Origin of the sequence: Corynebacterium kroppenstedtii DSM 44385, assembly GCF_000023145.1 — a bacterium.
GTDB classification, from domain to species: domain Bacteria; phylum Actinomycetota; class Actinomycetes; order Mycobacteriales; family Mycobacteriaceae; genus Corynebacterium; species Corynebacterium kroppenstedtii.
In genome coordinates, this window is record NC_012704.1 from 576715 (window position 1) to 692057 (window position 115343).

104 protein-coding genes, 3 tRNA genes, 1 pseudogene and 1 riboswitch (2 of these 109 only partly in view) are annotated in these 115343 nt (G+C 57.4%); of the genes and pseudogenes, 62 read left to right on the forward strand and 46 right to left on the reverse strand.

Features of this window, described 5'->3' with window-relative positions; all coding sequences use genetic code 11:
* From CKROP_RS02330 to CKROP_RS02345, 4 genes are all read left to right on the forward strand, one after another.
* On the forward strand, nt 1-1936 hold the 3' portion of the coding sequence (locus CKROP_RS02330) for a cell division protein PerM (RefSeq protein WP_148209623.1). The gene continues 335 nt to the left of window position 1, outside the view; the window shows 1936 of its 2271 coding nt (coding positions 336-2271); its start codon lies beyond the left edge, outside the window; it ends in the stop codon at nt 1934-1936.
* Nucleotides 1923-2627 carry a phosphoribosylglycinamide formyltransferase gene (gene purN, locus CKROP_RS02335; protein WP_012731138.1) on the forward strand — a complete coding sequence of 235 codons (705 nt, stop codon included), beginning with the start codon at nt 1923-1925 and terminating at the stop codon, nt 2625-2627. The genes CKROP_RS02330 and purN overlap by 14 nt, the downstream gene beginning before the upstream one ends.
* Entirely contained in the window at nt 2624-4282 is a 1659-nt protein-coding gene (gene purH / locus CKROP_RS02340; protein ID WP_012731139.1) for a bifunctional phosphoribosylaminoimidazolecarboxamide formyltransferase/IMP cyclohydrolase, read from the forward strand. Before purN ends, purH begins: the two co-directional genes overlap by 4 nt.
* A gap of 136 nt (nt 4283-4418) precedes the next feature.
* On the forward strand, nt 4419-5633 hold the full coding sequence (locus CKROP_RS02345) for an acetyl-CoA C-acetyltransferase (RefSeq protein ID WP_012731140.1): 1215 nt from the start codon (nt 4419-4421) through the stop codon (nt 5631-5633).
* Nucleotides 5634-5646: 13 nt separating this feature from the next.
* Here CKROP_RS02345 and CKROP_RS02350 read toward each other — a convergent pair whose 3' ends face one another.
* The gene (locus CKROP_RS02350; RefSeq protein WP_041628755.1) at nt 5647-6186 is read right to left on the reverse strand and encodes an RDD family protein; all 540 of its coding nucleotides are present in this window, start codon (nt 6184-6186) and stop codon (nt 5647-5649) included.
* Between the two features lie 161 nt (nt 6187-6347).
* On the opposite strand from CKROP_RS02350, the gene CKROP_RS02355 reads away from it, so the two are divergent.
* On the forward strand, nt 6348-7268 hold the full coding sequence (locus CKROP_RS02355; protein ID WP_012731141.1) for an HpcH/HpaI aldolase/citrate lyase family protein: 921 nt from the start codon (nt 6348-6350) through the stop codon (nt 7266-7268).
* A gap of 44 nt (nt 7269-7312) precedes the next feature.
* Here the strand turns inward: CKROP_RS02355 and CKROP_RS02360 are convergent, their stop codons facing one another.
* From CKROP_RS02360 to rpmB, 5 genes are all read right to left on the reverse strand, one after another.
* A complete protein-coding gene (locus CKROP_RS02360) occupies nt 7313-8275 on the reverse strand; it encodes an AEC family transporter (RefSeq protein ID WP_012731142.1) in 963 nt (320 codons plus the stop codon).
* A gap of 208 nt (nt 8276-8483) precedes the next feature.
* On the reverse strand, nt 8484-8732 hold the full coding sequence (gene rpsR / locus CKROP_RS02365) for a 30S ribosomal protein S18 (protein WP_012731143.1): 249 nt from the start codon (nt 8730-8732) through the stop codon (nt 8484-8486).
* An 11-nt stretch (nt 8733-8743) separates the two neighbouring features.
* The gene (gene rpsN / locus CKROP_RS02370) at nt 8744-9049 is read right to left on the reverse strand and encodes a 30S ribosomal protein S14 (RefSeq protein ID WP_012731144.1); all 306 of its coding nucleotides are present in this window, start codon (nt 9047-9049) and stop codon (nt 8744-8746) included.
* A gap of 2 nt (nt 9050-9051) precedes the next feature.
* On the reverse strand, nt 9052-9216 hold the full coding sequence (rpmG, locus tag CKROP_RS02375; protein WP_005279910.1) for a 50S ribosomal protein L33: 165 nt from the start codon (nt 9214-9216) through the stop codon (nt 9052-9054).
* Nucleotides 9216-9452, reverse strand: coding sequence for a 50S ribosomal protein L28 (gene rpmB / locus CKROP_RS02380; protein ID WP_012731145.1), 237 nt, complete (start codon nt 9450-9452; stop codon nt 9216-9218). The genes rpmG and rpmB overlap by 1 nt, the downstream gene beginning before the upstream one ends.
* Nucleotides 9453-10027: 575 nt before the next feature.
* Here rpmB and CKROP_RS02385 point away from each other — a divergent pair.
* The 5 genes from CKROP_RS02385 to CKROP_RS10550 all read left to right on the forward strand — a co-directional run bounded on the left by CKROP_RS02385 (nt 10028) and on the right by CKROP_RS10550 (nt 13389).
* Nucleotides 10028-10291, forward strand: coding sequence for a type B 50S ribosomal protein L31 (locus CKROP_RS02385; RefSeq protein WP_012731146.1), 264 nt, complete (start codon nt 10028-10030; stop codon nt 10289-10291).
* A gap of 89 nt (nt 10292-10380) precedes the next feature.
* Nucleotides 10381-10548 (forward strand): 50S ribosomal protein L32, encoded by a 168-nt coding sequence (gene rpmF, locus CKROP_RS02390; protein WP_012731147.1) that lies wholly within the window; start codon nt 10381-10383, stop codon nt 10546-10548.
* 135 nt (nt 10549-10683) lie between these two features.
* Nucleotides 10684-12096 (forward strand): S1C family serine protease, encoded by a 1413-nt coding sequence (locus CKROP_RS02395; RefSeq protein ID WP_012731148.1) that lies wholly within the window; start codon nt 10684-10686, stop codon nt 12094-12096.
* Between the two features lie 312 nt (nt 12097-12408).
* Nucleotides 12409-13035, forward strand: a complete 627-nt coding sequence (locus tag CKROP_RS02400) for a MogA/MoaB family molybdenum cofactor biosynthesis protein (protein WP_041629136.1) — start codon at nt 12409-12411, stop codon at nt 13033-13035.
* A gap of 9 nt (nt 13036-13044) precedes the next feature.
* Nucleotides 13045-13389: a hypothetical protein gene (locus CKROP_RS10550; protein WP_012731150.1), complete on the forward strand. Its 345-nt coding sequence runs from the start codon at nt 13045-13047 to the stop codon at nt 13387-13389.
* 50 nt (nt 13390-13439) lie between these two features.
* On the opposite strand, the gene mscL is transcribed toward CKROP_RS10550, so the two are convergent.
* Nucleotides 13440-14003, reverse strand: coding sequence for a large conductance mechanosensitive channel protein MscL (gene mscL, locus CKROP_RS02410; RefSeq protein WP_012731151.1), 564 nt, complete (start codon nt 14001-14003; stop codon nt 13440-13442).
* Nucleotides 14004-14349: 346 nt separating this feature from the next.
* Nucleotides 14350-15069: a 5-formyltetrahydrofolate cyclo-ligase gene (locus CKROP_RS10555; protein ID WP_052292335.1), complete on the reverse strand. Its 720-nt coding sequence runs from the start codon at nt 15067-15069 to the stop codon at nt 14350-14352.
* Between the two features lie 244 nt (nt 15070-15313).
* On the opposite strand from CKROP_RS10555, the gene CKROP_RS02420 reads away from it, so the two are divergent.
* The 7 genes from CKROP_RS02420 to CKROP_RS02450 all read left to right on the forward strand — a co-directional run bounded on the left by CKROP_RS02420 (nt 15314) and on the right by CKROP_RS02450 (nt 22638).
* Nucleotides 15314-16237: a UTP--glucose-1-phosphate uridylyltransferase gene (locus CKROP_RS02420; protein WP_012731153.1), complete on the forward strand. Its 924-nt coding sequence runs from the start codon at nt 15314-15316 to the stop codon at nt 16235-16237.
* A gap of 86 nt (nt 16238-16323) precedes the next feature.
* A complete protein-coding gene (gene glp, locus CKROP_RS02425) occupies nt 16324-17658 on the forward strand; it encodes a molybdotransferase-like divisome protein Glp (protein WP_012731154.1) in 1335 nt (444 codons plus the stop codon).
* Between the two features lie 15 nt (nt 17659-17673).
* On the forward strand, nt 17674-18399 hold the full coding sequence (locus CKROP_RS02430; protein ID WP_012731155.1) for a GNAT family N-acetyltransferase: 726 nt from the start codon (nt 17674-17676) through the stop codon (nt 18397-18399).
* Nucleotides 18400-18581: 182 nt separating this feature from the next.
* On the forward strand, nt 18582-20246 hold the full coding sequence (gene sepX / locus CKROP_RS10560) for a divisome protein SepX/GlpR (RefSeq protein ID WP_012731156.1): 1665 nt from the start codon (nt 18582-18584) through the stop codon (nt 20244-20246).
* Nucleotides 20247-20317: 71 nt separating this feature from the next.
* On the forward strand, nt 20318-21040 hold the full coding sequence (locus tag CKROP_RS02440) for an NAD-dependent epimerase/dehydratase family protein (RefSeq protein WP_272867024.1): 723 nt from the start codon (nt 20318-20320) through the stop codon (nt 21038-21040).
* A 93-nt stretch (nt 21041-21133) separates the two neighbouring features.
* Nucleotides 21134-21319 carry a hypothetical protein gene (locus CKROP_RS02445; protein WP_012731158.1) on the forward strand — a complete coding sequence of 62 codons (186 nt, stop codon included), beginning with the start codon at nt 21134-21136 and terminating at the stop codon, nt 21317-21319.
* A gap of 167 nt (nt 21320-21486) precedes the next feature.
* Nucleotides 21487-22638 (forward strand): MFS transporter, encoded by a 1152-nt coding sequence (locus CKROP_RS02450; protein WP_012731159.1) that lies wholly within the window; start codon nt 21487-21489, stop codon nt 22636-22638.
* A 261-nt stretch (nt 22639-22899) separates the two neighbouring features.
* Here the strand turns inward: CKROP_RS02450 and CKROP_RS02455 are convergent.
* Together CKROP_RS02455 and CKROP_RS02460 are read right to left on the reverse strand one after the other, a co-directional pair.
* Nucleotides 22900-22972: transfer RNA gene (locus tag CKROP_RS02455), tRNA-Ala, on the reverse strand.
* 95 nt (nt 22973-23067) lie between these two features.
* Complete coding sequence (locus CKROP_RS02460; RefSeq protein WP_012731160.1) at nt 23068-23607, reverse strand: type 1 glutamine amidotransferase domain-containing protein; 540 nt, start codon at nt 23605-23607, stop codon at nt 23068-23070.
* A 282-nt stretch (nt 23608-23889) separates the two neighbouring features.
* Between CKROP_RS02460 and CKROP_RS02465 the strand changes: the two genes are divergently transcribed.
* A complete protein-coding gene (locus CKROP_RS02465) occupies nt 23890-24417 on the forward strand; it encodes a DUF805 domain-containing protein (protein ID WP_169302948.1) in 528 nt (175 codons plus the stop codon).
* Between the two features lie 120 nt (nt 24418-24537).
* Here the strand turns inward: CKROP_RS02465 and CKROP_RS02470 are convergent, their stop codons facing one another.
* From CKROP_RS02470 to CKROP_RS02490, 5 genes are all read right to left on the reverse strand, one after another.
* Nucleotides 24538-25959 (reverse strand): MFS transporter, encoded by a 1422-nt coding sequence (locus CKROP_RS02470; RefSeq protein ID WP_012731162.1) that lies wholly within the window; start codon nt 25957-25959, stop codon nt 24538-24540.
* A 301-nt stretch (nt 25960-26260) separates the two neighbouring features.
* The gene (locus CKROP_RS02475; protein ID WP_012731163.1) at nt 26261-27373 is read right to left on the reverse strand and encodes an alpha/beta hydrolase-fold protein; all 1113 of its coding nucleotides are present in this window, start codon (nt 27371-27373) and stop codon (nt 26261-26263) included.
* Nucleotides 27374-27584: 211 nt separating this feature from the next.
* On the reverse strand, nt 27585-28649 hold the full coding sequence (gene fepB, locus CKROP_RS02480) for a Fe2+-enterobactin ABC transporter substrate-binding protein (protein ID WP_012731164.1): 1065 nt from the start codon (nt 28647-28649) through the stop codon (nt 27585-27587).
* Nucleotides 28650-28809: 160 nt separating this feature from the next.
* Nucleotides 28810-29484: a response regulator transcription factor gene (locus tag CKROP_RS02485; protein WP_012731165.1), complete on the reverse strand. Its 675-nt coding sequence runs from the start codon at nt 29482-29484 to the stop codon at nt 28810-28812.
* Entirely contained in the window at nt 29484-30341 is an 858-nt protein-coding gene (locus CKROP_RS02490; protein ID WP_081429469.1) for a sensor histidine kinase, read from the reverse strand. Before CKROP_RS02490 ends, CKROP_RS02485 begins: the two co-directional genes overlap by 1 nt.
* 140 nt (nt 30342-30481) lie before the next feature.
* On the opposite strand from CKROP_RS02490, the gene CKROP_RS02495 reads away from it, so the two are divergent.
* Nucleotides 30482-31210 (forward strand): ABC transporter ATP-binding protein, encoded by a 729-nt coding sequence (locus CKROP_RS02495; RefSeq protein ID WP_012731167.1) that lies wholly within the window; start codon nt 30482-30484, stop codon nt 31208-31210.
* The gene (locus tag CKROP_RS02500) at nt 31211-32602 is read left to right on the forward strand and encodes an FtsX-like permease family protein (RefSeq protein ID WP_012731168.1); all 1392 of its coding nucleotides are present in this window, start codon (nt 31211-31213) and stop codon (nt 32600-32602) included.
* Nucleotides 32603-32605: 3 nt separating this feature from the next.
* On the opposite strand, the gene lplB is transcribed toward CKROP_RS02500, so the two are convergent.
* Nucleotides 32606-33712 (reverse strand): lipoate-protein ligase small subunit, encoded by a 1107-nt coding sequence (gene lplB, locus CKROP_RS02505; RefSeq protein WP_012731169.1) that lies wholly within the window; start codon nt 33710-33712, stop codon nt 32606-32608.
* 113 nt (nt 33713-33825) lie between these two features.
* Between lplB and CKROP_RS02510 the strand changes: the two genes are divergently transcribed.
* From CKROP_RS02510 to CKROP_RS02520, 3 genes are all read left to right on the forward strand, one after another.
* Nucleotides 33826-34326, forward strand: coding sequence for a DoxX family protein (locus CKROP_RS02510; protein ID WP_012731170.1), 501 nt, complete (start codon nt 33826-33828; stop codon nt 34324-34326).
* Nucleotides 34327-34433: 107 nt separating this feature from the next.
* Nucleotides 34434-34844: a DoxX family protein gene (locus CKROP_RS02515; RefSeq protein WP_041629147.1), complete on the forward strand. Its 411-nt coding sequence runs from the start codon at nt 34434-34436 to the stop codon at nt 34842-34844.
* A gap of 85 nt (nt 34845-34929) precedes the next feature.
* On the forward strand, nt 34930-35742 hold the full coding sequence (locus tag CKROP_RS02520; protein ID WP_012731172.1) for a zf-HC2 domain-containing protein: 813 nt from the start codon (nt 34930-34932) through the stop codon (nt 35740-35742).
* Between the two features lie 78 nt (nt 35743-35820).
* On the opposite strand, the gene CKROP_RS02525 is transcribed toward CKROP_RS02520, so the two are convergent.
* On the reverse strand, nt 35821-37521 hold the full coding sequence (locus tag CKROP_RS02525; protein ID WP_148209624.1) for a dolichyl-phosphate-mannose--protein mannosyltransferase: 1701 nt from the start codon (nt 37519-37521) through the stop codon (nt 35821-35823).
* 37 nt (nt 37522-37558) lie between these two features.
* On the opposite strand from CKROP_RS02525, the gene rsmI reads away from it, so the two are divergent.
* Together rsmI and CKROP_RS02535 are read left to right on the forward strand one after the other, a co-directional pair.
* Nucleotides 37559-38428 (forward strand): 16S rRNA (cytidine(1402)-2'-O)-methyltransferase, encoded by an 870-nt coding sequence (gene rsmI / locus CKROP_RS02530; RefSeq protein WP_012731174.1) that lies wholly within the window; start codon nt 37559-37561, stop codon nt 38426-38428.
* Nucleotides 38429-38498: 70 nt separating this feature from the next.
* The gene (locus CKROP_RS02535; RefSeq protein WP_012731175.1) at nt 38499-40280 is read left to right on the forward strand and encodes a BCCT family transporter; all 1782 of its coding nucleotides are present in this window, start codon (nt 38499-38501) and stop codon (nt 40278-40280) included.
* 68 nt (nt 40281-40348) lie between these two features.
* Here CKROP_RS02535 and CKROP_RS02540 read toward each other — a convergent pair whose 3' ends face one another.
* Both CKROP_RS02540 and CKROP_RS02545 read right to left on the reverse strand, forming a co-directional pair.
* Complete coding sequence (locus CKROP_RS02540) at nt 40349-40768, reverse strand: RrF2 family transcriptional regulator (RefSeq protein WP_012731176.1); 420 nt, start codon at nt 40766-40768, stop codon at nt 40349-40351.
* A gap of 99 nt (nt 40769-40867) precedes the next feature.
* Nucleotides 40868-42133 carry an aminodeoxychorismate synthase component I gene (locus CKROP_RS02545; protein ID WP_012731177.1) on the reverse strand — a complete coding sequence of 422 codons (1266 nt, stop codon included), beginning with the start codon at nt 42131-42133 and terminating at the stop codon, nt 40868-40870.
* Nucleotides 42134-42271: 138 nt separating this feature from the next.
* Here CKROP_RS02545 and metG point away from each other — a divergent pair, with 138 nt between their 5' ends.
* Both metG and CKROP_RS02555 read left to right on the forward strand, forming a co-directional pair.
* A complete protein-coding gene (gene metG, locus CKROP_RS02550; protein WP_012731178.1) occupies nt 42272-44110 on the forward strand; it encodes a methionine--tRNA ligase in 1839 nt (612 codons plus the stop codon).
* A 72-nt stretch (nt 44111-44182) separates the two neighbouring features.
* Nucleotides 44183-45205: a quinone oxidoreductase family protein gene (locus CKROP_RS02555; protein ID WP_012731179.1), complete on the forward strand. Its 1023-nt coding sequence runs from the start codon at nt 44183-44185 to the stop codon at nt 45203-45205.
* On the opposite strand, the gene CKROP_RS02560 is transcribed toward CKROP_RS02555, so the two are convergent.
* From CKROP_RS02560 to CKROP_RS02570, 3 genes are read right to left on the reverse strand one after another with little or no spacing between them, the layout of a single operon-like run.
* Entirely contained in the window at nt 45202-45801 is a 600-nt protein-coding gene (locus CKROP_RS02560) for a class I SAM-dependent DNA methyltransferase (protein ID WP_012731180.1), read from the reverse strand. The two genes, CKROP_RS02555 and CKROP_RS02560, sit on opposite strands and share 4 nt — an antisense overlap.
* A 34-nt stretch (nt 45802-45835) precedes the next feature.
* A complete protein-coding gene (locus CKROP_RS02565) occupies nt 45836-47299 on the reverse strand; it encodes a C1 family peptidase (protein WP_012731181.1) in 1464 nt (487 codons plus the stop codon).
* Nucleotides 47300-47356: 57 nt separating this feature from the next.
* A complete protein-coding gene (locus CKROP_RS02570; protein ID WP_012731182.1) occupies nt 47357-48787 on the reverse strand; it encodes a C1 family peptidase in 1431 nt (476 codons plus the stop codon).
* 189 nt (nt 48788-48976) lie between these two features.
* Between CKROP_RS02570 and CKROP_RS02575 the strand changes: the two genes are divergently transcribed.
* The 10 genes from CKROP_RS02575 to CKROP_RS02625 all read left to right on the forward strand — a co-directional run bounded on the left by CKROP_RS02575 (nt 48977) and on the right by CKROP_RS02625 (nt 61789).
* Nucleotides 48977-49828, forward strand: a complete 852-nt coding sequence (locus CKROP_RS02575; RefSeq protein WP_041628760.1) for a TatD family hydrolase — start codon at nt 48977-48979, stop codon at nt 49826-49828.
* Between the two features lie 249 nt (nt 49829-50077).
* Nucleotides 50078-51244 carry a resuscitation-promoting factor gene (locus CKROP_RS02580; RefSeq protein WP_012731184.1) on the forward strand — a complete coding sequence of 389 codons (1167 nt, stop codon included), beginning with the start codon at nt 50078-50080 and terminating at the stop codon, nt 51242-51244.
* A gap of 9 nt (nt 51245-51253) precedes the next feature.
* Nucleotides 51254-52183 carry a 16S rRNA (adenine(1518)-N(6)/adenine(1519)-N(6))-dimethyltransferase RsmA gene (rsmA, locus tag CKROP_RS02585; RefSeq protein WP_012731185.1) on the forward strand — a complete coding sequence of 310 codons (930 nt, stop codon included), beginning with the start codon at nt 51254-51256 and terminating at the stop codon, nt 52181-52183.
* A 30-nt stretch (nt 52184-52213) separates the two neighbouring features.
* On the forward strand, nt 52214-53539 hold the full coding sequence (locus CKROP_RS10565) for a GHMP family kinase ATP-binding protein (protein WP_012731186.1): 1326 nt from the start codon (nt 52214-52216) through the stop codon (nt 53537-53539).
* A gap of 82 nt (nt 53540-53621) precedes the next feature.
* Nucleotides 53622-55442: an ABC-F family ATP-binding cassette domain-containing protein gene (locus CKROP_RS02595; protein ID WP_012731187.1), complete on the forward strand. Its 1821-nt coding sequence runs from the start codon at nt 53622-53624 to the stop codon at nt 55440-55442.
* A gap of 72 nt (nt 55443-55514) precedes the next feature.
* The gene (locus tag CKROP_RS02600; RefSeq protein ID WP_012731188.1) at nt 55515-57560 is read left to right on the forward strand and encodes an alpha/beta hydrolase; all 2046 of its coding nucleotides are present in this window, start codon (nt 55515-55517) and stop codon (nt 57558-57560) included.
* Nucleotides 57561-57647: 87 nt separating this feature from the next.
* Entirely contained in the window at nt 57648-57980 is a 333-nt protein-coding gene (locus CKROP_RS02605; RefSeq protein WP_012731189.1) for a putative quinol monooxygenase, read from the forward strand.
* Nucleotides 57981-58043: 63 nt separating this feature from the next.
* On the forward strand, nt 58044-59507 hold the full coding sequence (locus CKROP_RS02610; RefSeq protein WP_012731190.1) for an L-serine ammonia-lyase: 1464 nt from the start codon (nt 58044-58046) through the stop codon (nt 59505-59507).
* A gap of 63 nt (nt 59508-59570) precedes the next feature.
* Nucleotides 59571-60491 carry a polyphosphate kinase 2 gene (gene ppk2 / locus CKROP_RS02615; RefSeq protein WP_012731191.1) on the forward strand — a complete coding sequence of 307 codons (921 nt, stop codon included), beginning with the start codon at nt 59571-59573 and terminating at the stop codon, nt 60489-60491.
* A gap of 128 nt (nt 60492-60619) precedes the next feature.
* A complete protein-coding gene (locus CKROP_RS02625) occupies nt 60620-61789 on the forward strand; it encodes an enoyl-CoA hydratase/isomerase family protein (RefSeq protein ID WP_012731192.1) in 1170 nt (389 codons plus the stop codon).
* A gap of 81 nt (nt 61790-61870) precedes the next feature.
* On the opposite strand, the gene CKROP_RS02630 is transcribed toward CKROP_RS02625, so the two are convergent.
* The 3 genes from CKROP_RS02630 to CKROP_RS02640 all read right to left on the reverse strand — a co-directional run bounded on the left by CKROP_RS02630 (nt 61871) and on the right by CKROP_RS02640 (nt 66045).
* Nucleotides 61871-62605 carry a nicotinamide mononucleotide transporter family protein gene (locus tag CKROP_RS02630; protein WP_012731193.1) on the reverse strand — a complete coding sequence of 245 codons (735 nt, stop codon included), beginning with the start codon at nt 62603-62605 and terminating at the stop codon, nt 61871-61873.
* Between the two features lie 46 nt (nt 62606-62651).
* Nucleotides 62652-62823: riboswitch (FMN riboswitch) on the reverse strand.
* 124 nt (nt 62824-62947) lie between these two features.
* Entirely contained in the window at nt 62948-63592 is a 645-nt protein-coding gene (locus tag CKROP_RS10570; RefSeq protein WP_012731194.1) for a TetR/AcrR family transcriptional regulator, read from the reverse strand.
* The gene (locus tag CKROP_RS02640) at nt 63592-66045 is read right to left on the reverse strand and encodes an MMPL family transporter (protein ID WP_081429383.1); all 2454 of its coding nucleotides are present in this window, start codon (nt 66043-66045) and stop codon (nt 63592-63594) included. Before CKROP_RS02640 ends, CKROP_RS10570 begins: the two co-directional genes overlap by 1 nt.
* Before the next feature lie 276 nt (nt 66046-66321).
* Between CKROP_RS02640 and pip the strand changes: the two genes are divergently transcribed.
* Nucleotides 66322-67392, forward strand: coding sequence for a prolyl aminopeptidase (pip, locus tag CKROP_RS02645; RefSeq protein WP_012731196.1), 1071 nt, complete (start codon nt 66322-66324; stop codon nt 67390-67392).
* Between the two features lie 44 nt (nt 67393-67436).
* Here pip and CKROP_RS02650 read toward each other — a convergent pair whose 3' ends face one another.
* A complete protein-coding gene (locus CKROP_RS02650) occupies nt 67437-69086 on the reverse strand; it encodes a peptide chain release factor 3 (protein WP_012731197.1) in 1650 nt (549 codons plus the stop codon).
* A gap of 200 nt (nt 69087-69286) precedes the next feature.
* Between CKROP_RS02650 and CKROP_RS02655 the strand changes: the two genes are divergently transcribed.
* Nucleotides 69287-70456: an NAD(P)H-dependent flavin oxidoreductase gene (locus CKROP_RS02655; RefSeq protein WP_012731198.1), complete on the forward strand. Its 1170-nt coding sequence runs from the start codon at nt 69287-69289 to the stop codon at nt 70454-70456.
* Nucleotides 70457-70521: 65 nt separating this feature from the next.
* On the opposite strand, the gene CKROP_RS02660 is transcribed toward CKROP_RS02655, so the two are convergent.
* Nucleotides 70522-72195 carry an NAD-dependent malic enzyme gene (locus tag CKROP_RS02660; RefSeq protein WP_012731199.1) on the reverse strand — a complete coding sequence of 558 codons (1674 nt, stop codon included), beginning with the start codon at nt 72193-72195 and terminating at the stop codon, nt 70522-70524.
* A gap of 496 nt (nt 72196-72691) precedes the next feature.
* Here CKROP_RS02660 and CKROP_RS11645 point away from each other — a divergent pair, with 496 nt between their 5' ends.
* Entirely contained in the window at nt 72692-73039 is a 348-nt protein-coding gene (locus tag CKROP_RS11645) for a hypothetical protein (RefSeq protein ID WP_237698435.1), read from the forward strand.
* A gap of 19 nt (nt 73040-73058) precedes the next feature.
* Here CKROP_RS11645 and pth read toward each other — a convergent pair whose 3' ends face one another.
* From pth to CKROP_RS02690, 5 genes are all read right to left on the reverse strand, one after another.
* Nucleotides 73059-73727: an aminoacyl-tRNA hydrolase gene (gene pth / locus CKROP_RS02670; RefSeq protein ID WP_012731201.1), complete on the reverse strand. Its 669-nt coding sequence runs from the start codon at nt 73725-73727 to the stop codon at nt 73059-73061.
* A 21-nt stretch (nt 73728-73748) separates the two neighbouring features.
* Nucleotides 73749-74405: a 50S ribosomal protein L25/general stress protein Ctc gene (locus CKROP_RS02675; protein ID WP_012731202.1), complete on the reverse strand. Its 657-nt coding sequence runs from the start codon at nt 74403-74405 to the stop codon at nt 73749-73751.
* A gap of 380 nt (nt 74406-74785) precedes the next feature.
* Nucleotides 74786-75754: a ribose-phosphate diphosphokinase gene (locus CKROP_RS02680; protein ID WP_041629161.1), complete on the reverse strand. Its 969-nt coding sequence runs from the start codon at nt 75752-75754 to the stop codon at nt 74786-74788.
* Nucleotides 75755-75874: 120 nt separating this feature from the next.
* The gene (gene glmU / locus CKROP_RS02685; protein WP_041628763.1) at nt 75875-77401 is read right to left on the reverse strand and encodes a bifunctional UDP-N-acetylglucosamine diphosphorylase/glucosamine-1-phosphate N-acetyltransferase GlmU; all 1527 of its coding nucleotides are present in this window, start codon (nt 77399-77401) and stop codon (nt 75875-75877) included.
* 41 nt (nt 77402-77442) lie between these two features.
* Nucleotides 77443-77517, reverse strand: a tRNA-Gln gene (locus CKROP_RS02690).
* Between the two features lie 245 nt (nt 77518-77762).
* Between CKROP_RS02690 and CKROP_RS02695 the strand changes: the two genes are divergently transcribed.
* From CKROP_RS02695 to CKROP_RS02730, 9 genes and pseudogenes are all read left to right on the forward strand, one after another.
* The gene (locus CKROP_RS02695) at nt 77763-78692 is read left to right on the forward strand and encodes a TetR/AcrR family transcriptional regulator (RefSeq protein WP_052292337.1); all 930 of its coding nucleotides are present in this window, start codon (nt 77763-77765) and stop codon (nt 78690-78692) included.
* A 45-nt stretch (nt 78693-78737) separates the two neighbouring features.
* Nucleotides 78738-82583, forward strand: coding sequence for a transcription-repair coupling factor (mfd, locus tag CKROP_RS02700; protein WP_012731206.1), 3846 nt, complete (start codon nt 78738-78740; stop codon nt 82581-82583).
* A gap of 9 nt (nt 82584-82592) precedes the next feature.
* Complete coding sequence (locus CKROP_RS11650; protein WP_012731207.1) at nt 82593-83705, forward strand: MazG nucleotide pyrophosphohydrolase domain-containing protein; 1113 nt, start codon at nt 82593-82595, stop codon at nt 83703-83705.
* A 39-nt stretch (nt 83706-83744) separates the two neighbouring features.
* Nucleotides 83745-84515, forward strand: coding sequence for a lytic transglycosylase domain-containing protein (locus CKROP_RS02710; RefSeq protein WP_012731208.1), 771 nt, complete (start codon nt 83745-83747; stop codon nt 84513-84515).
* A gap of 365 nt (nt 84516-84880) precedes the next feature.
* Nucleotides 84881-86164 carry a phosphopyruvate hydratase gene (eno, locus tag CKROP_RS02715; protein ID WP_012731209.1) on the forward strand — a complete coding sequence of 428 codons (1284 nt, stop codon included), beginning with the start codon at nt 84881-84883 and terminating at the stop codon, nt 86162-86164.
* 11 nt (nt 86165-86175) lie between these two features.
* Nucleotides 86176-86979 (forward strand): FtsB family cell division protein, encoded by an 804-nt coding sequence (locus CKROP_RS02720; protein ID WP_012731210.1) that lies wholly within the window; start codon nt 86176-86178, stop codon nt 86977-86979.
* Between the two features lie 106 nt (nt 86980-87085).
* Nucleotides 87086-87448, forward strand: a pseudogene (locus CKROP_RS11655) (DUF501 domain-containing protein); the annotation flags it as partial.
* A gap of 219 nt (nt 87449-87667) precedes the next feature.
* Nucleotides 87668-88624 carry a Ppx/GppA phosphatase family protein gene (locus CKROP_RS11660; RefSeq protein WP_041629165.1) on the forward strand — a complete coding sequence of 319 codons (957 nt, stop codon included), beginning with the start codon at nt 87668-87670 and terminating at the stop codon, nt 88622-88624.
* Between the two features lie 90 nt (nt 88625-88714).
* Nucleotides 88715-88788: transfer RNA gene (locus CKROP_RS02730), tRNA-Leu, on the forward strand.
* Nucleotides 88789-89042: 254 nt separating this feature from the next.
* On the opposite strand, the gene CKROP_RS02735 is transcribed toward CKROP_RS02730, so the two are convergent.
* The gene (locus CKROP_RS02735; protein ID WP_012731212.1) at nt 89043-89681 is read right to left on the reverse strand and encodes a hypothetical protein; all 639 of its coding nucleotides are present in this window, start codon (nt 89679-89681) and stop codon (nt 89043-89045) included.
* Nucleotides 89682-90452: 771 nt separating this feature from the next.
* Between CKROP_RS02735 and CKROP_RS11665 the strand changes: the two genes are divergently transcribed.
* Nucleotides 90453-90611 carry a PLDc N-terminal domain-containing protein gene (locus CKROP_RS11665; protein ID WP_272867025.1) on the forward strand — a complete coding sequence of 53 codons (159 nt, stop codon included), beginning with the start codon at nt 90453-90455 and terminating at the stop codon, nt 90609-90611.
* Between the two features lie 190 nt (nt 90612-90801).
* Here CKROP_RS11665 and CKROP_RS02750 read toward each other — a convergent pair whose 3' ends face one another.
* From CKROP_RS02750 to CKROP_RS02770, 5 genes are all read right to left on the reverse strand, one after another.
* Entirely contained in the window at nt 90802-90981 is a 180-nt protein-coding gene (locus tag CKROP_RS02750) for a hypothetical protein (protein ID WP_041628764.1), read from the reverse strand.
* 905 nt (nt 90982-91886) lie between these two features.
* Nucleotides 91887-92630 (reverse strand): Ltp family lipoprotein, encoded by a 744-nt coding sequence (locus tag CKROP_RS11670; protein ID WP_052292338.1) that lies wholly within the window; start codon nt 92628-92630, stop codon nt 91887-91889.
* A gap of 25 nt (nt 92631-92655) precedes the next feature.
* Nucleotides 92656-93192 carry a hypothetical protein gene (locus tag CKROP_RS11290; RefSeq protein ID WP_148209626.1) on the reverse strand — a complete coding sequence of 179 codons (537 nt, stop codon included), beginning with the start codon at nt 93190-93192 and terminating at the stop codon, nt 92656-92658.
* A 719-nt stretch (nt 93193-93911) separates the two neighbouring features.
* The gene (locus tag CKROP_RS10585) at nt 93912-94286 is read right to left on the reverse strand and encodes a hypothetical protein (protein WP_012731217.1); all 375 of its coding nucleotides are present in this window, start codon (nt 94284-94286) and stop codon (nt 93912-93914) included.
* A gap of 188 nt (nt 94287-94474) precedes the next feature.
* On the reverse strand, nt 94475-95083 hold the full coding sequence (locus tag CKROP_RS02770) for a hypothetical protein (RefSeq protein ID WP_012731218.1): 609 nt from the start codon (nt 95081-95083) through the stop codon (nt 94475-94477).
* Nucleotides 95084-95499: 416 nt separating this feature from the next.
* On the opposite strand from CKROP_RS02770, the gene CKROP_RS02775 reads away from it, so the two are divergent.
* A complete protein-coding gene (locus CKROP_RS02775; RefSeq protein WP_012731219.1) occupies nt 95500-96381 on the forward strand; it encodes a Bax inhibitor-1/YccA family protein in 882 nt (293 codons plus the stop codon).
* 218 nt (nt 96382-96599) lie between these two features.
* On the opposite strand, the gene greA is transcribed toward CKROP_RS02775, so the two are convergent.
* Both greA and CKROP_RS02785 read right to left on the reverse strand, forming a co-directional pair.
* Nucleotides 96600-97106: a transcription elongation factor GreA gene (greA, locus tag CKROP_RS02780; RefSeq protein WP_012731220.1), complete on the reverse strand. Its 507-nt coding sequence runs from the start codon at nt 97104-97106 to the stop codon at nt 96600-96602.
* A gap of 121 nt (nt 97107-97227) precedes the next feature.
* Nucleotides 97228-97683, reverse strand: coding sequence for a DUF4307 domain-containing protein (locus CKROP_RS02785; RefSeq protein WP_012731221.1), 456 nt, complete (start codon nt 97681-97683; stop codon nt 97228-97230).
* 354 nt (nt 97684-98037) lie between these two features.
* Between CKROP_RS02785 and mca the strand changes: the two genes are divergently transcribed.
* From mca to uppS, 4 genes are all read left to right on the forward strand, one after another.
* A complete protein-coding gene (gene mca / locus CKROP_RS02790; RefSeq protein ID WP_012731222.1) occupies nt 98038-98976 on the forward strand; it encodes a mycothiol conjugate amidase Mca in 939 nt (312 codons plus the stop codon).
* Nucleotides 98977-99195: 219 nt separating this feature from the next.
* Nucleotides 99196-99630 (forward strand): hypothetical protein, encoded by a 435-nt coding sequence (locus CKROP_RS11565; protein ID WP_012731223.1) that lies wholly within the window; start codon nt 99196-99198, stop codon nt 99628-99630.
* Nucleotides 99631-99658: 28 nt separating this feature from the next.
* Nucleotides 99659-100789: a 3-deoxy-7-phosphoheptulonate synthase gene (locus tag CKROP_RS02800; RefSeq protein ID WP_012731224.1), complete on the forward strand. Its 1131-nt coding sequence runs from the start codon at nt 99659-99661 to the stop codon at nt 100787-100789.
* A gap of 132 nt (nt 100790-100921) precedes the next feature.
* Nucleotides 100922-101779 (forward strand): polyprenyl diphosphate synthase, encoded by an 858-nt coding sequence (uppS, locus tag CKROP_RS02805; protein ID WP_052292454.1) that lies wholly within the window; start codon nt 100922-100924, stop codon nt 101777-101779.
* A gap of 13 nt (nt 101780-101792) precedes the next feature.
* Here the strand turns inward: uppS and coaA are convergent, their stop codons facing one another.
* Complete coding sequence (gene coaA / locus CKROP_RS02810) at nt 101793-102719, reverse strand: type I pantothenate kinase (RefSeq protein WP_041629171.1); 927 nt, start codon at nt 102717-102719, stop codon at nt 101793-101795.
* Nucleotides 102720-102836: 117 nt separating this feature from the next.
* Here coaA and glyA point away from each other — a divergent pair, with 117 nt between their 5' ends.
* The 4 genes from glyA (at nt 102837) to CKROP_RS02830 (ending at nt 107485) form a co-directional block, all read left to right on the forward strand.
* Nucleotides 102837-104183 (forward strand): serine hydroxymethyltransferase, encoded by a 1347-nt coding sequence (glyA, locus tag CKROP_RS02815; protein WP_012731227.1) that lies wholly within the window; start codon nt 102837-102839, stop codon nt 104181-104183.
* 2 nt (nt 104184-104185) lie between these two features.
* Nucleotides 104186-104812, forward strand: a complete 627-nt coding sequence (locus tag CKROP_RS02820) for an isochorismatase family protein (protein WP_012731228.1) — start codon at nt 104186-104188, stop codon at nt 104810-104812.
* A 604-nt stretch (nt 104813-105416) separates the two neighbouring features.
* The gene (locus CKROP_RS02825; RefSeq protein ID WP_012731229.1) at nt 105417-106592 is read left to right on the forward strand and encodes an acyl-CoA dehydrogenase family protein; all 1176 of its coding nucleotides are present in this window, start codon (nt 105417-105419) and stop codon (nt 106590-106592) included.
* Nucleotides 106593-106657: 65 nt separating this feature from the next.
* Nucleotides 106658-107485, forward strand: a complete 828-nt coding sequence (locus CKROP_RS02830) for an enoyl-CoA hydratase/isomerase family protein (protein WP_012731230.1) — start codon at nt 106658-106660, stop codon at nt 107483-107485.
* A gap of 19 nt (nt 107486-107504) precedes the next feature.
* Here CKROP_RS02830 and CKROP_RS02835 read toward each other — a convergent pair whose 3' ends face one another.
* Complete coding sequence (locus tag CKROP_RS02835; protein ID WP_041629173.1) at nt 107505-107849, reverse strand: DUF5997 family protein; 345 nt, start codon at nt 107847-107849, stop codon at nt 107505-107507.
* Nucleotides 107850-108027: 178 nt separating this feature from the next.
* On the opposite strand from CKROP_RS02835, the gene CKROP_RS02840 reads away from it, so the two are divergent.
* Nucleotides 108028-108645, forward strand: coding sequence for a LysR family transcriptional regulator substrate-binding protein (locus CKROP_RS02840; RefSeq protein WP_012731232.1), 618 nt, complete (start codon nt 108028-108030; stop codon nt 108643-108645).
* A 27-nt stretch (nt 108646-108672) separates the two neighbouring features.
* A complete protein-coding gene (locus tag CKROP_RS02845; protein ID WP_041628767.1) occupies nt 108673-109179 on the forward strand; it encodes a GNAT family N-acetyltransferase in 507 nt (168 codons plus the stop codon).
* Between the two features lie 118 nt (nt 109180-109297).
* Here CKROP_RS02845 and CKROP_RS02850 read toward each other — a convergent pair whose 3' ends face one another.
* The 4 genes from CKROP_RS02850 to glpX form a co-directional block, all read right to left on the reverse strand.
* Complete coding sequence (locus CKROP_RS02850; protein ID WP_012731234.1) at nt 109298-110983, reverse strand: MDR family MFS transporter; 1686 nt, start codon at nt 110981-110983, stop codon at nt 109298-109300.
* Nucleotides 110984-110997: 14 nt separating this feature from the next.
* Nucleotides 110998-111867 carry a TetR/AcrR family transcriptional regulator gene (locus CKROP_RS10590; RefSeq protein ID WP_237698437.1) on the reverse strand — a complete coding sequence of 290 codons (870 nt, stop codon included), beginning with the start codon at nt 111865-111867 and terminating at the stop codon, nt 110998-111000.
* 216 nt (nt 111868-112083) lie between these two features.
* Nucleotides 112084-113487, reverse strand: coding sequence for a class II fumarate hydratase (locus tag CKROP_RS02860; protein WP_012731236.1), 1404 nt, complete (start codon nt 113485-113487; stop codon nt 112084-112086).
* A gap of 257 nt (nt 113488-113744) precedes the next feature.
* Nucleotides 113745-114749: a class II fructose-bisphosphatase gene (gene glpX, locus CKROP_RS02865; protein ID WP_012731237.1), complete on the reverse strand. Its 1005-nt coding sequence runs from the start codon at nt 114747-114749 to the stop codon at nt 113745-113747.
* Nucleotides 114750-115043: 294 nt separating this feature from the next.
* On the opposite strand from glpX, the gene CKROP_RS02870 reads away from it, so the two are divergent.
* A protein-coding gene (locus CKROP_RS02870; RefSeq protein WP_012731238.1) for a DUF4245 domain-containing protein crosses the window boundary here: on the forward strand, nt 115044-115343 show its 5' portion. 318 nt of this gene lie beyond the right edge of the window; 300 of the gene's 618 nt are visible here — the first part of the coding sequence; the start codon lies at nt 115044-115046; its stop codon lies off the right edge, out of view.

Genomic DNA, 115343 nt, shown 5'->3' on the forward strand with positions numbered 1-115343 from the left:
ACGTCGAACAGATGGGGGCCGGGCATCGCGGGTACGCTGCGCAGGGGACCTCGACAGCGCAGCCACCGTCGGAAAGAAAAATGCGGGTGCGCGAGGTACTCGGGGTGCTCGTGCCACGGGTACTGGCTCGGACGACGGCCGTCGGGGGGCAGGAAATAACCGCGGTGCGACGGATGCATCTCCCCGCGGGCGGCGATTCGGGCTCAACCGCTGGACTCAATGGTGGCAGAAGAGCGGCAGCGCGGCTCGCAGCGCCGCAGGTGGCTCTTTTACTACACGGTTGAGGAAATTCCTGCCGGGGATTGCGGCCACCCATGTCTCCGTGATCGGCGTCATCATCGCAGTTGCGCTCATTATTTTATTGGCGTTGGACCTTTCCTTCGTCGCAGCGCCGGCGACAATCGCCTCCCTGTGGTTGACGTTCAATCTTGCGCCACTCTCGATGTCCGGCGCCGATCTTGGCCTCCTGCCGTTGCTTCCCGCGCTGGGCTACGCATTGTGGATAGCCCTCCGAATCCGGTCGGTCGTGCGTGAGCGAATCAGCGTCAGCGACGTGCGTATGCTTGTCGGCTGTTCGTTGGCCGTTCCTATCTTGCTGACGTTAACCGCGTTGGCCATGCTGTGGGACGCGCAGCCGGTCCTTCCGGTGAACGTGCCGTCGGTCTGGATGTCGGTCTTGTCGACGTTCGCTCTCAACGCGCTGGCGATCATTTTTGGCATGGGCAAGCGTTTGTGGCGAGCCTTGCTGCGCTTTTATGGCATGCCTCAGTGGCCTGTCGACGCGGTTCGTCTGGGCATGGCTTTTCTCGCCGCAATGGGTGGCATCGGCGCCCTCGTCGTGATTGTTAGCCTTATTGCCCACTGGTCGGCCTTTACGGACGCGTATTCCATCGCCTCGGGCGTCGGCGGCAAAATTGGGCTGACCCTGCTGTGGATCGCTTACTTCCCGAACATGGCTCTAGCGTCGGCAAGTGTTCTTGCGGGTGCCGAGGCTAATTTCGGTGCTGCGCAGGTCAGCTTGTTTACAGCGACGCGCGCGGAGCTGCCTCCGGTGCCGGTGCTTGCCGCGATGCCTGGCGATGTTTTCCCCGCCGCATGGCTCGGGCTTTTCATTCCTGCTGCGGTCGCGATTCTTGTTTATCGACGATTCCTGAGCCAGCGACGCGTTGTCGTTTCCCCGTATGGGACTGTTGGGGTGGCTGCTGTGTCGGCCGGGATTGTTGGAATGGTCGCGGCGTGGCTGAACAGTGGCGTGGTTGGTGCGTACGGATGGTCGGGGCCAAACCCCTGGCTGACCGGCGCGGTCGCTGCTGGCTGGATGTTTGCCGTGGGGGTGATCACGATGGCGGTGATCGGCATACGTCGAGGCAGGAGTGCGTCGCCTCGTGAGGCGAGTGCTTCGGATCGTGGTGGCACGCGTGAAGCTGACACCACTAAGGGCGATCGCCATAGCGCTGAGCCGGATTCTGCTGCTGAATCTCGTGACGACGACAACCCCGCGGCGCAGCGCGTTGAATCCGCCGAGGATAAATCGGCTGGCGACGAGTCGGACGCGGACGGCGAGTCGAACGTCGGCAATAAGTCAGGTGCCGACGATGAGTCGGGCGACAGTGACTCTGTCGACGGTGAGCCCGAGGATGACAATGACGATGGTGATGATGACGGCAGCGAGGACTCCGACGAGGAAAATACCGCTGACGGAAAGGCCAAAGGCGAGTCCAGCCACAGCGGTGCCCGTGAGTCAGAAGCGGTTGACGCTAAAGAGACTGAGGTAGAATCCTCCGAAGCTGAACAGTCCGAGTCAGCTGACAACGTCACCACGGAAACAGATAATGATCCAGAGCCATCTGCCGGCACGTCTGCCGGCGACTCGTCTCAAGGCAGCACCGCGCACGATGCCTCATCTCAAGGTGGTACGACCGATGATCCGCGTTGATCCCATCTTTCCCGGTCGCCCTCTTCGGCTCGTCGTGTTGGCCTCAGGGGAGGGAACGTTGTTTCAGTCTCTTCTCGACGCGCGCCGGGAAACGCCCTCGTTGAGCGTGCAGGCCTTGGTCACGGACAAACCTTGCCCAGCAATCGATCGCGCTCGCCGTGCAGATATCCCGGTCGCCACCATTACACCCCCTCGCAAGAACGCCCCGGCAACACCTGAAGGCCACCCTGCCACCGACCACCCTGCCACCTGCCACCAGGACACCTACGCAGAACGTCGTCGGCAATGGAACAGTGAATTAGCGCAGGCAGTTCAGCACTACGACCCCGACATCGTCGTGAGCGCGGGCTTCATGCGCATCGTCGGCGATGAGTTTTTAGCCAGGTTCGGGGGCCGCATGATTAACACCCATCCCGCACTGCTCCCTGCCTTCCCCGGAGCGCATGCCGTAGCCGATGCCGTCGCCTATGGAGCGAAAATTACCGGCAGCACTATTCACCTGGTCGATTCCGGTGTGGACACAGGGCCTATCCTGGAGCAGGAGGCTGTTCCCATTCACGATGGTGACATGCCCGATACTGTCCACCGCCGCATCAAAATTGTTGAACGACGGTTGCTCGTCTCAACATTGGATGCGATCGCGCGGCGCGGTTACATTTCAGACGGACGAAAGGCATCTTTCCTTCCATGACCGACTCCCAATCCGCAACTCCTTCTCCCGCTACATCCTCCACATCCGATTCCCAGATTCCCGTAAAACGCGCACTGATCAGCGTATATAACAAAACTGGACTCGCAGATTTAGCCAGCGCTCTCCACGCTGATGGTGTTGAGATCGTGTCGACGGGGTCCACCGCTGCTCATATCGCCGATGCAGGAATCCCCGTGACGCTCGTCGAAAAGCTCACCGGTTTCCCCGAGTGCCTTGACGGTCGAGTCAAAACTCTGCATCCCAAAGTTCATGCGGGGATCCTGGCCGACACGCGAAATCCGGACCATGTTAAGCAGCTCGAAGACATGGGGATTGAGGGTTTTCAGCTTGTCGTGGTGAATTTGTATCCCTTCTCTGAAACGGTCGCGTCGGGTGCGGATCGTGACGAATGTGTGGAAAAGATCGATATCGGCGGGCCGTCGATGGTTCGTGCTGCTGCGAAGAATCACGAGTCTGTCGCGGTTGTTGTGAATCCCGACGATTATGCCGACACCGCCAAGGCAGTTCACGATGGCGGTTTTAGTTTTGCGCAGCGTGTGGACCTTGCGTCGCGCGCTTTCCAGCACACCGCGGCCTATGACGTTGCGGTGGCGACGTGGATGTCGAAGCAATCCGCGTTGACCCAGGCGTCGTCGAATGAAGATGCTGGTTCGGATAATGCTGGCTCGGACAAGACCACGTTCGGCGAGTTTGTGGGCAGCACCTACACGCTCTCGCACCCTCTTCGTTATGGCGAAAACCCGCATCAAGCTGCGGCATTGTATGTGGATCAGCATGGTCATCCGGGGTTGGCTCAGGCCGAGCAGCTCCACGGCAAAGAGATGTCCTACAACAACTACACCGATGGCGACGCTGCGTGGCGTGCTGTGTGGGATCATCCGGGCGAGACCTGTGTTGCCGTCATTAAGCATGCCAACCCGTGCGGCATCGCGATTTCCCGCGAGTCGGTTGCCGACGCTCACCGCAAAGCCCACGCCTGCGACCCCGTGTCTGCCTACGGCGGAATCATTGCGGCGAACAAGCCGGTGACGTTAGAGATGGCTCAAACGGTGAAGAAGATCTTTACCGAGGCCATCATTGCACCATCATTTGACGACGATGCCCTCGAGCTTTTGAAGACGAAGAAGAATCTTCGCATCTTGGTCGCGCCGAAGCCCGAGCGTCAAGGATTGCAGCTCAAAGAAGTAGCCGGTGGCGTGCTTGTTCAGGAACGCGATGTTCTGGATGCTCCCGGTGACGATCCGTCAACGTGGGAACTCGTTGCTGGTGACTCAGCCGATGACGAGACCTTCAACGACCTCGCCTTCGCGTGGCGTTCCGTGCGCGCCGTGAAGTCCAACGCCATTTTGCTAGCCAAGGATGGCGCGACGGTGGGCGTCGGTATGGGGCAGGTTAACCGTGTTGATTCTGCTCGGCTGTCAGTTCAGCGTGCCGGGGAGGATCGTGCTCGTGGTGCTGTTGCTGCGTCGGATGCCTTCTTCCCGTTTGCCGATGGTTTCGAGGTGCTTGCCGACGCTGGTGTGCGCGCGGTTGTTCAACCCGGTGGTTCTATCCGCGACGAGGAAGTTATTGAGGCTGCCCGCAAGGCGGGAGTCACGATGTACCTGACCAAGGAGCGTCACTTCTTCCACTAGTCAGTTGGTGTGGTTGGCTCTGGTCCACACCAACGAGGCGAGGGAAATCATGTTTTCTCGGTGTCTTTGCACGCGCGGGTCTCATTTATGGCTACTGTGAATGTGATCTGTATTGCATAGCCATCCTGGAGGAAAAATGTCTGATTCCCACGCCTCATGCCAACTCCGCCCAGACGATGTCGTCATTGTGGGGGCGAAGCGCACCCCGCAGGGGAAATTACTGGGAGCCTTGGCGTCGCAAACGTCGGTTGACCTCGGGGCTGCGGCGGTGTCGTCGGCACTGAAAGACTCCGGTGTTGCCAGCGGGGACGTGGATTATGTCGTGATGGGCCAGGTTCTGCTGGCAGGGGCGGGGCAGAATCCGGCTCGCCAGGTGGCGGTGAAGTCCGGTATTCCGCTGGACGTTCCGGCCGAGATCGTCAACAAGGTGTGCTTGTCCGGCCTGGACGCGATTATTCACGCAACGCGCATGATCCGTGTGGGGGACGCATCGATCGTCGTCGCCGGAGGTATGGAGTCCATGACGAACGCTCCGCATATTGCTGCGGGCGTGCGTCAGGGGAAGACTTATGGTGATTTACGGCTTGTCGACGCGATTAACCGCGACGGCCTTCACGATGCTGTGAGCGGGAAAACGATGGGGGAGGAGACTGACCGGGGGAATCAGGACCGTGGGATTACCCGCGAAGAGCAAGACCACATTGCGGCCCTGTCCCACCAGCGGGCTGAGAAAGCGCGAGATGAGGGTCTGTTTGATGATGAGATTGTTCCGATAGAGATCCCGCAGCGTAAGGGTGATCCCGTCGTGGTTCGTGCCGATGAGGGCATTAGGCCTGGTACGACGGAAGAGGGATTATCGCGGCTTCGTCCTGCTTTCCTGGAAGGCGGGACGATTACAGCGGCGAGTTCATCGCAAATTTCCGACGGTGCTGCAGCCGTCGTGCTCACCACTCGTGAGGAAGCTGAGAAGAGGGAACTCCGGGTTCTGGCTGTTATTGGGCAGTATGGCCAAACGGCGGGGCCGGATACGACGCAGTTACACTCTCAACCATCGCGCGCGTTGAAATCTGCGCTTGACCGGTCGGGATGGTCAATTGACGATCTCGACGTCATTGAGATCAATGAAGCTTTTGCCGCTGTTGTTGCCCAGTCCATTAAGGACCTAGGGGTGGACATGGACCGCGTCAATGTCAATGGGGGAGGTATCGCTTTGGGGCATCCAGTTGGTGCGTCGGGAGCGCGCCTGGTTGTTCACATGGCCCATGAGCTCGATCGACGAGGTGGCGGGCGCGCCGGTGTGAGCTTGTGTGGCGGCGGTGGTCAGGGTGATGCCTTGACGCTGTGGGTGTAAAGCGCACGGGCATTTAAAGGCGCTTGTTCTGGTAAAAATAAGCGCCTGCCCACCGGTCAAGGAATGATCGGCTGTTTTTATCCCGGTAAATAGAAATTGCTAGTGCAGTAATCCATATCCACAGAAGTGGTTCTAGCTCTACACTCCAGCTACCAATATGGAGATGGGGATAATTATCCGCGCCGACGATAGCCGGCCCGAATGCTAGCCAGTAGAAGTTTCGTTTTAATGCCGCGGCGTAGCTTAGTCGGTCGCCCGTTTCGGTGGTGACTTTGATACCGGCGACAGCCTTTCCGAAGGTTCCTTTGGCTTGAGCGTCCATGAGGAATCTGTATAGGAAGAACAGGATGCTCGCTATTGATGCTCCTATCCAGAATTGAGCAGTGTTATTTGCCACTACGTGGTTGATTCCCCACTGCACAAGGATCATCGCGCCTGAAAAGAAGAAGGCGTCGAAGAAATAGCCGAAGCCACGGTTAATTACACCTGCTAGGGCTGGACGGAGCCCAGCGGTCTCAGGTGGTTTGGAATCTGTCGACTCGTGGGAAGGCATCGTCGTACTCATCTCGTCGTGTATGGTGATTCTGAATCGGGAACATGGGCAATGTGGCCCGCGGAGGGGACTCTCAATCACAGGTACGGGCTATAAATCTCGGTGATAAGTCTAGCTAAATAGTAGGTACGGGACCAGGGTTGTCACTAGCATAATGAGCTATGACGCAGACTAATCAGAGCGCTCCCGCAGGAGGAACCACCAGCGTAGGCCATCCTTCACCCCATCGACGGTGGACTCCGGCAGGGCCAGCCATTCTTTTCGCCCCCGCCGACCGTCCTGAGCGGTTCGCCAAGGCAGCGGCGCGCTCTGACGTCGTCATCCTCGATCTCGAGGATGGTGCTGGTCGTGATTCGTTCGACGAGGCCCGCACCAACATCGTGAACAGCGATCTCGATCCAGCGACGACGATCGTCCGCGTCCACTCTGCCGATTCGGAACTTTTCGACGGTGACATCGACATGGTGACGAAGACGCCGTACACCACCGTGATGGTTCCTAAGGTTGACCAGCCGTTGCCGGATACGCTGGCAGATTACGACGTGATCGCGATGCTGGAGTCCCCGTCGGGAATTATGAATGCGCGTGACATTGCGCATCAAGAGTTCGTCGTCGGTTTGCTGTGGGGGGCGGAGGATTTCACGGCGTCGCTCGGCGGCGTCTATAGCCGGCTGCAGCGGGACGAACGAGGGTGGGACTCTGACCGCGGTTCAGCCGAGGGGCCGTACCGCACGACGGTGAATTACCTGCGCACCCAGACGTTGCTGCACGCCGCGGAGGCAGGAATTGTTGCTCTTGATGCGGTGTTTGCCGACATTCACGACGCCGACGGGTTACGCGATGAAGCGCTCGACGCTGCTCGGATCGGGTTCGCCGCGACGGCGTGTATCCACCCGGCCCAGGTTCCGGTTATCCGTGACGCGTATCGGCCGAGTGAGGAGCAGATAAAAATGGCTCGACGGATTGTCCGCGAGTCTGCGGATCACCCGGGCGCGTTAAACATCGACGGGAAAATGGTCGACGCGCCGCTGTTCCGGCAGGCAGAAGTGCTGGCGGCCCGGGCAGATGCGCTAGGTATGTGAGGTTTTGTTCCGCGCTGGGCTGTGACCGACCAGTGGCCGGCCTATTACGTAAAAACCAGCGCGAGCAGCATAATCATGACGAAGGACGCTGCTGTGGTGATCACCCCTGCGTCCCGCGCAAGGATTAAACCTCGCCCATATCGAGTGGCGTAGGTGTACACATTCTGTGCCGTCGGCAATGTTGCGACGACGCAGGCGGCGAACAACGCGTGTCCCGTCATCCCGAAAACAAAGTGCGCGATAAGGAAAGTCGCCAAAGGCTGGCCAATGATTTTTGTGACCGACGCGACCCCCACCTCGAGCCTGGGAGACGTCGAGGGATCAAGTACTTTCTGCCCTGCCAGCGACATACCGAACGCGATGAGCGCCACCGGAACCGCCGACTGCCCGATGAGATGAATCGGCTCGACAATGGGGTGGGGGACTGAGACCCCAGCATGGGCGTGAAGGATCGATATCACGAGCCCCGTCAGCGCACCGAGCAACATCGGGTTCTTAAACGGAGTGATGAACAAACTCCGCGTGTTAACACGCCCGGCTCGGCCATCCGCGTGAGCTTCCTTGGCGGTGACAACGTCGAGAATCGCGAGGACGACGGGTCCATAGAACGCTATTTGGAACAGGAGCGTCGGTACGACGACTGTGCTATCGCCGACGACGTGGGCGGCGACGGGTATCCCCAAGTTAGAGGCGTTGCAGTAGGAGCTAGCTAAGCCGCCGACGGCGGATTCGTGAATGGGGCGGTGGAGGGCGATTCGCGCCCATAGGAAGTAGATCAGCCCGATCACTAGTGCGGAGCCGCTGGCGACCGCTAGTTGCGGGCCGAGGACGTCGAGTGGGTCGGTAACGTAGAGCTTGTCCAGGAGCAGTGCCGGGGTCGCCAGGAAGTACACGTACATCTGGAGAGTGAATTGCGCGTGCTTGCCCAGGAGATTGGCTTTGCCGACGAAGAATCCTATCGCGATGACGATGGCGATGGTTGCGAAGCCGGATAGTACTTGGGGCACGTTCGGAGCCTCACTCACTGGTGGATAAGCGAAAACCGCTCCTCGGTAGTTTACCGGGAGCGGTGAATGTCGAAACCTGCTGTTATCGCTTCCAAATGTTCACGCCGTTGGCCTTCGACGGACCGATGGCCCCTCGAAGCACCACTAGGTTCTTACCTGCAGCGCTGATCCCGGGAAAATTACCCAAGACCAGGTGCTCAGGGGCGACTTAGCGGCTGGTGAACGGGAGGAGAGCCATTTCACGTGCGTTCTTGACGGCAGTTGCCACCTGACGCTGCTGCTGCGGGGTCAGGCCGGTAACGCGACGCGACCGGATCTTGCCACGCTCAGAAATGAACGTACGCAGGGTTTCGATGTCCTTGTAGTCGACGGCCTCGATGCCGCGAGCTTTCAAGGGGTTCTTCTTGGGACGGCGGGTTGGTTCAACCCGGACCTTTTTAGAGTTGTTGCGCTTCATACTGCTACTCCTCACCAGCTGGACTTGCGGACGCCTGGGAGCTCACCGCGGTGTGCCATTTCACGAACGCGAACACGGGACAGGCCGAACTTGCGCAGGTAGCCACGGGGGCGACCATCAGCAGAGTCACGGTTACGAACCCTCACCGGGGAAGCGTCGCGGGGCTGGCGGTTCAGCTCGTACTGAGCCTCCATGCGGTCTTCGTCAGGGGTGGCCGGGTTCTTGATGATGGCCTTGAGTTCCTGACGACGCTGAGCGTAGCGTGCAACGATTTCTTTGCGCTGCTCATTCTTTGCAATCTTAGATTTCTTAGCCATTCTTAGCGCTCCTCGCGGAATTCAACATGCTTGCGCGCGATCGGATCGAACTTCTTCAAAGTGATGCGATCCGGGTTATTGCGCTTGTTCTTGCGGGTGACGTACGTGTAGCCGGTGCCCGCAGTGGACTTCAGCTTGATGATTGGGCGAATGTCATTTCGTGCCATTAAATCTTCTCCCCACGTGCGCGGAGCTTCGCCACGACGGATTCAATTCCGTAGCGGTCGATGGTTTTCAGGCCCTTGGTGGACACGTTCAACGTGATCGTGCGTCCTTCAGAGGGCAAGTAGAACGAACGACGCTGGATATTCGGGTTCCAACGACGGTTCGTGCGGCGGTGCGAGTGCGAGACGGACTTACCGAAGCTCGGTTTCCGTCCCGTGACTTGGCAATATGCCGACATGGGCTTCTCCTTCCGCCCACCATGGGATCTGCAAAGCACCAACCGTTTTCCTTCGACGGGGGAAATACATTTTCTTCGACACTAAAAATGCAGGTTAAAGCGCTAAGATGCCTAGCTAGTGGGCGATGACGTTTGCTTTTCGACAACAGCGTCTTGACACCTTACCGTCCTCGGCAAGGATTCCCAAATCTTTGGGCCTTTACGCGCTGGTTAGCGCCAATTTTATAGTTAAGGCTTAAATCTGTATGATGGGCCGATGCATGTGCGCCGGAGGCGTGTCGCACTGTTACCCTCTTCCCCTCCACGGGTCGTTTACGCCTGTCAACGCTCGTCGTTGATGGCAGAACAACTCCGTGGGCCGGCTGATATCCAGGCGCGGTTATCCATCAATTTTATGGTTAGGTACGAGGACTCAGTGCGCGACCGGTGCAAGGTGCTGAGCCAGCTTCATTCGCGACGCTTGTTGCGATAGGCCGCCAGCCACCGTCGAGGTGGTCCGACGATGCCGTTATGAAGCAAGTCAGCACAAGCAGCACGCCAGACTAGCATTGTCCATGTTCTGTTAAAGGATAACGATGAAGAAGAATATTCATCCGGATTACCACCCGGTTGTCTTCAAGGATGCCAGCACCGGCCACCAGTTCTTGACTCGGTCCACTGCGACGTCAGATCGGACTGTGGAATGGGAAGATGGCAACGAATACCCGCTGATCGTCGTCGACGTCACCAGCGAGTCTCACCCCTTCTGGACGGGTGCACAGCGTGTGATGGACACCGCTGGTCGTGTCGAAAAGTTCCAGCGTCGTTACGGCAACCGCCTGCGTCGCGCGAAGAAGTAAGACGTCAACCCGTCACCATTCATTTTCACTATTCTCACAGTGATCATGCCTGGCTCGCGATGTGTTTGAGCAAGGCTTAGGAGGAAACCATGGCAGTACCGAAGCGACGTATGTCTCGCGCCAACACTCACACCCGTCGGTCCCAGTGGAAGGCCAACAACGCGCCTCTGCAGGAGGTTCGGGTTAACGGCAACACCACGCGGTTGCCGCGCCGGTTGGTCAAGGCCGCTCAGCTCGGCTTGGTTGAGACTGACTAGTAGTAACAACCTCATGTCCCGTGATTGGAGCTTCGGTTCCATCACGGGATTTTTATTAGGGGCGCTGAGGGTTCACAGCCAAATTTCAGGTGACTCAAAGCGCGCGACGTGCATAGTGAGCAAGAGTGATAAACCATGAGCGACGAAAATCAGCGATCCGCATGGGAGATCGATCCATCCTCCGACGATTCATCTAGCAACAACTCCGTTCAGCATGATCGTGAACACGAGATTCACGCTCCACGAAGCGATCGAGAATCTTCTTTTGAGAGCACCCAACCCGGGTTCTCGTCAACCCCCTCAGCTCATGCCACAGGCTCTGACCAGTTCGGGATGCCTGGTCAGCCTTCAGGCTCGAACCAATTCGTAGATCCCAACCAATCAGCAGGCTTTGGGCAGCCCACCGGAGTGATGCAAGCCCCACGTCAGTCGCCACGGAAGACTAAGCGCTTTAGTACGCCTGCGGTGGCCGCTTTAATTCTCGCTGCCGCGGTCGCGTCGGGAGCGGTGACAGGCGCGGTCGTGAGCAATCGGGATTCGGGCTCATCGTCTGACAATTCGTCGGCAGTATCCGCGTTGAAAGCGTCGCCGGCTAAGACGAAGAACGTCGACACTAATGGTTCTGTGCAATCAGTTGCTCAGAAAGTCTTGCCATCAGTGGTTTCTATTACTGTCGAAGCCGGCAATTCGGGGGATACGGGCTCGGGCTCGATCATTAGCGAAGATGGAACGATCATAACGAATAACCACGTGATTGCTGGTGCAGCTAATGGCGGAAAGATTTCCGTAACATTAAATGACGGAACGACCTACCCCGCAGACATTGTTGCGCGTGACCCCGAAACCGATATCGCGGTCATTAAAGCTCAGGGGGCGTCAGGCTTGACCCCGATTTCTCTGGGGGATTCGTCCAAACTTGAGGTCGGGCAGGAAGTTGTTGCTGTTGGTTCTCCCTTGGGCCTGGATGCCACCGTGACCAGCGGCATTATTTCCGCTCAAAACCGCCCCGTGCAGGCGTCCTCAGAGTCATCTGACCAGTCCACTCTTATCGACGCCATTCAGACAGACGCTGCTATTAACCCCGGTAACTCCGGTGGTGCACTGGTCGATATGGATGGAAACCTTATTGGCATCCCGTCGGTGATCGCGTCGCTCGGCTCCAGCTCTATGTCTCAGGGGTCCGGTTCAATTGGTTTGGGCTTCGCTATCCCCATTAACCAGGCGCGCGACATTGCTGAGCAACTTATTAAGAACGGTAAAGTTCAGCACCCTGTAATTGGCGTTCAAGTTGCTAAGGAATCCACAGCGCATGGGGCTGTCATCGTTGATGTTCCCAGCGATAGCGACGCCGCCAAAGCGGGTCTGAAACGGGGTGACGTCGTTACTAAAGTTGACGGTCGAACCATTGATTCAGGGTTATCTCTGATCGCGGCGATTCGCTCGCATAAGGTGGGCGATACGGTCAAGATGGAAGTGACTAATCAGGACGGGAAAGACGCCCGAGAAATCACCATGACCCTGAGTTCACAAGAGACATCAGGGGAATAAACGCACTGCTCAGCCACTATCGCGTCGGGACTTGATGATGGCTGGGCACTCCCCATATGGGGCTTCTATTGACTAGGTGCCGGGTAGCTGGTGAAGTGTAAGGAAAACAGTTTTATTGCCCCGCGCTTCACCGTCGGAACTTAAAGTTAATAGCAAGGTGATCAGTTCAATCCTCTAACCCGGTAACCGGCGACGCTTTCCCCGTAGAAGTCTTTATCCCGTAGAAAAGGAGACAATCCAATGAGTGACAATGAGCCCTTTGATTCCATCGATCCAGCGGAGTTGGCTCGGAGCTCATCGGATGCCCGGGAAATGCCGGAATCACTGCGTGGTATTGACCACGCGAAAGTTGATCGGCTTGGCGAGGTTATCGTCGAACCCGATGACGCAATGCTGATGGATCTTGAGCGTGCCGAGGAAGCTGCCCATGCATCATTTGCAGAAAGAAACCATGACCAGGGTGAACAGGTTCCCCGAGCTTTAGTCATTATTGTCGACGACAACGCGGGGGAGAAGTCCGATCGCATCGGCTCCCTGGTTGCCGAGTTGCTAGCGGAGGACCACTTCGGAGTGGACGCGGTCGTGCGTGTTGCTAGCCGGAAGTCGAAGGTCCGCGGTGCGTTGGAAACCGCCGTCGTTGGTGGTGTTGATCTTGCCGTGACTATCGGTGGCGTGGGCGTCGGGCCGAGGGACAAAACCCCGGAAGCCACCAAGGCGGTGTTGGATCGGCGCATTCCAGGTATTGCTCAGGCGTTGCGTTCATCGGGGTTGGCCTGTGGGGCCACCGACGCTGGATTGTCTCGCGGGATCGCTGGCATTTCGGGCTCGACCGTTGTGGTGAATTTGGCCTCATCACGTGCTGCGATCCGGGATGGTATGGCCACGCTGACGCCCCTTGTGCGGTACGTCATTAACGATATGGACCGCTGGAACCAGTAGGGGCTCCCCATGAATCATTCTCGACGTCAACGTCGGCATGCACGACGTGTGTCGGATACTGATTATGACCGCTCGGGCGAATCTGCATTGGCCAATGTTGTCGACGCCGTTCGCGCGATGGAGGATCAGCCGCGCCGGGGGCTTAACGACGATCGCATGGCGGACCTGACCCCGGACGATGAGAATGACGGTGCCACACCCGGCGACGGGGACATCGGTGCTGGTGATGGGCGCTCCGGGCGTGATAGTGAGTTCTATGGCGGCTCGGATACCGCGTATGGATCCGAGGGCCGTGATGTAGGAGCGATGTCACGTCGGGAGTGGCAGGAAAATCGGCCGCCACATTGGGGCTAAGTGACGCCCCGGGCAGGGGCTACCCACGCAGTAATTGCCCCGAACCTGAATTACTCTTTGGCGTGCTTCCCGGATGTGGTCGAGCTCGTCGTCGACGAGGGTGTGCCGACCTGAGACGTGCTTGTTTGAATTCCTTGCGAGGATGCCTGGCTGTGTGCTGAATCGGCGGTAGTCTCCGCAAGTTCGGTGCTTGCGAGCGTCTGGCTTGGGGTGCTCACTTGGTTCTGCGCTGCGAGGAGATCGCGGATTTCCAGGAGAAGATCTTTCTCGGTAACGGGCACCTCTTCCTCTTTGACACCCATATGTTTTTTCCTGATCTCTTCGAGCTTATTCATGGGCGCCACAAGAATGAAGTACACGACGGCCGCAATAATAAGGAAATTAATGACGGCTGTGAGGACTGATCCAAAGTCAAGAAAAGTTTTTTCATTTCCACGGATGAGTCGGAATCCCCAGCCATCTGTATTTGCGCCACCAAAGCACGCAATTAGCGGGTTAATGATGTATTTGGTAAAAGCCGTCACAATTGCGGTGAAGGCAGAACCAATGACAACCGCCATGGCAAGCTCAATAACATTGCCTCGCATAATAAAATCGCGAAAACCTTTAAGCATTATTCCTCCTCAGAAATGGGTTACTCATACGGCAAAGTTTCATATTATTACTTGAATAATTATGGCCGCTGTGAGAACAATAAAAAGCGTTCTACAAATGTGCTGTAAGCGTTGCGTGCGACGCCAGTTGGGGCAAGAGAGATCAGCGATGAAGTACACCAACCGTAGTCGAATACCCTTTAACGGCCGCGGGTGGGGCTCGGGGTGACGGCGAGTGTGCCACGACCTTAGCGAATAACGGGTGGAGTCTGCATCATGACCGGAGAACAAGGATCGCATTCTCATACCGACGCGAGACTATCGGCAGGGTTCCCACTGATGTTTGTGCTGTTTGTGCGCCCGGTGTTTAGCTGCCAGGGAAGCGGTGTCGTCCCAGAGGCGTGACCACTGTCGTGAGCTGAACGTCCCAGTCATCGTGGGTGACAGCCGGCAGGATTTCGTGGGGATGAACTAGACCGATGGTGCGGAACGTCGACGATTGTCCGGACGATTGCCGAGACGATCGTCGGGCAGCGAGTGCACAGTCGTAGTATCCGCCGCCCTGTCCAAGCCGGTACCCAGCGACGTCATATGCGAGTGCCGGAACGATAGCGAGGTCGACGGTGTCGAAGGGGATCGGGGTCGATCGTTCATCTGGCTCGCGAATACCGAACGAGGTGGTGACGAGGCTATCCGGTGACCATGGGTGCCACGAGAGTTGCCGCTTGTCTTCGACACGCGGAATGACGATTCGACAGGGAATTCGCTCGTCCAGCGCAGCAAGTAGCGACGGAATAAAACCGCCGGGCGTGTGTGCACCTGGTTCGTTGCCGACAGGCAGATATGTCGCAATAACCAGCGGCTCGTCGTCTGTTCGCTGCAATGTCGCGGCGATGTCATCAATAGCCGTTATGAGCTGAGCCACGAGCTGTTCGTCCCAGGCCCTGAGCGTCGCCTCGGGCAACTCTCGACGCATACGTCGGATCCGACGTCGGTAGGCCTTTTTGTGCTCAGCGATCGAATTACCCGCCGAGTGACTCCCGAAGGCACCGTCGTACCCCCCGGATGGGCCGTCGCTCTGTTGCATGAATTCAGCGTAACAAAGCGGTGACGTCGCTTAATCACGCGCAGCAGTTCACCTTCATGACGTCATAAAGCACGATGCCGCAGCGGATCCAACACCACGTCGCCAAGCACCCCATCAACCACGATGTCGCAAGGGATTTTCATAAGGAGATGGGCGTCAAGACCGACCATTTTACGGTTTTAACAGTAATCCGTAGGAAAATTCCTAGCTCGGAAAGCGGATTCTGCGTCGGTTGTCGGTTAGCATGGCTCCTATGAACAAAGATGATAATGGCGGAAATGGTCAGGCTGCGTTGCGTACAGTCATCGTGCCAGCCGCTGGTTTGGGTACCCGTTTCCTTCCGGCGACGAAGACCGTACCCAAAGAGCTTCTCCCGGTTGTTGACCGGCCCGGTATCGAGCTCATTGCGGAGGAAGCCCGCGAGGCTGGCGCTTCACGCTTGGCTATCGTTACCTCCCCGCGCAAGTCAGGGCTGATGAAGCACTTCGACCATGATGATCTCCTGGAAGAGACACTCAAGAAGCGCGGCAAAGAGGATCGGCTGCAGAAAGTGCAGCACTCGACCGAACTTATCGACGCTGTTTCGGTCACTCAGGAGCGCCCCTTAGGGCTTGGTCATGCCGTCGCTCAGGCTGAAGAGGTTCTTGATCCCGACGAAGACGTCGTGGCCGTCATGCTTCCCGATGACCTTGTCATGCCCTATGGTGTCATGAACAAGATGCTTGAGGTCCGCGCAAAATACGGCGGATCTGTGCTCTGCGCGGTGGACGTCGATAAGGAAGCAACCTCTGACTACGGGGTTTTCGAGGTCAGCGGTCAACCCGATGATGATGTCTACGCCGTTTCGGGCATGGTTGAAAAGCCTGAACCGGAAGACGCACCCTCGACGCTGGCGGCAACCGGCCGTTACCTGTTGGATCGCGATATTTTCAAGGCGCTGGGTAAGATCGAGCCCGGTAAGGGCGGCGAACTGCAGCTCACAGATGCCATTGAGCTGCTCATCAAGTCGGATCACCCCGTGCATGTGGTGGTTCACCGTGGCCCTCGCCACGATTTGGGCAACCCGGGTGGGTTCATCAAGGCCTGTGTTGACTTCGGCCTGAGGGATCCCGAGTATGGCGACTCGCTGAGGGCGTATATGACGGAAAGGTTGGCCCAGGACAGCTAGCCTTAATGTGATATGCCCCGGTCTCACTCGGGGTAGAGTCAGTAGGCAGCATATGCTGCTGTGTTACCCGGGCGAAAGGACGTAACGTGCGCTCAGTGGAAGAGCAGCTTGCGATTATCGCGGACGCTGCCGTAACTCCGGAGCCCGTTCGTGTGGCTATTTCGGATTCGCTGGGGTTGCGTAGCGCTGAAGAAGTCCGTGGTGACCGGCAGGTTCCAGGTTTCAATCAAGCTGCCATCGATGGCTACGCCGTTCGCGCTGTCGACCTTGTACCGCGGGACGCAAAAGGTGCCCCGGCGGATGATCGTCCAGAGGATCAACGCCCACCTGAGCCGTTGCCCGATGAGGATTACGAGCCTGATCGCCGTAGTGATCGCGAGCATCGGAAACTTGCCGAGCTGCCCGTCGTCGGTGATGTGGGCGCGGGTTCGCACAGGCCGCTGCGGTTGCAGCCCAATCAGGCAGTCCGGGTAGAAACCGGTGCGCCCGTTCCGACGCTCTCCGACGCGATCATTCCGGAAGCGTGGGTGGAGCGTCATGGCCGACGTATCCGGCCTCTGTTTCCCGTGAAGTCGGGCGATTTTATTCACCGTGCTGGCACCGACGTCCTTGAAGGTGACGTTATAGTCAGCGAGGGGACAGTTATTGGCCCAGCGCATATTGGCCTTTTAGCTGCGGTGGGGCGGTCGAAGGTTCTCGTGTATCCACGTCCGCGGGTCGCTGTGATGTCGATCGGTCAAGAGCTGATTGATTCAGATCGGACGCCCGGTCGTGGTCAGGTTTTCGACGTGAATTCGTATTCGCTGGCGGCTGCTGCCGAAGAGGCGGGAGCAGATGCCCACAGGGTCGGTGTGATCGCGGGTGAACCGCGCCGCCTCCAGGAAATCATGGAGGGGCAGATTCTCCGCAGCGAAATTATCGTTATCGCAGGTGCCGTAGGGGGATCTGCGGCACGCCGGATGCGCGACATCGTCAGCAATTTAGGCGACATCGAGTACACCCGCGTCGCAATGCACCCAGGTTCGACCCAAGGCTTCGGCCTTCTAGGCCCCAATAAAGTGCCGACGTTCCTTTTGCCGTCGAACCCCGTCGGCTCATTGATTATCTTCGAGACGATGATCCGCCCGCTCATTCAATATGAAGCTGGACGACGCGGTGGCCGGCGTCGGATTATCCAGGCCAGGGCATTGCACGGTGTGAGTTCGATGCCGGGACGGCGTGGTTTCATCCGCGGCCAGTTGATGCGCGATCGTGGCACCGACGAGTACTTGGTGGATCCCCTCGGTGCCTCGGCTGGCGCCCCGCAGCACTTGTTGGGGAGCTTCGCTGAGGCGAACTGCCTGATCCACGTGCCTGAAGACGTGGTGGGGATCGCGCCGGGTGATGTTGTTGATGTCTTGTTCTTGTCGAATCGCGCATAAGTAGCAGGGGCTGTCATGGGGGTTTTGACTCGTCTGTTGGATCGCGTCGGTGTGGGGTCCGTGAAGGGCCGCGATCTGTATCGACGCTATGGCGTGAAGCCGAGCAGTGCGCATCCTGGCTGGCCGGAGGAAACGCAGGTACTTCACGTGCCGGGCGGTGCGGTGGGGCTTCGTCCCGTCGTGAAGGACGATGGGCCGGAATGGGCGCGTCTCCGCCGCAATGATGAATCCACGTTGCGGGCTGTGGAGCCGACGGCGAACGATTCGTGGGATGAGGTGCACACGGTGCCCTCCTGGTTGTCGGTGGTGGATTCGCTGTATGAGTCCGCGGCGCGGGGTGCGTCGGTTCCGTTCGCCGTGGAATGTGACGGGAAATTTGCAGGTCAGGTTACTATCGGCGGGATTCAGCATGGTTCGCTTTCGACATGCTGGATCGGTTATTGGATTGCGAGCCCATTCTGGGGGCGCGGTGTGGGAACCGCCGCCGTCGCTTTAGGCGTCGATGCCGCGATGATGTCCGTGGGGGTGCATCGGGTCGAGGCGACTGTATTGCCTGAGAATGCCGCGTCGATAAGCGTTTTGGAGAACGTCGGTTTTCATTATGAGGGGGAGTTGGTCCGCAGTATCAATATTGATGGGCAGTGGCGCGATCATTTCTTGTATGCGTTGACATCGGAGGAGTGCCCAGGTGGAGTGGTGTCACGGTTAGAAACTAGCGGGCGGGGGAGGCGTGACAGCTGATGATAGATCCCTGGTTGAGGCAGATCTCTGGTTGGATTGCGAATGTTCCGGCATTCGTTCGGTATTCGTATCTGTGGGCGTGGCACACGCATGTTACGGGTGTGACGGGCTACTCTTTAATGAGAAATATCGTTGTCCGTGTTCGATTCCCCGCGGCTGACGTCAGTTAAGGAGATTCCGACGTGTCGAGTTCCCTCTTGATCGTTCTTATTGTGGTGCTGTGGCTTGCTGTTCTGGCGCCACTACTTTTGCGAAACCAGGGGCCAGTGCGTCGTACGTCGAAGGCGTTGAAGGAAACGCGCGTTCTGTACCGTGGTGGGTCTGGGTCGGTGGCGTCCTCTGGTCGGTTGACGAAGCATGTGCGACGTCGGTCTGCCTCACCCGATGTGGAAACCGAGCCTACCGAGGACGAGTACCGCTTGTTGGACGAGGATGACGTGCACTTCCGCGCGTACGATGACCGCGACGCTGTGTATTCCGGTGACTCTGTGCATCATGGTGAGTCCGACGCTGACGATGCTTCGGTGCGGGATGCTCGTTCGGAGGCCCACTCTGGGGAGAATGCCGGGGAGTATGTCGAGGGGGATAACACTCGCGACGACGAAGACGTCGTGGTGGGGGAGTTGGAGCCTGAGGATTCTGACCAGTCGTTTGCTGCCTCGTCTGTTGTGGCTGATGACGTCGATGACGCTGTGACAGAACCGGTCGACGATGCCGAGTTTGAAGAGTTCGTCGATGACACCGACGACACCGAGGATGAAGCCTCCGGATCGGCCGGTGAGGCGAAGGACGATCAAACAGCATCGGGCGAGAAATCGAGTGTCCCAGTGGGCGTTGTCGATGGTGACGTCATTATGGATTCTTCCGGGGCGGTCCAGGGTGTTCCTGAGCTGGAGTCTGCGGAGGCGGCTTCGTCTCAGGATCGCGGTTCTCGACGGGGCAGTCGACCGGTTTCCGTGGACAAGGAATCGGCTGATGATGTGCTCACCGGTGAAGGCCGCACCTCAATCGTGTATGGCCGTGATTTCGGATCCGACGACGCCGTGGCGAAGGATAGGGAGAAGTTCCCGGATGCCTATGATCGCCCGGAGGATGTCGTGGATTATCGCGATGGTGACCCGGCATTTGAGCACGCGTACGACTTTGCCGATGAATCAGACGACGAGCGCGAGGAGCGTCGTGAAGCTCAACGGCGCTCAAGCACCATGCTTTTCGAGGACGGGCTGGATGCTTTATCGGACGAAGAGCTCGAGGAACTTGCGCGCTCTGAATACGACGACATCGCGGTGACGGATGAGGATCGGGCGTATGTGGACCGTCGGCGTGGTCGGGGCGTGTACGACCCTGAGCTCGCCGAGCGGAATGCCCGGCGGCGGTTTACCCAGCGTAAGCGTGTGCTCTTCGGCTTGGCTGCGGTGACGGTTGTTCTGTTGGTCCTCGGCTTTGCGTTCGGTGGTGCTATGTGGGCCGGAGCTGTTGTCGGCGCTGTCGCTACCGGTGTGTACCTAGCGTTCTTGCGGAAGCAGGCCATTGAGGAGCAGCGCCTGGCGGCTCGTCGTCTGCGCCGGATGCGGCGTGCCCGGATGGGTGTCCGGAACGCCGAAGATGATCATGATGATCGGGCTGTGTCGTCGCGGTTACGTCGACCAGCTGGCACTGTTATTGAAACGAATGACACCGATCCGGAGTTGGCTGAGCTGGAGTACGTGGACGCTGCTGATTACTTCGGTGTTGAGGAACCGGATGACATGCAGGACGACGGCGATTACATCGACCGCCAGTATGACCGCTACGAGACAGACGGTAATGGGCGAGCAAGCGTGACGCACATCCGTCGTGTGGGGTAGAGGGGTTAAGTAGCTTAACCAAATCTGCTTTACCTGCTCTCGGCGGGGAGAACCACAATGGCCCAAAGCTGATTCCAACCGCAAAAGCTGGAGTAACCAACGTTTTCAGTGCCGCCATTGATGCGGGTGTCAAGAAAATCGTCATGACCTCCTCGGCAGCAGCGGTCTTCCCTGGCCGTGCGGATACGCACCGCACCATCGACGAAACCTTCTGGACTGATATCGATGACAAGCTCGTTACTAACTACATGCGATCCAAGGTTGTGGCGGAGAGAACCGCATGGGACATCATTGGCAAGCAGGCGGGAACAAAGCTCGTCACGATCCTTCCCGGAGCAATTTTCGGGCCGTTCATGAACGGGCGACGGTCCAGCACCGAGCTATTGTTCACGTCGATTTTGCGCGGTGCACCGAGTCCGAAGGCTACGTACCAGGCGGTTGACGTCCGTGATCTGGCCGATCTGCACATTCTTGCAATGCTCGACGATCGAGCTGACGGGGAGCGTTTTATCGCCCAGCCGGGCGAAATCACAATGCCCCAGATGGCGCGGCTACTCAAGGATCGTCTTGGGGAACAGGGCCACAAGATTAGTACGATGACCGTCCCCGATTTTGTTATCAAGGTTGGCGCTCGGTTCAATTCCGCAATGGCCGTAATGAATACGCTGATCGGCATGGAGCACCACTATGACACCAGCAAAGCGCAACGGCTGCTTGGGTGGGGTCCACGGCCCATTGAAGACACCGTTATTGATGCCGCCACATACACGCTAGAGAATAGGGCGGAAGACTAGAAGAATTTATCTGCGGATAAGTTTGACCTGCGCTCGAAAGTGATTGTTTATAGTTGGGCCCACACGTACTGCGACAAGGGAGAGTGGGGCTTAATGGGTAAACGTGAACGAGAGAGCCGAGCCGGTTTTCCCACGCGGGCGAGCCTGGAAGCGTCATTCCCCGATGATGTTGACGAGCTCAAGCGACAACTAGCGAAGCTGACCGTTGAGAAAGCTCTGGTTGACGAGGAGCTTGAACTGGTAAAAAGACGCCAGCGTCGTGTCCGGCGAGCTGAGTAATCGGCATAAAACGCAGTTCATCGCCGCCTTACACACATCTACCGCTGATGATGCTGCTGGACGCCTCCGGACTGGCTTACTTAAGCCAAAGTATCGTCTACTGTAACGACCGCATTTTGATGACGTCTAGGCATACCAGAGAAACGACTTCCGAGGAGAAAACCTAGATGGGACATTTTCCGAGCAATCAACTCGCATGGGCGATAGCAACGCCGGTTACGCGGCTAGTCGTAACCACCATCACAATGGTGGCCGTGGTTGGAACGGCAGCGGTAGGAGAAAGCTATGCTGCTGGAGGACTGATTTCTGGTAGCTATGCCGCGGGAGAAGCAGCTGGGGCAATATGGCTCACCCATAAGATGAAACAAGTTGCGATTGGTCGCGAATTAAGAACAATTTGCCTTGTCGGGGCCATGCTACTGCTTGCAGCTGGGGCAATACTGTGGTTCATCCCCTCTTTATGGCTGGGTGCCGCTTTAGCCATCCTTGTCCTTGGGGCGATTTCATCACCAATACCAGGTGTTCTTAGGTCCTCTGCCACTCAAATGACAAGCAGTTCCCAGCGGATACTCGCGATTGACAATGTCGTGAACCAAATATGTTGGGTTCTGGGGCCAATCCTGGGTGTCGTGCTGGTTCACCAAACGAATACGGTAATTGCATACGTTTCCTTAGCGCTGTTATTGCTTGGAGCAGCAGTAGTGGCCCCTCTTGCAATTCCCAGCAATTATCGCCATGAGTCTGGAGAGGGTGGAAAAGCATCATTCCGTCCCATCGCAGTTCCAGTTGTCGCGTCTGGTGTGATCATGGCTGTCACTGCCTCCTTCGACACACTGGTTCCTGGCCTTTTGACCCACTGGTTTGGGTCAGATGAGAAAGCAAGTTTTGTCTTAGCTTTATTGGCCTTGGGTAGCGTTGTTGCTTCGTCGGTTTTCGGCATCAAGAAGTCGTGGCCGAAGCCCGAAGTACTTGCGATGATTTCAACAGTGTTCATGATTGCCCTTTTAGCGACGGTAGGAAGCGTCCAGTCTTACTCAATCCTGCTAGGCGTTGCAGTGCTCATAGGGGTTGTTCAGGCGCCATCCATGGTCTTAAGGCAAGTAATCGTATCTGATTTAGTCTCGCACAAACGTAGGGCGTCCGCCTTTTCCCTGCTATACGCGGCCGGAGGCATTGGCTACTCGCTCGCGGCGGCCGTGACCCCTTGGACCGCCGATATGCTCTCAGCCCGCTGGGGATCGGCAGTAACTGCTGGGGCATGCCTCGCCATCCTTGGATGGGCTGTTTGTCTTCAAAGAAAGCAGACACCATCTGAGTGAAAGGCACGAAAGAGGTAGTAAATCATCATCTTTAATCGTGTACAAACGGAACCCCTTACCGAGGACGGAAGTCGATAGCAACACTTTCCTGGCTAATGAATTATGCGTGGCAGTTTCCGAAGGGGTATCTGAGCTACACGGCCATCCGAAAGACGAATCTGATAGTGATTCGGTGTTCCAGGATGTAGCTCATCAGAGGCGTCTCTACCTGCAGATATGCGAAAATCCCTGGTCAACAGTGACCAGGGAAAACAATGTTTGTGGAGCATAGGGGAATCGAACCCCTGACCTACTCGATGCGAACGAGTCGCGCTACCAACTGCGCCAATGCCCCGCGGACCCCCAGCACTTTACTCCGAGGATCCGTGATCCCCAAAACAAACAGGTCGTTGGGTGCCACGGGGCCGAGCCGATTCCCGCTGCAGCTCGTTAAGACAGCTCGTCGGTGAGTGCCTTGGTGAAGGCCGGCAGGTCATGCGGGTTGCGTGAGGTGATCAACACCCAGTCATTTCCGGGGCAACGGAAGACCTCTTCGTCCACCCAGTGAGCACCCGCGTTCTTGAGATCCGTGCGAATGGACTGGTAGGACGTCATGGTCTTGCCCTCGGTCAGTCCGGCGTCGATAAGCGCCCACGGCGCGTGGCAAATAGCGCCGACCGGCTTGTGGGCCGAGGCGAACTCGTTAAGGATGCGCTGCGCCTCCGTATCGATGCGGAGGGTGTCGGCGTTGACGGTTCCTCCGGGGAGAACAACCAGGTCGTAATCGTCGGCACTGATTTTGTCGAGGGTCGTGTCGGCTTTGACGGTGGATGCCCAGTCTTTGTCGCCCGTCACGGTTTGAATGTCGTTGCCCGAGTTGGAAGCGATGGTGACATCAATGCCTGCCGACGATAAGGCGTCGCGTGGTGAGATAATTTCTGGCTCTTCGACGCCGAAATCAGTTGCGATGATGACTGCTTTCTTTGCCATGACGTTATCTCCTCAAAAACTCGAATAGATTTATTGTGTTGATCTGTTCTGGAGAGCGAACGGCTTCTCTTGTCGGGGAAGAGAGCGCACCGCGGAAGAAGTACGCGATTATATGGCGGTTTTGTTCCGCCCTCTCGGTTAGATCCAACACGTATGAGTGAGATGTATTCCATCATGTGTGGCGATGTGTGGCGCTAGCCCAATGTTCCGATTTAGTTAAACAAGTTCAAAACGTTGATTTTGGCCTAAAAAACGATGCGAAAAATTGTTAGGGTAGGGAACATGACTGATATGCAGCCATTCCCATCGCAGAACGACACCCAACAATACGGAACCGCTACTCCAGGTAGATACCACGGCCCCGATGATGCCCCTGAGTACAACGGTGAGCCACCATTGTCGCAGCCCTTCTACGGCGCAAGTTTGCCTGCAGCCGTCAAGAGATTCGTCACCAGAGTCCTTCGGTTCAAAGGACGCTCCTCAAGGTCCGAATACTGGTGGGTTCAGTTGGTCTTGTTCCTTATTTACGCTGTGATTTCCGCAGTAGCGATTAGTGCTGGTGTGGATCCGGATGATGTGACCAATCCAGTGGGACTCGCCAGCGCTGTCTTTAGTGCGATTATTTTCGTGCCCACTCTTTCGCTCACATGGCGACGCTTGCATGATGCTGGCTTTGCCGGGCCGTGGTGGTTCATTACCTTTACGGTTATCGCTGCTCCCGTGCTCCTCATCATGACGATCTTTCCGTCGAGGCCCGAGAAGATGAAAGAAAAGTGGGACGACAAAGAAAATCTTTCATCTGCCGTCTAACAACCACGTGACGACGAAAAACACGTGACTCAGAAGAAAGTCACGTGATGAAGAACCCGAGAATCGGGCCTTGACATGGCGGGGAAATACAACCCCGCCATGATTCGTATGAGATCGTCGTTAAATGTCTTCCAACGACCTCGACGATGACTTTGGCCCTGTCAATGCCAGCAATCCGGCGGCGACACCAGTCAACGCAATCATCGCAAAGCCAGCGAAGAATGACGTCTTGTTAACAACGAAGGGCAGTAGGAGCGAACCAACCGCGCCACCGAGGTGACCACAACCATCCGCGATGGAGAACCCGCGCGCACGTAACGTCGTCGGGAAGGATTCTGCGGTGAAGGTGTAGCCCATCTGTAGGTAGGATCCCAATGCCATGGACGCCAGGAATGAACCAAGCGTCACCATGAAGGAGCTTGCCATCGTTGCGATGCACAGCATTCCGGCTGCCCACACCAGCGTACAAACAAAGATGAGGTACTTGCGCTCGAATTTATCGGAGATAAAGATCATGATGAGCGCGCCGGTCGGGTAGCCGATAGCACCGATGGCGAGGTACAGAATCGACCCGGCAATGTTCTCGCCGTGCGACGAAATAAGGTCGGGGGCGTCACCCAAGAAGCCGTAGTTGCCGATGTACCACAGGAACCACATCAGAGCCATAACAATGGCCGTGCGCAGGTACTTTCCTTCAGTAAGCGACGGGGCGCTGTCTGTCCCGGTGAGCCCAAGAGAGCGATCCTGCCTCTCTTCTTCTTTTTCAACCTCTTTCCGGAATTCCTCGCGAATCTTCTGCCCTTTACGCAGCTGCTCATCGGTGAAGTTCGTTTCCATCTTCTCGATGATCTTTTCAGCATCATCGCAGCGCCATTGGGAAATTAACCACCTGGGCGACTCGGGGAGGGCCAGGGCAAAGAGAACACCGAAGACGCCGACAAGTGCGCCGATGAAGAATAGCCAGCGCCATCCGGTGTGGAAGTTCGGAACCAATGCCAGAGCAACGAACGGTGTGATTGCCTGGCCAATAATTCCGACCATAAAGGTAGCGACGGAAAGCTTGCCGCGCTGGTTAGCCGGTGCAATTTCGCCGACGTAGGTGGACGCTAGGTTCAGCGCTGCTCCCACGCCCATGCCAGTCAAGAAGCGCCAGAGCGAAAGATCCCACACGGTGAAGGAGAACCCGCAGAGGAGAGATCCCGCTCCAGAGAAAACGAGGGAACCGATGAAAGAGACTTTCCGTCCCTTTGCGTCGGAAAGCCAGCCAGCGAGCAGCGAACCAATAATGTAGCCCACGAGACCGACGGCAAGGGCCACGAACAAGGACATGTCCTGGCCCAGATTCATTTGCTCGTCGATGGCCGGCATGGCGAAGCCGATATCGCTGATGTCATAAAAAACGAAGAAGTATGCGATACCGATAACGAAGAAATCACGCTTGCGCAGTGGCCACGCAGGGAAGCGATCCATGCGGGCCAAGAGCTCACGACCGCGTTCGGTAGTGGATTGTTCGAATGTGGTGCCAGTTAGTTCATCAGCCATTGTAAGTCGCCTCCAAAAGTAGGCAGATGAATGAAATATCTGCAACACGTCCTGTGAGGTGGGCATGCTGCGCATAAAAATGGTCAGCTAACAGCGGATGCTGGGGTTGAAAAATCGGCGTCAACAAGTGAGAGGCGTTGTTGCTGGCCCACTAACTCCAGCCTAGTTTTTGGGCTGCGCACCCAAGTTTTTCTGAAAGATAAAAACCAAAACCACCCTATTTAAGGTGTGGAAATGGGGTATTGACTCCGGGGTGAGTGTGGGAATTGGCGCGGCTTTTCAGAATGCTCTTCCCGGAACGCTACTGCGCCGCCATGAAGGAGAGCCCGCGTGTCAGGGCACCCCGCCACGCTGCAGGATCGTGCCCATGTGTGGATATATCGAAGTGGCAGCGAATGTGGGCTCGTTCCAGCTCCTCGACGACCGCACGCGCATGGGACTCCATCAACCCTTCACCGGTTCCCACGTCGAAAAAGAACCGTGAATCATTCTGCGCGAGTGCTGCCACAGTGGCGCGGTGCTGGAGCTTCTCCGCGATGAGTCCGCCAAGTGGGCCGGGCAGCCGCGGCCCCTGTCGCGTTGGAAACCAGAATGATGGTGAACACCCGATAGCGGCATGGAACGCTTCGGGGCTTTCAATGACGCAGTCGGTGGCGCATAGCCCGCCAAGGCTCTGGCCAGCAACAATGACGTAAGGGTCGGCAATGTCATAGTTGCGCGTGACGGCGGGGATGAGGTCGTCCTGGAGCGCACGCCTCCAGGCGGGATTGCAGCCAAGATCGCGGAGGCGGTTCTGTCCGCGCTCTGTGGAATCTGTCGTTTCGACGGCTACCGCCGTGACCTCGGGAATGCTGCCGCTGGTCTCGAGCGCGCGGAGTGCATAATCAAAACCGGTGTGCGCCCCGTACCAATCTTGCCCGTCGAGAAGAATGAGCAGCCACGGTCGACGGCGATAATTATCGCTTTGATTGCCGACGGGAGTCCGCACCCACACATGTCTGTCCTGGAAAAACTCCGACGATGAGTGCCATGTGTAAGGGGTAAACCCGGCCGTCGTGTTGTCGGCAGGGGCGTCGGATATGTCCACTGCGTCCCAACCAGGCTCCGGCAAGGCGTCATCGAGCCGAACAATCCCGGATGACTTCACGTGGTACGGGTGGTCAGTATCGGGTGCGGGATGTGACGATCGTCGTGATCGTAGGGGAGGTATCTGGGCGCGCGGATCGACCACCATGAGTGTCATGAGGGCTTTCCAGCGCGCCGGAAAATCGATCTGTTGATGAGGATCGTCGTGACGGGGAGTCTCCACGATCTCGTCGGGAACCGCTTCTGCAGGCATGATGTAGTAGGAGCCGCAGAGATCCGACGGTGCGGTCACCGTGAATGACCACCACCCATCGTGGTGATCCGTCATTCGGTGGAGGGCAGCATCGTGGTGATCATGAATCCCGGAGAGGTGGAAAAACACTGTGTCATAGCAACGACGATGGCCGTCGCCACGCGACAGTGATGTTTGCGCGTCAGAGGCTTGCGGTTCCTGCCACCAGAAAACCAAGGTCCGAGTAGTGGCAGTTGGCCCCGGGCAAACAACGGGATTTGATCTCAACGATGCGGGAGGGGGAGTTTTAATCGAACAGGTCCTCTAAACGGTCAATCATGGCCAGTGAGCTGTAGTAATCCATCCGGAATGTGTCAGTGCCCATGGAATACACGGACTTGTTCTTTACGGCGGGGGTATCAGCCAGAACTGGATTGCTCTTATATGCATCCACGGCTTTATCATCCGCTGCGAAGAGGAATGCCGTCTTGCCGGTAGCCGCCGTCGGCAGATTCTCAGCGGAGACGACATAAACGTCAGACCGCTGGCCCATCGAATTTGCTCCGCGTGCACTTTCTGGAACGTCGGCAAGGGTGAACCCTAGCTTGGTGAGCAACTTGCCCTGTGCAGACTCCTTTGTCCACACACGTGCCGACTTGTTTTGCGGGGTATACACCAACGGCGTGACCGGTTGCGCAGGCTTCTTGATCTCATCACGAGCTTTAGTCACGGTGTCATCAAACTTCTTAATGACGTTAGAGGTTTTCTTCTCTAGGCCTGTCGCTTTCCCGAGCATTGTGGCGATATCTTGCCAGTCTTTGTCGGAGTAGTCGATCATCACTGTGGGGACAGCCTCTGAAATCTGTTCATAGAGGTCAGGCGTTGCGTCCTGGCCAGTCGAGGACATCACAACCAGGTCAGGTTTTTCAGCAAGGATGGACTCCGCCGAGGGGTTGAGATCCAGGACCTTCACATGCTCTTTGTCCGCAACCTGGGACCACTGAGTGAAGAAGCCGTTGTCATCGGTGAGAGGCGTTCCCTTTTGTCCGCCTGCCGACGCCACGACCGGCGCACCAATGGCGAGCAAGGAACCGGTCAGCGTCACCGCAGCAGAGACGACTTTCTTCGGCTTGGCCGGGATCTTGACTTCTCCGTGATCGGTGGCCACCGTGCGTGGCCACGTTTCGTTGGCCTGTGCGGATGAGCTCTGACCTGATTCAGAAGATGAAGAAGAGGCCGTATCCGATGACGACTGGGTTGAATCCTCATTGCGCGAGCATGCGGCTGTACCCATGATGAGTGATACGGCGAGTGTTGACGCTACAACCGCCCGCACTGAGCGCAAGCGATGGGGAGACCTGAAACGGGACACGGAGGCGACTCCTTCTAGAGAAACAAACAAATGAGGGTCCCCATACTACTGGACGTGCAAAAGTAAAGATAGCCTCAAATCTAGAGCCGGAGTGTGCTGCAGGTTTATCGTTTAACCGCGCCAGATTAAGCCCTCGGATTAACTTCCCGGAATAACCGGGTCAGATCAGCCCCGTCGTCTCCGTTAAATACTCCAAAATCGCCCGCACTCGGCGGTTATCTTCACCCGGTTCGAGATTGAGCTTTAGGAAAATATTGGACACATGTTTCGCCACCGCAGCGCCAGAAAGGAACAGGTCCTGCGCTATTTCGGCATTGGATTTTCCGCGCGCCATGAGTTCCATCACTTCACGTTCGCGCGCGGTGAGTAGCCGCAAACCTGATCTGCCGGACTTCATCAACGCTGTCGCAACATCCGGATCGATGACTACTCCGCCCTGCGCGACAATCGTAATGGACTCCAGGAAGTCTTTGACCTTCCCAATCCGATCTTTCAGCAAGTAGCCCGTGCCCGCGCCGTGGGAGGTTCCAGGCGTGAAGAGCTCACGAGCATAAGCAGGAGCCACGTATTGGGAGAGCACCATGATGCTTAACGACGGAAAGCGCTCGCGCAGCTGAAGGGCAGCCCGTAAACCATCCTCGCGCATGTCAGGAGGCATACGCACGTCGGTAATGAGGAGATCGGGTAAACCGTGATCGTCACCGAGGCTTGTCACGGCGTCGAGTAATTCCGTGGCAGTCGTCGGCTTCGCAATAACCTCATATCCGCGTTTTTCAACTAACCCTGCGACGCCTTCGCGCAACAAGGCGGAATCGTCGGCGATGACAATTTTCATTATGAATCCTCACCAACCTGGTTCACATTCCGACCGGATGTCGCGGAAGCAGACCCCGCGGAAGTAGCCGACACGGTAGTAGTCGTAGAAGCAGCCGCAGCACTAGGGGAGTCGGCCGTGGGATATCCGCTCTGCCCGCGGTTGAGCATGACGGGAATCGACGCAATCACCGTCGTCGGCCCACCAATCGGGGAGTTCAGCTGCATGGAACCTCCGAAGGCAGCCAAACGCTCACGCATTCCAGATAATCCCGGGCCCAAGCGAGCTCCGCCGTCCCCCTCGTCGACAATAGAAATCCGTAAATCCTGGTCAGAGACCAAAAGGACGGTGACCGGCGCGCCGGGAGCGTATTTTGCGGCATTGGTCAGGCACTCAGCGCAGAAGAAATAGGCTGACGCCAGCACACTGGGCTGGAGCTCGGGGAGTGGATGCGGGCAATGCACGGCGATATTCGAGCCGTATGATTCGGCTATCTCCTGAACGGCAGCGTATAAGCCCTGGTCGCGCAGCACTTGCGGGTGAATACCGTGGACCGTGCGGCGGAGAGCATGAAGCCCATCGTCAAGGTGCGAGCGCGTCTCCTCAAGGAGCCGCTGTAGCTCCGCGCTCCCATTCTCTGCCTCAAGTTCGGCTTCCCCGAGCTTAAGAGACGCGGCCACAAAATACTGCTGAGCCCCGTCGTGAAGGTCATTTTCTATGCGACGGCGCTCCACCTCGTAGGCATCGGCAATGGCCCGGCGCGACGCCGTCAACTCGTTGATGCGCTCGGCGGCCACACTTTCATGCGACCGCGAACCAGCGAACCGGTTCCGGGGCCGTAAGTGGTGCGATAATCGTTGCCAGGCTGATAATGCCATGTGTGCCATGATAGAAACTTAGCCCCCTCGTGAGTAGCGGCCGCACCCTCTCCACCAGCGATGGGGGTAGTGCTAGATCTACCACGATTCGGGCGCTAGAGCTGTGGTGAACTCGGTGGACAAATTGTGAAATAGGTGCCATGAAAGATCACAACGCGCAACAGAGCCAGCGACGCTCCTCGCAGTATTCGCTGGTTGTCCACGACATCACGAAATCGTTTGCTTCAACCCCAGTGTTGACGGGTATCTCCTTGGAGATCGGCCAGGGTGAATCCGTTGCGGTTATGGGTCCGTCGGGCTCGGGCAAGTCCACTCTTTTGCATTGCATGTCCGGCGTGCTTGTTCCGGACGACGGTGAAATCCGGTACGGCGATACCGTCGTTTCACGGCTGAATGATGCGAAAAGGTCGGCGCTCCGGCTGCGCGAATTCGGGTTTGTGTTCCAAGACGGGCAACTCCTTCCGGAGCTCACGGCTCAGGAAAACGTGGCTCTTCCGGCGATTTTGCAGGGCACGTCTCGTAGGCGAGCGTATGCCGACGCCGCCGACATGTTGAAGCGCCTGGGGCTAGGCAAGCTGATCCGTCGTCGACCAGGGAAAATGTCTGGCGGCCAGGCACAACGCGTCGCCATCGCCCGAGCCATCGCGGCTAAACCGGCCATTATTTTTGCCGACGAGCCGACGGGCGCTCTCGACCAATCGACCGGCCACGAAGTCATGCAGCAGCTGATCGCGATCACCGAGCAGGCGGGCTCCACGTTGGTGATGGTGACTCACGATCAAAGTGTCGCGAATTGGTGTCAGCGTCGGATTGAAATTCGTGATGGCATCATTCATGACGATCGTATGTTGTCCGGGGCGGTGAGCTAAATGGCTGTTTCCTTGTCGACGCTCTCCCACCTGGGAGTTCAACTGCAAAAAGCGTCCCATAGGGCGGGGACGGGGAATAAATGGCTTTCGGCGTTAGCGGTGTTTGCCTTTACCGTGAGTACGTGGATGGCTATGACTGTTGCCGGCGGGACGTGGATGTTCTACGAACGTTATCGTCAGCCGACGGTGGCCTCACTCCACGACATGAGTGGTGAGCTACGGCAAATATATGTTGGCCTTGCGGCCGTTGCCTGTGCTTTCGTTGTTCCCCCGATGATGTCTCTTGTAGCACAATCAGCGGTGTTAGGGGCTTCCGGCCGTGAGAGGCGCTTAGCAACACTCAGGCTGCTGGGATTATCCAACAGAGACATCACGCGACTCACCTTGGTAGAAACCAGCGCGCTGGCATTCGCTGGTTTGGCGCTCGGAACTGTGATTTATGTGGTGTCGGCACCCGCGTGGTCGCTAGTTAGTTTCCAAAACACCCGCATCGGTCTTTGGGAAATTCTTTTACCGTGGTGGGGCTATCCAGTTTTATGGGCAATCATCCTTGTCCTCGCAGCGATAGCTGCAGTGGTTGGTCTCAAGCGTGTTATGGTGTCGCCACTGGGAGTCTCAAAACGGGACGTTCCCACGGCGCTTAAATTCTGGCGGCTCATCATTTTTGTTGTGATCGTTGTGACTGCCCGCGTCGTCTTATCTCACATCGAGGCTGATTCTGTCAATGTCGGGTGGTCTCTGGTTATTATCGCGGGGATTCTGTATGTCGTTGTGTTCGGTATCAACCTTGTGGTGCCCTGGCTCATCCAGTTCGCAGCCCGTATATCAAGCTTTCTTCCGGGGAAGCTCAATTTCTTAGCTACGCGTCGAGTGATGACAGACGGGCGTACCGCGTGGAAGCGGGCGAATGCTCTTACTTTCCTCGCGCTCCTGTTGGGGTACGTGGCTGTCATGCCGGGGAATCCGGGGGATGAATTGGGTGATCCCACAATCAATCGGGATACGGTGACTGGAGCCGTCGTCACCTACGGTGTTGGCTTACTCGTGTCGATTAGTGGAACCATGTTGAACCAGGCATCCTCAGTCTTTGAAGAAGCAGAACTTACTCGTGCGCTTGGTTTTATGGGTGTTCCGTCGTCATTGCATAGGAGAGTTGCGATGAAACAGACGTTTTATCCGCTTCTGATGACTAGTGGTTTGACCTTTCTCCTCGGCCTGTACTTGGGTTGGTTTTCCTACAGCCGGTTTGACAAGGATCTTTCGGCCGGTCCGCAATTAACGTGGATTATCGGCGCCTTTGTTATGAGCCTAGTGTTGTCGGTGGTCGCAACAGTTTGTGTTGATCCGCTGCGCCAGAAGCAGATTGCTCACCATGTTCGCCGGAATGACTAGCCGTCACGGAATCCTCTTCGTCCATGCGTCATTACCGAATTTGGTGCTGACCAGTTCCTCCGCTTCCTTGATATCCGCGTCCGTCAGCGACGCGGGTTTCGCGCCATACCGCGTCATGAACTCCTGAGCCATCGTGTCGATGATCGTCTCGCGGGGGACACCGGTTTGCCGTCGCAAAGGATCAACTCTCTTATTTGCCGACGCTAACCCCTTCGACGACACCTTGACCTTCCCGATGCGGAGGACGGCCATCATCTTGTCGGCGTCGATGTTGTAGCTCATCGTGGTGTGATGCAGGATCGCTCCGCGACGGCGCTTTTGTGCAGCTCCTCCGATTTTTCCGCCGTCGGAGGTGATGTCGTTAATGGGGACATACCAGGCGTTGACGCCGTGCTTGGCTAGCGCTGCTAGTACCCATTGGTCGAGGTATTCGTAGGATGCGACGTACGAATAGCCCTGGACGAGTTCGATGGGTGCGTAGAGCGAATAGGTAATGCAGTTTCCGCCCTCCATAAACATGACACCGCCACCAGAGATTCGTCGCACGGGTGTAATTCCGTATTTGTCGATTCCCTCTTGGCTTAATTCATTTGAATACGATTGGTAAGAACCGAAAACGACGGCTTTATCGTCCCATTCCCAGAAACGGAGGGTCGGTCCGCGACGCCCATCGGCGACCTGGTTCAAGAGCAGCTCATCAAGGGCGACGTTGACCGGGGTGGGGAGCACACCGGGGCGGAGAATTTCCCATTCGTAATCGGTGAAATCTTTGCCGCCAGAGACCGCCCGTTTCACGGTCACGGCAATATCGTGGATGGTTAATCCCTCGAGATCAAGATTGTCGAAATGAGCTAATGCGGAATTGAGTCGGGACTCAAGTGCCTCAGTAGACGCGGAAGTTTTTGTTCCTACCAATGCTGGGGCAATTTCGTCATAAGCTTCATCGGGCTCGAGGAAGAAATCACCGGAGATTTGTAACGAAGTGATGGTGTCATTCTCGACGGTGGTGTCAATAACAACGAGTTTCCCGCCAGGCACTTTGAGCTCAAAGTGAATAGGGCGCGGTGACGAAGGCTGGGTACCTGACGAAGTCTGAGTATCTGTTGACATGCGCCCGATTATAGGTGGTCTAACGAAAGCTACTTAATGATCTTGAGTTTGCCTACCCATCATGAAGTTCCGCTATCTGTGCGTGGTTGGCTATTTTTGCTAATGTAGTTGATATGTCAACGAAACTGGATCCTTTCTTCCGCGACGCAGGCTTTTTTATCTTCCGCCTCGTCCTTGGTTTTCTCTTTGTCATGCACGGCTGGCAAAACGCCGTCACTAAGGGATGGGGGAGCACCCGCGACTCCTTCGCAGCCATGAATATCCCGGCCACCGATATAGCAGCGACGCTGGCGAGCTGGGGTGAACTGATCACCGGCGTTCTCCTCATCCTGGGGCTTCTCACTCGTCTCAGCAGTCTTGTCCTCGTGATCGATATGGCTGGTGCATTCTGGTTCGTGCACAAGGACGCCGGACTGTGGAGCAGCGATGGCGGCTACGAATACGTCCTGGTCTTGGGCGCGTGCGCACTCCTGCTCCTCATGGCTGGTCCCGGCGCGGTCAGCGTCGACAAGCTCCTGTTTGGGCGGAAGAAGAACTCCTCTGACGCACCCGCGGCACGTGTGTCCAGCGAGATCGCTCAGCCCCGTGATGGCGTAGAACCGACCGTCGCATAAATCGGGGTCATTATCCCCGCGATGTTCATCACCCCGATGTTCATCCCCCCGATGCGCGGAAACCTATGTTTTCCGGCTAGGGGTCCAGCTCGGGTACGGTCATGTTTATGAATAAACCGGAGGTTCGTGACGCGGCACTTCTCTTGCTGCGCATTGTCGTCGGTTTGATCTTCATTGCTCACGGCTGGGATAAAGCGATGATGACAGGCTTATCCGCAACCGGGGGACAATTTGATCAGCTGGGGATCCCTCAGCCAGAGCTCATCGCTGCTCTGGTCTCATTCGTCGAAATGATCGGCGGTGCCATGATCTTTGTGGGGATCCTGGCACCCGCTGCCTCTGTTGTCCTCATCATGGACATGGTCGGTGCGCTCTGGTTTGTCCATCTTCATCGAGGCTTCTTTGTCGCCAACGGCGGAGTGGAGTTTGTTGCTCTCCTTATCGTCACTCTCATCGTGATCGCCATCTTTGGTGCCGGCAGAGCTAGCCTCGATTACTTCTTCCAGCGACGATCCTGACGATTCTGGGGCCGCTACTTTGGAACGGCTGTTCCGGGGTAGTGGCCTTGAGGTGACGGTGTGGTCGGCATGACGAAGGGGAATTATGGAGTGCAGTGAGGTGCGTCAAGCACTATCAGCGCGCATAGACGGTGAACGGTCCCGCGCAACCTGGGACGACGACGTGATCGACGCCCACTTGGCGGAATGCGAAGACTGCCAAAACTGGTACACCCAAGCTCTGACTCTCGGGCGCACCTTGCGCGTGGCCCCCGCTGACGACTCCGAATCCATCCCCGATTTTTCCGAGTTCCTCGTCCAATCCGTGCCAGAAGATCAACTGCCACACCGCAGGTCGTGGCGAGTGATTTCTCTATCTTTATCCCGGATCGCTCTCATTGTTTTAGGGCTCATTTATGTCGGCTGGGCCATCTATTTATTGAGCCATTCGACGACGCTCACCGGCAGCCCAGTCCCGTCGGGCGGTGACTCCGATGGCGCAGTGGGGGATTCCCATGACCCCGACGTCGCACGTCTATTTATCGACGCCGCCGCCATGCGTTTATCCCTGGGATTCTCGCTCTTCTGGTGTGCGTGGCGTCCGCGAATGACCGCCGGAATGATCCCCCTCTTCGGCGCCCTATGGGCCTTTACCGCGGGCTTTGCCTCCAGGGACATTGTCCTCGGGCTTGCCACACCTCAGCAGCTGATGGGCCTCGTTCTCTTCATCGTGACCGTCCTCGTCATGGTGTGGTGTTGGTTCAGCCACTTCGGGGTCAGTGCTGGTGACGTGGTGACTGGCTCCCTGAAATCATTTAGCGCCCGGCCCGTCAAGTCGACTTTTTCCGACGCTAGGGAAACGGCCCGCCTCATTGATGAGGCTAATGACGACGTCCACCGTCACGTGGGTGATCAGTAGGCCGCCTAGCAGTGCTTTTCTGCTAATGCCGGGAGCTTTGCCCGCGCCGGGGGCCTTCCCGGCGCCGGGAAGCGTGGCTTATTTCCAGCTCGGAAGCCACATATGGGCATCCCACTCAGAACCGGACAAAGGCATGGCCACCATGAGCGGCAGGAAGTAAATAAACATCGCGACCACCGCGCCCAGGTAGAGGCACGCCAGGATGGAACCGGTGTCATTGATCCATAACGACTTCACACGGGACCAGCGCGACGACGAGGCAGCGCGCATCGCCACACTTCCCGATGCTTCTACCGCGCGCGGACGAACGCCCGACGAGCCCGGGTTTCCTGCGTCACCAGACCGCGCACCAGACCGGCGTCGGCTAGAAACCCCTTGCCGACGCCGTGACAGGTAGCCTCCAAGATGCTTGCCCAAAGCGCGGTTCTTCAAGCGCGAATCCGCAATGGACCACGAATACAGCTGGCCCAGGCACAGCGCAATGGCCATGATGAGGAAGGGGATCATATTCGTCGCGTAGAAGAAATACATCTGACGGTCAACGTCGGTGAGCCACGGCAGGAATCCGGCCGCGTAGCCGACAACCGGCACAGCCCAGCGTCGATCCTTACCCACAATCCAGCACCACGCCGCCCACGCGATGACCGGAACAGAAATCCACCAAATAATCGGCGTGCCGAAGAGCATCTGCGCGTAGTGGGTGCCGTCGTCATGAACTGAGTCGTAGTAAATCATGGGCCGGGTAGAAGCCAACCAGGACCATGGCTTGGATTCCCACGGGTGATAATGCCCATTGGAATTGGTCAGCGTTGCATGGAACTGGAGTACTTGCTGTTGGTAATACAGCCAGTTACTCAACGGGGAGGGAACATGTTTCAGAATGCTTCCATCTTCAATAAGCCCCGATTCTTTAGCATGCCTGTACACACTGTTTTCGTCGGCAAACCAGGCACGCCACGAGAACATGTAAACCGCTAGGGGAAGAATAGCCAACGACGCAATCGCGGGGAACGTATCTCTACGCAGCGTGCCCAGCACAGGGCGCTGTACACCGAAGCGGCGTCGTCGGGCTAAATCGGCCATGACCGACAGCAATCCGAAGAAGAAAATGTAAAAGAGACCTGACCATTTCACTCCGGTCGACAAACCAATGCTGATTCCGGCGGCGAATCGCCACCACCGATATCCCATGCGTGGGCCCCAGGGGGAATCCGTCATCCGGCCTTCATGACGGACTTTTTTCATCCGGTCCTGCATCTGTTGTGCATCGCGTACCAGCAGATATGCCGCCGCCACCACAAATATGCACTGGAAAACGTCCAGCATTGCCGTGCGCTGCGTAACCAGCAGAACGCCGTCGCAAATGGCGATAATGCCCGCCATACAAGCGATCATGGTGGAATCCGCCAAGCGCTTCACGGTGCCCATAATCAGCAGGATGATGATGACGCCGCACGTCGCGGAGGCCGCCCGCCACCCAAACGCGTTGTAGCCAAAGAGCCACTCGGAAATCATTTCGATCTGTTTGCCCACAGGCGGGTGCACCACCAAGCCGTACGCTGGATTATCTTCAATCCCGCCGACAAAGGGGTTACTCCACGATCTCACCATTTGCCACGCTTGCGGCGCGTAGTGCTTTTCGTCGAAAACCGGGGCACCTTTATCTGTCGGAGAACTCAAACCGATGAACCGCGTCAAGAAAGCCAGAATGCCTATCACGATTTGAGTCCACCGGTAGGGCGAAATGAGAGGTGTCGGCGAAGAATTCCGGGCAGTCACGCAAATTAGTATGCCAGCTGTATGGGAAGCTAGACATATGAGTCAGGATAATTCTTCCTATCGCGGCGGGATCGTCGTCGCGGGAACGCCATTAGGCAACATCGACGACGCGTCGCCACGGCTGCGTCATGCCCTCGCCACCGCGGATGTTGTCGCAGCAGAAGACACCCGCCGGGCACGCAATCTTGCCAATGCGTTGGGCATCGACATCTCCGGGTATCTGGTGTCGAATTTTGACCACAATGAATCCAGCCGCGTCGATGCTCTCATCAAAGAAGCCCAGCGTGGCAGAACTGTCCTCATCATTTCCGACGCCGGCATGCCCGTGATTTCCGACCCCGGGTTCCCCGTTGTGGAACGAGCCCACGACGAGGGCATCCACGTGGGCTGTATCCCGGGCCCCTCGGCCGTGACCACCGCGCTGGCGATGTCGGGCCTTCACGTCGGCACGTTCTGTTTTGACGGTTTCGTGCCGCGCAAGGCCGGGGCGCGTCGGGAGTGGTTATCGTCGTTAGTCACAGAACGACGCGCCTGTGTGTTCTTCGAGTCGCCTCACCGCATTGAAGAGACTTTGAACGCGGCGGTGGAGATTCTCGGTGGCGATCGCCGTGCCGCTGTGTGCCGTGAACTTACCAAGCTCTATGAGGAGGTTCGTCGCGGGACGCTGGAGGAGCTTGCCTCCTGGGCTGCGGAGGGGATCCGTGGTGAGATCACCGTCGTCCTGGAAGGTGCTCGTGACGCAAATACTCATCCGCCGGTGGAAGACCTCATTGATGATGTTGAAGCGCGTGTGCGGGCTGACGGTCTTCGTCTCAAGGACGCGTGCAAAGTTGTCGCTGACCAGTGGGGGATGCGGAAAAAGGATCTTTATGAGGCCGTCGTCGACGCCAGAAAGGCGAGTGAATAGGTGGAGCTTAATAATTGCTGAAAACTGAGTAGCAATTGAATAAAAAAGAGTCCTGTTACATAGTGGACGAATGGACCATAAGAATATCGATCCTGAAGTCATTCTTGGTGACTATGATCCCGAAGTGCTGACAGGGGAGGGACAGCTCGGCATGTCCGACGCTACCGACGACGCTCCCACCGACTGGAGAGTCGTAGGACCCGCGGCAGCACTCGTGCTCGCTGTCATCCTATGGGGACTTATCGCGCCCAACGGGTTCGCGGAGTTCGCCTCTGACGCCCTGAGCTGGATCGTCAACAACCTTGGTTGGATGTTCGTCCTGTTCGGGACGGTCTTCGTCTTCTACATTTTGTCCATCGCGTTCTCGCGGTTCGGCTCCATCCGGTTAGGCCGCGACGATGAAGAACCCGAATTCTCGACGCCATCCTGGATTGCGATGATGTTCGCGGCAGGCATGGGAATCGGCCTGATGTTCTACGGCACGACAGAGCCGCTCACGTTCTTCCGCGAAGGTGTGCCCGGCTCAGAGCCTGAAGACCTGAACTCGGCATTTGCGTCGACACTGTTCCACTGGACTCTGCACCCCTGGGCAATCTACGCCATCGTGGGACTGGCCATCGCCTACGGCACCTTCCGCATGGGCCGTAAACAGCTGTTGTCCTCGGCGTTCATTCCGCTCATTGGCGCGAAGAGAGCCGAAGGCTGGATGGGTAAAACCATCGACGTCCTGGCCATTTTTGCCACTGTGTTCGGTACCGCCGCATCGCTGGGTCTGGGCGCGCTGCAGATCGGCTCAGGGATGGACGAAACCGGCATCATCCACAACCCGGGTACGCCGGTGCTGGTCGGTGTCGTGGTCATCCTGTCCCTGTTCTTCTTGGCATCCGCCGCGTCGGGCGTCGGCAAGGGAATTCAGTACATCTCGAATGCGAACATGGTCATGGCCGCCGTCCTGGGGATTTTCGTGCTGATCGTGGGCCCGAGCGTCGTTATTCTGAATATGATCCCGACGGCATTCGGCAGCTACGTCCAGCAATTCTTCGAAATGGCTGCCCGCACTGCCGACACCGATAATGGTACGGCCGGTAAATGGCTGGGCACCTGGACGATCTTCTACTGGGCATGGTGGGTCTCCTGGTCACCCTTCGTCGGAATGTTCATTGCCCGCATTTCGCGCGGACGCACCATCCGCGAGTTCGTCTGCGTGGTGTTGCTGGTTCCGTCGGCAATTACGGTGGTGTGGTTCTCCATCTTCGGTGGGACGGCTGTTCACCTGGAGGAAACTGGCCGCTCCATTTGGGGTGACGGTGATTCCACCCACCAGCTGTTCTCGCTGCTCAAGACCATGCCTGGGGCGCAGATCTTCTCCATCTTGGCGATGATTCTGCTTGCTACGTTCTTCATCACGTCCGCTGACTCGGCCTCGACGGTGATGGGCTCGATGTCCCAGAACGGCCGTATTGTTGCCGACGTTCGCGTCACGTGCCTGTGGGGTGTGCTCACCGCCGCAATCGGTGTTGTGCTGCTGGTTTCCGGCGGATCGGACGCGTTGAATAACCTGCAGTCGGTCACGATTATTGCGGCGTCGCCCTTCCTCCTGATTATCATTGCACTGATGTTTGCGCTGGTGAAAGGGTTTAGGGAAGACCCTGTGTACTTGGATCACCGTGAGCACCGACGCTTCGCGTTGAAGCTTGCTCGCGAGCGACGGGTGGAGGCGGCTCATGCTGCGCGCCAGCGTCGTCGCGCTGACAAGATCCGCGGAAAGGACCGGCGGTCTGAACAGACCTCTGAGCAAGCTACTGGCGGTTCGTCAGACGGACCGTCGACAGCGATGACGAGAGCTGACTAGCAGCTGACTAGCTGAACCGTGGTGACGGCCGACGACTAGCCGTCGTCAATGAAGGAACACGAAAGACATCACGCCTGGTGAGGAACCTGAGGCCTCACGGGCGTGATGTCTTTTATTGCCACTGCATCCAAGGAAGCGAAAAACGCCTCCTGCGCCTGAGCTAATTCGTGCTGCAGCCGGCAGTTGACGTTAAAAGGGCAGGGGTGGGGGTGCTCGCAGTCGATCACCGGGCTCGGCCCCTCGAGGAAACGGACGATGGCCCCGACGGAATAATCCTCGGCGCCGTCGACCAAAGTGATTCCCCCTCCGCGGCCACGAGTGGCGTCGATAATGCCGAATTCCGTCAACCGCGATATGACCTTCGAAACATGGGTTCGCGGAGCGTTAATCGCTTCGGCTACCTCGCGGGCTGTTGTCCGCGCATTCCCTGACCCCACCATATGCATGAGGGCACGTAAACCGAGATCAGAGAACTTCGTAAGATTCACAGTCTCAGCGTAGCGCCACGGGCCAGGGCCAAAAAATACGAGAACCGGCCCGACGATTCACGCGTGGTTTCTGTGATCAACGCAGCATTGACGACGCCGCTACCAGCGTAAAGTCGACGTTTTGGTCATGATCTCAGCCCATTCAGCGTCGGGAGTGGAGTCAATGGTGATCCCGCCGCCGGTGCCCAAAACCAGCTCGCCATTCACCCATTCCGCGGTGCGAATGGCCACATTCGCCACGATATCTCCCCAGTTTATCCCCACTGTTCCACAATGAATACCGCGCGCCACCGGCTCCCACTCGGCCAGATATTCCCGCGCCCGTAACTTCGGTGTGCCCGTCACCGACGCCGGCGGGAAACAGGCATCGATAATGCGGGAATCCCGCGCCGGCGACACATCGTCCACCTGCCCAGACACCGTCGATACGAGATGCCACACCCCCGGTGCCGGGACGACCTTCAGCAACGAGGGCACGGTCACATCCCTGCACACGCGGCTGAGGTCATTGCGGACAAGGTCCACAATCATGATGTTCTCCGCAACATCCTTCCTGCTCCGCGCGAGTTCCTCGGGATCGCGATCGATGGGAATAGTCCCTTTAATTGGCGACGACCACACCGTGGAGCCCCTGCGTTCCAGAAACAGTTCGGGGCTCAGCGAGGCAATGGCGCGGTCATTTGTTGCCAGGAACATCGCGTACCTGGGGCGGGTGCGATGGACAGTCGAGAGCCACCACCGGGCGGCCTCGGCGCGCGACGTCATTGGCGTCCGAAACTGAGCGGAGATGCACGCTTGGTAGACCTCCCCGGCGCGAATGGCGTCCAGGCAGCTGAGGACACCCCGGCGATGGGCCTCCCTGTCGCCGGTGCTCCAGTGCGTGGGTAGGGAGACCTCGTCAGCGGAGTGATAGTGGCGACGATGATCCGCCGTAGCGAGGATTCCCGCAGCCCAATCGGGGTCGCCGTTGGTGAGCCATTCCCCGTCGCGTCGCCATATCACCTGGTGAGCGGTAACGCCCGCGGCATACACCGTGGGGTCGGGGTACGAGATGAAACCAAAACGAACGCCATTGCGGGGATCAGAAGCGGTCTCCGTCGATTCATCGTCGTTGTCAGAAGGGCTGGCGGAAGCAGCGAAAACTCCAGGTGGGGGCGCTAATGCCTCGTCCGGATCGCAGTAGGTGCATAACGCATCCGGTGCGATGACGGCCTCGAGCTCACCCCAGGCACCGATAGCCATCGCGGGGAGGTCGTCGTCGATAAGAAGTGATACACCCACATCGACGGGGTCCAGTGAGCTGTAACCAAGGCGTGTGACGGAAGCAGGGTCGTCGTGAGGCGCGTCGAAGATGCCGGGGAGCATAAAAATACTGTAACTGTCGGCGTGGGCGTCGGCCTGAACTGCCGGTGGGGACGTCGGAGGCCTACGACGGGCACTAAGCGAGCACTAAGACTGCCCTTCATGTCGGTAAAATTTGCAGCGCGTTGTAGCCTAGACGGTATGTCTGCACCCATACTTACGTCTGTCGCCTGGCCCTATGCCAATGGGCCCCGCCACATCGGACACGTCGCCGGTTTCGGTGTTCCCTCCGACGTTTTTGCCCGTTACCAGCGAATGCGTGGGCGCGACGTACTCATGGTCTCCGGCACTGATGAGCACGGAACTCCGCTCTTGGTTCAGGCGGAAAAAGAAGGCGTCAGTGTGCAGCAACTTGCCGATACATACAACAAGCAAATCGTTGAAGACCTGGCCGGACTTGGTCTTTCCTATGACCTCTTTACCAGGACGACGACGCGCAACCACTACGCCATCGTCCAGGAGCTTTTCACGACGCTGTACTCCAACGGATACATGGTGAAGCAAACAACCCTGGGGGCGATTAGCCCGTCGACGGGACGCACGCTTCCGGACCGCTACATCGAAGGCACCTGCCCGATCTGCGGCGCACCCGGCGCGCGCGGCGATCAGTGCGATACATGCGGCAACCAGCTGGACCCCGCCGACCTGATCGACTCCGTCTCAAAGATCAATGGCGAAACACCGAAGTTCGTGGAAACCGAGCACTTTTTGCTCGATCTGCCCGCACTCGCGGACGCGCTAGGGGAGTGGCTCGAATCCCGCCAAGACTGGCGGCCCAACGTCCTCAAGTTCTCCCTGAACATCTTGAAGGACATCAAGCCCCGCGCGATGACACGCGACATCGACTGGGGTGTTCCCGTCCCCCTCGAAGGATGGGCCGATAACAAGTTCAAGAAGCTCTATGTGTGGTTCGACGCCGTCGTCGGATACCTGTCTGCGTCTATCGAGTGGGCTCATCGCATCGGGGACCCGGACGCGTGGAAAAAGTGGTGGACCAACCCTGAGGCCAAGTCCTACTACTTCATGGGCAAGGACAACATCACCTTCCACTCCCAGATTTGGCCCGCTGAAATGCTCGGATACCGCGGTCTCGGGTCACGTGGCGGCACGGAAGGCAAGTTGGGTGACCTTCAATTGCCGACGGAAGTCGTGTCGTCCGAATACCTCACCATGTCGGGCTCGAAGTTCTCGTCATCCAAGGGCGTGGTGATCTACGTGCAGGATTTCCTTCGCGAATTTGGCCCCGACCCGTTGCGCTACTTCATTGCTGTCGCCGGGCCGGAAAACAACGACACGGACTTCACCTGGGACGAATTCGTCCGACGTAACAACAACGAGCTAGCCAACTCGTGGGGCAACTTGATTAACCGCACGGTGTCCATGGCGGCGAAGAACTTCGGCGAAGTCCCCGATATTTCCGGGCTTGAGCTCACTGACGACGATAACGCTCTCCTCGACCTCGCGGAGAAAACCTTCGACATCGTTGCGGACAATATCGAACATTCGCGTTTCCGCGCCGGGATTAACGAGGCCATGCATGTGGTCGGTGAGGCCAATGCCTACATCGCTGCTCAGGAGCCGTGGAAACTGGCCAAGGATGAGGACCAGCGTGACCGCCTGGCCGTCGTTTTGCACACGGCGCTGCAGGTCGTGTCCGACTGCAATGTGCTGCTCACCCCGTATTTGCCACACGCTGCGCAGAAGGTACATGAAACCCTGGGGCGCACCGGCGAGTGGGCGGCCATGCCGCGAATCGACGAAGTGACGGATGACACCCCGGTTGAGCTCATGGGGGTTGGCCTTCCCGAGGAAGGGCGGACCTACCACGTGATCACCGGTGAGTATTCCCACCAGCAAGCAGCTTGGAAACGTATCCCCATCGAAGCCGGCACGACACTGAAGAAGCCGAAGCCGATCTTCGCGAAGCTGGACCCCGAGTTGGCGGAAACCGGCCCGGAGTGGGCGCCCGTCGTCCACTAAGCCGGGGTTCTGTCCCAGTCACCGGGGATTCTCTCCCTGCTGGACGCGCCGTCTTCACCTATGGTGGGGGTCATGAGCTCTTCTCAAACAGTAACTATCCCTAACACCATGCACGCGATCCGAGTATCCCACACGGGAGGGGCGGACGTCCTGGAATATAAGGATGACGTCCCCGTTCCCCAGCCCGGGCCCGGTGAGGTTTTGGTGAAGATCGACGCGGCCGGCGTCAACTACATCGACACCTATTTCCGTGAGGGGATTTACCCCACAGACATGCCCTACACACCAGGCGTTGAGGGCGTCGGACGCGTCGTCGCCAAGGGGGAGGACAATGGCGACGCTTCCTCCTCGGGCGAATTGTCCGTCGGAGATCGCGTCGCTTTCTATAACACGAACTGCTCGTATGCGGACTACGCGGCGGTTCCCGCGTCGGCAGCAGTGGCTATCGAGGAAACAATCGACGATCCGACGGCTGCGTCGTTAATGACGCAGGGGATTACGGCCCATTACCTTTCCGACGGCTGCTACTCGCTGGGCGAGGGCGACACGTGTGTCATTACCGCGGGTTCGGGTGGCGTCGGTTTGCTTCTGACACAGATGGCGAAAGCGCGGGGAGCCACTGTCATCAGCATCACCTCTACGGAGGAAAAGGCGCAGCTCTCGCGGGATAACGGCGCTGATTACACCATTAATTACGACGACTACTCGCCGGAGAAAATCCGTGAGTTGACGGATGGGCGTGGCGCGGACGTCGTGTATGACGGCGTGGGGAAGACCACGTTTGATACGTCTATTCATTCGCTGCGGCCGACGGGAACGATGGTGTTGTTTGGTGCGGCGTCTGGCCCGGTGCCGCCGATTGATCCGCAACTGTTGAATGAGGCGGGGTCGGTCTTCCTGACCCGGCCGAGCATTAAGGATTGGACCTCGCGCCCGGGGGAGCTGCAATCGCGAGTTCAAGCGGTTGTTGGCATGGTTGCCAATGGCTCAGTGAAATTCCGCATTGGAGGGACGTTCCCGCTCTCTGAGGCACGCACAGCTCATGAGCAGCTGCAGGCGCGAAAGACGACGGGATCGTTGGTGCTTATCCCTTAGTTCCGCGTCAGCACGGCAACGAGGAACGTGCTGGTCTCGTCGTACGGATCCGCATTCCACGATGAGAACATGTGTTGTGGTGTGAGGCCGGCGGCGTCAGCGTCGGCAAGAAATTGTTGGGCCGTGTATCCCCGGTCGAGGGCGAAGCCAAGGACCATGCGGCCGCGGTCGGCAAGCCGGCTCGAGAGGTTTGCGACAGCCGTTGCGCGGTGGTCGGGGGCGATGAAGGGGAACACGTTCCCGGCCGAGTAAATAATGTCGAACGGTCCCTCGGGGAAGTCCTGGGGGTCGGGGGATTCAGCGCCTAAATCGGCAACATGCCAGTCGCCGTCGGGCAGGCGGTTCTGCGCCACCGACACTAAGTAGGGGTCAACATCCACGCCCGTGACTGAGTGCCCTTTCTTGAGCAGGTACGCTCCTACTCTTCCGGTGCCGGCGCCGGCGTCGAGCATCCGTGAGCCGCGCTGCGCCAACGCGTCAATGAGGCGTGCTTCGCCGTCGATATCCCTCCCTTGGGCAACGAAAACATCCCACCGCTTTGCATAGCGGTGGGAGTGGTCAGGGTTGGCAGCAACAATGTCATTCCACGTAGGCATGACATTCAGAATAGCGCTGGCTGTTATCCGCGAGCTAGTGCGCGTGAGCCAGTGCGCCCATAGGGTCCCACGCGGGGAGGACATGGGGTTCCTTGCTCAACGCGTCCTGATATTCCTTGGGCAGCCGGGCCTTCGGCACCGCGATTTCGTACACGTTCTCGGAGAACCAGGAATCATCCATCGTCCAGAAGCCCTTGTCGGCCTTATCCGGGCCCCACGAATTTTCGACGCGCCACCGGCGGGGGTTAACGGTCTCCGGCAGATCGTCGGACGAAGTGACAGTGGTCGGGTCGAAATCGTCGTTGGAATCGTCGACAAGGTCAACCCCGGTGAACACCATGGCGTGAGTCATCATGGAATCGCCAGACAGCAGCCGGTCTTCCTTGGGCATGGAGAGGTCCACACCGTAAAGGGTGTCGTAATCGTACAGGTCAAGCGACCAATATCCCTGGTCAGCGTTCGATTGTGCCAGCGTGTCGCACCCAAACCACACAGGGTTGCCATCAACCAGCGCACCCACAGCAGCTTTCTTCAGCACCTCGATAGGCGCGTTGAGGTAAGTGACCGGCTTCGCGCCGACAACATTGCCCAGGTATTCGACGGTAAATGTGTCACCGTAGGGGCTGGTCGAGCGCGGATCGTTCACGACGCACACATAGTCGTCGAGGTCGCTAGGGAGGTAGGTCGCGGCGAACTCCTGCGGCGTCATCGTGCCCTTCCGCACGAACTCGTTATCCTTCGTGCGGTATTGCCACACAAATTTTTCCGGCGGCACACCGAGGTGGATGGTGAGAATGCGGTAAATGCTGGTCATGGTCTCGTCATGAATGGCCTTGACCGCGTCGCTATCGGTGTTGTGCTCGTTGTCCTCTGCGACGGCATTGCGGATGCGTGTCGCCCCAGCGCGCAGAACCGACGCCAAGTCGCGGTTCATATGCCGCGTATTAGAACTCGATTGCGTTTCGGGCATTGCGTATTGCGGAACAACACCATATTTGTTGATCAAAGCGACAAACATATTCCATTGGCCACCGTCGTCAATGGGTGCCTGCAAAAGATGCTGAATAGTCCGATCCTCGATAGGGCGATCGGCTAATTCTCGCATCGCGGTGAGGAAATAATTGGCTTTCTCCAGCTTGTCATAAAAAGAAACATAGTTTTGAGAAAGCTCGAAGTCTTTAATCCCAGTTTCTGACATAACATTGCCGCGCATGGAATTAAGTCCCGAGAAAATCCAGCACCTGCCAGATTTCTTTTGATTAGCGACGGCCCACGTATCCGTTTTATGCGACACGGAATGGTCGAGGGAAATCACACGCTGACGGTTGAGAGCGACCTTATCGACGTCGGTCGTGGTGACCGCGTTCATCGCGATCCGGGCTGACGAGTCGGAGGCCACTGCCTCAGAGAGACTCGCTACGGCTTGAGGAGCCAGAACGCCGGTGTTGCGCGAAGAATACTGCGGTGCCGGGGTGCTGTGGTTGTCAGAGGAAGTCATAGGTGTCCTTGTCATAGTTGGTGGTTGGTGCGGGAGTTCTGCGTGATGTGCAGCGGGTTAGACCATGGAATCCCACAGAGGAAGGACAGTGGGTTCGTCGTCGAGGTGTGCGCGAAGCTCGTCGGCCAGCTCGTCGCGATGAACGACAATGTGGAACACACTCTCGTTGAACCAGGAATCGGCCATCGTTCCGTAGCCCTTACCAGCGATTTCTTTATGCTCCTTGTGGTGCTTGGTTCCCCACGAGTTCTCTACACGCCACCGACGGGGAGTGTCGGAATCGGTATCGAAATCAACGCCGGTGAAGACCATCGCGTGAGTCAACCGGGACTCGGCGGTCAGCATGCGGTCAGCCTTCGTCGTTGTGGTGGTGATGCCGTAGAGCTGGTCCAGCTGAATCAGATCGGCGTCCCACACGCCGAGGTCCGCACGGAACTGCCGGTTGACGTCACAGGAGAAAAACACCGGCTTATCTTTGCGGAGGCGCTCAATGGCCAACGACTTCATGGTGTCCAGATCCACGTTGAGATAGGTGAAGTCCTCCGTGCCCCACATGTCATTTTGGAACTGGGTTGTGTACCGATGTCCGACGGGCACATCCGCGCGCGGATCATGCGCAATGTTGACGTAATTGTCCAGGTCATCGGGTAAGAATTCCTGCGCGAACTGCTGCGGTGTGTAGGTGCCGCCGCGGTGGAAGGTGTTGTCTTTGTCGCGATACTGCCAGACGAATTCGGTGGGCGGAACACCGAGGTGAATGGATAGGACCCGGTGAACGTCGCGAAGCGCGGAGGCAATGATGCCATTCTGGTCAAAGCCCTCAGTGTGGGTGTCACGCTCGGTGTCCAGCGCATCCCTCAGCTGAAGAGCGGCCTTGCGCACAATGGTGTTTAACGCCCGATCCATGTGAGAGGTCGAGGAACTCGATTGCGTTTCCGGCATGACATATTTGGGAACAACACCATATTTCTTCACCAAATTAACGACGTAACTCCACTGGCCGCCGTCGCTGACGGTGAAAGTAAATAATGTATCAATGGCGCGATCGCGTAATTCCTGTGCTGACCCGGTATGCGACGGGCTATCCGCTGATATTATGGAGCCGTCATACAGTCCTGCGACGGAGCGAAGGAAGTAATTCGCTTTTTCGAACTTATCGAAAAATTGAAGATAAGACTCCGAGAATTCAAAATCTTCAAGATTAAGGGAACGCGCAATTTCGTGGCGAAAAACATTCAACGCCGCGAACATCCAGCACCGGCCGGATTGCTTCTGATCGGTCACCTTTAAGGAATCGAGCTTTATTTCTGACGATTCGTCTAATGCGACGACGGCGTCGCGGTTCAGAGCAACATGATCGACGTCGGTGGTGGTCACGGCGTTCATCGCGACGCGGTGGGTGGGGTCGTCGGCAATATTGGCACGAAGCTCAGATAGACGTGTATCCGACAGCGCAGTCAATGGTGAGGTAGACGAAGATTCGGTCATGCTTGTCTCCTTAGCAATGCGGTTCAGCAATACAGTTCAGCAATGTGGCTCGACATAGCGTTTCACACATGGGTTACAGATGGGCCACGAACAGGGTGTGCTCGGGCATTGTGTGTGATGTGTGAACATAGTAGGGGACGGGGACATGACTGTTCACGTCCAGCCCACTGGATTAGTTAGCCTAAAGGTATGAGCAAGAAGCGTCGCCCTGAACCGAAACCGCCCGAATTCCTGCCGCACCTTGTGGACGCTCATACCCATTTATGGGCCACCGGAGCCCATGATGCAGCCGGGATTTCGGAGCTGATGACCCGAGCCGCCGGCAGTGGTGTGGAATGGGTGTGCACCGTAGGCGACGGATTAGACGAAGCGGAGAAAGCCCTCGAGGCCGCGCATCTCCATCCCGATGTTGTCGCAGCGTGCGCCATCCACCCGACGCGAGCCGGCGAGCTGACCGACAGCGTGCGCGCCCGAATCGAAGAAATGGCTGAGGATCCCCGCTGTGTCGCGGTCGGGGAGACCGGGCTGGATTATTACTGGCTAGGCAAGCTCGACGAGTGTGCGGATAAGGACACCCAGCGCGAGGCCCTGCGCTGGCACGCGGACTTGGCGCGCCGGGTTAATAAACCGCTCATGATTCACAATCGTGAGGGCGACGAGGACTTGCTGGCCATTCTCGCCGACTATGGCGACGATCTCACGGTGATGCTGCACTGCTTCTCGTCGCCACTGGACGTCGCTGAGGAAGCGCTGAGTCGGGGATATATTTTGTCCTTCGCGGGGAACTCCACATTTAAACGTAACGACGAGCTTCACGAAGCGGCTCGCCGCGCCCCGGTGGGGCAGATCACGGTAGAGACCGACGCGCCCTATATGACTCCGGAGCCATTCCGCGGTGCGAAGAACGAATCCGCATATGTCGGCTACGCGGCCCGTCGGTTGGCTGAAGTAAGAGGGGAGACGTCTGAGGAGTTTGCCCTCCACACAGGCCAGACCGCAGCAAGGATTTTCGGGGTGGAGCGCTCGAGCTCGGAGGACTAATTTCGGGCGATCGGCCCCGTTTTTCTGTGTCCTCTATCACAAATCGAGGGGGTTGGTTCCAAGGCTAAGTTCAGCATATGGCCAGTTCATAGAAGGAAAATTGGCCAAATGTTACGAAAGTGTCACAAGTGATGGCAACTTTTGGTTACGGATCCGTTGCTTCACCCCCATCTAGTTGCTACTCTGTCGAAGTTGTTATCAGATCGTGACTTTGGGCAGGCTCCACCATTCTGAGCCGGAGAGAAAGACGTGAGCACTCAGAAGAAATCTCGCATCCACCGCATTAACCACACCTCCTCCACGCCAGTGCGTGTCGCTACCGGCGGCATGCTGGCCACCTTGGTTGTCGGTGGCGCTGTTGCAGTTAACGCTCAGAAGAACCTCATCCTGAACGTTAACGGCGAAACCTCCCACGTCAGCGCGATGTCCGGGGATGTCAAGAGCATTCTCGCCTCACACGATGTCGACCTTAAAGATGGCGACTTCGTTTCCCCCGCTGCGAACAGCTCCGTCAAGGACAAGCAGGAGATCACGGTTCGCACCGCCCGCCCCGTCACCCTGACTGTCGATGGCGTCCAAAAGACCATCCAGTCCACCGCCCTCACTGTTAAGGACTTCCTTAACCAAGTCGGCACCATCAATCCGGACGATTACGTGTCTGCCCAGGGCAGCACCAAGATCCCGGAAAGTGGCATGAAGCTCGAGGTTGTGCCGCTCAAGGACATCACCCTTGACGACGGTGGCCAGCTCGGCGACATGAAGGTCCCCGCTGTCACGGTGAAGGACTTCCTTGACCGTCGTGGAATCAAGCTGGGTGCCGACGACAAAGTCACGCCGGAGCTCGGTAAGAAGCTGGTCAGTGGCGACAAAATCACCATTGAGCGCAACAAGACCGAAGACCAGACGGTGAAAGAGGCTGTGGAGCCGACCGTCCGTTACGTTGACGACCCCAACAGCCCGAAGGGTTCGGAGACTGTCGTTAAGCCAGGTAAAGCTGGCGAGCGCGAAGTGACCTACACCGTCAAGTCCCGTAACGGCCAGGAAGTTCAGCGCTGGGAAAAAGCCTCCAAGATCCTCTCTGAGGCCACTGAAAAGGTCATTTCCCGCGGCACGAAGGCAGCCGTCGCCTCGACCAAGTCCTCTTCGGCATCGGCTCCCGCTGTTGCTGGCGGATCGGTATGGGACTCCATCGCTCAGTGTGAGTCTGGTGGAAAGTGGAACACCAGCACAGGCAACGGCTTCTCCGGTGGCCTGCAGTTCACCGACCAGACCTGGCAAGCATTCGGTGGTGGGGCATACGCTCCTACCGCTGCCGGCGCTACCCGCGAGCAGCAGATCGCCGTCGCTAACAAGGTTCAGGCTGCCCAGGGTTGGGGAGCATGGCCGGCCTGCACGTCGAAGCTCGGAATCCGCTAACCTAACGGTGTGAATCAACCCCCCACTCCTCCGCGTACCGCCGATCATGTTTCTTCAGCCGTCCAGCTTTTGGGGCCGAAAGAAATAAGAGACCTCGCGAGGACCGTGGGGGTTGTTCCAACTAAAAAGCGTGGACAAAACTTCGTCGTTGACCCCAATACAGTCCGGCGCATCGTCGCCACTGCTGACTTGTCGCCCGACGATCACGTTCTCGAAGTCGGTCCGGGGTTGGGCTCGTTAACGCTTGGCCTTCTGGATGTTGTCTCAAAAGTGACGGCGGTGGAGATCGATACCACGCTGGCTGAACAACTCCCGCACACCGTAGCTGAGTACGCCGCGACACGCGCAGAAAACCTCGACGTGATCTGCGCTGATGCGTTAGCACTCACCGGCTCAGTTGCCAAGGACTTGGGTACGAATCCTCCGACAGCGTTCGTCGCCAACCTGCCCTACAACGTGGCAGTTCCGATTCTTCTGCACGTCCTGGAGATCTTCCCGACGATCACGCGCGTTCTTGTCATGGTCCAGGCTGAGGTCGCCGACCGCCTTGCCGCCGAACCGGGGAATCGCGTCTACGGTGTGCCCAGCGTGAAGGCTCGCTTTTACGGCCAGGTTCAGCGCGTAGGTGCCATCGGGAAAAACGTGTTCTGGCCGGCGCCCAATGTGGATTCCGGGTTGGTCAAACTTACTCGCGGCACGCGGCCATGGCCAACTGATTCCGCCGCGCGGTCCCAACTATGGCCGATTATTGATGCCGCGTTCGCACAACGTCGAAAGACCCTGCGAGCTGCCCTGAAAGGGCACTATGGAAACGCGGCCGCAGCAGAGAACGCTCTCCGGGAAGCCGGAATCGATCCGCAACGCCGCGGGGAGACGCTGTCCATCGACGAATTTATCTCGCTGGCACAGTTGTCGGCGGGCACAGAAACACCCTACTAGTCGATAACGGGTGGTTGAGGAGGTGAAACCATGACATCCAGTAACAGCGATAGACCTGTGTTCAATTCAGACTGGGACCAGTACATCGACGGCTGGGACGGTGTCACGGGACAAGCGCCGGCTGTCCTGACGGTGTATCTCCAGGCTCACTCGTCAGGTTTCACATCCGTCGCGCAGTCGGTTTCCCTAGAGAATTCCGTCACTATCCAGCCAGTCACGGACGCGGAAAGTGGTTCTCGTCGTGGTCTAAGAGAGGCATCAACCGTCGATAGATCACCACTGACGACGGGCCGCGTCGTCCACGATCTTTCCGTCGGCGGCAATGTGCCGATGGGTCAGCTGCCAACCGGGACCGACAACGTCGTATGGAGGGTCATCGAGAGGATCGCTGAGGCCTACCGCTTCGTGATGTCGCCATCGCTGGCCCTGCCACGAGTTGATGTGAAGATCACGAAGCGCATCCCGTTGTCGGCGGGCTTAGGTAGTAAAGCAGCCGACGTGGCAGCAGCTATCGTGGCCGCCGACCGATTCTTTGGCTATCACTTCATCGTGCGCGCGATGGGATTCTCGGCACCAGGGGGAACAGAGGCCAGCAGCGTCGGCTCCCTGGCCAGTGACGTTCTGCGCCGCATTGCTCGGGAAGAATGCCCCGACGAATACGCCGCGATCGAACTTGCCCTCGAGGGCGGTACGAGCCTGATCAACCTGGACCACGATGCCCAACCAGGATCCGACGTCACAACCCAGCGGACGCCACTTCTGGCGCGAGGTCCCTTGTGGTGGGTGATAACGCTGCCGGTAGTCACGTCGCCAGAGATGGCGATGCCCTGGGCCGCGCCATCGCCAACCCACGAGGAACAGGCCGCTCAGTCCCACAACAATCCGTCCGTCCAGCACTATGATGACGAAGACGAGGACGCCGACGAGACCGGGGCAGGGTTGTGCCACCGCGTCGTCGAGCGCTTGGCCGTACAACGTGCGGAGATGGCGTCGGGAAAGAGATCCCAGTACCGCGTCGGCAATATAGAAGACATTGAGCGCGCGCTCGTATCGGGCGACCCCACGGACGTTGCGAAGACGATGGGCAATGATCTGTACCCGGCAGCGACCAGCGTTGTCCCGTCTCTTCGTCGGGTTATTCAGGCGGGCACGCGGGCGGGTGCCCTCGGCACCATCGTGGCTCAGCAAGGGCCAGCCTGCGCAATGCTGTGTGCCGACGAGGACCACGCCCGCGACGTGCAGGCCGAATTGGCGGGGAGCGGCGTTGTCCGCACAGCTAGAATTGCCCCCAGCCACAGGCCGGGAAGCCAGAGTGGTGCGCATCTCGTCTCTGATGAGGATAAAAAATCGCCCTAACCATCACCCTGTGGCTGCCCGAAACGCATGCCACCAGCGTCGCCTGTCCCACGCCCACACGAGTAAGGAGTTCACAGAACTAATGGCAGCAGTACGCCCGCTCATCACGACGGATTCCGTCACCATGACCCGCAGCATCACGACGGTGCTCGACGACGTGACGGTGGCGGTGAATGAGGGCGACAGAATCGGTGTCGTGGGGCTCAACGGCGGCGGAAAGTCCACCTTGCTCGGTGTTCTGACTCGAAGCATCGAGCCCGATTCAGGCCGAGTCACCCATGGGCGCTCTGTCCAGATCGCGACCGTGGCCCAGCGTACGCAGAGCTCTTCAGCCTCCGTCATTCAGACGATCGTGGGGGAGAAAGCCGCCTACGAGTGGGCCGCCGACCCCGAGGTGCGGTCCATCATTGCCGGCCTTGATCTGTCGGAACTGTTGGACGAGCCGACCGATTCCATCTCCGGTGGCCAATTCCGTCGGGTCATGCTCGCCGCCGCCTTGGTGCGAAAAGTTGATGTCCTAGTTCTCGACGAGCCCACCAACCACCTCGACATCGAGGGTGTTCAGTGGTTGGCGGACCATTTGCGACACCGGAATTGCGCCCAAGTGATTGTGACTCACGATCGCTGGTTCTTGGATACCGTGGCGACGCGCACATGGGAGGTTCACGACGGTTCGGTGGACACCTATGAAGGCGGATATAACGACTGGATGTTCGCCCGTGCCGAGCGCCAGCGCCAGGCCGACGCGGCCGAGCAGCGTCGCCAAAACCTGGCGCGGAAAGAGTTGGCGTGGCTGCGTCGCGGAGCACCCGCCCGCACGTCGAAACCCCGATACCGGGTGGAAGCTGCCGAGGCGCTCATCGCCGACGTCCCGGCGCCGCGCAACACGGTGGAGCTGATGGCGTTTTCCAAGCAACGCCAGGGGAAAATCGTTGTGGACCTTGTGGACGCGACGATTGCCACGCCTGATGGGCGCGTGTTGGTCGATGACCTGACGTGGCGCATCGGCCCGGGGGAGCGCATCGGCCTCGTCGGGGTCAATGGTTCAGGTAAAACGACGGTGATGTGGACAATCGCCGGCGATTACCCGATGGTGGCGGGGCATCGCCGCGAGGGTAAGACCCTCCGTTTGGGCTGCTTGCGGCAGGAACTCGAGGATATTCCCGAGGACCTCACTGTCATCGACGCAATCAAGGCGGTGGCCGAGTATGTCGTCTTGGGCAACAAAGAAATGTCCGCCTCGCAAGTCGCCGAGCGCCTAGGTTTCCCGGTCAAGCGGCAGCGTCAGCCCGTGCGTGATTTGTCGGGTGGCGAGCGTCGTCGGCTACAACTGACCCGGATCTTGATGTCGGAACCAAATCTTTTGCTTCTCGACGAGCCCACCAACGATCTCGACATCGACACTCTCCAGGAATTGGAGTCGATGCTGGACGGGTGGCCGGGAACACTGATCGTTATTTCGCACGATCGCTACCTCATTGAGCGCATTTGCGACAGTGTTTTCGCTTTGTTCGGCGATGGCGATGTGACTCATCTACCAGGGGGTATCGACGAATATCTCGAGCGCCGACGCTCCATGGCCGATCATGCGGCGTCGGGAACTGGGTTTGCCGCGGGAACAGAGGCCATTGCTACGGGAAGCCAACAGAAGCAGGGTTCCCTTTCGGCGGCTGAAAAACATAAAATCTCTAAGGAAATGAACTCTCTTGAACGAAAGATCGCCAAAGTTCAGAAGAGAGAAGAGAAAATCCAGCAGGATATGGCTGATGTCGCGAGCAGTTCGAATGGCGCGGACACAGAGAAATTGACTGAATTGGATAGAGATCTGTCCCAGGCCCGTGAAGAAAGGGAAGAACTGGAAATGGTCTGGATGGAGTACGGCGAAAAGCTCGAGCAACAGTAGGCTCGCCCCGGATTGTCACTGAGGGAGTGGACGACATCCGGCGGCGGTCAACACAGACCAGGAGGGTAGCGGATGGCGACGGCGAACCAGGGGCAACGCTTGTCACGGGATGTGTCGAAGCCAGGCCAGCAGCTCACCTTCGACTTCGGAAAAGACTTCGACCGTGACGTAGAGTTCTATCGCCGTGCCGATGACGCCCCCGTTTTCCTCAGCACCGCGGTGGACTCTTATTCGGACCGCGACGCCCCGATCCGGCGTCGGCTCATGTTGGCCTGGTTGTGGCTCCGCCCTGACCCCGTCGGTGTAGTCCTGGGCACGGTCGCGTTCTTAATGGCCATGACTCCGTCCCTCCTGCCCCGCACGTGGCTTTTCCAAGGTGTGGTCTGTGGTGTGTCGGCCGTGACGGCGTACGCGGTCGGCGTGGTCATCCACTGGATTTGGGACCTGTGGCTCGACGACCTCATCGCACCCCGGGTGGAGGATTTGTCTTTGCGTCTGCCCCGATGGCGGTGGGGGTCGGACCGTCGGCTCGAAACCGCGATGCGTCGTTTAGAGGCCGAAGCACGAAAACCCACGTTCATGGGCGGATCCTTACGTTTCCGGTGGCGGTTCGCTCTCGACGCGGCGCTGTTTATCGCCGTCCCGATTGCGACGATCATCATGTCCTTGTTTGCGGTCCGGTGGCAGAACCAGATCGCCCGGACGATGGGGGCGGAAGCCTACACGCCGGCGAAGTTCTTGTTGGTCATCCCGGTCGGCCTGGGGTTGTGGGCAGCCGTCGTGGGGGTTGTCCGCCTGCTCATCAACCTCGTCGAGTGGTTGGCCGATCACGGCCCGCAGCGATGGGGAGATGCCACGAGGACTATCGCCGCGTGGCTCGTCGTTGTCGTCATCCTGGTTTTTGTGGGCGACAAGATCGTGCCGGGAACGACGATGTCGGTAGCGGAACGGGTGTTCTCAGTGCGGAATAACAAGATCCGTTCTGACCTGGTCCAGCCGACGGTCCCCGAGCGTTCGGGCAGCCCACAGTCTGAGGCGTCATGGGACGGGCTTGGTGCGTTTGGCACGCGGTTCACGGGTTTGGGTTTGCACAAGGATGAGCTGGAAGAACTCACCGGCCAGCCCGCGAAGGAGCCGATCCGTGTCTACGGCGGGCTCAAGAATGAGCCCGATGATCAAGCCCGCGCGAATCTTGTCGTCCGTGAGTTGGAGCGAACTCATGCCGCCAACCGCGAAGTTCTTTTTGTTATCCCGACGACGGGGACCGGGTGGGTGAACCCGACCGCTGCCCAGGCCATCGAGTTGATGTTTAACGGCAATACCGCGATTGCTGCGGATCAGTATTCGTTCCTCCCCAGTGGTTTGCAGTTCGTTGCGGACAGGCAGCGAGTGAAAGAAGCCGGCAAGGTTCTCATTAACACCGTGGTCGATTGGTGGAATACGCTGCCGAAAGATCACCGCCCGCGCATCTATGTGTACGGCGAGTCCCTGGGAACCTCCGCCGGTGAGGGTGCTTTTTCCGGCTTGCGCGATATTGTGAACTCGGTCAACGGTGTTCTGTGGGTGGGGCCGCAAAATAGCAATAATTTGTGGAGCCAGTTTGTGGCCCGACGCGACCTGGGTACTCCGGAGGTGGAGCCCACCTATTCCGATGGGTTGACCGTGCGTTTTGCCAACGGTCCGAAGAAGATTTGGTCCTGGGAGGAGTCGCACGAACCGGCGACCCGCGAAGATAGCCCGCTATGGCCGGGCCCACGCGTGCTGTATCTGCAGCACCCGTCGGATCCGGTGGTGTGGTGGTCGCCGAAACTCCTCTTCCATCGGCCGGATTGGTTGAAAGAACCGCCCAAAGGGGATCGTTCGCCCGCGATGACATGGGTGCCGATTCTCACGTTCTGGCAGGTCACGCTGGATCTCCCCGTGGCAGCGAACGTCCCCAACGGGCACGGCCACAACTACGGGTTCCAGCTCCTCGACGGCTTGGCCGCCGTTGCCGGGAACGGGAAATTCACTAAAGACGACATGCCACGTCTGAAAAAGCAATTGGCGACGGCCATGGAAGGGCAAGGCCCTGAAAAAGAAGTCGGCGTCGACCAAAAGAAGATGAACGGCAACTAGCGCGGAGAAGCTCCGCCACGAGGATCGTCGTCGCGAGGGCCTCCACCCCTCCCACGAAGTCGGAACCGAATCGCTACCCTGGATGCCATGATTCTTATTAACGTGAGGTACCGCCCGAAGACAGAATTCGTCGAGTCATTCCGCGAGAAAATGGATGAATTCACCCAGGCATGCCGCCAGGAGCCAGGATGCCTGTTCTTCGAGTGGTACCGGAACACCGATGACCCCAACGAATACATCCTGATCGAGGCCTACAAGGATGCGGAGGCCGGCAAGGTTCACGCCGAGTCTGAGCACTTTGCCAAGGGCATTGAGGAGATGAACAAAGTTCTGCAGTCCAGGCCGAAGATTATCAACACGACCATGGAAGATCGCTCCGGCTGGGACGATATGTCCGAGGTCACCATTGATGATGAGTGATATTTTCACTCAACAGCACGTGTGACATTACAGCCGCGTAGGTAGCGCGTTATCCTCGTCCATATGACTGTGAGCACATTTGAACTATTTCGCATTGGTGTGGGGCCATCGAGCTCGCACACTGTGGGACCAATGCGTGCTGGGCTCGAATTTGCACGCAGCTTACGTGAGCACTTAACCACGACATCGGCCGACGACATCCCGTCCACGGCCGATTCGGGTCTTGCCGACGATGAATACGTCGAGCTGGTCGGTGGTGCTGTCACTCAGGATCCAGAGAGCATCACCGTTATTCTCTACGGCTCGCTCGCCGCGACGGGGGCTGGGCACGGAACCCTAGGCGCCTGCCTTTTGGGCCTCGACGGTGCAGATCCGGCAACCGTCGACCCTGATTTCATGGGGCCACGTTTGGAGGAAATTCGGCGCACGCGGACGATCAATCTTGCGGGGGATGAGTCTCTGCAGGTCCAGTGTGGTTTTGAAGATATCGTTCTCCGCCCAACGGTCGTGCGGACCATTCACACGAATGCCGTCACATTTTCCGCCATTGTGCGTGGCCAGCGCTATAAACAAACGTTTTATTCCATTGGTGGGGGCTTTATCCGAACAAAGGAAGAGGTCCCTGATCAAGACGCCTTGACTGGCCCCTGGTTATTCACCTCGAGCAAGGAACTCGTGGCGAAAGCCGAGCAGCTGGGGGGTTCCGTCGCGGAAGTTCAGCGCAAGTGTGAGCAGTCGAGACGAAGCGATCCGCAGATCAACGCTGATCTCGACGCCATCGCGGAGGCCATGTCTGACTGCGCGAAACGTGGGGTGAGCCAGGAGGGCATTTTGCCTGGTGGCCTGGGGGTGCGGCGTCGTGCTCAGAAGTGGTACAGCGACCTTATTATTGATGATCCTCATCAAACAGCTGAGTTTTCCACCGACTGGGTGAACTTGGTTGCTCTCGCGGTCAATGAAGAAAACGCTGCTGGAGGGCGTGTTGTGACAGCGCCGACGAATGGGGCAGCGGGGATCATTCCGGCGGTTGGTTTTTATGCTCTGACCTTCACCCCGGCCGGCCGCAAGGACCCGCAGGGCACTGCGCGTCGATTTCTTTTGGCTGCCGCGGCAGTGGGCTCCTTATATAAGGAGAGGGCCTCCATTTCCGGGGCCGAAGTGGGATGCCAAGGTGAAGTGGGCTCAGCAGCGTCGATGGCCGCCGCGGGGTTGGCCGAGGTCTTGGGCGGAACGCCCCAGCAAGTCGAAAATGCCGCGGAAATCGCGATGGAACATTCCCTAGGCCTCACCTGTGATCCGATTAGCGGGTTAGTCCAGGTCCCGTGCATCGAGCGCAACGCCATTTCTGCTGGTAAAGCCATCAATGCCGCGCGTATGTCCTTGCGCGGCGACGGTACCCACCGCGTGAGCCTGGATGAAGTCATCACCACGATGAAGGAAACCGGCGCGGATATGTCGGATCGCTATAAGGAGACCGCGGGCGGCGGGCTTGCGTTGCACGTCGCCGTCAATGTGCCTGAATGTTAGGTTTCACCTGCCGGTATGTACTATTCGAAGTAGGGTATGTGATCAACCAGGAGAGGCCCCACGATGAGCGATTCGCCGCAGACCACGAATACACAGGATTCTGGCTCAGAGGAATCTCGGCAGAAACCCAAGAAACTCGACCGGAAAGCCTACGAAAAAGAGCTCAAGCGTCTGCAAGCTGAACTCGTGGAAATGCAGCAGTGGGTGGTATCCACAGGTGCTCGCCTGGTCATCATCATGGAGGGCCGCGATGCCGCAGGTAAAGGCTCTGCCATCAAGCGGATCACCCAGTATCTAAACCCCCGGACGTGCCGCATTGAGGCCCTGCCGGCCCCGAACTCGCGTGAGCAGGGGCAGTGGTATTTCCAGCGCTATGTCGAAAAATTGCCGACGAAGGGCGAGATCGTCATCTTCGACCGCTCGTGGTACAACCGCGCTGGTGTCGAACGCGTGATGGGGTTCGCGACGTCGGAAGAGTACCGACGTTTCCTCCACCAGGCACCGATTTTCGAGCGCCTCCTCGTCGAAGATGGGATCATGCTGCGTAAGTATTGGTTCTCGGTGTCCGACGAAGAGCAGCTGCGCCGGTTCGAGTCGCGCCGGGATGACCCGCTGCGTCGGTGGAAACTATCGCCGATGGATATGCAGTCCATCACTCGCTGGGAGGACTATTCGAAGGCGAAGGACGAGATGTTCGTCCACACGGATATTCCCACCGCGCCGTGGTACACCGTCGAGAGCGAGGATAAAAAGCGGTCGCGTATTAACGTGATCAACCATCTCCTCTCCTCTATTCCGTATGAGCACATTGAGCAGGACATTCCTGAAATGCCCGAGCGTCCTGCCCGACGTGACTATGAGCGCCCGCCGCGCAGTGACTTCCGCTATGTGCCTGATGTGGCCTCGAACTTAGAGAAAGATAAGGTCAAGGCGAAAAAGAAGGCAAAGAAGAAGGGCAAGAAGAACAAGGATAAGAAGAAGTAATCACTGCTGGGGAGCCACCGTTCGGGGGTGCGCGGTGCTCTCCATTCCGGGGGCATAAATGAGGGTGATTTCGCTCTTTTTTGGCGAAATCACTGTCATAAACGGGTGGGGAGTGGAAGACTGCGTTCATGGCAGACGCACAGAAAAGTGACCAGCAACATAGTAGTGACAATCAGCACACCGCAGCCGGTGCAGGGGATACCGCGTCGGTGACGTCACCGACGGATGATGTTCACCTCTCTGTCCACGGTTCTGTGGGCCATATCGTTCTTGACCGGCCCAAGGCACTGAACTCGCTGAACACCGACATGTGCGCGGCGATAGAAAATGCATTGACCGCGTGGTCGACTGATCCGGCGGTCGATGTTGTCGTCATTACATCGTCGACGCCGAAAGCGTACTGTGCCGGCGGCGACGTCAGGCGCGTCCGCGAACTTCAGCTTGAAGGCACGGAAGAAGGGCGTGCTGCTGCTGATGGGTTCTTCACGAACGAATATCGTATGAACGCTCTGTTGGCAGAGTTTCCGAAGCCATTCGTGGCCGTGATGAACGGCATTGTCATGGGTGGTGGCCTGGGGATTTCCTTGCATGGCTCCCACCGGGTGATTACGGAACGCACGTGGGCCTCGATGCCAGAAATGGCTATTGGTTTCTCGACGGACGTGGGAGTGTCCTACGCCATGCAGCACCTTCGCCAGCCTTATGGGGATCCCGACGGGACGACGTCGAATGGTCTAGCGCTGTTTATGGGTTTGACGGGTTACCGCTTTACGCAGGCCGACATGTTGTGGTCGGGGATGGCCACGCACATTATTTCCTCGCACGAGGTGGAGAACTTCGTGGACGCGATTGATGAGCACGGACTCGATTCTGCTTTAGACACCTATGCGCGTCCGGCCGCCGAGGCAGGACCCTCGTATTTAGCTCGCCATATTGAGGAGATTAACGACATCTTCAGTGAAGGCGATTGGTTCGATATTGAGGCGAAGCTTGACAAGGGTGGCTATGACAAGGAGCTCATCGCTGTTATTGATAACCTGTTGAGCTCGGCGAATCCATCCTCGCTGGTGGCAACGACGTTATTATTCCGCGCGAATGAGAAAGCGGAAGATCTGCGGCAAGGCCTGAAGAATGAGTACGAGGTAGGAAAGGTCCTGCGCTACCAGGAGAATTTTGCTGAAGGCGTCCGAGCGGTCCTGGTGGATAAAGACAATCGGGCGAGCTTTGACCCGCACGTCACCGCCGAGGTCAACCCCGAACCGTTTGAAGAGGCCTTGGTTACCGCTCAGTCCGAATAAGGCAGTGAGCAACGCTGCCGCGGTCGCGGGTTAGTGCGGCGCGCAACGTGCAAAGAGCAACGCGCCCGCCGCTCACGTCCACTACACGGTGATTGAGTGTGTCTGGCGGTCCACTTGCTCGAGGCTCGTGTTCTGTTGCAACCGTGCCCACACAACGAATCCCCAGATCACGAAACCCGCGTACACGATGTACAACACGGCAGAAGGGTAGTAACCAGCTGCTAGAAGGAGCGGAATTCCGACGAGGTCCACACCGATCCAAATGAGCCAGAATTCCGTCCATCCTTTCGCCATCCCGTAGGTGGCCAGCATGGAACCGACGAAAATCCAGGCATCGGACCACGGCCCCCAGGATCCCAGGGCGCTGAATAACCAGGCGCAGACAATAGTTCCGACGACTGCGACACCAACCATGGTGAGCCGTTGCCGTGCCGTTGCCCAGTGAGGCTCCACAGCCGCTTCGGTCGGTTCCGAGACGATTGATCGCGAGGGGTCGGTGTCCTGGCATTCCCGGATTCCTCGCAGCCGGGCAGCCCGCCACTGGTACCAGCCATAAGCGCTGACGATGAGGAACATCACCTGACGCCCAGCCTGGCCATAGAGGTCAAGATTTTGCGGGGTATCAAACACCCCGCCCAAGAACACGGTGAAAAGCAGAATATTGCCGACGATACCCACCGGCCATGCCCACACCACTCGTTTCATGCCCCCGACTGCAGAAGCGAGCCCAAAGAGGTTGCCGATGATTTCACGCCACAGAATGGGATAGCCGGCGATGACGACTGTGGCGTCGAGAAGATGAGAAAAAGGATTCACGATGTTCTCCGTAGCAAGACGACGTGATCCTCAGAGGCATACAGAAATACATTCTCTTCCATCCGGACTGTGACCGTCGGCTCCGGAATTACACCGGATCTGCTAGACCCCTCATGTGCACATCCTTGCACGTGAGAGCGCTCGCGGGCTTACCTCTTCGTCTCTGTCAGAAGGGGTTCACCGCCGGTGGGGAATTTCACCCCGCCCTGAGAACGAACTCTATGTTACTCACTCACACAAATGGCGCTGCCACAACCCAATAATGAGTAGTGACAGCGCCATGAGGTCACACCCGCCGGCGGACGTGAACTGCAGTATCCGGCAGCAGGGGTGGGGTAATGGTTACGCGACGGGTGCGTCGATAAACCGATCGCGGATTGTTGCGAAGGATTCGTTCATTGTTTTCAGAAACTCCTCCTTGGCAATGCCCTGACCAGCCAGAGATTTACCGCGTCGTAAACCGAAGCTGGTAATCACAGCGTTGATTGCGGCAATGGAGAGCTCGTAGAGCAAGCACACGTGCAGGGAACGAGGAGAGACGGTGGTGCCGCGCCGGGTCGACTCACGAGCAGCAATGGCATCATGCATGGTCTCAATGTTCGCTTTGCACTGGTCCGCGAACTCGGAATTGTCGGATCTCAGAAGATAGAGTCCGATGGCTTCCGGGTTCGTCGCCGCCCATCCCTTATCGAAGATGGTGCGAATGAGCTCTTCGGCCGCGTGCTCGAAGCACGAGATCGTGTCCCACTCGGCGGGCGCATTTTCAATAATCGACGCAAACGAATCAAGCAGGTTTGAGCACTGGTACTGCAGGGCTTCATTGACTGAGGAGAAGTAGTTGTGGAATGTCCGCACGGACACTCCGGCCTCCTCAGCAACCGCCGCCACGGTTAACCCCTCGATGCCCCGATGGGTAATTACCGTGAGCGTCGCGTCCCCGATTGCTTGTCTCGTGGCCGCTTTCTTCGATTCGCGAAGGCCAGTCATTAGTCAGCATCTACTTTCGAACTGCCTGTTGAGCGTCCTCCACCGGAGCGACGGCTACTCGGTTCCGGAACGACCGGGTCAGAGATATTCGGGTTGCTGGTGGCGTCGTCGGAAGCGGACCGATCGCTCTCGTGAGATCCGCTCTGCGCTCCATCTTCGGAACCCTGACCTCCGTCGTCGTCGGGAGTAATATCCTTAATTCCCTCGCCTTCGACGTCGACCCGCGGCGTAATCTTCGCCATCCACTTAGGCAGCCACCAGGCCTTTTCGCCAAGGATGAACATGGTCGCCGGAATCAGCGTCATGCGAACCAGGAAGGCATCGATGAAGACCGCGACGGCCAGCGCGAAGCCCATGGTCTTAATGACCTGCATGTCCTGCAGCATGAACGCTGCGAACACGGAGATCATGATCAATGCTGCGGCGGTTACGACGCGGGCACCGTGTTTGAACCCGTTGGCCGTTGCATTGCCGGCTGTCTTTCCGTGATGCCATCCCTCGCGCATACGGGAGACCAAGAACACTTCGTAGTCCATGGCCAGACCGAAGACGATACCGATCAGGATGATCGGCAGGAACGAAATGATGGGTTGCGGGTCGGAAATGATGCCCAACCAGCCCTCTTGGAAGAATCCGACGGTCAAGCCGAAGGTTGCGCAGACGGTCAGCCCGAACCCGAGAGCCGCGATGAGCGGGACAGGGATCGAACGGAACACCAGCATCAGGATGAAGAAGGCCAGGACCAGGACGATGGCGATGTAGGGAACCAGCACATTGTTCAGACGATCGGAGATGTCCGTCTCAATAGCTGTGACACCTGTGATGCCATAGTGAGCGCCGGTTTCCTCAGTGTAGGAATCTTCCTTATCGCGGACTTTCTGCATGGTGTCCTTGGTCTTGTCGTCCACCGTGCCTGTGGTGGGGACAATCAACACCTGGGCAGTATCGCCGGAGTCATTCACCTGGCTGAGCATGGCGTTCTTCACACCGTCAATGGTGTTGAACTCCTGAACAGCCTTGGCAAAGGCAACCTGGCGCTGATCCTGCGGCACATCCTTGGCGTCGATGACAGCAACGAGAGGTGCGTTACGGCCGGGACCGAAGGCGTCGTCGACCATCTCATAAGCCTGCCGGGGCGACTCATTCGGATCAGAGGTGGCGTCCGTAGGCAGGGCAAGGTTCATGCGCGTCATGGGCAGTGCCACCAACACAAGGGCGATGACTCCAACACCCAGGAACGCCCACGGCTGCTTGCGGATGATGCGAACCCATCGCAGGCCCATGGTTGGCTTTTCACGTTCCGGATCGGGTGCCTCGATGAACGGCACATTGCCCTTGAAGAACGCCTTGCCAAAGAGACCCAAGACGGCGGGCAGTAGCGTCAATGCCACCAGCACCGCGATGGCCACCGTGGCAGCAGCGGTCAGCGCCATCGTTGTCAAGAATGGAATCCTCACAACAGAGAGCGCACACAGCGCCACGATGACGGTAAGGCCCGCGAACACCACGGATGAACCGGCGGTACCCACAGCGCGTCCAGCAGCGTGAACCCGGTTCGAGGTCGAGTTGGATAGCTCGTTCTTGTACCGCGACGTAATGAAGAGCGCGTAGTCAATGCCCACCGCGAGACCCAGCATGGAAGCGAGCATCGGTGTGGAGTCATTCACGCTATCGACCAAACCGGTCAGTGCCATCACGCCCAAGTTGCCGATGAGCACACCAACCAGCGCCGTGATGATCGGCATACCGGCAGCAATCAAGCTACCGAAGGTAATAATCAAAACGACAAGGGCGACAGCAATACCGATCAGCTCTGACGTGCCAGAACTCGGCTCCTCCATCGTGAAGGCCTGTCCTTCATACTGGATGTCCAAGTTCGATGAGCGTGAATCGTCGACAATATCTTTGAACTTATCTATATCCGACGACGGAATGTCGGAGACAGTATCGGCATCGAAGGTGATGTCCACCGTGCCGGTCTTCTGATCGCTTGATAGCGGCGAGACCGACTCGATATTCTTGGCAATCTGCTCTTCCGGCAACTGCTGTTGCTGGCCGACGGCCGTGATCTGCTGAGTGATCCCAGCGGCAGCTGTAGCAGGATCCACCATCGAATCGGAAGACTTCAGGATGCCGGCGTCTTTGAGCTTGGTCAGAGTGTCGTTGACCGCTTGTTGTTCGTCGATATCAGTGAGCTTCTTCCCATTTTCGGCCTGGAAGACAAGTTTGCCGGTGGGGGCAGTGGTTTGGTCTTCCGCTCCAGGGAAGCGCTCCTTCATGGTGTTTTGAGCTTTTTCGCTCTCAATACCGGGGATCGAGAAAGTGGAGCTTGTTGTAGTTGATAGAGCAGCTGATGCCGCGCCCATCCCGATGAGGATGAGCAGCCACACGGCGATGAATCGCCATTTGTGCTTGTAGGCAGCAGTGCCTACACGGTAAAGAAACCGCGCCATAGGTAGCCAGCCTTTCTTAGAGGGGTGATTACCTCCTACAGGGGCACTACGCGGACTGCATGACTTTGACGCGTAGGAGGAGGACGTAGCCACAGTAGAGAAAATTGCACAATGTGTGCAACTTTTCGTGCCTCTCGAAACAGAATTGTTACTTAACGGCTGTGAAACGCATGTGTACTGCATGAAATAACGCGTATATAGCAAGAAATAGGCAGTAACGTGGACGAACTTCTTAGCGGACGCGCGATGAGTCACCAATGTGGTTAGGTGGGAACCATGAACTCAGACGACGTCCAGATTGCGACAGCAAATAAGGGCCTCTACCCAGAGACGACCCCATTCAATGAAGGAACCGTCGAACGACCCGTTGACCCTGACTCCCCAGCGAGCACCCAGCACATCGCCTATGCCGAGTACGGAAATCCGGAGGGCATTCCCGCCGTCTTTATTCACGGTGGCCCGGGCGGCGGAACCTCAGCCAAGGAGGCTCGTTTCTTCAACCCCGATAAGTACCGGATTATCCTCATTGACCAGCGCGGATGTGGGAAATCAACCCCACACCTGGCCGACCCCGACACCAACATCGACGCAGAACTCTCGGTGAATACCACCTCCGAATTGATCGGCGATATCGAAGCGATCCGAGAAACCTTAGGCATCGACAAGTGGGTCGTGTTCGGCGGATCATGGGGTTCCACCTTGTCGCTCGCCTACACCCAGGCCCACCCGGAACGAACCCTGGCGATCGTCCTTCGAGGCATTTTTATGCTGCGACGGACCGAACTCGATTGGTACTACAACGGCGGCGCAGCCTACATGTTCCCCGACAAGTGGGAGCGCTTCCTCTCTGTCATTCCCGACGATAAAAAACCGGAACCGCTCAACCCGGCTGGAATGACACACCTTCCCGACGTCAACCTCATCGACGTCTACCACGAACTGCTGCGGTCGGACGATCACGACACAGCTGTCGCGGCCGCCCGGTCGTGGAGTGTGTGGGAAGGATCGACGTCCTACCTGCACGATCAGCCCACAGATACGCATGAAGATGAATGGTTCGCTCTAGCCTTCGCGCGCATCGAGAACCACTATTTCGTCAACCACGGGTTCCTTGAGGGAGGGCAGCTGTTGCGCGACGTCGACAAGATCCGCGAAATTCCCGCTGTGATTGCTCAAGGGCGTTACGACGTTGTGTGCCCGCCTATTACAGCGTGGCAGCTGCATCAAGCCTGGCCGGAAGCCACGTTCGTGTGGTCACCGACGTCCGGACATGCGTCGTATGAGGAGGAAACAACGTCGACATTGGTGTCGGCAACAGACCGGTTCGCCGAAACGTTCGCGTCGTAAATAAGGCGTCGTAAATAAGGTGGCCGAGGTGAGTGCGGCTGGAACTAGTCAGCGACCATCGGCTCGAGCGTGAACTCCGGATGCTCACGCTCAATGAACTGCAGTTTCCACTTGTCGCCGAATAGGGCAATGAGCTCACCATCATCACGGGTGAACACCTCCACACCGCGCTGGCGGTTGAGCTCCGGGGCGGACTCGTGGTCGGTCCGCCGAGCCACCGAATACGGAACGGGGCTCGTTTCCGTCTCGACGTTGTACTCGTTCGCCATCCGGGCCTGCATGACCTCAAACTGCATGGGCCCGACGGCAGCCATCACCGGCGCAGCGTCGCCACGAGCATCGTTGCGGAGAATCTGCACCACGCCCTCCGACGACAACTGCTCCAACGCTTTGCGGAACTGCTTGTATTTGCCCAGCGAGCGAGCGCGCAACGTACGGAAATTTTCCGGCGCGAACTGGGGCATAGGGGCAAATTGCACCTTCGTGCCCTCATAAATCGTGTCGCCGGGAGCTAATGACCCCGCGTTAACGAGCCCCACAATGTCGCCGGGATACGCCGTTTCGACCGTCGACCTCGTTCGCCCAAACACGGTGAGCGCGTATTTCGTCGAAAATGAGCGGCCAGATTGCGCATGAGTAACCTGCATCCCGCGATCGAACTCGCCCGACACCACCCGCATAAAGGCCAGCTTGTCGCGGTGATGGGTATCCATACCAGCCTGAACCTTGAAAATCACGCCGGAAAACGGATCTTCCGGTGAACGCTCCGTGTCGATGGCCCCCGTCGCCTTGCCCGCTGATTCGAGAACCTTGGGATCAGTTTTCCGCGGCCCCGGCTCAGGAGCAAGTTGGCACAGCAAGTCCAAAATCTGATGCACACCAAAATTCAACATTGCCGACGCGAACACCACAGGAGAGGTGGTGCAGTCCAGGAAAAGCTCCTGGTCATGGATGGCGCCATCCATGGTGAGAAGCTCGCACTCTTCGACCGCGGTGTCCCACACATCGCCTTCCTTCGACGATGCCTCGTCGGGGGAGTAGTGCTCCTCCGGGGCGATCGTTGAGCCACCCGCGGTGCGCAAGAAGTGAATATATTCCGTGACGTCACCGTCGGCGTCGCGCCGGGCGAGGCCGTGGAAGTCCCCAGCCATTCCGACGGGCCAAAATAGCGGTGTCGGCTGCAGGCCGATTTCGTCGACAATCTCGTCCATGAGCTCGAGGGGAGCGCGGCCAGGGCGGTCCCATTTGTTAATCACCGTAATGATGGGAAGGCCACGCGCTTTACACACCCGGAACAGCTTGAGCGTCTGCGGCTCCAGGCCCTTCGCGCCGTCGATGAGCATGACAGCAGCGTCCACAGCGGTGAGCACACGGTAGGTGTCCTCCGAAAAGTCCGCGTGACCAGGGGTATCAACTAAGTTAATGACGTAGGGCTCCGTGCCCTTCGGCGCATTTTCCGGCAGATACTCGAATTGGAGAGCCGACGAGGCGATGGAAATACCACGATCCTTTTCCATCTCCATCCAGTCCGACACGGTGGACTTGCGGCCGGCCTTGCCATGAACAGCCCCGGCTTCGGCGATCACATGGGCGTGGAGCGCTAGCGCCTCGGTGAGTGTGGATTTACCAGCGTCGGGGTGTGCAATCACTGCGAATGTTCGGCGTCGGGCGCTTTCCTCCGCGACTGTACTCATCTGAGCGTTCCTTTTCCTCTCGCTGGTCTCCGGGCTGTTTTATTTCGCCGGGTTGATTTGCCGGTTGTGTCCGGCTGCCGCAATGGCGTCAGTGTAGGCCGTCGTTAATCTAACCGCTCTATGATAGCCGCACCACAGTGGGGGCAGTGTTTTTAGTGTTTTACCTTTCTGCCCGGTCATGACGCTGTACTCTCAGCGCCATGAATGAGACCCAGAACACACAACCGAAAGAAGCCGCACAATCAACAGTGAAATCGAGAGCCTACCGAACCATTATCGCCGCCCCGATGGCGGGAGGTCCCTCCTCGCCGGCGTTGGTTGATGCCGTTGCTGCCCACGGAGTGCTCGGTTTCCTAGCAGCGGGCTACAAAACCCCAGAAGCGGTAGAGAAAGAACTTGACGACGTTGCTCAACGGGCACGACAACGCGGTGCACAACCCTTTTATGGCCTCAACCTTTTTGTGCCACAACCCAGCCCCTCGGGAGTGGACCGCGATCGCGCTGCGGCATACCGCGATGAGCTGGCGAACGATTACGAACGATTCGGTGTGGCCGAACCCGAGTTGAACTGGACTACTGACGACCAGTGGGAGGGGAAGCTCGCGGTCATACGCCGACGCCTCGCCCAACGAGAGCAACAAGGGGAGGGTCCCGCTGACGGTGATAATCACGACGAGGCCGTTTCGGTCCCCGATGTCCTGAGTTTTACCTTTGGTCTCCCGTCCGAGGAATTGGTCGACGAATTCCAATCGCGCGGAATTGAAGTGTGGGCAACTGTCGCCACCACCCACGCAGCGCAGACCGCGGCCGACCGAGGCGTGGCTGCTGTCGTTGTTCAGGGTCCGGAAGCCGGTGGACACCGCGCGACAATGACACCCGATGAAGAGCCCGGCTCCGAGCCATTGATGTCCTTTGTACAGGCAGTATCCGATCTATTCGCGAACACGGACGCGCCGACGCGCCCAGCCATCATCGCGGCAGGAGGCATCGCGACTCCCGATCACGTAGGAGAGGCGTTACGCCACGGGGCGGACGCCGTTGCAGCCGGAACCATTTTCGCCGCGACGGACGAAGCGGGAACGAATGAGCCTTACAAACAGGCACTCATTTCAGCGACGGCCGACGACACCGTGATCACCCGCGCGTACTCCGGGCGGCCAGCACGCGGGCGTCGCAACGCGTTTATCGACGCCCACCCCAACGCACCATCGGTCTATCCCGCGGTCAATGGGCTCACCTCGCCGATTCGGAAGGCCGCGACCAAGCAAGAGCAGACGGATTCCATGTCATTATGGGCTGGTCAGAGCGTTGAATACGCCCATGGAGGAACCGCTGGCAGCGTCGTCGATCTTTTACTTCAAGGCAGGTAGTGGATAAGAAGTACACGGCGCACGGGTACGCACTGTTTTATTCCCCGTCGGCTATCCCTCGTCGTCTATTTCTTGTCACCCTCGTGTTCCGTGGCTAGCTCGTCCGGATACTCCGGCCACCACATCGCGAGACGAACCGCCTCAACAACATTGTCGGGCTCATTTTGCGCAACACCGGACTCGACCGCTTCACGGATCACGGCTTCCGCAACCCGAGCCGACGATGCCCGCAGATTCTCGACCGGCGGCAGGATAGGCGCACCAAGCTGGGAGGCGTCCACCTGCTTGGCAACCGCCGAGGCCGCAGCCAGCAGCATTCCGTCGGTCACACGATCTGCTCGTGACACGATGACACCCAACCCGAGGCCTGGGTACAGCAACGCATTGTTGCCCTGGCCAAATTCGTAGGTGACGTCGTTGTACTCGAAGTCGTCAACGGGGATCCCCGCCGCGACAAGAGCGCGCCCATCTGACCACTTCACGACGTCGGCAGGCATCGCTTCAATGCGCGAGGTTGGGTTAGACAACGGCAGCACGATGGGCCGGTCGCAGTGTTTCGCCATCTCCTGGATCACAGGTTCGGTAAATGCCCCGTGGTCAGTCGAGGTGCCGATGAGGATGGTGGGCTGGGCATGGCGAACCACATCGAGCAACCCGATTTTCCCATCTTTCCCGCCCCAGTCTTTCACTTCCGACGCAGGTCGCGCATAAGTTTGCTGGTAATCCGGGAGGTTATCCATGTCATCGGTGACCAACCCGTTGACGTCGATCAGCCAGATCCGCCGTGTCGCTTCTTCCTCGCTCAAACCGTCGCGAATCATTCCGGCGCGAATCTGGTCTGCCATACCTGTGCCCGCTGTTCCCGCACCATAAACGACGAGACGCTGGTCAGCGAACGTGGTGTTGTTTGCCTTCATCCCCGCCATGACCGCGGCGGTGACAATAGCCCCTGTGCCTTGCATGTCATCGTTAAAGATGCGGTAGCTGTCGGCATTGTCGCGAAGAATACGGCGCGCATTTGACGGGCCGAAGTCCTCAAAGTGTAGGAGCGCGTTCGGGAACATATCGCTCGCGACGCGCAAGTACTCGGAAATCAGGTTGTCGTAGCGCTCGCCACGGACGCGTGCGTGACGATTCCCCAGATAGAAGGGCGAATTGAGGAGGTCCTCATTATCAGTACCGACGTCGAGGTTGACCGCGATCACGCGCGAGGGGTCGCCGCCCGCAGCAGCGGTGTAGATGGCCAGTTTTCCGATGGCGATATCGGTTCCGTTGACTCCCCAGTCGCCGATGCCCAGGATTTCTTCGGCATCGGAGCAGACGATGAGGTCGACGTCGTCGGGCCCAAGTCCCAGGGTTTCGAAGCTTTCGCGGATTTCGTCGACACGATCGATGGAGAGATATACAGCGTGTGAGCGGCGGTAGTCCTGTGACCAGTTTTCAATCGCGTCGCCGATGGTGGGGTCGTACACGATGGGGAGGAGCTCTTTGAGGTGGTCAACGAGGAGTTTGAAATAGACGGTCTCGTTACGGCCGTGCAGTTCGTCTAAGTAATGATATTTGTTGAGGTTGTTTTCGAATTGGCTTAATTGCTGATAGCAGCGCTGTGCCTGAGATTCGAGGGTTTCCACTCCCGACGGTAGCCGGCCGGTGAGTCCAAGTTTCTTACGCTCTTCATATGTATATGCGGTACCGCGGTTCATATGCGGATCGGTGATCGCATTGGGACGAATGGACAAGGGCTGTCTCCTCGCTAATAACTGTTTGATGATTGGAAAGATGGGTTGCCCAGGGATATTGGTGCGCCCCAGGGCCTTGTAGAAGGACAGGCGAAAGTATTTCGGTTTACGCCATGCTCTTTCGTTCTCATCCTAGAGACGTTTTGCTGAGAATTCCGCTGAGAATTTCCGGGGAAAAGGGTGGGAGAGGACAGCGTGCGTTGGGCCAGTGACCCCATGAAGGGCGCAACCAACCTTTAAGAACAATTGCCGACAAGAATAGGGGGATCAACGTTCACCCCCAATTCTTACAGAGGCTACTGTCCCGGTGTTATGGTTAGGGCTGAGAGCACAAGGGAAACCTCACAGCGATCAGCCTAACCAGCCCAAACTGGAGGAATAAGGCTGAAATGTGAAGGTAGGTAATTAGTCTCAAGAGGTCATCATTGTGGGTAAGCGAAAAAAGCGCACGTCACGCCAGCGTGCAGTCAGTGCTTACTCATACTCTTCAGCAGATGTGACCATCCGACGCCCATGTGATGCCGATTCGGGGTGCGACGGAGAACGAAAACCGTGCCCATTTCGTGATGCGGAAGCAGCCTACGAGGCGCAGTATTACGCCCGGTTGGAAGCACGCAAGAAGGGCGTGCTCTTCAATGAGACACCGTCGGCGATGGGGGCCACCGCGCTGCATAAAGAAGTAGCGAAATGCCTGGAAAAAGGGCCAAAGAAGAAGTGCTGTCACTCGTCGCCGCGGTGTATGCGGTGCCCGTATGTCTTCGCGCAGTTACGCAAGGTCGATACCGCGGAGTTGGACGACGATAACCTCAAGCGGACGCTTCAGAAATTGAGGAATCGCAGGTAACGCCAGCGTGGCCTAGCGCCTAGCGCCCGTGAATCGTGTTCTGGGCATACTCCAACCCGCGGGTTGCCAGCAGCTCCACGGCGTCCGCAGCAGTAGAACACATCAGATCCACATCGACGGATTCCCGCGTCGAAAACTTTTTTAAGACAAAGTCTGCGGGGGACATACGTCCAGGTGGGCGGCCAATTCCTAATCGCACCCGGAGATAATCTTTCGTCCCCAAGGCTTTGGTGATATCCCTCAGCCCGTTATGGCCGCCTTCGCCACCGCCCCGTTTAAGACGAACTGTCCCGAAATCGAGGTCGAGGTCGTCGTGGAGAACAATGACGTTCTGGGGAGAAATGTGGAAGAAGCGAGCCAAGGCAGAGGTCGGCCCACCCGAGAGGTTCATATATGACCGCGGACGGCCCAGAATAAGGGAGACAGACGAACCATTCGGGCCTGACAGCGACATCTCCGCCGAATCCGTGTTCGTTTTCTTGTGCGTCGATAAAGTCACGGGGACGGGGAGTGCGCGGGACGCCACCTCGTCGAGGGCCATCTGGCCAATATTGTGGCGAGTGCCCTCGTATTGAGAGCCGGGATTGCCCAGCCCGATCACCAGGAATGACTGTGAGTCAGTGCCCCGGCTTCCGGCCGAACTACGCCGCGACGCGCTCCCGCCGCGTGATTGAGACGTTGAAAACATACCCACGGAAAACGGTCTGAATTACTCTTCGGACTCGCCCTCTTCGGACTCGCCCTCAGCCTCGGTGGCCTCGCCTTCGGCCTCTTCAGCCTCGGTGCTTTCCTCGTTGTCAGAGTCGGTGTCGGCAACCTCAGGAACGACCACGTTAACGATCAACGTCTCCGGATCAGAGATCAACGTCGTGTTGGCCGGCATCTGGACGTCGCCAGCGGTGATCTGGGTACCAACTTCCAGACCCTCAACATCAATGGTGATTTCTTCCGGAATGGACAGAACGTCGGCTTCGACGTCGATAACGTCGACATCCTGCATGAGCATGGCACCCGGAGCAACCTCGCCCTCGGTAACAACCGGAACCTCAACCTCAACCTTTTCGCCGCGGCGAATAGCCAGGAGGTCAGCGTGGTCGGCGTCGAGCGTGAGGACGTTCTGGTCGACGGCCTTCACCATGGTCAGGTGCTTTTCGCCGTCAACGTTGAGGTCGACGATGGCGTTGGCGCCGTGGTTACGCAGAACTGCGTGGAATTCGATGGAGTCCACCGAAATGTGGATGGGCGCGTCGAGTTCTTTGCCGTAGATCACGGCAGGGATGCGGCCTGCGCGACGCAGACGCCGGGAAGCGCCTTTGCCAAATTCGTGACGGGGCAATGCTTCAAGGTCGGTAATGTTTGTTGCCACAATAATCTCCAATCATCAGCGATGAACGAGCAGAAAGGAACGTAGTGTAGGAATATCTGCGCGTCTGTCGCCCCGGAGAGAGAATCACGCAGAAAAAGCGGAATGGTTTCGCAGTGGGAACCATTGCATACCAGTGGGCTGGCTTCGCCGAGCCGTGTGTATGCCGCTGTAGATTTTCATCGCGTCGATAACGGGGCCCTGTACTTGTGCACAGTTCTTGTGTGTGCACGGTTACGGGCCGCCCTCGCCGAGACATACCGGCCCAGGATAGCAAGATTGGCCGGAGGAACCAAACGTTCGTCCGGCCGAGAACCTCGCTCATCGGGTAGCGACGATGCGAGGCAAGTAGCGACAACGTAGTCAGCGCCGACGGGGGTCGCTTACTCGAAGAGGTTGGTGACGGATCCGTTTTCGAAGATCTCGTGAATGGTCTTTGCCAACAGCGGGGCAATCGATAGAACCGTGAGGTTGTCCCAGTGATCCGTGTTTTGCGGCAGCGTATCGGTGGTAATCACTTCGCGCGCACCACATTCGGACAGGCGCTCGCGAGCCGGATCAGAGAACACACCGTGGGTCGTGGCGATAATGACGTCATTCGCGCCAGCTTCACGGAGCACCTTGACAGCGCCTGCAATGGTTCCGCCAGTGTCGATCATGTCGTCGAGCAGCACACAGGTTCGGCCGGACACGTCACCGACAACACGGTTGGACGTAATCTTGTTCGCGACGTCAATGTCGCGGGTCTTGTGGACGAAGGCGAGGGGTGCGTTACCCAGGACCTGTGCCCACTTTTCGGCCACCTTGACACGACCTGCGTCGGGGGAGACCACAACGATGTTCGACGTGTCGTAGTTGGCCTTGACGTAATCCGTGAGGATCGGCATAGCGTGCATGTGATCAACAGGACCGTCGAAGAATCCCTGGATCTGGTCCGTGTGGAGGTCCACAGACACAATACGATCTGCCCCGGCAGACTTCAAGAGGTCTGCAACCAGGCGAGCGGAAATCGGCTCGCGGCCACGGTGCTTCTTATCCTGGCGGGCATAGGGGTAGAAGGGGAGAATTGCTGTGATGCGCTTTGCAGATCCACGCTTAAGCGCGTCGATCATAATGAGCTGTTCCATCAGCCACTTGTTCAGCGGCTGCGGGTGGGACTGCAAGACGAAAGCATCGCAACCGCGGACGGATTCCTCGAAGCGAACGAAGATCTCGCCATTGGCGAAGTCGCGGGCGGTGGTGGGGGTGAGCTCGATACCTAGTTCTTTGGCGACTTGCTCTCCCAGAGCGGGGTGGGCACGCCCAGAGAAGAGCATGAGGTTTTTCTGGTTTTCCGTCCAGTGTGAATTCACGGTATGCCTTTCTGTGTTGACCACGGTGATCACGTTTATCGGCAGTCAGAGTGGAAATCTGATTAACCCTGCAGGCATGGGATAGTGGGACTCACCAACTATCCCCGGCACTTAGTGATACTACGTCCTATTAGTCCGCGAGTTGTCAGATGGTGCCGAATTGCTGGGGGCTTTACCTGTGCTTTCGGGGGTACCGGCGGCCTCTGCCGCGCGCGCTGCTGCAGTTCCCGGGCGTTTCTTAGCCACCCACCCTTCGATGACCCGCTGCCGGGCACCCGGGACAACCAGCGCACCAGCGGGAACGTCGTCGGTAATCACCGTTCCCGCCCCGGAATAGGCGCCATCGCCCACGGTCACAGGCGCAACGAAGGTGGTATCAGAGCCTGTCCTGACGTGGGACCCGACGGTCGTGTGGTGCTTGTTCACCCCGTCATAGTTCGCGAACACCGAGGAGCATCCGATATTCGAATACTCGCCGATGGTGGCGTCGCCAACATAAGTGAGGTGCGGAACCTTCGTACCACGGCCGATGGTGGCATTCTTGGTCTCGACGTAGGTCCCGATCTTCCCCTCGTCGCCCAAGTGAGTTCCGGGGCGTAGGTAGGAGAACGGACCGACGTGGGCATTGCTGCCAATGGTGGAATCGGAACCGTGCGAGCGGACAACTTGAGTTCCCGAACCAACGGTGACATTAGTGAGGGTGGTATCGGGTCCGATCTCCGCGTTGTCCTCAATATGTGTTGTACCGTGAAGTTGAGTCCCCGGATGAATGGTGACATCACGTCCGATAGTGACATCGACATCAATCCACGTGGATTCGGGATCGATGATGGTGGCCCCGTTGCGCATATGCTGCTCGCAAATATGCCGGTTGAGCACCCGCCCGGCGGCAGCTAGCTGGACGCGATCATTCACACCGGCCAATTCTGCGGGATCATGGGCCATGTGCCCGCGGGCAATGAGCCCTTCGTTCCGGGCAATGCCAAGCACGTCGGTCAAGTACATCTCGCCCTGGGCATTGTTCGTGTCCAACTTGCCCAATGAGCTGCGCAACACGTCGGCATCGAACGCGAAGACGCCGGTGTTCACTTCTTTGATTCGACGCTGGTCCTCGGTGGCGTCTTTTTCCTCGACGATCGCTGTTACTTCGCCATCGGCATTGCGGATGATGCGCCCATAGCCCGTCGGTGTCGGCGCTTCCACGGTAAGCACGGTCACGGCTGCTGCCGGTGCATGGGTGTGGGCGTTGACCAGCGAATCGAGCGTCGAGGACGACAGGAGAGGAACGTCGGCATTCGTGACGACGACTGTCCCCGTGAAGCCAGCTAATTCATCGCTGTCCATGCCGCACATGACGGCGTGACCGGTGCCGTTCTGTTGCTCCTGATGAGCCAAGGCGACGCCAGACGTCGTCGAGGTTTCTTCTTGCCAGGCTTCAACAGCCTGCGCGACGAGTTCCTTCTGATGGCCGACAACGACCACGAGGTGGTCGGGGTTCAACCCCTTCGCTGCATACAAAGAATGGGAGAGTAGTGAGCGCCCCCCAATCTGATGAAGCATTTTTGGGGTATCTGACTTCATTCGGGTGCCAGCCCCTGCGGCCAAAACAATGACTGCAACTGGGGTAGTACTCACGGACTCTCCCATCGTTTATGAGTATTCGGGTGATAGATCCGATCATATAGTTGTGGCTCTCCCGCCAGGACTCGAACCTAGAACGGCTGGACCAAAACCAGCTGTGTTGCCTATTACACCACGGGAGAAAACACAGGAGGACGATGTCCGTCGCTGCGGCGCCTTACTCTACCCGACGAGCCGCCCAAAGTGCCATTTCCCCTGAACAACACACCAACAAACCCATGCTCCCTTCCGTGCAGCCCCGCGATCAGGTGCGATTTAAGTGCGATTATTGTGCAGCCATCGTTCCAGGTCCGCGTCTCGTTTCCTCGTGTTCTACATTTTTCTAGCACTACGACAACGTGGGGTACGTTCCAGATATCCTGAAGACATGACACGTCAACGTATGTCGGCAGCAGAACGTCGCTCCCAATTGATCGCTATGAGTAGGCCTGTCTTTGCTGAAAAAGGCATTGAAGGTACTAGCGTCGAAGAGCTCGCTGCGCGCGCCGGTGTGTCCAAGCCCGTCATTTATGAACATTTTGGTGGGAAAGAGGGGCTCTACCAGGCAGTTATCGACGAAGATATGGTCGCTCTCGACCGCACTATCGACGAAGCACTCGTTCAGGGGCGGTCGCGTATCCGAATTGAACGGGCGGTCTACGCGGTCCTGGATTTCGCGGAGAAAAATGAGGAAGGTTTCCGGATTCTCGCTCGCGATGGAGCTGTTGTGGGGGCTGTGGGGAGATCTTCGCAGTCGAAGGCGGCATCGCATCATGGGAAGTCGGCGGAGGATCACTCGTCGGCTGAGGACGGTGTCCATTCCACTTTGCTCGGCCTTTCGGTGAATCGCGCGTCCCATATTCTTGCCGACGCTTTTAAACGGAATGGTTTAGATGAGCGTCTGGCGGAGCTCTATGCCCAGGGCATGATGGGGTGCGTCGCGATGGTGGCGCAGTGGTGGACCGTCAACTCGATGGGCGTCGGGAGTGAAAGCAGTGCGAACAGCGTCGGCAGTGAAAAAGGTGGAGCCGCAGGAAGCGGTAGTGATGGCGATAGCGACAGCGATAACACACACGTGTTTCCCAAGGACGCGGTTGCTGCTCACATCGTGAACCTCATGTGGAATGGCCTCGCGGGAATGGAGAAGGACCCGATCCTCCATGAGGACGTCGAGGGAGAGGCCGGCCAGCAAGGTGTCAGACTCGGTGCTGGTAAGGATGCCGATCCGGCCGAGGTGTACAGGCAACAGCAGCGGGACGCGGAGCAGTCCAGTTCGTCCACCTCAGAGGGCCAGGATTCGGACGAGACCGACGACTAGTATCCGCGACACTCCGCCGCAAGGTTCCCCATTACAATCAGCCTCATGACGCACACCTCTGCACAGACTCCCATGCCCCCATCCGATGCGTCCGCGTCCGACGCTGCTCGTGCGGCAGTGCGCAAACCTGAAGGGAAGGACGCGTCGGAAGGATTGGGCTGGCCACCCTTGGCCGGGGTGGTGCAGTTGGCGCTGCAATCGCCGAAACTCCAAGGAGTCCTGGCCTCAGTGGGGGAGCCGCGGCTGCACATCTCAGCCATCGACGAGGCACGGTCGTGGGTGGCCAGGGCAATCGCCGAAAAATCTGTCGTTGTCATCGTGACCGCGACCAGCCGCGAAGCCCAGGATCTCACTGCAGAATTGCGCGACATGATGGGCGATGCCGTCGCCATGTTCCCCGCCTGGGAAACGCTCCCGCATGAGCGTTTGTCGCCCGGTTCGGAAACAGTAGGTGCCCGGTTAAAGGTGCTTCGCCGCCTTGCTCACCCCCATGACATCCCCGGTGAGCAGCCAATTCGCATTGTCGTTGCCCCGGCGCGGTCGTTCATCCAGCCCATCATGAAGGGCCTGGGGGAGCGCGAACCGATCATCCTCGCGGAGGACACCGATGTCACGGGGATCGCCACTCGTTTAGCCGAGATGGGTTATCAGCACGTGGATCTCGTCGGCAAGCGGGGGGAATTCGCCGTTCGCGGTGGTGTGGTGGATATTTTCCCCTCCACGGCCGAGCTCCCGGTGCGCGCCGAATTGTGGGGTGACGAGATTTCCGATTTGCGTGCGTTTTCGGTGGGGGACCAGCGAACTATCGAGAATTTTGATCCAGGTGCCGTGCCTGTTTACCCGTGCCGTGAACTTCGTATCGACGACGCCGTCCGCGCCCGCGCCGAGAAAATGGCACGCACCCACGCATCGAATGCCACGCTTGCGGACGCATTGACGAAGATCAGCGAAGGTGTCGCCGTTGAGGGGATGGAGTCCCTCATTCCTGTGCTTTTCGACGGTCCGATGGTGACGCTTCCTGAGGAAGTGGCCGCCGCAGATCCGTCGGTGACGACCACGGTACTGGTGATGTCGCCGGAGAAAGTACAGCGCCGGGCCGACGACTTGATTGCCACCGGCAAAGAGTTTGTCAAAGCCGGGTGGGAGGCTGCCGCGATGGGGGCGGAGTCACCGATTGACACCGCTGCGCTGGCGGAAGCTGAGGACGGCAACGATGATCTGAACGTGGACCAGAGCGCATATCGCTCCCTGGGTGCCATGGAGAAGACGGCGGAACACCACGGTTTGTCCTGGTGGACGTGTGCTCCTCCGGGGTTCTTAGGCAGCGCGGAGGCATCGTCCACCCTAGAGTTGGATTTCTCCACCGGGCCTCAGCCCAAGGGGAAACCGGGCGACGTGGAGAAAGCGATGTCGGAGCTTCACGACCACGTGGCACACGGTGGCCGGCTCGTGTTTACGGCACTCACCCCCGCTTCCGCACAACGCATGAGCGGTCGTTTCCGTGAGGCCGGAATCGGTGTGACGCCCGATGCGGATCCCCAGAATCCGTCCGCGCCGGGTAAAGCCACTGTTATTCGGGCAGTGTTGCACGGGGGCTTAGTCATCCCGCACGTTGATGACGCCCGGCCCCTGCTCGTCGTCGCCGAAACCGACTTCACCGGTAACCGCATCGTTGCTTATGGCGATGGCCGTCGTCGGCCATGGCGTAAACGCAACCGCGTCGACCCGCTCTCGCTCAACCCGGGCGATCTCGTCGTCCATGAGACTCATGGCATCGGCCGATTCGTGAAAATGCAGGAGCGCACCGTCGGCAAGGGTGCTGACGCGACCCGTCGGGAATACATGGTCCTGGAATATGCCCCGTCGAAGCGAGGCGGTGCAGCCGACCACCTTTACGTTCCTATGGACAGTCTGGATTTGCTCTCGCGGTATGTCGGCGGTGAAAACCCGTCGCTATCGAAAATGGGCGGATCCGATTGGAAAAACACCAAGAAGAAAGCGCGCGCCGCGGTTCGCGATATAGCCGCCGACCTCGTGCAACTCTATGCCAAGCGCCAAGCCGCGCCGGGTTACGCGTTCTCACCGGACACCCCGTGGCAGCGGGAAATGGAGGATAATTTCCCGTTCACGGAAACGGAAGACCAGTACAACGCCATCGAAGCGGTCAAAGAGGATATGGAGAAGCCCGTCCCCATGGACCGCGTGATTGTGGGCGACGTGGGATACGGCAAAACCGAGGTCGCCGTCCGTGCCGCATTCAAGGCTGTTCAGGACGGCAAACAGGTGGTTCTCCTTGTTCCTACGACGTTGCTGGCGCAGCAGCATTTCGCGACCTTCAGCGAGCGCATGGAAGGTTTCCCCATCACGATCCGCCAGCTGTCCCGCTTCACCACGCCGAAGCAGGCCCGCGAAGTCCTGACCGGGCTTGCCGAGGGGCAGGTCGACATCGTGATCGGTACTCACCGCCTGCTGCAGACAGGGGTGCAGTGGAAGAACTTAGGCCTCGTTATTGTCGACGAGGAACAGCGTTTCGGTGTGGAACACAAGGAGCACATCAAGGCGCTGCGTTCCCACGTCGACATGTTGACAATGTCCGCGACACCTATTCCCCGCACGTTGGAGATGTCGATGGCGGGAATTCGCGATATGTCGACGATCCTCACCCCGCCGGAAGATCGCCACCCCGTGTTGACCTATGTGGGTGTGCAAGAGGATAAGCAGATCGCGGCGGCTATTCGTCGTGAGCTGTTGCGCGATGGCCAGGTGTTTTATGTGCACAACCGTGTGCGTTCTATCGAACAGGTCGCGCAACATATTCGTGAGCTTGTTCCGGAAGCGCGCGTGGTCGTGGCACATGGGCAGATGAATGAGGATCAGCTGGAGAACACTGTCGAAGGGTTCTGGGACCGCGAGTACGACGTGTTGGTCTGCACGACGATCGTCGAAACGGGATTGGATATTTCGAATGCCAACACGCTGATCGTCGAGAATGCCCACCACATGGGATTGGCCCAGCTGCACCAGCTTCGTGGTCGCGTCGGCCGGTCGCGCGAACGAGGCTATGCCTATTTCTTGTATCCTCCGTCGCAAACATTGACCGAAACGTCCTATGACCGTTTATCGACGATTGCGCAGAACAATGATCTCGGCGCCGGGATGGCCGTCGCCATGAAAGACCTTGAAATGCGCGGGGCCGGCAATGTGTTGGGCGCTGAGCAGTCGGGCCACATCGCTGGCGTCGGCTTTGACCTCTATGTCCGCCTCGTTGGTGAGGCCGTCGAGGCGTTCAAAGCGATGGCCGACGGCAAGCCAATCGACGGAAGCGATAAAGAGAATAAGGAAACGCGCATTGATATCAACGTCGATGCACACATTCCGACCAGTTATATCGCCTCTGAACGGTTACGTTTGGCCGCGTACCGGGACCTCGCTCAAGCGAAGAACGAAGAGGCCTTGCAGAATGTCCGCGCGGAATTGGTGGATAGGTATGGCCAGCCACCACAGGAAATTGACCGGCTGCTCGCCGTCGCCCGGTTACGCATGGTCTGCCGCGAATGTGGCGTGACCGATGTTGTGGCAACCGGCGCGAACAAGGCCGCTATTTCGTTCTCGCCGATTGAACTGCCCGATTCAGGGCGAGTGCGTTTGGGCCGGCTGTACCCCGGTGCGCAATACCGTGCCACAACCCATAATGTTGTGGTTCCAGCGCCCAAGAAAGGGCGGGGTATTCGGGCCCAAGCCGTCAAAGATGAGGAATTGTTGCAGTGGTGTGCGGACGTGATGACGTCGTTGCTGGGTAAGCCGCACCGGGAGGTTGCTTCTGGTGTGCAGCCGGACACTGCTGGGGGCAAGAGTCACCAAAAGAATTCCACTAAAAGTAAGGTCCGTTAATATATAGCCATGTCTGTCATTGTCCTCGATCCTCGTTTTCCTGGCATGCTGCCCGTCGACGCTGTTTCTCTGGTGGGCAATGACGTGTGCTACACCGAAGAAGTCCCAGTCCGCATCCGTTGGGTGATTGCCGATCTAGGCGGCCATGTGGTGGATGACACCGACACATTGATCACCACTGATCCCTATAACGAATGGGTGCGCGAGAGGCTCCACAGTGGTGACCAGCTGTTAGTAGCGCCCTCCTTGTATTTCCAACGACGGCCGGACCGCGCGCTGGCTTCGGGCTCGTCGAATAATGCGCTGAGCTCTGGTGCTTCGGGCGAGTTGGAGGGGATTGAGGCGGAGAATCCGGCGGCGTATCCGGATTATGACTTCGCATTGAAAGCAATTCCGCAGTTGACAGATGGTGCGGAGACGTCGGAAGAAGCGTACGCAGAGGATTCGTCGGCAGAGGATTCGTCGGCAGGGGAGTCCGATTATCCTTCTGACCAACGCAACGGGGGAGACCAGGACGGTACGGGGAGCGCCGGTGCCGGTGTGATTCACGGGACCGCTGTCGTGGGCGATGGTGCCGATGGCGAAACCGCTGACGACGAAAACACTGGTGGCATCGACGAAACCACCGAATCAGGCGACGCTTCCAGTCCGAGCCAAAGTGAGATCCCGGAGGCTGTTCTCAACGAGATCGAAGAGGCCATTGCGGTGATGTCGCGTGCGTTGCACCAAGGGGAGTGGGAGCAGAGCCAAAGCCATCAGTCTCTGCTTGCCTATCTGCGTGAGGAAGTTGAGGAGTTAGCCCAGTCCATCGATACGTGGCAGGCCGGGGATCTGGCGTCGGAAAAGCGGCTGTGTGATGAGCTGTCGGATATCTTCTTGCAGGTTCTTTTCCATGCGGAGATAGCTAACCGACGCGGCGCTTTCGATATTGGGCACGTTGCGGCGTCGTTTGTTCATAAGATGCGGACGCGCGCTCCCTATCTGTTCGAGGAGACGGAGCGTCCAGTTGGCCTGGATGAGCAGAATCGTTTGTGGGAGGAAGGGAAACGACGTGAGCAGTCAGCTGCCGATGAGTCGTGGTCGGCTCCGGCTTCTCACGAGGACCCCGGTTCGTCGTCATAACGCCGTTATCTCACCGAATCGGAGTCTGTGTTCTGGGTTATGAAATCTGCACGTACCCTCATTGCTGTTTTCGCGGTGTTGGCGCTGGTCATCGTCACTATTGGTTGGTTGGTATCCCACGTCCATACCGATAGTTCGTCGATGCGAAAGCCGATTCCATCGGACGTTCCGCCGCCGAATGGGGTTGCGGCTCCGGCAGTCGATACGTCCAAGCACACGCGCACGTCGGAAGAATTTCGGACCTGGGCGGAGCCGATTTCGAAGAAAACCGGCATTTCTGTTGAAGCCTTGAGCGCGTACGCGAATGCGAATGTGGTGGCCCGCCATTCGAAACCGGGGTGTCATCTGGGTTGGACGACGCTGGCTGGTCTGGGCTGGGTAGAAACCCGCCACGGCACCTACAACGGGCACCATTTTGATTCGGTTTCCATTGATTCCAATGGCGACGTTAAGCCGCACATTCGCGGCGTTCAGCTGGACGGTGCACCCGGTTTGGAGAACCTGCCCGATACCGACAATGGCGAACTGGACGGCGATAAGGAAAAGGACCGGGCGATGGGTCCCCTGCAGTTCATTCCCCAGTCGTGGGAGAAGTATGGGGTTGATGCCAATGCGGATGGTAAGGCTGACCCCGACAATATTGATGATGCTGCAGTCGCGGCAGTGAATCTTTTGTGCGATTTTGATCGTGACTTATCGACGGCGGACGGGTGGAAATCGGCCGTGCGCTCGTACAATAACTCGGCGCAGTACGTGGAGGATGTGCGGCGAGCGGCTGCCAATTATTCGCTCCAACAGAAGCCGGCATAAGTCCTGGCGATACGTAGATCGCGGTGTTCGCGCTACGTCGAATACATTGTTCGTGCGACCCTGAGGGCCGTTTATGGGCGTGTTCTTGGACACAGTCCAGCCCGCCAAAATGTCCGTTTACGTTTATAAATATCCATTTATGCAGGATAATTGTTGTTTTGTGCCCGGTTTGTAGGGTGACCGTCATAACGGAGTGACCTTCATCATGGATGCCATTATTTCGGGATCGTGCCACAATAGAAGGCGTAGGTCGCGCTGCGTCCTCGCCATCATGTGCTGTGTTAGCCACAGCGTTGCCGGTGGCGTCTGTTGATTGCGCGGGGCCCTGATTAGATAGGTTGTAGTCGAATAAACAGGAGGCCATTGTGGCTCAGATTATCGATGTTCAAGCTCGCGAGATTCTAGACTCACGCGGCAACCCGACTGTTGAGGTTGAGGTTCTTCTTGACGACGCTTCGTTCGGCCGTGCAGGCGTTCCGTCCGGTGCTTCCACCGGTGTTCACGAGGCTCACGAACTCCGCGACGGTGGCGACCGCTACCTGGGCAAGGGCGTTCGTCAGGCCGTCGAGAACGTCAATGAAAAGATCGCTCCGGCAGTGACCGGTCTTGAGGCTGACGACCAGCGCCTCGTCGACAAGGTGATGTTGGATCTTGACGGGTCGGACAACAAGTCCAACCTGGGCGCGAACGCGATCCTCGGTGTCTCCCTGGCTACGGCGAAGGCCGCTGCCAGCTCCGCCAACCTCGAGCTCTTCCGCTACCTCGGCGGCCCGAACGCTCACGTACTCCCCGTACCGATGATGAACATCGTCAACGGTGGTGCCCACGCGGACTCCGGCGTCGACGTCCAGGAATTCATGATCGCTCCGATTGGTGCAGATTCCTTCCGTGAGGCTCTCCGTATGGGTGCGGAGGTTTACCACAACTTGAAGTCCGTCATTAAGTCCAAGGGTCTGTCCACGGGTCTTGGCGACGAGGGTGGCTTCGCTCCGTCGGTTGATTCCACTAAGGAAGCTCTGGACCTCATTGCTGAGGCTGTGAAGAAGGCCGGCTACAAGCTCGGCGAGGACATCGCTTTCGCTCTGGACGCTGCATCTTCCGAGTTCTACGACAAGGACAAGGGCGTCTACAACTTCGAGGGCGGCGAGCACAGTGCCGAGGACATGGTCAAGGTCTACGAGGAGCTCGTCGAGAACTACCCGATCGTGTCCATCGAGGACCCGCTGCAGGAAGACGACTGGGAGGGCTACACCAAGCTCACCGCCGAGATCGGCGACAAGGTCCAGATCGTCGGCGACGACTTCTTCGTCACCAACCCGGCTCGCTTGAAGGAAGGCATCGAAAAGAAGGCTGCGAACGCCCTGCTGGTTAAGGTTAACCAGATCGGTTCCCTCTCTGAGACTGCCGACGCTGTGCAGCTGGCTCAGAACAACAACTACCGCTGCATGATGTCCCACCGTTCCGGCGAGACCGAGGACACGACCATCGCTGACCTTTCGGTTGCTTACAGCTGTGGCCAGATTAAGAGCGGTGCTCCGGCTCGCTCTGAGCGTGTTGCTAAGTACAACCAGTTGCTGCGCATCGAGGAATTCTTGGGCGACGCTGCCGTTTACGCTGGGCGCTCAGCTTTCCCGCGCTTTAACGGCTAAGATCACAGCCTATGGCACGTACACCTGAATCAGGATCGCCGGCAGGATCGGATTCTCTCGCAGCAGGGGGAGAGCGCGATCACGCCGATAGCGCTACTGCAGCGTCAACGGCTGCCGACCATCGCATGAATGGTCGACAGGTCGGCAAACCTGATGAGGGTGTCACTGCGTCCGATTCCGACGCTGGTGTTGAGTCAGATACCGCGTCGGAACGTAAGGGTACGTTGCCCAAGCCGGCGCGTCAGTCGCGTCGGCGTCGTGCGCAACGTCGATTGCGTGAATTCCGCTTCGGCGGGAGCCGTAAACAGTGGGTGTTGACTGTTCCTAGTCAACAATCCGCGGTAAGGCTGATTATTTTGGCCTGTCTTGTGGTGGCGATGACGATGACTGTTGCCCCGCCACTGAAGTCATACTTTCAGCAACGTAGTGAGTTGCAACAACTTCATATTGATATAGCTCACCAGGAAGAAGAGAAGACTGAGCTGCAAAAACAGCTGGATCTGTATAACGACGATGATTTCGTCAAAGAGCAGGCTCGGCTGCGACTAGGCATGGTCGAGCGGGGGGAAACGTCCTGGCGGATTATCGATCCTTCGATTACGACGGGCGCCCCGGAGGAATCGGATTCGAAGAAAGACGAACACCAGGATCCGTGGTACACGCAGTTGTGGAGTTCGGTCCGCGAGAAGCCGTCGGATAAAGAGCAGCACGAGGACGAAGCACCATCATTGGGTGTTCCGACGGTGAATGATCCGGATCCGAACCGTCAAGCGCCGGCACCGGCTAACGCGAACCAGGTTCAGCCTGGGAATTAGGTCCGGCCTACGAATTCGGCCTGGGGATTAGGTCCGGCCTGGGGGAGAATTAAAATAAGTGGACATGACGAGTTTCTCCGGAGTGTCCGACGACGATATGGCCATCATGACCGACCAATTAGGGCGGCGTCCCCGTGGTGCTCTCGAGGTGGCATATCGCACTCCCGATGGTCAGCCGGCTGTCGTGACGACGGCCCCCCGGCTGGACGACGGTACCCCTTTTCCGACGCTGTATTACTTGACTGACCCGCGTTTGACGGCGGAGGCATCGCGACTCGAAGTCGCTGGGGTCATGAAATGGATGACCGAGCGGCTGGAAACCGATGAGGCGCTGGCCGCCGATTACCGGGCCGCGCACGAAAACTACCTGAGCGTCCGCAACAGTATTGAGGATTTGGGAACCTCCTTTTCCGGCGGCGGAATGCCCGATCGGGTGAAGTGCCTGCACGTTCTCATGGCTTACGCTCTGGCGGAGGGGCCTGACACCGTTCGCCTGGGCACCGAGACCGTCGCTTTAGCGCTGGCCCAGAACCCTGAGCTGCGCGGAACTGCCCTTCCGGATCAATGGCCGACGGTAGAAGAACTGGGGATTAGCCTGCCCATGGCTACCGATTCGACGCTCGAGGCTCAGTCGGCGGAATCGAGCAACGCCCCGAACAAGACACCCGGCACGCTCTCTTTAGCTGCCGTGGATTGTGGTACCAATTCCATCCGCCTCCTCATTACTGACGTCGATGCGCAGTCTGGTTCCGTTGTGCGCGAGGTTACCCGGAAGAACACGATTGTTCGTCTGGGCGAGGGCGTCGATAGTTCTGGGCAATTGTCGCCAGCTGCGATTGAGCGGACTCGGGTTGCGCTGCGCGGATATGTCGACATGATGCTCGATCATGGCGTGAGTGCGGTCCGCATGGTGGCGACGTCAGCAACGCGGGATGCGTCGAATCGGGATGATTTCTTCGCCATGACGAAGGCCGAGCTCGGTCGGGTTGCTCCAGGGGCGGTTGCCGAAGTGATCGAGGGCACGGAAGAAGCGCGACTGTCATATCTCGGGGCGACGATGGATGTGGATGCCGAGGGGCGCGTCGTTGTTATTGACGTCGGTGGCGGTTCGACTGAGTTCGTCGTGGGGGACAAGGATGGGGACGTTGTGGGGGCAGTGTCGACCCAGATGGGTAGCGTCCGGTTGTCGGAGCGCTTTTTGCACACCGATCCTCCGACGAACGCGGAGTGCGCGGCAGCGCGGGAGGTCGTCGACAAGAATCTGCGTGAGGCTGCGGAAGAATTGCCTCTTGCTGACGTGGCGACAGTTGTTGGTTGTGCGGGTACTTTTACGACGGTCTCCGCAGTGGTTCAGGACTTGCCTGAATACTTGCCAGAAAAGATTCACCTTTCGACGCTTGACGCGGACGATATTCTCGCGACGACGGCGAAGGTTCGCGCGGAGACGGTGGAGCAGAGGAAGGCGCGGCCACAGATTTTGCCTGGTCGAGCCGATGTTATCGGTGGAGGAACGCTGATTATTGACGCGATTGTGGAGTTCTTCCACGCTAAGGCCGGCATCGAACAGATCACCGTGAGCGAGAAGGATATTTTGGACGGGATTATTGCTGGATTAGCCAGGCGGCAAGTGTCTTTTGAGGCGTGACCACGGGATTCTGTGTCTGTGGGGTAACGCGGTAAGATGAGGCTCGCTGTTGTGCTCACCGGTGTGGTTCGGTGTGCTGTCAATGGCGGTGCCCCTATAGCCCAATTGGCAGAGGCAGTGGACTTAAAATCCATTCAGTGTGGGTTCGAATCCCACTGGGGGCACACCACCCCCTAACCTGTTGTTGCAGGTCAGGGGGTATTTTTTGTTTGTCAAGTCGGGGTTTTAAGCGTTTGTGGTTCTATTTTGGTTCTACGCGAAATAGACCGGCCGTAGTCTGTCCTACTCAGTCGAAATTGCCCTCGAACGCAACTGTACAGCGTCTTTGTTCGGTGTCGCGGTTTCGAGAGTTGAGTATGGCCCACCCTGTGCAAAACCGAATGCGACTTCGGGTGGCCAGTGTGCCCTTGTAGTCGGTTTAGTAGGGGCTCCATTGAGGATTTTCTTCACCTACGCGGACAATGCACACCAAATTCTTTTCGTCTGCTGTGGTTCCAGTGCTTCCGGCTCCATAGTTGGTGCAATATGCTCCTTCTGTCACATTGGTCACGCCGTAGGTTGGGCCGGTGTAGTTAGCCAAGTCGGGGTCTATGTCTTCAGGCTTGAGGTGCATGTGGCGTTGCATGGTGGGAGTTTCGCCGGGTTCGATGTCTTCTGGTTGGTAGGTTGAGCCGCTGTTATCTGTGGTCTGCGTTGCTGGTGGTGCTTTGTGGAATCCGGCTGCTTGGGTTTCCACAGTTTTCTTTTGCGTAGCGTGTTGGCCAGTGGATGGCTGCTGTGCGTGGTTCTGTGCGGTTTTGTTGTTTTCTTGTTTGTGGCTGTCGGAGTGCTTGTCGACGTTGTCCGCTTTGTTTTGGCTCGTTTGCGTTTCTTTTTTGGGGTTGTCCTGTTCTGAGGTGGGCGTGTCGCTGCCGGGACTGGTAGTTGAGGGCAGTGCGGTGGTGGCTGTTGATGCTGCTTCTTCTGCAGTTTGTGCGGTGTTTTGTGAGGTGCAAGCGGTAAGCGGTAGTGCCACAACTAGGGCGGTGAGGGTGGCGCCCACAAGTTGTTTACGCATGGTGAGATGTTCCTTTCGTGGTGTGCCCACACTTGTGATTGGGTTGAACAGGTTGGACAAGTTTTCCTTGTCAGCGGCTAGCCATGCGTCGTGAACGATCAAATGTGATGGTTGTTGGCCGTTGATCCGACGTTGAATAGCTTTCGGTGTTTTCTCGACGAGACGTACAGGACTTGGCCGTCTTCAGTTTGATTGATTAGTTCCTGTCCGGTGCGATTGAGTTTGTTGTCAGTGCCTTGGATTTGTTGTGCTAATAGCTCGTTCTGTCGCTTCAGCTGTTTAATCGTGGCTGACTTTTGGCCGAACATGGGTGAGAGTCTCCGGTCTTAGTGGTGAGCTATGAAAGTCTTCGCGCCACACTTCAATGAGATGTGCCGCGACGTTTAGTTCGTAGGCTATCGTCCCTGGTTAGGAGCAGTATATTAGCTCTGCACTCTTGTATTCGTAGGGGCCGATTAGATCGTTAACTGCGAAGCTGCCGGGTCCGTACCGTTTTACCCCTGGGCACCCCCTCGACTCGACAGTCGTGTTAGGGGAGAACATGGTGTAGTTCGTAGGAGTCTAATCCTCGTTCCACTTTAATCCCCTCATGACCTTGGTTAGTGTGGGGCTCAACCGTTTACATTGCTTATGGTCGATTGATTTGACTGTCTTAGGAAAAGGGTTTTAATTATTTTCGGATTGTCTTTAGTAACCATAGCCGCCACTAGCGAAGACTGGGGATCAGTGGCGCTGTTGATTGGGGTGGTAGTGCTTATTGCGATCCCGCTCGTGATCTTTATTGGCGGTCTGGTCTCAATCGTGTCATCGAGCCGCTATACCGTTTTTGGAAAAATAATCTGGATTGTTGTTACATTCGCCTTCCCCATCCTGGGGCCGATTGTGTGGTTTATATGGGGGCGGAACGCGGAATCGATCGTAAAGAATTAGTGCCTCTGACGTGCTATTTCGTCCGTTTCTTCTATGTTTGTCACGGATAGAGCACATGGGCTGTGAGCGGGGCTCGGTTATTTGTTTCGGGTTCACCAACAGAGGCTCAATGCCATTAAGCCGCTTTATTTCCGACGAATGTGGAGTAGGCCCACTGTATTGCTCCATTTCGACGCGTGCAGGATTCGCATTATAAATCCAGGTAAGCCTGAGTGATCCGGTTCTGAATTGTTCGGTCGATCTTGCGGTATGCACGGAATGTCCGAGTTGCGTTTCTCTGGTGTGCTTCGCTCTCCGCTTGTTTGATCCGTGAAGTTTGGTCCATGCTGATCTGAGACATGCTCCTCAGGATCATTCGGATCGTATTCATGGTTCATACCGTACCGAAATTTAATGAACTGTTCCTTATTCTATTGTGTTTGCCCGGGATTGAGATCCCCTCCGAGCTTTATTAGTGCCTTATCCACCGCGTGGGGATGTAGCTTACACTGTGGCCCCGAACAGCCTGTTTGTCGAAAAATTTCAATCCTTCTTCTGGACCGTCGTTGAACGCAATGTGTATCAGGCCGTGGTGAGTCACAGTACAACGTTCGCTGTTGCTTTCCGGGGCAAGTTCTGCTTGTCATTCGGTGATCTCATGAGAAAGAACTGAGCCATGTGTGAATAAGTTCAAATGACTGCTTCACCAGTATTGATAGTGCCCATGACGGTTTGCACGGTGATCCAGAAAAATTGCCGCACCGTCTTCAGGCCCGCCGCCAGTGCGGGAAAGGGGGCGAGCCCGACTAGGAGGTGGGCTCTCAGTCATCTGTAGATGAACCGTGCACATCACAGAGATAAGCCATAGCTGTTTTGTGATGCTCGGGGTCTTAGTCGGTGCTTTCGCCGGTGATGCTTGCCCCGGCATAATCACGTGATTGGCTGGTCATGAGATCGAAGGTTTTCTGTGGCACAGGGTTATTTAATTCTCCAACTGTGCCCACAGTCCTGGCAGACGCACATCTTTCGATTTTTAAATTTTTGAGAGCTGCCACCTTTTGATTTCTTCCAGACGAGATTCGACATTCCCAGCGTGGACACGGCCATGAGGCCACGTGCAGCGTTGTTCGTGTGACCTGCGATTCCTACGCCGGTATGACGTACTCTTCCCGCCTCTTGAATCATGCTTATTTGAACATTATCGCTGTAGCATTGTGTACATTGCATTGCAATTCCTTCTTCTGTGATTCTGTTTGTCGGAAAACTCTCAAACTAGTGAAGGTGATCGATTGCGTATTATGCTTGGTCAGGAGTGAATTTTTCCCCGTAATCGCTGGTCAGTTGGTCGTAGATCGCGTCACGAGACATATTCATCGTTTTCTCGTAGTTTTTCGCGGATTTCAGCGCTTGTTCATTCCAATCGACGTCTACGTGATCGACCGCATATTGCGCAGCGTCAGGCGAGAATTTTTCCCCGTAATCACTGGTCAACTGCTCGTAGAGTTTGTCCTTAGAAAAACCCGCCATTGTGGTGTAGACCTTGGCTTTAGCTAGCGCCTTCTTCTGTTCAGCAGAGGAGGATGATTTACCACTGTCTGTCGTTGGAGCCGAGACCTTTGTGGAAGTTTCTTGTGGGGCAGGATTTGGAGCTACTGCGTCGGCAGTATCATTTGCAACCTCCTGGGTTGGAGGCTCCGTGGAAGCGCTTTTCCCTGTGGTAGCTGTACTGCTATCTTTCGCGTTTGTGTCACTGCCGGATCCACCAATTGCCATAGCGGCGATTAGCGCGATGGCAGCCACCGGTGCAACGACCTTCCAGTTTCTTGGTGTGTGCTCCCCAGACTGTTGATCCTGAATACGGCGAGCGGCGACGTAGGAGAGAAGTGCAGCGATGATAGCGAAGAATAAAAATCCGCCCATCCTGCTGGATGCGTTGCCACCAGTAAACAAGCTGATAATCGCGAATAATGCCATTAGCCACCAGGCAACAACGATAGCTTTGTCCTTACCGGTCTTTGTGTTTGTGGGGACGATCTTCATGAGAAGCTCTCTCTTTCGTAATGGATTACTGGTAGGGGTCGGTGTCTCGGCAGTACTGTTCATCGTGGGATGAGATACAGTCCATCCACCAGCTTTGGATCTCTCCAGAGCTTGGCCCAACCTGCGGTGGTTGGGTGGTTACGGGCCGCTGGTTTGTCATTTGGGTGGCACAGTGCTGCGTCCACCCTGAGGTCCCGTCGGTGAAAAATGTGGTTCCGGTTTCGTGTAGTTGGGGATTTCCGCAGCTGCTAATTGTCTTGTTGAGAAGATGTGGGTGATCAAACCCTGGTGCCCCGGTGTAGCCAATGACGCCATCAGACTGAGTCTGAGTTTGTGTGACAGCGGGTTCCTCTGTTGGTTCAGCCGACGGATTAGCGGCAGGATTTCCGGCTTGTGTTGGTTCGGATGGTTTGCTGCTGGACGAGGCAGGTGCCGAGCTGGTTGATGCCGCCGTCGCTACGGAAGAGGACTTTGTGTCGTTTCCGCCGTTGTCGGTACAAGCCGAAAGAGATAGCGCTGTGAGTAGTGCGGCGAGGGCGACGCCTTGAAGTCGTTTGGGCATGATTAGGTGTTCCTTTGTTGCGCTGTCCACACCTGAATTAGGTGGATAAGTACACCTATTGCTTCAGCTATACCCCAGGGGTTAGGGGCAGTGGATCAGCCTGGCAACTCTATATTCGCCCGGGATAGTCAGGACGTTAGCTGAGAAAATGTCAGCTTTACGTCTTTTCCCGTCGCATCAGCGCTTCACTTGTACTGTTGTGAACGCAAGTATGCAGGCTAGCTCGTGTTCGAGGTGGTAGTGCTAAGTAAAAGTGAATGTTTCGAACGTCTAATGGGGGTATTCTTGTCCGGCAATTCTCCCCCGTTTATGACCTGGTGGAGATTGTGGTGGCTAAAAGGTGCCGGCAAACGGACGCGACCTCATATTCTCGGAAGATAATGTAGAACGAGCTATCGATTTTCGGAGGGTCTGAGGATACCGCCGAACCGGCAATGCTGAATCTCGCTACACGCCGTTCCTAATGATAACCGCCATTTATGAATGGCAATTATTGGTAAAGAAGACTTGGTTCATCATTTGCCGGGCAATGGGCACATTAACGATGAATAACTGCTAACTAGGCGGATCGTACTTGAAATCCTGTTTATTACGCCTCTAAAAGTGGGAACCTTTCTGACGGCACAAAACAAATCTAAGAAAACTTCTTTCAAAACAAAAACCGCCCACAGTGGGCGGTATGGAATCGAACTCACTTGATCGTGAATCCTGAATCGATTTTATTTGGCAGCGTTGTCCTCGGCAGGTAGGCAGCCGGCTAGGCCACCGGTGATGCCTCCGCCAAGGCCACCGATAACTGCGCCAACAATATTGCCAACACCGGGGCCGAAGACAGTGCCGGCGGTAGCGCCTGTCAAGATTCCGGTAAGCGTTCCACCGAGTGTGCTGAGCGTGCACTTGGCAACATAAGCCTTGTGCTCAGCACCATCAGTGCCGACGTCCTTTTGCTGCCCTGAGGAGGTTGCGGATTCCTCCTGTTGTGTTGAAGCTGCAGCAGGAGTTGACGGAGCTTCTGCCGCGTGCGCAGCTGGAGCTCCGACGGTGAGTGCACCTGCGAGGGCCAGACTACCGAGGATAGCCTTTGTATTCTTCATTACGGTGTCCTTTCAGAGGGATGGGCACGCCACCGCACGTCTACCTAGTCGATGCAGGTTAAACGAGTTCGACGGCGACATGTCTAACATATATTAACCCCCGGTTAGATACCACCCCCTGCGAGCTAATTCATACCGACTACCCCTCTCTTTACGGAGATTTTACGGGTCAATTTCCCCGAGCGATGTTATTTCCAGGGGACCCACTTGGGGTTGGTGCTGTCTGAACATCGGAGTGGCTTTCCTTGTTCTGTTTGTCCAGTGGCCCCGCGATCAAGTTCTGGACCGCACGGAGAGTTTTCCACGACGGGATATTTTACGGTGAAGTTTTCCCACGGCTGCAAATGATAAGTCTCACTGGGCTGTGTATCTTCTTGGCTCGGCTGCTGGTTTTGCGCCTCGGCTTGCTGGTTGCCACCATCGTTATTAGGTGCCGGGGCTGGCGCAGCAGGCGGGGCGGGATTATCTTTAGGTTTATTGTCGTCAATCTTGTTGTTGTTCAGCTTGTTCTCCGCCTTGTTCTTGTTCTCTGTGCCTTTATCTCCGTCTTTATTGTCTTTGTTGTCGTTCTCTTTGGTAGGTTCGTCTTTCTCATCTGGGTTCTCGGCGCTCTTTGGCTCTTCTGAAGAAGGGGACTCAGAGGACGGTGACAGAGAAGGCGAGGATGACGACGGAGACGTGGTCACGAGCGATGTTGACGTTGATGACGATGAGTTGTCGTGAGAACAGCTAGTAAGAACCAACGTCGCGGCAACGACAGCGGAACTGAGTACGACGGTGGAGCGGGAAAGGTGCATAGTGTTTTCGTTTCCTTAACGTGTTTTTGTGACTTCGTAATCTCGTCGGATATATCGTAAATGCTGAGGTTCGTTACCGCTTGCTGTGTAAGTGGTTTCGCGGTGGGTAAGCCCCGTACTCTACATCGCCTCGTCGCTCTAAACCGTTATGGGGGCACAGCGGTTTCTTGGTTATTCCGTCTTTTCTGATAAGGGGCGGGAACAAACCTTCTACTTTGTCCGTTACTCTTAACGACGAGCCGTTGTATCTGTCTTCGGCAACGCAGGTGCCAGCCGAGCCTCATCTGTTGAGTTCAGCTCGGCTCTGAGATACCGCGTGGTGGCGAAGATAGTTAACGCAAATATGGTGATCACCTATAGTGGTCACCACGATGACGCTTAATGAGTTAAGTGCACGATGAAAGGATTTACCCCCCGTGCGTAGTTCAAATCCATACTTCAGCTCTCTGACGGAAGAACGGAAGCGTGAAGCCCGTTCCAGTCAAGGCGAGTACGTATTCGGCCAAGGCCAAGACGCCCAGCAGTTCGGCCAGCGGGGTGCATCGATGGCTGGTGCCCAGCAGTTCGGTCAACAGACCATGCAGCAGCAGGCCCAGGGCACAACTGCAGAGCGCGGAATGACCATTGACGACGTTATCGTCAAGACCAGCATTACGCTCGGGGTCATTATCGTCGGCGCCGTCATCAACTACATGCTGTCCCTGTCGAACCCCCAGGTCTCCAGCCTGCTGACCATGGTTGGTGCGATCGGTGGACTCATCATGGTCATGGTGTCGACGTTCGGTAAAAAGTTCGGCTCACCCGTCGTTACTCTTCTTTATGCCGCTTTCGAAGGCCTCTTTGTTGGTGGGCTGACCAGCGTCTTTGCGAATGTTATGGTCAGTGGCGCGAATGCCGGCACCATCATCGGTCAAGCCGTGTTGGGCACCATCGGCGTGTTCATCGGCATGCTGATCGTTTACCGGACCGGAGCCATCCGCGTCACCCCGAAGTTCAACCGAATCATGCTGGGTGCACTCGTTGGTGTGCTGGTTCTGGCGCTAGGCAACATGCTGCTCGCCGTCTTCACTGGCCACAACCCTCTTACCGACGGTGGCCCGCTAGCCATCGGTTTCTCGCTGCTGTGCATCGGCTTGGCTGCGCTGAGCTTCCTGCAGGACTTTGACACCGCTGATCAACTGGTTCGCGCAGGTGCACCGTCCAAGATGGCGTGGGGAGTTGCCCTCGGGTTGGCCGTGACGTTGGTCTGGCTCTACACCGAGATCCTCCGCCTGCTGTCGTACGCGAACAGGAACTAGCGCAAGATCATTGATCCCACCGCGGTTCTTCGTGGTGGGGAACGTGCCGGCCAGCATCGTTCGTTGGCCGGCATTTTTGATATCGAGATATTGAGACGCCAGGCACACCGAGAGAACAGATACATCGAGAATCCGACTCAGTGTTCTGGCAACAAGAAAGCCCTCCGTAACCATTCACGGAGGGCTTTTCGCGTCGCTGTTAAAGACGCGGTAAAGAATTACTTCTTCGACTCGTCGTATGGCTCGGCCTTGACGATCGTGACCGAAACCGTCGAACCATTGGGAGTCTGGTATTCGCGAGTTTCTCCCTCTTTCGCTCCGACGATAGCCGCGCCGAGCGGGGCGTCGGTGGAGTAGGTTTCCAGGTCGGTGTTGGATGAATGAACACCGCGGGTACCGATGAGGAAGGTTTCAGTGTCATCCTCGTCACCGTCGTAGTACACGTGGACAACGGAACCGACGAGGGCAACACCGCTTTGGGAAGGTGCTTCGCCGATCGTTGCGGAATCGAGTAGCTCTTCGAGGTAAGCGATGCGGGCTTCCTCTTGCCCCTGCTGCTCGCGAGCTGCGTGGTAACCGCCGTTCTCTTTCAGGTCTCCCTCTTCGCGGCGCTCGTTGATCTCGGCAGCGATGACGGGGCGGTTAGCTTTAAGATCGTCGAGTTCCTTCTTCAGACGGTCGTAGGCTTCTTGGGTTAGCCAACGGGTGTTTGTATCCTCAGCCATGTTTATTCAGCCTCTCAATCGTTGCGGTCTATGAAGATTCCATGAAGATAAAATGCTTCGATTCGTATAACGCAGTGCATGGTACCACTGAGATGGTGGATTCAAAGCCAACGACGGCGGCTTATGTGTCCGAACCGTCGAGATAGCCCGGAATCTCCGTTGAGCACCCATATTCTTTCCCGGCGACCGCTCGAGCACGTGTGGGAATGGCCACCTTAAAGCGCTCGGTCTTCTCGCCACCCGACGGGATCATAAACTCCCGACGCCCGACCTCGTTTTTGTCGTAATCCAGCGCGGTCACGATGCAATACGCTGCGCGAGAAGCGTCGTCACGTGTGACGTCGACAGTAAAATTCAGGAGCGAATCGTTGGGGCGGTCAAAACCTGCCGACGAAATAGAGACGTCGGGGGAGGACTCGTTGCGCCACTGATTCCACATGTATAAACCGCTGATGACCAGCACGAGAACAACGCCGATAATGATGACTTTGCCGGAGATCGATGCCGACCGTGATGAGCCATAACGTTGTTCTTCGATGGTCTGGCTTGTGGGCGACTGGGAATCCTGGTCGGTCATGTCTCCTATAGTACGACAGGAGTTACCGATGATAGAGCTGCAGGGGATAGCGTCGCAGCGCTAGTTGAAAACCGCCGACATTCGACGTAAAAAGTGATATCACAGAAATGAGTGTTGCAGGTTGGCCATGGGGTAGTCGCGGGCAATTGCACCGTCCTGGTGACAACCATTTCGTGTTATCAACTTTGGATATCAACTTTGTTTGCAACCCTTATGTGGATTTCTTGCTGGTACCAAATATCTTGGTTATACCCGATGGTGTGAGCGCGTTAAGCTCGTACACCAGTGGCTCACCACAGCTATCAGCGGCTCAACGAGCCCAATTAATTTATTAACAAACTCGGAGGATATGTCATGACCGGATTTCGGCTCTTAGCAATTCACGCACACCCGGATGATGAATCTAGTAAAGGGGCAGCGACGTTAGCCCGGTACGCCAATGAAGGCAATGAAGTTATGGTCTTGACCTGCACTGGTGGCGAGCGTGGCTCGATCCTTAACCCTGCCATGGACCGCCCCGAGGTCCGCGAGAACATGATTGAATTGCGTAAGAAAGAAATGGCCAAAGCTGCCGAAATTCTGGGAATTAAGCAGCGCTGGTTAGGTTATGTCGACTCCGGTCTGCCTGAGGGTGACCCGCTGCCACCGCTGCCGGAGGGCTCATTCGCATTAGCTAATACAGAGGAAGCCACGGCAGACGTCGTTGAGGTCATTCGTGATTTCCGCCCGCACGTCATGATCACGTACGACGAAAACGGTGGATACCCTCATCCCGACCACATCAAGACCCACGCGGTATCTGTCCGCGCATGGTTGCGCGCCGGGGACCCGGACTTCCACCCAGAAAAGGGCGAGCCGTGGGTCGTGTCGAAAATGTACTACACCCACGGATTCGTGAAGAGCCGGTTCCTTGCCCTTCACAACGACTTCATTAATCGCGGACTGCCTAGCCCGTACCAGGACCGCGTCGATAAAGCCGATGAGTGGCCGGATTTGATGGAACGGGTGACCACACAAGTCAATGTGGCAGATTTCTTCCACAAACGCGACGACGCACTCCGCGCTCATGCCACGCAAATCGATCCGCACAGCCGGTGGTTCGCGGTTTCGCCTGAGGACCAGAGAAGAGTGTGGCCGACTGAGGAATTCGAGTTGGCTGCCAGCCGCGTGGACACGTCGCTTCCGGAAAACGATCTGTTTGCTGGCATCGATCCTGATCACCAGCCGGACAATGTTCCGGGGATGGTGTCCGAAGCTGCTCGCCAAGAATATTCCCAGGGCGACGACGACTAGCCTGTCGCGATAGATCGTCACCCCGCTTTAGTGCGCGCGCCGTCGATATCACGGCCACCGTCGATGACATCGCTTTTCGACGGTGATGTCACAGGTTGGGCGCAACGACGTACACTATTCCCGAGGCTAATCCGCTGTGTCTTTTCCCCGCTGCGTTTTTCGGTTGCGGCGGAAGCGCCGCGTGGTTAGTCGGACGGTCATGAAAAAGGAGCAGGAGTAGTGGCAGTGATCATGGGATATCACGTAGCAGCAGAGTTGGTGTCTCTCGGCGGGGCGAAACTCTCTACGATGTCTACTCACCTGGCGGTTACTACGGGAGGGATCCTCGCCCAGCAGGAAAAGGGCGGTCCGCTGGGGCCTGAATTCGGTAAAGCGTCACCGGTGGGTCTTCTTATACTCATTGCGCTTTTAGTCGTCGTTATTATTCTTGGCCGTTCAGCGACGAAGCGAATTAAAAATTTAAACCGACGCCGCGCATTCGCCGAGAAAGAGGGCATCGACGTCTTTGACGCCGAAGAAATCGATCGCCGTATGGCCAAAAAAGGTCTACAAGACGTCAATGCGAATTCGCGTTTTCCGGAAGTTCGATTGAAACATAAATCACGGCCGACACAATCGCGGTCGAAAAAAGCAGACGGAACAACGGATAAATAGAATCTAGCTACGATCGTTTACTTTTCTTATGCGCCCTATTTCTGGAACCTCGCCTGTCGCATCGCATAATGCCGCGACCGTCACATCTGCTCCGCGTACCGACGTCTCACCTGTTCGCCTTTTACCGTCGCCTCGGGAACTCCGACACGACATTGATTTGGATGTGGATGCCCGCCGGTTAGTCGAGTCGAGCCGGCGAACTATCGCGAACATTATTCACGGGCGGGACCATCGTTTGCTCGTTATCGTCGGCCCGTGTTCGATTCACGACCGCGATGCAGCCTATGACTACGCCACCCGGCTTGCTGAGCAGGCACGACGTTATTCCGACCGCCTCTTCATCGTCATGAGGGTGTATGGCGAAAAGCCTCGCACAACGGTGGGATGGAAAGGGCTTGTCAACGACCCCGACCTCGACGGGAGTGGGGATATCACCCGGGGTTTGGCTCTAGAGCGAGAAGTATTTCGCGACGTTCTTTCCTTGGGGTTGCCGACGGCCACCGAGTTTGTGGAACCGCTCGCAACGAGCTACATCTACGACGCTGTCTCCTGGGGCGCCATCGGAGCGCGGACCGTCGAGAGCCAAGTACACCGCCAATTAGCGTCATCGCTGCCCATGCCCATCGGATTCAAAAACGCCACTGACGGCAGTATTCAGCAGGCCATTGATGCGATTCGGGCGGCATCGGCGGCCCATCGTTTCGTCGGGGCGGATGACGACGGTCGCGTCGGAGTGATTAGCTCTACCGGCAACGCGGACGGCCATGTGATTCTCCGCGGCGGCGAATCCGGGCCGAATTACGGAACAGAGAGCGTCCTCACCGCCACTGATCGGCTCACAGCAGCCGGCCTGCACCCGGCAGTGACTATCGACGCGTCACACGGAAATTCTGGCAAAGACCACATCCGCCAGCGTGCCGTCGTCACTGATATTGCTGAACGGATCGCTGAGAGTGAACCGGGAATCAATGGTGTGATGATGGAATCCTTCCTGGTCCCAGGCAAACAGACCCACGATGAGGACATGATCCGTCGGCATGGGAAAGAGGCTTTGAAATATGGCCAATCAATAACCGACGCCTGCATGGGGTGGGATGCCACGGTGAGTGCGTTCGATGAACTCGCCCGTGCCGTTCACACGAGGGGACACAGCAGATAGGCGTACCATATGAGCGTGACTATTCCGCCCAACACTCGCTGCGATGATGGCCGCGCGCCCGAAAGCCGGCTGGTGTCATCAGTGCGCCAAGCTGGGAAACGTGCTCGTGCCGCATGTAAACGCGTTGCCCTCATGGCGACCTATCCGTTGTACGAGGCCAGCTTGGTGAGGGCACTTCAGGGGAAGCCCGTACCCCGGCACATCGCCGTCATGTGCGACGGTAACCGACGGTGGGCGCGGGAAGCCGGGTTTATCGACGTGAGTCACGGCCACCGCGTCGGCGCGAAGAAAATCAGTGAGCTTGTTCAGTGGTCCGGTGAACGAGGGGTTGAACTTGTCACTATTTACCTGCTGAGCACGGAGAACCTCCACCGCGATAAGGCTGAGCTGGAACTTTTGTACAGAATCATTGGGGATGTGTCCGATGAATTGGCGAAATCGAAGTTAAACGCACGGCTTCGTGTGGTGGGCCACCGCGATATCCTTCCCGATGCGCTCACTGACCGTCTTGCGGCGAATGAAAAAGCGACCGCTGACCATACCGGAGTCTGCGTCAATATGGCCGTTGGTTATGGTGGCCGGCAGGAAATAGTTGACGCCGTGAGGTCCTTGTTGGAAGACCGGGTTAAAGAGAAGCATGAGGCATCTCGGGAATCCTCGGCGAAGGACGACGAAGGCGCCCATCAGGTTGATTCGGCGTCCTCGTCCAAGGCCAGCGAATTGGGGGATGACCAGCGGTTCTCTCTTGACGACATAGCGGAAGCAATCACCGTACAAGGAATCTCTGACCACTTGTACACCTCTGGCCAGCCTGATCCGGATCTTGTTATCCGCACGTCCGGGGAACAGCGGTTGTCAGGTTTCCTTTTGTGGCAATCGGCATATTCGGAGATTTGGTTCACTGACACGTATTGGCCAGCTTTTCGACGGGTCGATTTTCTCCGCGCATTACGCGACTTTTCACGACGGAACCGTCGGTTCGGCCGGTAACACGTGTCAATCATCACACTTTACGCATGCGAACGCGCTGCACAGAGTGATCTTCGCCCTTCATGAGCACCAAAGACGCGCGGGGTCGCGTCGGCAAGACATTTTCCGTCAAGTTCGGCAAATTGACCCGTTGCCAGATTTCACGGGCTTCTCGGATGGCGGTGTCGTCGTCAAGTTCGGCAAAATGGTGGAAGTGCGCGTCGGGATCGGAAAATGAGATATGTCGCAATTGCAAAAAGCGATCCACATACCATTGTTCAATGTCACGGGGATGGGCATCGACATAAACGCTAAATTCAAAGAAATCAGACACCATCAACGTCGGGCCTGTTTGAAGAACATTGAGCCCTTCAATAATTAAAATATCCGGCCGGTCAACAGTAATAAACGTATCGGGAACAATGTCATACAACTCGTGGGAATACACCGGTACGCGAACGTTACGGGAGCCGGCTTTCACGTCGGTAATAAACCGCAACAATGCACGGCGGTTAAAACTTTCGGGATATCCCTTTCGATCCAAAGTACCGCGTCGCGTTAACTCGGCAGTGGGATAAAGAAAGCCGTCCGTTGTGACCAGATCAACCTTCGGATGAGAATCCCACCGCTGAAGCAACCTCTGCAACAAACGAGCTGTCGTCGATTTACCGACGGCGACGGACCCTGCAATACCAATGATGAAAGGGATATGGGGAACATCTTCCCCCAAGAACGTCGCTGTCGCCTGCCCCAACCGTTGATGGGCCTCCACCTGAAGATGGATGAGACGCGATAACGGCAGATAAACCTCGGTCACTTCATCCAGCGCAATGTTCTCACCCACACCGCGGAGCTCTTTGACCTCGGCTTCGGTCAGCACCTGAGGTTGAGACATGCGCAAGCGTTTCCATTGGTGTCTGTTGAATTCCAGATAGGGGCTGGATTCAGTCGCACGTGACATGTCTTCCATTGTGCCCCGCCGAATGACCTATCTCATAAGTGGGGTACATAATCGATACTCCCATTAAGCTATGGGGTAGTTCTGCACACACGCCATCCCCAGCGAGGAAGGGCCTTCATGAGTAATTCTTCATCACGCACGACCCCGTCAACCGCTAATACCCCTGATCAGCTACTTAATCAGCCTTTATCCCAGCTCGACCCCGAGGTTGCCGACGCCATTGCCGGCGAATTGAGCCGCCAACGGAACACGCTCGAGATGATTGCGAGTGAGAATTTCGTTCCCCGAGCGGTCCTTCAAGCCCAAGGCTCGGTGCTGACGAACAAATATGCGGAGGGATACCCGGGGCGTCGGTACTACGGTGGCTGCGAAAATGTGGACATCATTGAGGACCTCGCCAGGGACCGTGCCAAGGAGGTGTTCGGCGCGAAGTACGCCAATGTGCAGCCCCATTCCGGTGCTCAGGCGAATGCGGCCGTGCTGATGGCCATCGCGAAGCCGGGCGACACGATCCTGGGCCTTTCCTTAGCGCACGGGGGACATTTGACCCACGGAATGAAGCTCAACTTCTCCGGAAAGCTGTATAACGCGGTCGCTTATGAGGTAGACCCCACGACCATGACCATCGACATGAAGAAGGTCCGCCAGCAGGCTCTGGAGGAAAAGCCCTCCGTCATTATTGCTGGTTGGTCCGCCTACCCACGGCATGAGGATTTCGCGGCGTTCCGGGAGATCGCCGATGAGGTGGGCGCCACATTGTGGGTGGATATGGCCCACTTCGCGGGGTTGGTGGCTGCGGGTCTGCACCCATCTCCGGTTCCGTACGCGGATGTTGTCTCTACGACGATTCATAAGACCTTGGGTGGTCCTCGGTCGGGAATGATCCTGACGAATGATCTCGACCTCTTCAAGAAGATCAACTCGGCTGTTTTCCCAGGCCAGCAGGGTGGTCCTTTGATGCACGCGATTGCCGGGAAAGCTGTCGCGATGAAAATTGCGGGATCAGAGGAATTCCGGGATCGTCAGCGACGAACCATCGCCGGAGCCCGTATTTTGGCCAACCGTCTGACTCAGGACGATGCGGGTGAGGCGGGTATCGACGTCCTCACCGGCGGTACCGATGTTCACCTCGTCCTCGTTGACCTGCGTCATTCGTCGTTAAATGGCCAGGAAGCTGAGGATGCCCTCCATGATGGGGGAATCACGGTGAACCGCAATGCGGTGCCCTTTGATCCGCGTCCGCCCATGGTCACCTCTGGACTCAGGATCGGGACGTCGGCCCTGGCGACCCGCGGATTTGATCAAGAAGCATTTGGGGAAGTTGCCGACATTATCGCGGAGACGCTGATCAGCGGCCATCAAGGCAAGTCCGACGAAGTCCGCGATGAGTTACGTCAGCGGGTTGAGGCCCTAGCTGCGAAGTTCCCCCTCTATGACGGCCTGGAAGATTGGACACTGATGTAATCATGCGCGATACGAATAGTTCCTTACGCACACACCGATGCTTAGTCATTGTCGACGTTCAGAATGATTTCTGCCCAGGTGGTGCCTTGGCCTGCGAGGGCGGTGACACCGTGGCCACGGGAATCTCCGAGTATGTCCAGCGTCCGGACGTGGCCGCCAAGTATGACTTCATTGTGGGAACTAAGGACTGGCACATCGACCCTGGTTCGCACTTTGCACCACCCGGTGTGGAGCCCGATTTCGTCGAGACGTGGCCCGTCCACTGCAAGGTCGGCACCTCGGGGGCTGAGTCGCACCCCAACCTCGACGTTTCATCTGTCGACTATTGGTTCCTGAAGGGCGAGTACGAAGCTGCCTATAGCGGTTTCGAGGGCTATCTAGAAGGAACCGACGAGGCCTCGGGCGGCGGGCAACCAGAGAGGCTAGGCCCCTGGTTGCGTAAGCAGGGGATCGAGTCGATCGACGTCTGCGGGATCGCGACAGATTTCTGCGCGAAGGCGACGGTGCTCGATGGAATTGCGGAGGGATTTACCGTGACCCTTCTCCCGGATTTATGTGCAGGTGTCGCCCCTGAGTCCAGCGCGAAGGCCGTGGAAGATATGAAGCATGCAGGTGCGTCTGTACGCTAGCTTGTGATTCTGATAAGTGAAACGGCACTGTGATGGTTGACGAGGCCATCACAGTGCCGTTTCTATTCCGGAGGTCGATATTGGCGACGACAGTGCTGGTGTCCTCGGCGCCTGGAGGAGGTGACGAGCGCTGAGGGAAGGCAGATCAGGAAGGGGAGAAGAGGAATGACCCTTGCCGATCGAACCAGCACAACCAGTATCGATTTTCATCACTGTGCACCACTCTGAGATGCTCCGCCTACCTAGGGAACCCCTGATGTCCCCGGGTGGTAGAGCGTTCTCGAACATCCCGCTGCGGTACGACCTTCAATTTAGCCTTACCTAAAGCAATCCGTCAATGATTTAAGCAACTTATTTGTATCAATAATTGAAATCGCCTGGTCAGTGGGATTTTGACCAATCTAATCCGGGGGTAATTTTTACCCCCGGCCTTCTTATCTGACCATGTCGGGATTGAGAAATAGCACTCCTAAATCTGTGACATGGGTTACGATCGCATGTAAATCATGACCTACCACCTAAAGTAGTGTTCACGTCGCGGTCACTGTCAGACCTCGAAAACTGCTGCTAATCGCAACAAAGACAGATAAGGAGCGCACATCCCATGAAGAACTTCTTACCTCGCACGATTTTCGATGACGAGCACAAGATGTTTCGTGAAACCGCCCGTGATTTCGTCGCCAAGGAAATCACCCCTCATGTTGATCAGTGGCATGAACAGGGCTATTGCGACCGCGATATGTACAAAAAAGCCGGTGAACTCGGACTTTTAGGAATTACTGCCGACGAAAAATTCGGCGGTGGAGGCATGGACGACTGGCGGTTTAATGCCATCCTGTCGGAAGAGCTGGCCCAGTCTGACTGCGGTTCGGTCATTGTTTCCGTGCAGACGATCAATGACTTGGTCGTTCCGTACCTCGAGCGCTTCGCCAATGACGAGCAGAAAGAGCGCTTCCTGCGTCCACTTTGTGCTGGTGAGAAGATCGCCGCTATTGCTATGACGGAGCCGGGTGCCGGCGCTGACCTGGCGGGAATCCGCACGCTTGCTAAGAAAGACGCCGACGGCAACTACATCGTGAATGGTGCCAAGACATTCATCTCCAATGGTGTCCAAGCAGATTTCACGATTATCGTGGCCGTTACTGACCCTGAAAAGGGCCGCGCCGGTGTTTCGCTCCTCATTGTTGAGGACGGTATGGAGGGGTACACCAAGACGGGGCCGCTGAAGAAAGTCGGCCTTAAGGCGCAGGACACCGCGGAATTGTCCTTTGAAAACGTCACCGTTCCCGCCGAGAACCTCCTCGGTGAGGAAGGTGCCGGCTTCGGTTACCTGAGGCACAACTTGGCGCAAGAGCGGCTATCGATTGCCGTTGGCTCTGTAGCGACTTCACGCCGCGCTTTCGATCTCGTTTACCAGCACAGCCAGGACCGTAAGACGTTCGGAAAACGACTGGTTGACCACCAGGCCTACGGGTGGATGCTCGCCGAAATGGCAACCAAGATCCAAGCTGCTCAGTCCTTCGTCGACGCCTGTATCGAGGCAAAAGTCAAGGGCGAACTGGATGAGACGACTGCGGCGATGGCTAAGTGGTGGACCACGGACCTGCAGGTCGAAGTGGTCAACAACGCGCTGCAAATGCATGGTGGCTACGGCTTCATGATGGAGTACCCGATTGCTACGCATTACCTGGATACGCGCGTGCAGCCAATCTACGGTGGCCCGAACGAAATCATGAAGGAAATCATTGCTCGTCGCCTCGCTAAGGGCGCTGGCAAGTAAGGCACGACGAAACCACGGTGCGGTGAGCGGGCTCCGCATTCCCTACGGCAACCAGAAAGGCTGTTATGTCGGACGAACGCGACGTGGTGGGCGTCGATAACCTGGATGTTGAAACAGGACAACCAACCAGTGTGGCCGAGGCTGCCTCGGGCGTTGTGCGTGTGATCACGCTGCGGCGGCCAGAGGGATATAACGCCATCAATAAGGCACTTCGTACGCGTCTCCGCGAAGAGTTTGAAGCGGCCACTGACCCGAGCGTCCGCGCCGTGCTTCTTACCGCTGAGGGGAAGTCTTTCTGCGTCGGGCAAGACCTGAAGGAGCATCTCCAGGACTTGTCCACTGGGCAGGGAATGGGCAAGGTTGTCGACGAATACAACCCCATGGTTGAGGCCTTACTCGGTATCAAAGTCCCTATTGTTGCGGCTATTTCTGGACCAGCGGCCGGCGCAGGGTGGTCCTTAGCTTTGAATTGTGACTTCCGCATTGCCTCCAGGGGAGCATCCTTCACGGCGTCCTTCGCTGGCGTCGGATTGGCCTCCGATTGCGGGCTCTCCCACACGCTCACATCCATCGTCGGACCTGCCAAGGCTCTGGATCTGTTGTGTCGCGACCAGCAGCTGACAGCTGAGCGCGCGTATGACCTGGGACTTGTCACCGAGGTCACCGACGACGACCGAGCTGACGAGGCCGCGACCACGTTCGCCCTCGCGTTGGCGAATGGCCCAACGAAGTCGTTCTGCGAAATCAAAAGCCTGGTGAGAGATGAACAGGCTGTGATGTCCGCGGCCGCCCGGGAGGCGGATGCTCAAGCGCGGCTAGCTTTCACGGAGGATCATCAAGAGGCAGTGCGATCCTTCGTCGAAAAGAGAAAACCTCAGTTCAAAGGGCGGTAGTTGCGTTACCCTACACGCATTACTTATGGCTTTCGTTGGCAGCGTGACGACGCTCGCGTTCCTCTGCCAACGACTTCCGCTCTTCCTGCAGCCACTCGGGTTGATCGCTAAGAAGATCGTTAATTTCGGCAGTGGTGAGCGGTTTATCCATGTCATTGCGCTTCAACGCTGCTGCAGTGACGCCGAGCTTCCGCGCGACTTCTGCCCGAGGGTGAGGCCCATTCGCCCGCAAATCTTTCAACCACTGAGGCGGATTGTTCTGTAAACCCACGAATTCATCATGGGTAAGTGCCGTCTTCTGGAACTCCTCAGGCGCCGCAGGGAGAAAAATACTCAGCTTCTTCGCCGCCGTCATAGGCTTCATGCGAGTACTTGATGGCTGCGCCCCGGGCGTGTGATCACTGTGCGAATGAGTATCGTTCATGCGCACCAGAGTAATGCATAAGTGGTTCCTATCCCGACGCTCTCAGTGCTGAGTTGGCGTTCTTCAATTCGAGTCGCGTACCGTGCCGGGCGTGGGCCTCGTACGTTACGATCTGTTCATGACCGAATATCTCAAGGTCGCCTTCGTTCCGGGCCTTCTTCCCGACAAATGGTTCCGCAGGTTTGATGAACGCCACGGTGGTGCGTCGCGTGGTGCGAATCGTCGTGTGCGTATTGCGTCCGCTGCCGCTGACGATCCGCTTCCTTATGTCCTGCACGGGAAGGCCGACGTGGCGTTCGTCCGCATGGATAGTCGCGGACGTGAGGGCGTCGTCAAGGATGCTGAAGCGAGGGGTCAATCGATCCACATCATTGAGCTATACGAGGAACAACCCGGCGTCGCAGTACCCAAGGACAACCCCATCGCGCTGTTCCCGCAGGTCAGCTCGCAGGATTTAGAGGACGAGAAGATCATGTGGGCACCTCAGCCGCCTGATTTCCCGGTTGATATTGCCGACGTTCGTGCCGCGCTTGAGGTTGTTGCCGCGAACGTCGGTGTTGTTATCGCGCCCCGCCCGTTGTTGAGGGTGATTAATAAGCGAGGAGTGAAAGACGTCGCTTTGAGTGATGGGCGTCCGACGCAGCTGGCCATGGTGTGGTTGCAGTCTTGTGACAACCGCGACATACAGAATCTCGTCGGGATCGTGCGGGGACGCACAGCGCGGTCGTCGCGATAGCTTGACGGGATGGAACAATAGAGCGCTATGACAGCATCGTTCAAAGGAACTATCCGCCTTATGACGCGCGACGATTATCCAGACGTGGCACGTATCCACCAGGCAGGGCTGAATACAGGCAACGGTGCATATGAAGCCTCGCCGGTCACGTGGGAGGAGTTCGTCGACAAGAAGATCCCTGAGCTGTGCTTCGTCGCGGAAGATGAGGGGACAATTCTTGGGTGGGTTGCGCTCATGCCGTTCTATCATCGGCCGTCCCTGACTGGTTTCTTAGAGGACTCGATTTATATTGATCCGGCTGCGTCGGGACGTGGAGTGGGTACTGCGCTTCTGGAGCACTCTGCCGCGAAGGCGAAGGAGTGGGGCGCATGGACCATCACCGGATGGATTTTTGAGGACAACTCCGCGTCTCAAGCGCTGCATGCGAAGGCGGGGTTCAGGAAAGTGGGCACACTCCAGCGTCACGGGTGGATGGATTATGGTCCGTGGTCGGACCGATACCGCCAGTGCGCCATTTACGAAAAACTCCTGTAGAACAACCTGGGTCAGGGCAATACCGTCGGACGAAAAAGTATCGCGCGCCGACACAATACGGGTTGTGCCGACGCGCGAGGGGGCCGTTCTATAGCAGCGTTGTATTTACACCACGTATTTACACCGAGTTCCGCAGTTTCTCTTCGCGGACGAGGGCGAACAAGATGAACGCGAGAACAGCGAACGGGATCACAACGATGAACACCGGAGTCAATGCGTCGTTGTAGGCTCCCATAAACATGTCCTTGAGCGGACCAGGTAGCGAACCCACCAGCTCAGGAGTGAGGCTATCGGCGTCGAGCCCGCTGGATTGTTGCGCGAACTTCTGCTGCACCTCCGGCGGAAGTTGGGCCATGGCGGCCGGCATACGGTCCGCGACCAGTTCGCTAATGCGGTTGGTGAAAATCCCGCCGACCAGAGCAGAGCCGAGTGACGAACCGATCTGGCGGAAGAAGTTGTTGCTTCCTGTGGCAACGCCGACCTTTTGGATCGGGAATGAGTTCTGGACCACCAGGATCAGGATCTGCATCGTCATGCCGAGGCCAACACCCATGATGAAGAGGCACAGGCCGAGGTACCACAGCGACGTATCAACGGTGATCCGGTGCAGAAGCACACAGGAGGCAACCACGATGAGCATGCCGATCGGGGGATAGATCCGGTATTTGCCGGTTCGGGTGACAACATTGCCCAAGCCGATGGACGTTCCCATCAGCCCGACCATCATGGAGATCATCATGAAACCAGAGGTGGTCGGGTTCATGTTGTGAACCATCTGGAAGTAGGTGGGCATGTAGCTCATGACGCCGAACATCACGATTCCGACGCACAGACCGCCCAGGGTGACCAGGTTAAAGTTGCGGTTCTTGAACAGCGACATCGGGATCAGCGGGTCTTTAGCATGCAATTCGATGAAGACGAAGATTGCGGCCGCAACGACGGTTCCGATCTCCAAGCCGATGATCGTGGGTGAGCTCCAGGAGTACTGGTTTCCGCCCCACGACGTGAAGAGGATCAGGCACGATGCGGACGTCGCCATGAAAATAATGCCGAAGTAATCGAGCTTCAGGCCCGTTCCGCGCTTCGGCAGCTTCAGAGCGAATAGCGCGATAGCAACCGCAAGAAGGCCGACCGGCAGGTTAATCCAGAAAGCCCATCGCCATCCGGGGCCATCCGTGAACCAACCACCAAGGACGGGGCCAAGCACTGAGGACACACCGAAAACAGAGCCCATCCAGCCCGCGTACTTACCGCGCTCACGAGGAGGAACGACGTCGGCCATAATCGCCTGCGAGAGGATCATGAGTCCGCCACCGCCGAGGCCTTGAATACCGCGGCCGATAATCAGCTGCGCCATCGACTGCGAGAGGCCACCGATGATCGACCCAATGAGGAAGATAGCGATCGCGCCGACGAAGATCGGTTTGCGGCCGATTTGATCGCCGAGTTTGCCGTAGATCGGCATCATAATCGTCTGACACAGCAGGTAGGACGTAATGACCCACGACATGTGCTCGACGCCACCAAGGTCACCGACGATCGTCGGAAAGGCCGTCGAGAACAACATCTGGTCCAAACTTGCCAGCAGCATCGCGGACATGATGGCCACCATGACCGCCGGAATGTTGCTCTTATTCTTCGGCGCGGAGGATGTTCCCTCAGTGGTTTGTGACGTCTGATCTGCCGGCGAATCAATGTCCTTCACTGATTCCGGAGTAATCACACGGCTGGACAGGTGCTGCCCGGACGTGTTCACAGCGTTGTCGCTGGTGGCGTCGCTGTGTGCGCCATTGTGTTTACTCACTGTGCATCATCCTCTCATTTCTCATCGTTACGTTCGTCGCCGTCGTTGTTGTTTTTATTTTTCTTGTCGACGTTGGTCGAGTGGTCGTCAGTGATGTTCAGATTTGTGTTGTTACTGCTTTGTCTTTCCGACGCTGCCCTCGGCGGCGTGCTGTCTGCCAAACACTCCGGGGGAGGAGCCCCTAAAACGTCGTAGAACAGGGTGAAAGCGCCCAGGCAGCAATCGCGGAGGCGACGATGCCCATTGGTGGAATCGGGTTGCCTGGTCCACCGAAGCGTTCCAATCCGCACGGCGTCTTGGCACAGCATGGTCAGGGTGACGGCTTCCTCAGAGACGCCACCTGTGTTCTCTGTGCTCGGAAAAGCAGTTTGTGGAAGCGATCGACGCTCCGGGTGGAGGGTGAAAAACTCGTCGACCAGTTTCACGATGTTGTGGAAGCGTTGGATAGTCAGTCCAAATAGCGGAGCTGCGATATTAGGGTTATCGCGGATGATCTCCTTCCGGCGGCTACGCAGCAGCGCTGAGAACTCGTCACTGCGGCCGCGCGACGCGAAACTTGTCTGGAGGATGAGGTCCACCAAGGCCACGGTCACATGTTGCGGATCGGCAGCGAGGAATTCTTTTCGTTCTTCATCAGGAATGTCAACAACAGGGTGACCGAGGACGGCGATTTCCTTGGAGTCGACATAGTTGAAGAACGTGCGTTTCGAAATATTCGCTGCGTCGAAGATGTCCTCGATGGTGACGTTGTCATAGCCTTTGTCGAGGACAAGCCGAGTGGCGTGATCTTCGATAGCGCACAGGGTTTCTAAGCGCTTGCGTTCTCGAAGACCCCGTGGCGCATGAGTTCCCTCGGTGTCGAGGTAGTTACGATTGCTTTCCACGAGAGACAACCATAGACCTAATTCTGCACTCAGTGCAAAGTTGCGGTCAGTAAAAGTCTGCATTGTGTGAAAGAAATCAGAAGTGTCTCAATTGTGACATGGGTCATGACGGAGCCTCTGGAACATAAAAAGAGGCCATAAAAAAGGGCCACCCTCAAGGGGTGACCCAGTGTCATCAGGCGACTAGATGAAGTAGCCGACTAGCAATTCATTCGCCTACTTATCGCGATCCGTATTCGCCATGGCAAGCACGTCGAGGCGCTTATCCAGCTCCTCTTCCGTGAGCTTCTCGCCATCGACAAAACCGAGGTCAATGACGGTTTGGCGAATAGTCTTGCCCTCCTTCAGCGCGGTCTTGGCAACCTTCGCGGCAGCCTCATAACCGATCGCGCTGTTGAGCGGAGTGACGATGGATGGCGACGACTCAGCCAGCGTCCGCATGCGCTCAGCGTTCGGCTCAATTCCGTCCACCATCTTTTCGGCGAAGATCACCGCAGTGTTGGATAGCAGGCGGATTGACTCAAGCACATTGCGCGCCATCATCGGGATGAACACGTTCAGCTCGAACGCGCCTTGCATACCACCGGCAGCAATCGCGGCGTCGTTACCAATCACCTGGCACGCAACCTGAGTAGCGGTCTCACACATGACTGGGTTGACCTTGCCCGGCATAATCGACGAACCCGGCTGGAGGTCAGGAAGGTGAATCTCGCCGAGGCCGGTCAGCGGGCCGGAGCCCATCCACCGGATATCGTTGGCGATCTTGTTGAGGGAGACAGCGATGCTCCGCAGCGCACCCGACATCTCGACGAGCCCATCGCGATTCGCCTGAGCCTCAAAGTGGTTAATGCAAGGACGCAGTTCCTCAACGCCGGTCAGTTTCACCAGCTCAGCGGTGACTTTGTCGCCGAAATCTTCGGTGGTGTTCAGCCCGGTTCCGACGGCCGTACCACCGATGGGGAGTTCACCGACGCGCGGCAGGGTAGCCTTCACGCGCTCGATGCCAGCTTCGATTTGCCGAGCGTAGCCCGAGAACTCCTGCCCCAAGGTCACCGGTACCGCGTCCATCAGGTGGGTGCGTCCGGACTTCACAACCTCTTCCCACTCGGTCGCCTTGGCGGACAGCGACTTGTGCAGCGTCGTCAATGCAGGAATGAGATCCTTAACGGCAGCCTCCGTCGTGGCAACGTGCGTTGCGGTGGGGAAGGTGTCGTTCGAGGACTGGCCCATGTTGACGTCGTCATTCGGGTGAACCTCAACACCGTTGTTCTTACAGATAGAGGCGATAACCTCGTTGGTGTTCATATTCGACGACGTACCGGAGCCGGTCTGGAAGACGTCGATAGGAAATTCTTTGTCGTGTTTGCCGTCGGCAATATCGGTGGCCGCAGCGATGATGGCTTTGCCTTTTTCCTCTGAAAGTAGGCCACGGTCAAGATTGACTTGCGCACATGCGGCCTTGAGCAGGCCCATGGCGCGGATTTGTGCGTGTTCGAGGCCGCGCCCCGACACTGGGAAATTCTGAACCGCACGTTGGGTTTGCGCGCGCCACAGTGCTGCGGCCGGAACCTTGACTTCACCCATGGTGTCGTGCTCGATGCGGTATTCCTGATCGCTCATGTTATGTAAGTCCCACCTTCATAAGTGCTATGAGGATATGTGCAAAGTGGCAAAAATCGTGCCACCTCAAGTATGGCTTATCGGGAGCCACGATGTGTGATCGATGGTGCCAAAATCGCAACCTAGTGGTGTAGGTCATAGATTACCGCCGTGTGCGGCAAGCGCATGGTGTCCTACGTGCCTATGTGTGCGTGTAGGAGTGGATGCCCGGTGAACGACAGACGCCCCCGGGCACGGCACCGACCCGAAAACGGGTTCTAGCTGTAATCGACGACGGCGTACTCTTCCAGCTTCGTCAGCTGGTGATGCGACTCAATCATGCGGACAGTGCCGGACTTTGACCGCATGACCAGCGAACGCGTGATCGCGCCGCGCGGTGAATAGGTGACTCCGCGGAGCATATCGCCGTTGGTCACGCCCGTCGCAACGAAGAAGCAGTTCTGTGAGTGAACAAGGTCTTCTGTCGTGAGAACCTTGCCCAGTTCGTGGCCAGCATCGAGGGCCTTCTGCTTCTCTTCATCATTACGCGGGGTCAGCACACCCTGAATCTCTCCGCCCATGCATCGCATGGCACACGCAGTGATGATTCCCTCTGGGGTTCCGCCGACGCCCATCATGATGTCGATGCTGTTCTGGGTCTGATCCTGGGCCGCTGCCACAGCACCAGCGACGTCACCGTCGTGAATTAAACGAACCTTGGCTCCGGCGTCGCGAATTTCCTGAATGAGGTGCTCGTGGCGGGGACGATCCAAAACGACGACGGTAATGTCCGAGGCCCTCTTACCCTTGGCGTGAGCGACTGCGCGAATGTTGTCCTTGACCGGAGCGTTGACGTCAACAACGCCACGGGCCTCGGCACCGACCGCGATTTTCTTCATGTAGAACACGGCGGATGGGTCGTACATGGTTCCACGCTCTGCTGCGGCGAGCACCGAGATAGCGTTCTGGCGGCCCTCAGCCATCAATGTGGTCCCATCAACAGGGTCGACAGCGATGTCGATATCGGGGCCTTCGCCTGTTCCGACCTCTTCGCCGTTGAAGAGCATCGGGGCTTCGTCTTTTTCACCTTCGCCGATAACTACTACACCGCGCATTGCCACGGTGTTGATCATCTGGCGCATGGCGTCGACAGCGGCTCCGTCGCCTTCGTTCTTCTTTCCGCGGCCGACCCACCTGCCCGAGGCAAGGGCGGCGGCTTCCGTCACGCGGACCAGTTCCATAGCGAGGTTACGGTCCGGTGGTGTTTGTTTGTGGTCACTCATGGGTGGCACATGCCTCCTGTTTTGGCTTCAGTGATGGGGTTGATCATCTTCATTGTTTCACTTATGCGCCCAATAGCCGATTAATCTCACTCCCAAATAGGGGCAAAATGTGGTGAATCTTGTACTTTTTCGGAGGTGACCACAGGTTCTCCCTGTTGGTTGGTGTGACCACGATTATGCGGGCGGTGCGGGCCAAAGACGGGACCGATAGTGAGTGGCCGTTATGGGTGGTTGGTCGGTGACGTCGACCGGTGGTTTTGTGATCCCCCATGATGAACAGCCATAATCGTTCGCGTGCGCACGAAAAAGGTGGAGAAGCCAAGGATTTTCCAAGACGGCCGTGACATGATTATCTCGCTCGGAGTCATGCTCATCGTGATGTTCGTCGTCATCGGAGGGACAGGCCTGTGCCATTACCAGCCGGGCAACCCGAAAGAAGGCAAAGTCACCCGCGTTGACTACACCACGTTCTTACAGAGCGAGGCGCAATCCGCCGATTATCCCGTTCGCATCCCCGCGTCGCCCGAGGGGTGGATTCCTAATTCGGCTCTTCGAATCAACCTCAACGGCCATTCTGGTTCCTCAGTCGGGTGG

Excerpts from the sequence above, each read along its gene's own strand:
- CKROP_RS02495 (WP_012731167.1), top strand. The coding sequence starts at position 30,482 with ATGAAAGATCACAACGCGCAACAGAGCCAGCGACGCTCCTCGCAGTAT.
- uppS (WP_052292454.1), top strand. The coding sequence starts at position 100,922 with ATGGCGACCTATCCGTTGTACGAGGCCAGCTTGGTGAGGGCACTTCAG.
- CKROP_RS02490 (WP_081429469.1), bottom strand. The coding sequence starts at position 30,341 with ATGGCATTATCAGCCTGGCAACGATTATCGCACCACTTACGGCCCCGG.
- CKROP_RS02445 (WP_012731158.1), top strand. The coding sequence starts at position 21,134 with ATGGGTAAACGTGAACGAGAGAGCCGAGCCGGTTTTCCCACGCGGGCG.
- CKROP_RS02835 (WP_041629173.1), bottom strand. The coding sequence starts at position 107,849 with ATGAAGCCTATGACGGCGGCGAAGAAGCTGAGTATTTTTCTCCCTGCG.
- CKROP_RS02625 (WP_012731192.1), top strand. The coding sequence starts at position 60,620 with ATGGCAGACGCACAGAAAAGTGACCAGCAACATAGTAGTGACAATCAG.
- purN (WP_012731138.1), top strand. The coding sequence starts at position 1,923 with ATGATCCGCGTTGATCCCATCTTTCCCGGTCGCCCTCTTCGGCTCGTC.
- greA (WP_012731220.1), bottom strand. The coding sequence starts at position 97,106 with ATGGCTGAGGATACAAACACCCGTTGGCTAACCCAAGAAGCCTACGAC.
- CKROP_RS02750 (WP_041628764.1), bottom strand. The coding sequence starts at position 90,981 with ATGAATACGATCCGAATGATCCTGAGGAGCATGTCTCAGATCAGCATG.
- lplB (WP_012731169.1), bottom strand. The coding sequence starts at position 33,712 with ATGTCAACAGATACTCAGACTTCGTCAGGTACCCAGCCTTCGTCACCG.
- CKROP_RS02515 (WP_041629147.1), top strand. The coding sequence starts at position 34,434 with ATGAATAAACCGGAGGTTCGTGACGCGGCACTTCTCTTGCTGCGCATT.
- mfd (WP_012731206.1), top strand. The coding sequence starts at position 78,738 with ATGACGCACACCTCTGCACAGACTCCCATGCCCCCATCCGATGCGTCC.
- CKROP_RS02640 (WP_081429383.1), bottom strand. The coding sequence starts at position 66,045 with ATGGCGCGGTTTCTTTACCGTGTAGGCACTGCTGCCTACAAGCACAAA.
- CKROP_RS02385 (WP_012731146.1), top strand. The coding sequence starts at position 10,028 with ATGAAGAAGAATATTCATCCGGATTACCACCCGGTTGTCTTCAAGGAT.
- glmU (WP_041628763.1), bottom strand. The coding sequence starts at position 77,401 with ATGGGAGAGTCCGTGAGTACTACCCCAGTTGCAGTCATTGTTTTGGCC.
- metG (WP_012731178.1), top strand. The coding sequence starts at position 42,272 with ATGTCTGCACCCATACTTACGTCTGTCGCCTGGCCCTATGCCAATGGG.
- CKROP_RS02610 (WP_012731190.1), top strand. The coding sequence starts at position 58,044 with ATGACTGTGAGCACATTTGAACTATTTCGCATTGGTGTGGGGCCATCG.
- CKROP_RS02600 (WP_012731188.1), top strand. The coding sequence starts at position 55,515 with ATGGCGACGGCGAACCAGGGGCAACGCTTGTCACGGGATGTGTCGAAG.
- CKROP_RS02485 (WP_012731165.1), bottom strand. The coding sequence starts at position 29,484 with ATGAAAATTGTCATCGCCGACGATTCCGCCTTGTTGCGCGAAGGCGTC.
- CKROP_RS11650 (WP_012731207.1), top strand. The coding sequence starts at position 82,593 with ATGTCTGTCATTGTCCTCGATCCTCGTTTTCCTGGCATGCTGCCCGTC.
- CKROP_RS02735 (WP_012731212.1), bottom strand. The coding sequence starts at position 89,681 with ATGCGTAAACAACTTGTGGGCGCCACCCTCACCGCCCTAGTTGTGGCA.
- CKROP_RS02770 (WP_012731218.1), bottom strand. The coding sequence starts at position 95,083 with ATGCACCTTTCCCGCTCCACCGTCGTACTCAGTTCCGCTGTCGTTGCC.
- CKROP_RS02355 (WP_012731141.1), top strand. The coding sequence starts at position 6,348 with ATGACGCAGACTAATCAGAGCGCTCCCGCAGGAGGAACCACCAGCGTA.
- CKROP_RS02695 (WP_052292337.1), top strand. The coding sequence starts at position 77,763 with ATGACACGTCAACGTATGTCGGCAGCAGAACGTCGCTCCCAATTGATC.
- CKROP_RS02575 (WP_041628760.1), top strand. The coding sequence starts at position 48,977 with ATGAGCAAGAAGCGTCGCCCTGAACCGAAACCGCCCGAATTCCTGCCG.
- CKROP_RS10550 (WP_012731150.1), top strand. The coding sequence starts at position 13,045 with ATGAATCATTCTCGACGTCAACGTCGGCATGCACGACGTGTGTCGGAT.
- CKROP_RS02840 (WP_012731232.1), top strand. The coding sequence starts at position 108,028 with ATGACCGAATATCTCAAGGTCGCCTTCGTTCCGGGCCTTCTTCCCGAC.
- CKROP_RS02345 (WP_012731140.1), top strand. The coding sequence starts at position 4,419 with ATGTCTGATTCCCACGCCTCATGCCAACTCCGCCCAGACGATGTCGTC.
- CKROP_RS02420 (WP_012731153.1), top strand. The coding sequence starts at position 15,314 with ATGGCTCCTATGAACAAAGATGATAATGGCGGAAATGGTCAGGCTGCG.
- CKROP_RS02825 (WP_012731229.1), top strand. The coding sequence starts at position 105,417 with ATGAAGAACTTCTTACCTCGCACGATTTTCGATGACGAGCACAAGATG.
- mca (WP_012731222.1), top strand. The coding sequence starts at position 98,038 with ATGACCGGATTTCGGCTCTTAGCAATTCACGCACACCCGGATGATGAA.
- CKROP_RS02545 (WP_012731177.1), bottom strand. The coding sequence starts at position 42,133 with ATGCTCCCCGGCATCTTCGACGCGCCTCACGACGACCCTGCTTCCGTC.
- glpX (WP_012731237.1), bottom strand. The coding sequence starts at position 114,749 with ATGAGTGACCACAAACAAACACCACCGGACCGTAACCTCGCTATGGAA.
- CKROP_RS02655 (WP_012731198.1), top strand. The coding sequence starts at position 69,287 with ATGAATGAGACCCAGAACACACAACCGAAAGAAGCCGCACAATCAACA.
- CKROP_RS02560 (WP_012731180.1), bottom strand. The coding sequence starts at position 45,801 with ATGCCTACGTGGAATGACATTGTTGCTGCCAACCCTGACCACTCCCAC.
- CKROP_RS11290 (WP_148209626.1), bottom strand. The coding sequence starts at position 93,192 with ATGCCCAAACGACTTCAAGGCGTCGCCCTCGCCGCACTACTCACAGCG.
- CKROP_RS10565 (WP_012731186.1), top strand. The coding sequence starts at position 52,214 with ATGACATCCAGTAACAGCGATAGACCTGTGTTCAATTCAGACTGGGAC.
- CKROP_RS02350 (WP_041628755.1), bottom strand. The coding sequence starts at position 6,186 with ATGCCTTCCCACGAGTCGACAGATTCCAAACCACCTGAGACCGCTGGG.
- CKROP_RS02860 (WP_012731236.1), bottom strand. The coding sequence starts at position 113,487 with ATGAGCGATCAGGAATACCGCATCGAGCACGACACCATGGGTGAAGTC.
- glyA (WP_012731227.1), top strand. The coding sequence starts at position 102,837 with ATGAGTAATTCTTCATCACGCACGACCCCGTCAACCGCTAATACCCCT.
- CKROP_RS02605 (WP_012731189.1), top strand. The coding sequence starts at position 57,648 with ATGATTCTTATTAACGTGAGGTACCGCCCGAAGACAGAATTCGTCGAG.
- CKROP_RS02395 (WP_012731148.1), top strand. The coding sequence starts at position 10,684 with ATGAGCGACGAAAATCAGCGATCCGCATGGGAGATCGATCCATCCTCC.
- CKROP_RS02845 (WP_041628767.1), top strand. The coding sequence starts at position 108,673 with ATGACAGCATCGTTCAAAGGAACTATCCGCCTTATGACGCGCGACGAT.
- rpsR (WP_012731143.1), bottom strand. The coding sequence starts at position 8,732 with ATGAAGCGCAACAACTCTAAAAAGGTCCGGGTTGAACCAACCCGCCGT.
- rpmG (WP_005279910.1), bottom strand. The coding sequence starts at position 9,216 with ATGGCACGAAATGACATTCGCCCAATCATCAAGCTGAAGTCCACTGCG.
- CKROP_RS02650 (WP_012731197.1), bottom strand. The coding sequence starts at position 69,086 with ATGAGTACAGTCGCGGAGGAAAGCGCCCGACGCCGAACATTCGCAGTG.
- pip (WP_012731196.1), top strand. The coding sequence starts at position 66,322 with ATGAACTCAGACGACGTCCAGATTGCGACAGCAAATAAGGGCCTCTAC.
- purH (WP_012731139.1), top strand. The coding sequence starts at position 2,624 with ATGACCGACTCCCAATCCGCAACTCCTTCTCCCGCTACATCCTCCACA.
- CKROP_RS02470 (WP_012731162.1), bottom strand. The coding sequence starts at position 25,959 with ATGGCTGATGAACTAACTGGCACCACATTCGAACAATCCACTACCGAA.
- CKROP_RS02800 (WP_012731224.1), top strand. The coding sequence starts at position 99,659 with ATGCGCCCTATTTCTGGAACCTCGCCTGTCGCATCGCATAATGCCGCG.
- CKROP_RS02535 (WP_012731175.1), top strand. The coding sequence starts at position 38,499 with ATGGACCATAAGAATATCGATCCTGAAGTCATTCTTGGTGACTATGAT.
- CKROP_RS02555 (WP_012731179.1), top strand. The coding sequence starts at position 44,183 with ATGAGCTCTTCTCAAACAGTAACTATCCCTAACACCATGCACGCGATC.
- mscL (WP_012731151.1), bottom strand. The coding sequence starts at position 14,003 with ATGCTTAAAGGTTTTCGCGATTTTATTATGCGAGGCAATGTTATTGAG.
- CKROP_RS10570 (WP_012731194.1), bottom strand. The coding sequence starts at position 63,592 with ATGACTGGCCTTCGCGAATCGAAGAAAGCGGCCACGAGACAAGCAATC.
- CKROP_RS02785 (WP_012731221.1), bottom strand. The coding sequence starts at position 97,683 with ATGACCGACCAGGATTCCCAGTCGCCCACAAGCCAGACCATCGAAGAA.
- CKROP_RS02460 (WP_012731160.1), bottom strand. The coding sequence starts at position 23,607 with ATGGCAAAGAAAGCAGTCATCATCGCAACTGATTTCGGCGTCGAAGAG.
- CKROP_RS02565 (WP_012731181.1), bottom strand. The coding sequence starts at position 47,299 with ATGACTTCCTCTGACAACCACAGCACCCCGGCACCGCAGTATTCTTCG.
- rpsN (WP_012731144.1), bottom strand. The coding sequence starts at position 9,049 with ATGGCTAAGAAATCTAAGATTGCAAAGAATGAGCAGCGCAAAGAAATC.
- CKROP_RS02570 (WP_012731182.1), bottom strand. The coding sequence starts at position 48,787 with ATGACCGAATCTTCGTCTACCTCACCATTGACTGCGCTGTCGGATACA.
- CKROP_RS10555 (WP_052292335.1), bottom strand. The coding sequence starts at position 15,069 with ATGCAACAGAGCGACGGCCCATCCGGGGGGTACGACGGTGCCTTCGGG.
- rpmB (WP_012731145.1), bottom strand. The coding sequence starts at position 9,452 with ATGTCGGCATATTGCCAAGTCACGGGACGGAAACCGAGCTTCGGTAAG.
- CKROP_RS02830 (WP_012731230.1), top strand. The coding sequence starts at position 106,658 with ATGTCGGACGAACGCGACGTGGTGGGCGTCGATAACCTGGATGTTGAA.
- CKROP_RS02520 (WP_012731172.1), top strand. The coding sequence starts at position 34,930 with ATGGAGTGCAGTGAGGTGCGTCAAGCACTATCAGCGCGCATAGACGGT.
- CKROP_RS02710 (WP_012731208.1), top strand. The coding sequence starts at position 83,745 with ATGAAATCTGCACGTACCCTCATTGCTGTTTTCGCGGTGTTGGCGCTG.
- CKROP_RS02820 (WP_012731228.1), top strand. The coding sequence starts at position 104,186 with ATGCGCGATACGAATAGTTCCTTACGCACACACCGATGCTTAGTCATT.
- rpmF (WP_012731147.1), top strand. The coding sequence starts at position 10,381 with ATGGCAGTACCGAAGCGACGTATGTCTCGCGCCAACACTCACACCCGT.
- CKROP_RS02465 (WP_169302948.1), top strand. The coding sequence starts at position 23,890 with ATGACTGATATGCAGCCATTCCCATCGCAGAACGACACCCAACAATAC.
- CKROP_RS11670 (WP_052292338.1), bottom strand. The coding sequence starts at position 92,630 with ATGAAGATCGTCCCCACAAACACAAAGACCGGTAAGGACAAAGCTATC.
- rsmI (WP_012731174.1), top strand. The coding sequence starts at position 37,559 with ATGAGTCAGGATAATTCTTCCTATCGCGGCGGGATCGTCGTCGCGGGA.
- CKROP_RS02720 (WP_012731210.1), top strand. The coding sequence starts at position 86,176 with ATGGCACGTACACCTGAATCAGGATCGCCGGCAGGATCGGATTCTCTC.
- CKROP_RS02500 (WP_012731168.1), top strand. The coding sequence starts at position 31,211 with ATGGCTGTTTCCTTGTCGACGCTCTCCCACCTGGGAGTTCAACTGCAA.
- CKROP_RS02510 (WP_012731170.1), top strand. The coding sequence starts at position 33,826 with ATGTCAACGAAACTGGATCCTTTCTTCCGCGACGCAGGCTTTTTTATC.
- pth (WP_012731201.1), bottom strand. The coding sequence starts at position 73,727 with ATGTTTTCAACGTCTCAATCACGCGGCGGGAGCGCGTCGCGGCGTAGT.
- CKROP_RS02595 (WP_012731187.1), top strand. The coding sequence starts at position 53,622 with ATGGCAGCAGTACGCCCGCTCATCACGACGGATTCCGTCACCATGACC.
- ppk2 (WP_012731191.1), top strand. The coding sequence starts at position 59,571 with ATGAGCGATTCGCCGCAGACCACGAATACACAGGATTCTGGCTCAGAG.
- CKROP_RS02430 (WP_012731155.1), top strand. The coding sequence starts at position 17,674 with ATGGGGGTTTTGACTCGTCTGTTGGATCGCGTCGGTGTGGGGTCCGTG.
- CKROP_RS10585 (WP_012731217.1), bottom strand. The coding sequence starts at position 94,286 with ATGAAGAATACAAAGGCTATCCTCGGTAGTCTGGCCCTCGCAGGTGCA.
- CKROP_RS02400 (WP_041629136.1), top strand. The coding sequence starts at position 12,409 with ATGCCGGAATCACTGCGTGGTATTGACCACGCGAAAGTTGATCGGCTT.
- coaA (WP_041629171.1), bottom strand. The coding sequence starts at position 102,719 with ATGTCACGTGCGACTGAATCCAGCCCCTATCTGGAATTCAACAGACAC.
- CKROP_RS02475 (WP_012731163.1), bottom strand. The coding sequence starts at position 27,373 with ATGACGGATCACCACGATGGGTGGTGGTCATTCACGGTGACCGCACCG.
- CKROP_RS02450 (WP_012731159.1), top strand. The coding sequence starts at position 21,487 with ATGGGACATTTTCCGAGCAATCAACTCGCATGGGCGATAGCAACGCCG.